This is a genomic window from Flavobacterium sp. B183 (assembly GCF_023539155.1).
GTDB lineage: Bacteria > Bacteroidota > Bacteroidia > Flavobacteriales > Flavobacteriaceae > Flavobacterium > Flavobacterium tructae.
The window spans coordinates 2,709,270-2,824,612 of the sequence record NZ_CP097434.1 but is presented as its reverse complement, the minus strand read 5'-3'; the positions used below and the strand labels follow the sequence as shown (position 1 = coordinate 2,824,612).

Below are 115,343 nucleotides of genomic sequence, written 5' to 3'. Positions count from 1 at the left end.
GGAATTCCCGACTTAGGAATCGGATTTGCAGGTGTTGCACTGGCTTTCGGTTTAACAGTACTTACAATGGCTTATGCCGTAGGACATATTTCAGGAGGCCACTTTAATCCGGCTGTTTCTTTTGGTCTATGGGCAGGCGGCAGATTTCCTGCAAAAGACTTAATTCCTTACATAATTGCACAATGCGTTGGTGCTCTTGCGGCCGCAGGAACTTTATTCACCATTGCATCAGGAAAAGCCGGTTTTGCCATTGATAATACCAAAGCAGGAGCTTTTGCCTCTAATGGTTTTGGAGCCTTCTCCCCTGACGGATATTCCCTGCAATCTGCTTTTATCGCTGAGTTTGTACTAACATTGTTTTTCTTATTAGTAATTTTAGGAGCTACAGATAAATTTGCCAACGGAAGATTTGCCGGTATTGCAATTGGTTTTGCTCTAACCTTAATACACCTAATCAGTATTCCAATTACCAATACTTCGGTAAATCCAGCAAGATCATTATCTCAGGCCATTTTTGTTGGTGGAGAGCCGCTTTCTCAAGTCTGGCTGTTTTGGGCTGCTCCAATTCTGGGTGCTATTGTAGCAGGTTTCATTTATAAAACCGTACTGCAAAATCACGCCGAAGCTTAATCAACTCCTCTTTAACCTCAAAAAATTATCATATGGAATTTTTATATTTTTTACTTATTGGTGCAATATCAGGATGGCTAGCAGGTCAGATCTGGAAAGGTGCAGGTTTTGGATTATTAGGTAATATCGTCGTAGGAATTGTTGGCGGTATTATTGGAGGCTGGATTGCCGGTAAATTAGGTATCGGTGGTGGCGGACTTCTTTGGCAAATTATAATTGCTGTTGGAGGAGCCTGGGTCTTACTGTTCATAATCAGCTTAATCAAAAAAGCATAAATCTTTGCTTATAACTATCACAAAAGAGAAAATCAAATATACTTCTATTCGGTTTTCTCTTTTCTTTTTTTCGGAAGAACTTACCTGTATTTGTTTTTCTTCAACAATCTGAATCACCCTTATTTTGTATCACTCCAATATAACCTTATGAATGATATTATTGCCTATTTCAGTACAATTCCGTCTTCGCACAGAAGCTTAATTCTGGTTGGCGGAATTACCTTTTTTTGGATGATTGAAAATACCTTTCCCCTGTTCCGGATGCACTATCGAAAATGGCAGCATGCAGGAATCAATTTATTCCTGACTTTCACTACCATAATTGTCAATTTTGTTTTAGCTTTTATTTTAATTAAAACAGCAAACTGGACGACTGAAAACCACTTTGGACTATTACAATGGTTACCCGCTTTACCTCTTTGGCTTTACACCATCATTGGTTTACTATTGCTGGATTTAATTGGTGCCTATACTCCTCATTATGTACAGCACAGGTTCAAAATTTTATGGCGTTTTCATCTTGTTCATCACACCGATACCTGGATTGACACTACATCCGCAAATCGGCATCACCCCGGAGAAAGCATTATCCGATTTATCTTTACAACTCTTGGGGTTTTGATCATCGGAAGTCCAATGTGGATGGTTTTTCTATACCAAACCTTGTCTGTTATTTCTACACAGTTTACGCATGCCAATATAGCATTGCCTCAAAAACTAGACACTTTACTAAGTTATTTTATGGTTTCTCCCAATATGCACAAAGTACACCATCATTACGTTCTGCCGTATACAGACAGTAATTATGGCAACATTTTTTCGGTTTGGGACCGTCTGTTTGGTACTTTCACCACTTTACCCAAAGACAAAATAATTTATGGCGTAGATACCCACATGGCCGTTGAAGAAAACAACAATTTGAAAAATCTATTAAAAATACCGTTTCAAAAATCGAGATCCGCAAAAAACAGTTAAAATCATTAAAAAAAACAGCATTCATCGAACCAACTAATTATTTTTTTTATTAATATTGATACTTAAATTGAAAATCAATCTATTAATCATTAACCTCTATTTTGAATTAATTTTCACGTGATGAAAAAGAGTAACCGCAAAGAATTGAATTGGGAACAAACTGAAAAAATTGTTTCGTTAGCCTTAGAAGAAAAAAATCCATTTGAAATCATAAAAAAGGAATTTGGATTGGCAGAAAAAGAAATTCTGGAAATCATGAAAAAGAAAATGCCCCTTGAGAAATTTGAGATGTGGAAAAAAAAGGCAATTGCAAATAAACCAAAACCAAAACCAGTTAAAATAGACGATTTTGACGAAGATTTGGATGGCAAATATTATATAAAAAACAAACTAGATTAAGATATAACTCCTGAAATCCAGGAGTTTTTTTTTATTTTTAATCGAAATGTAACTTTTTTACCTTTTGTGTGTCAAATAGCGATAACCAAATATGAAGAAATGAAGAAAATAATTTACACCTTAGCGCTTGCAGTCACACTTTGGAGCTGTAAAACAGGGAGTTCCTCCAGTACAGCAAAAAACAATGTTGTAGACGTAAACATTAATCTTGTTGATGTAAAAGACGACAAAGTTCTGGTAACGGTAAACCCTCCACAAATAAAAACTGACGAAGTAATTTACAGTATCCCAAAAACGGTTCCGGGAACTTATTCTACGGATAATTACGGTAAATTTTCAGGCGATTTTAAAGCCTTTGATGCCAAAGGAAATGAATTAACTGTAAAAAGGATTGATGACAACTCCTGGTCTATTTCAGATGCAAAAAAATTAAAAAAAGTTACCTATTGGGTAGGAGATACTTTTGATACTGAAAAAGGAACGGGATTTGGAAATGATGACGTATTTTCTCCTGCCGGAACAAATATCAATGCGGGCGTTAATTTCTTAGTTAACACACACGGTTTCGTAGGTTACTTTCAGGATAAATTAGAAATTCCTTATAAAGTTACAGTAACACATCCTGAAACACTTTGGGGAGCCACTTCAATGACAGATGAAGACGCCAGCAAAACAAGTGACGTTTTTACCACTTCCCGCTATGCTGTTTTAGTCGAAAATCCGATCATGTACTCTAAACCTGATTATACGACTTTCAACGTAAATGGAATGGATATTTTAATCGCCGTTTATTCTCCAACCGGAAAATTTACAGCCGAAAGCATTACTCCAGAAATGAAAACGATGATGACGGCACAAAAGAACTTTTTAGGCAAAGTAAATGCTAACAAAAAGTATACTGTTCTTTTGTATCTGTCAAGTATGGCTAAGGATGATGCTCACGGTTTTGGAGCATTGGAACACCCAACGGCTACAACAGTTGTTTTACCGGAATCTATGCCTAAAGAAAAGCTGGTAGAATCAATGAAAGATGTAGTTTCGCATGAATTTTTTCACATCGTAACTCCGTTAACCATTCACTCTAAAGAAATTCAGTTTTTTGATTACAATGCCCCAAAAATGTCGGAGCATTTATGGATGTACGAAGGAGTAACAGAATATTTTGCCAACCTGTTTCAAATCAATCAGGGGTTGATTAACGAAGCTGAATTTTACACCCGTATTGCCGATAAAATTGAGCAGTCTAAACGTTTAAACGATACCATGTCGTTTACCGTAATGAGTAAAAATGTACTGGATCAGCCTTATAAAGATCAATACTTAAATGTATATCAAAAAGGAGCTTTGATTGGAATGTGTATTGACATCATCATTAGAGAAAAAAGCAATGGAGAAAGAGGAATCCTGGATCTAATGCACAAATTATCGAATGAATATGGTATTGAAAAACCATTTAATGATAATGAACTTTTTGCCAAAGTAACTGAACTGACTTATCCTGAGGTTGGTGAATTCTTAAACAAATATGTGGCAGGAACCACTCCTATTCCATATGACTTTTATTTAGCAAAAGTTGGTGTGGCCAAAGCTTCAGAAAAAGCTCCGGCGCCAGTTTTCATTAAAGGTCAGGCGCCTTATATTGGAGTTGACAAAGCTACCAAAGCTATAAATGTTCGTTCTAATATCGATTTGAATGTATTTTTTACTAATTTAAATCTTAAAGGAGGCGATATCATTCTTGCTGTAAACGATAAAGCGTACAATTTCGACAACATTTATGATTTGATTGGCGAAAGTGATAACTGGAAGGAAAATGATCCAATTACGATTAAAATAAAACGTGCCGGTGTTGAACAAACTATCAAAGGAACTGTAAAAGTTCCGTTTGAAGAAAAAGAGACTTTTAAAGCAACAGACGCTTCGAAAGAAAAACTAAAAAATGCATGGTTGAAAGGATAGTTCTTTTCAACTCAAACACAAAAAAACCGACAAGAGATTGTCGGTTTTTTTTATAATTATTATTGTGAGCTATCAGAATAAAACGGTAACATCGTACGTCAGACTGAGCGAAGTCGAAGTCTTCAACAGTACGGATTTAGCGTGTGGGACTTCGACTTCGCTCAGTCTGACATTATGTGCCAATATACTTCGCTCAGTCTGACATTATCTGCCTATATACTTTGCTCAGTCTGACATTATGTGCCTATATACTTTGCTCAGTCTGACCTTACGTGCCTATATACCTCGCTCAGTCTAACCTTACATGTCTATATAGTTCGCTCAGTTGATATTACATACCTATATAGTTCACTTAGTCTGACACCTGTTTGTTCTTTACGCTACAAATCTTTTTAATTACTTCTTCTTTACTGGAAATTTCCAATCAAATTCGTCTTTATCGTTTATGATTGCACCGATTTCAAACTTCACCACTTCGTCAAATTCTGTTTGAAGGATGAACCAGTTGTCTTCATTAAAGTAATTCTCGAAGGTATCAAAAGTTTCCTGATTGTATTTTGTAATTCCTTTTGTTGCTAAATCTTTCTTTACATCAGCAATTTTTCTTCCGATTAATTTGAATCCAAAAACTTCTAAATCGCTGCTTGAAGCTACTAAATAACCTAATTTCAGGTCTTCTTCCTGATAAAACGTCAATCTGATCTTTTGTGCATTGTATACAAAAATCACATTATCATCTTCATCTTTATAATTTTTATCAGGCTTTCCTAAAGCAGCTGTAACATCGTTCTGCTTCATTCCGAAAAGCAATTTATCAATTCCTGATTTTAGATTTATTTTCATGTTTACTTTTATTTAAAGTGCAAATTTCGGGAAGTTTTTTGTTGTTTCGCCATTAATTGTAAAATTTTCTCGAATTTAAACCTTGCCCTTTTTTAAGTTACTTTTTTGAGTGTCAGGCTGAGCGAAGTCGAAGCCATTTTACGTCGTGAGAACCCTTCGATTCCGCTCAGCGAAACGGTGTTGGCTTCGACTTCGCTCAGCCTGACAATGTTAATCAATACAACTCATAACACAAAACTAATAACTCTTATTAGGTTTAGCGCTCATATAAAATGTGATCTTTCCTCCATTTATTATATCAGCATGTTTCAGAAAAGGCTTATCTAATTGTTTTCCATTCAAAATCACCTTGCTCACAAACACATTTTTATCGGATTGATTGATGGTTTCGACTTCGAATTTCTTTCCGTTTTCCAGATTAAAAGTCGCCTTTTTTACTAACGGGCTTCCTAATGCATATTCATCAGAACCCGGTGCTACAGGGTAAAAACCTAAACTGCTAAAAATATACCAGGCACTCATTTGTCCAAAATCATCGTTTCCTCCTAAACCGTCAGCTCCGTTTCGGTACATTTTTTTCAGGATCATCCTGATTTTGTCCTGAGCTTTCCATGGTGAATTCGTCCAATTGTATAAATAAACGACATGGTGTGAAGGTTCGTTTCCATGAACATAATTCCCAATGATTCCGTCTCTGGTGATATCTTCCGTGTTTTCAAAATATTTATCGGGTAAATGCATGTTAAACAAAGAGTCCAGACGAACTTTAAATTTCTCATTTCCTCCCATCATTTGGATCATATCAGCAGGATCCTGCGGAACATACAAACTGTAATTCCATGAATTTCCTTCAATAAACCCCTGGCCATGTGTATCCAAAGGATCAAATTCCTTTTTAAAAGTTCCGTCGTTTAACTTCGGACGCATGAACCCCGTTTGCGCATCGTAAACGTTTTTGTAATTTTTAGATCTTGTGATAAATTCATTATAGATTTCGGTTTTACCTAATTTCTTTGCAGCCTGTGCAATCGCCCAGTCATCATAAGCATATTCGAGTGTTTTTGAAACCGAAGCACCATTTTTATCTTCTGGAACATAACCTTTTGTCATATAATATTCCAATCCGTCATAATAAGGCACTTTTGCTGTTTTCACACAAGCTTCAAGTGCTTTTTCAGGATCGAAATTGATATTGCCTTTTACAATGGCATCGGCAATTACAGAAACGGAATGATACCCGATCATGCACCAGTTTTCATTGGCATAATGCGACCAAATTGGCAGCATCTTGTGTACACTCTGATCGGAGTGAGCCAACATGGAACTGATCATATCTGAATTTCGGGAAGGCTGTACTATATTGAATAATGGATGCAAGGCGCGATAAGTATCCCATAAGGAGTAACTGGTATAATTTTTAAAGTTTTCGGCTTTATGTACGTTCATATCCAAACCTTTGTAATTCCCGTCTAAATCTATGTATTCTGTAGGTCCTAAAAAGGCATGGTACATTGCGGTATAAAAATTCACTAAATCTTCTTTCTGAAGGGTTTCCACCTGAATTTTGTTCAACTCGTTATTCCAGACTTCCTGGCTTTGCTTTTTTACTTTTTCAAAATCCCAACCCGGAACTTCTTTTTTCATGTTTTCAACTGCACCGGCAGAACTTACAGGAGACAGAGCCATTTTGATTTTTATTTTTTCTCCTTCTTCCGTGTCAAAATCAAAGAACAATTTTAAGTTCTGACCCGCCATTTCGGGAAAGTTTTTGGTTTGATCAAATCTTCCCCAAAAACCTCTGTACACACTTTTCTCCAATGGAGCCTGTCCATAATTTTTAATGGGCTTGCTAAAACTCATCGCAAAATATACGGTTCTGGTTCTCGCCCAGCCATTGGTCTGACGATATCCGGTAATCAAAGTATCGTTCTCTACTCTAATAAATGTCCATACATTCTTTTTATCGTAATTGTAAATTCCCGAAGTCAAATCTAAAATGATATGTGCATCATCTGATTTTGGAAAGGTGTATTGATGCATTCCTACGCGGGTTGTCGCCGTAAGTTCGGCTTTGATTTTATGATCTTCCAAAAGTACACTGTAGTACGCAGGCTCTGCTTTTTCGGTAGTATGAGAAAATGCCGATCGGTAACCGGACAATGGTTTTGAAGCAACACCGGGATTTAGCTGCAGCTTTCCGGTTGTGGGCATAATTAAAAAATCGCCCAAATCAGAATGTCCAGTTCCGCTAAAATGCGTATGACTAAAACCTACAATCGTTTTATCTTCGTATTGATATCCGGCACAATACTTATAGACATCTCCGTTATATTTTCCATTTGTACTGTAGGCAATTGTATCGGTTTCAGGACTTAACTGTACACTTCCAAACGGAACTGTTGCTCCCGGATAGGTATGCCCCATTTTGGCGGTACCAATCATAGGATCAACATACTGAATCAGATCTCGTTTTTCAATTGTTTTTTTCTGAGCATTAGCGGTATAACCGAATATTAAAAAGGATAATCCAAAAACAAAATTTTTACAATTTATTCTATTCATTAGTTTTCTTTTAATCATTACTTTTTACTTAAAAACAGCAATTGGCATTTTACTAAATCGATTTACCAATACTTTCAGATTCGAAAAATACAACAAAATATGCTTTTTAAAAAATATAAAATGATCTGATCTCAAAAGCTTTTAAATATCTTTGGTACTGTAAAATGCATACTATTCATGAAAAACGCTATTTTATTCTGTATCCTTTTTTATACCATTTTCGGTTTTGCACAAAAAACAGAAAGTCATAAACTAACCCAAAAAGAAATCGCTCAAAGGGAACTTGACGGTGTTTCGGAATTTCCAATTTACAGAGCACTCGAATGCTCTGATAAAAGCGGTGTGTATGAATTACTCCTCTGCGAAAATCAAAAAAACATTTCAAAAAAAGATACCTTAAACACGAAGATTCAGGCCATTTATACACTGAATGATCATGGCGGTTTTCTTGAAAAATGGAGAATTAATGATTTACTGGAAGACAGTGATCCTAAAGAAACTACGATCTATTTTTGGACAAAATACTGCAGTACAACAGATCTGGACGGTGATGGGCTTATCGATCCGGTGATTGTTTACGGTACGAGAACAGAATACAATGAGATAAGGCGCGTTAAAATTATTACGATCTATCAAAACAAAAAATATGCAATTCGTGCCGTAGAATGCGATCTTGATTATTGCAGAAGTTTTAAAAAGGACTCAACCTGGAATTTACTTCCTCTAAAAACAAAAACCTACCTTAATTCATTAGTTGAAAGGTTAAGAAAGGAGCAAAATTTACTTTTGAAAGACGGGTAAGTAGATCGTTATGAGTTATGAGTTGCGAGTTGTGTTTAAGAGTTCCGTAGGAACGCCATATTTATAGCAACGGATTTCAAGCCGTTGAAAAAATAATACAACACGTTCAAGAGTTCCAGAGGGGTGGCACATATTATAATGCCATTTTTTTTAAACAAATTATACGTCTGCGATGGGTTTGTAAAATGGACCGAACCGATGGTTCTTCTTTTGCTCTTGTGACGTTTTGACCGGATTAAAATCCGGCCCTACAATATGGGTCGAGGCTAGCGCCTCTTTTTAAAGCTTACGCTTTAGATTTTCCTTTACCTCATCAAACCATTCTTTTTGCAGGATGCTCAACACAATAGAATCACGACGAACATCACTATTAGCGGTTGGCATATGACTTCTTAAAACGCCTTCAACTTTGCAGCCGATACTTTTCATGGCGGCAATACTACGTTCATTATTATTATCGGCACGAAACTCTACACGCTCCACACCAAGGGTTTCAAAGGCAAATTGCAGTAATAAAAATTTACAATGTTTGTTAAGCCCGGTTCCTCTAAAAGCCGATCCGTACCAGGTATATCCCAGCTGTAGTGATTTATACTCCAGATTCATGTCGTAGAAACGTGTTGAACCTGCATACTTTTGTGTTTTCTTATCGAAAACTATAAACGGAAATTCTTTTTGATTCTCTCTTCCTTTTATTGCCAGTTGGATATAATTGATCAAATTTTCTTTTCCATCTGCACCTACTAAGGAGTATTTCCAGGTTTCGGGTTCGTTAACAGAGATTTCCAGTAAATTATCGGCATCTGATTCTTGCAAAGGACGTAATAAAACAGAATCGTCTTCTAAAATTATAGTATCGGAGAAATTAAAATTTGATGTGGTCATGAATTCTTTTTTTGAGCTGCTCACTATAAAGTCTTCTATTTACTTTATCTAAAAACTATTTCACAGAGAGACACTACGTTTTGCACAGAGATTCGCAAAGTTTTACAAAATTGATCGTTTATTCATTCATTTCGTCATAGCGCTCGGGAACTTGCGGATCGTATAACGGACATTTGAATTCTTCCATCAGGGAAACCAGTGTATTCATGGTTTTTCCTTCGGTTCCGTAACAATCAATTTTGATGCTTTGCGGTGTGGTAATTACCTGGAAAGCTCCTTTTCCGGTGCTGTTTTTCCAGCTGTTTTCGTCCACTCGCTCCCATTGGGAAAAAACGGAATTGATTCTATTTATAATGACGTCAACAGGAAGTACTGCAAGACCGTCTACTTCTTCTTTTTCTACAAGGGCTTCATAAACTTCATGATGGTTCAGATAAACCTCTTCTAAATATCTCCAAAAAAGTAATTCATACATAGCTTGATGTTTTTTTTAGCCCCGATAGCAGTGAAAATCCTTTTGTGACAGGGTTTGGCACAAAAGATTATAACGAATAGCGGGATTAGCTCCTAAAAAAGCTAATGATTAATAAAAAAGGCTCTGTTGTAAACTCCGGTATAGAAACCTTTGCTACTCAGAACCTTTGAACTTTTGTAACTCAAAAAATATTAATATTCGAATGTTCCGTACTCGCTGGTAATCGTAAGCTTTTTAGTGTCTGCCGCTTCCACTCTACCTACAATTTGCGCATCGACATTGAATGATTTTGAAATTGCAATAATATCTTGTGCAATATTTTCGGGAACATAAAGTTCCATACGGTGACCGCAATTGAAAACCTGATACATTTCTTTCCAATCGGTTTTAGATTGCTCCTGAATTAATTGGAACAATGGCGGAACCGGAAATAAATTGTCTTTTATAATGTGTAAGTTCTGAACGAAATGTAAAATCTTTGTCTGAGCTCCTCCACTGCAATGTACCATTCCGTGAATATCAGCTGGTGTATAGGTATCTAAGATTTTCTTGATAATCGGTGCATACGTTCTGGTTGGCGAAAGTACCAACTGTCCTGCATTTATTGGACTGTTTTCGACAGCATCAGTTAAATTTACCTGACCTGAATAGATTAATTCTTCGGGTACTGCTGCATCATAACTCTCCGGGTATTTTGCTGCGAGGTATTTTCCAAAAACATCGTGACGGGCAGAGGTTAATCCGTTACTTCCCATTCCCCCGTTATAGCTTTTCTCGTAAGTTGCCTGTCCAAAAGAAGCCAAACCAACGATTACGTCACCGGCTTTTATGTTGGCATTATCTACCACATCGCTGCGTTTCATGCGGGCTGTTACCGTAGAATCTACAATAATAGTACGAACAACATCACCAACATCGGCAGTTTCTCCTCCTGTTGAATGGATGGTTACACCAAAAGATTTTAGTTCGTTGATTAATTCTTCTGTACCGTTGATGATTGCTGAAATAACCTCAGCAGGGATTAAGTTTTTGTTTCTTCCAATTGTTGAAGAAAGCAAAATATTATCGGTTGCTCCTACACACAATAAGTCATCGATATTCATGATTAAAGCATCCTGAGCAATTCCTTTCCAAACCGAAATATCACCGGTTTCTTTCCAGTACATATAGGCTAATGATGATTTTGTACCGGCACCGTCGGCATGCATAATCAAACAGTGCTCCTGGTCTTGCGTTAAATAATCAGGTACAATTTTACAAAATGCTTGTGGGAATAAACCTTTATCAATATTTTTTATGGCGTTGTGTACGTCTTCTTTTGATGCCGAAACACCTCTTTGTGCGTACCTTTTGCTAGAATCTGAACTCATGAAACTTAGTTTGTGTTGATGTGGTGCAAAGATAATCCCTTTTTTTAATTCTTTGATTGATTCGTATGTCTGATTCGCAAAAAAAATCGGCAGGCTTTTAGGCACTGCCGATTTTTTTCTATAAAATTGGTTATCAAAAATTGAGTTTTTAGTATTTTACCTCCAATCCGGCATTGAAGCGTTCTGGAATAGTGTGGTTCTCGAACCATTACTATTACTGCTGGAAATAGTAACTTTTTGTATCGTGTTGGCTGATAAACCATCATTCGATGTATTGACATAAATCAGCTCTGCTTCATTTGGAGAGAATTTTACATCGAAATCATTAAATCCATTTGGTTTTTGACTTGCCAGTTCAGTTGAAGTATTGTCCGCAGCTGTGTAAATAAATATTCTGGAGTCTAATCGTCTGTAAGTCGAATTTTCGAATCCTGAAACATCTCTGGTATAGGCAATTTTACTATTGTCTACAGAAATACTAAGACCGCTTGCTCCACCCGTTACTCCGGAAAGTACCTGATACAATACATCACCGGCGGTATTGATCACATATATCTCAACATTGTATCCCGACATATCATTTACTTTAAGTACAATTTGTGACCCGTCCTGACTCCATTCACATTCTGAAATGAATTTTCCGTTTGGCGTTTTAAACAATTGAATCAATCCCGATCCGTCAGAATCAATGCGATACAGTCTGTCAAAATTTGGATAAATAATTTGTCTTCCGTTGGTGCTCCAGCAATAATTAACATACTCCATATTAAATCCTGCTATAGGTATAAAGTTTGTAATTTTTTTGACATCAGTACCATCCGGATTCATTGTGAAAATTTGATTCAAAGATCCGTCAGAACTTATATAAGCAATTCTGTTGATGCTTAAATTTTTTCTCGGTCTGTAGCTGTTTACTTCGGCAGATGACAATTGAAGTTCATTTCCGGCTTCATCAGCTGTATAAATGACATTGTTGTTTTTTACTTTTTTAACATACAAATATCTCGGATTTGGAAATGCTAAAGTCGTAAAAGAGTTTGTGACACTATTTATTGGTTTATTAATTCCATCATCAGCTGTTACCTGCCAATAGTATTTCGTGCTAAAACTTAAACCTGAAATATTAAGTTTTGTGTCTTTTAGATTGGCATAGGTTTTAGTTTCGTCTGTTGTTCCGTTTTTCACCGTAACGGTATAGGTCATCGGATCTGATTCCGGATCTTTTGCCGTCCATGTTAAATCCAGTGTTAGCGGTTGCCCTGTAGCGTTGTCTGTAGGTGCGGTTAATATGGGAACATCTGGTGGTTTGTTGTTGGCAGTAGAGACTTGTAACTCAAAAATAATCTGAACTGTTATGTCTTTCTCCACAGTGGCAGGTTCAAATCTGGCGGTAAAACCATCTTTTTGGGCCTGAAAAGAATATTTTCCCATTGTTATATTATCTATCTCGAAATATCCGTCTTTATCCGAAAATACGGTACTCGTAGTTGGGCTTGAAGAAATACGTGCGTTTTCTATTCCTTCATATGTTCGGGCATCTACTACTCTTCCTTTTACTGCTCCCGTTCCTGTTTCATCGATTTGATCTTCACTACAAGAAACCAAAAGCATAAAGCATATCAATATTTTTAGTCCTATTTTCATTGCGGTCTTGATTTTGTTAAACTTATACTGATTTTTTTCTCAATTTGTTATTGAAAAAATATCACTCTTTGGTATTACACCAGCGAACTATTATTTCTTGTGCTTGGAACTTCTTGGGAAGTAATAAGTGAGTCCCAAACCAAGTCTCCAGTAATAATCATCTCTTTTACCTCTTACGATATAATCAACATTGTCGCTAAAGGTCATATTATATTCTGCGAATAATTTTACTCCTAAATTACTAGTCGCCATATATTCTAAACCACCTCCAAACTGAACTTTGCTATGAAAATTTTTGTATTCTTTATTAAATTCAAATCCGTACCCCCCAAAAACAAATGGAGTCAGGATATCGCGAGGCAATATGATACATTCGAGATTGAGATCTGTAGACACATATCCCAATTTGTCTCTTCCTTTATTGGCAATTTTGAATGCATTGGCCGAAGCACTTATGTTAAAAGCCGGAGTGAAAAAATACTTCACCGCTCCTCTGATCATTGGTGCCGGTTCGGGACTTTTATAATCGCCTTGTATAATGGCTGTTCCTCCGGAAACCTCTATACCAAAAAGGCCTCTTTTATCTTCTAAATTTCTATCGTATAATTGTGCCAGATCGGCTTCGCTTTTTTCTGTATCATAGGCAGATACAAAAGCATCGATTTGATTTTGAGGTGCATTCACTTCCCAAAGCTTGTCTTTGATTCCTTGTACAATAAGGCCTTCAACGGCTTTTTCTATGGCTTCGGTAACTGCCAGCTGAATGGGTTCATTTCTTGTAAAACCGGTTTCTACTTCCAAAAGTCGATTTAGATTTACGTATCGAAATAAACTGGCGTCTATACTTTGTGATAAGATGGTCTTAGAAACGTAAACAGTGTTTAGTATTTTTCCGTTTGAGGTGGAAACCAATCTTAAATATACCGTAACCCGATCTTGTCTGTATCGTGTAGAACCTCCGGCGCCAAAATATCGGGCTCCAAAACCTCCGGTAATAATATTGGTGTCATAGGAAATAATACCACCTTCTAATAAAACTCCTGCAAAGAGTAAAGGCGTCAATACTGTTTCACCGCCTTCTTTTTTTGCTTCATATTCCTGACGTGTAGACCGGATAATGTTTCGTTCGTTTAATAAATTCCCCAGATTCTCACGTTCTATAGGAACGAACCATTTTGAATCTTGAAGTGCTTTTATTAAAATAGAAGTAGCACCCTGAGTAACTGCTGTGCTAAATGTGCTTCCAACTTCAGTCGCTTTGTATTGACCTGTCTGGTCTTTAAATTTATACACCCCTACCACAATCTGTTCTTTTGGTTTTGGCATATCGACTAAGTGTTCAGTTGCAGAAGTGTTTTCTCCAAAAACAGCTTTCTGAACTCCTACGGGTTGATTAAAATAAGCGCCACATCCTGAGAGTAGGCAGGTTATTAACAGTAGAAAAAGGAGAGTTTTATTCATAATTAGTTATTTTTTAATAATAAAACATGAACTTACTTTTATAAAAATCGAATACCAGACTATTTACCCGGTATAATAACTTGCGTTTGCTCGCCAGTTTCAATATCCAGAATATTGACAACCATTCCTAAGTTAGAATTGTAAATATCCACAGACAGCGTTCCGAAGACATAATTACCAGGAGTAAGTCCTCCGCCTCCACCGGTACCGCCTCCGGTACCACCTCCAGAACCTGTACCTGAACCAAATTGACTATCAAATAATGAATTTGAAATTCTATTGAGCAATTGGTTATTTAAAGTACTTTTAAAACGCTCCAGATCTGTTGGCTGCTTGTATCCGCCATTTGCAGTAGTATCTTTATAATCATTTTGTGCCTGCGCAGAACTAAGCATCCATTGATAATTAAAAGTCTCACCACCGCTAAAAGCCGGATTAATAGGCTTATAAGCAAGATCCTGTGAAAAAGAAACGGTACAAAAACCCAACACAAATACGAATGAAATTAAATTTTTCATATTGCTGTTATTTAGTTTCCTACATTAAAAAAAAAGAAAAACTCCTCTACAAAAATTACTTCTCGATTATTAATATTGAGTTATTTATTAATACTGAGTTATTATTTTATTCTGTTTTTCGATGTCTTTAAAATACTTAAATGCTTTTGATGCTGCAGATTCTGCCATGTATTTTAAAAAATCTTCGTCCGGACGCGAAATAAATTCTTCCACTATTTCTCCATCTATCAGAATAGTAATTTTTGTTGTACGTCCAAAAGTCAATTCCTCTTGAACGGTCACGATTTTACTTGTATTAATTCTTAGCTTTGAATATTGTGTATAAAAAAAATCATAAAAATCATTTCCCAGTTTTGTTTTGGTATCATTAGCAACAATCCCGATCATTTCAATTCCATCTACGGGAATTGGTTTAGCGGCATCTGATACTTTATCTTCTCCAAAAACAACACGGTCTTTACCTATCAATTCATTTTTTTCATCATAAATCAATAGCAATATTATAATCTCGTCTTCTGGTGTAAAATTGACTTGCGTTTTAGAAAGTTCAACTTTTTGAATCGGTTCTAATGTGACTCTGCCATCCTGAGCATTATTTGATTTATTCGAGTTTTTTTTATTTTTTTTAAATACAGTCAATTTATAAGATATATTTTTAAACTGCGATTTTAAGTTTTCTGCAGTTCCCGTAATAGCAAGTAAATTTTCTATTTCTTTTACTTCTATTTTGGCTTTTACTTCTATGTGAACTTCCTGAGAAAATCCTGATTCAGAAAAAAAAATAGCAAAAAATGCAATTAGTAAGTTCAAATACTTTTTCATGACACTAGCGATTGAATATGTAAATTGTCCCCGAGTTTCCCGTTTGATTAATTATTAAATCTTTAGATATCGAATTTGAACCAGTACTAATTACCGACAAATTATTGCCATACTGATTGATTCCCATGGAAGTGATTCCGCGTGAGTACATCGAAAAATCACTTATATAATTATTATTGCCTGTTTGTGTGTAGGACTGATTGATTTCATCAGCATTTTTGTAGACATTCATGTAGTTGTTGTTGCCTGTCTGTTGTGCGGTAACATAAGCATTACTGCTTATGATGGTTAAATTGGCTTGATTGTAATTTCCAATTTGAGCAACTGTTACGATGTTGTTGCTTTTAATATATTGACTTATCGTTTGATTTTGATTGCGATTGTATGCTTCATTTAATAAATAGTCACTTCTATTCACATCAATTACCTGAGCGAATAAAATCCCGGTGATTAGTAAGGATACAAAAGTGGCTAAACGTTTCATAACATATTGTAATTTAAAAAAAGGAAGAACTTAATAGCTCAAGCTCTTCCTTTTTCTGGTTTATTCTTAGTTAGATTGAATTACTACACTTCCATTTAAGAAACCTGTTTGAGTAACTGTGCTCATATGATCATTTCCAAATTGTGCAGTAGCTGCAAAGTTACCGGCTCCGTATTGTTGAATACTAGAGGTGTTGTCCCAGCCTAATTGTAGAGTAGCTGCATTGTTAAACAGTCCTATTTGATCGGTAGATGCAGTGTTGCCATATCCGAATTGAAGAGTCAAAGCGTTATTAGCAAGACCAAATTGATTAGTAGTAGCTGTATTAAAGTTACCAATCTGTAACACATCAGAATTATTGTAAGCTCCAATTTGAGTAGTAACTGCAAGATTACCGAACCAGATTCCTTGAGTGATACTAGAATCGTTATTGTCTCCAATTTGTGTTACAATAGCAACATTTCCTCCTCCTAATTGTCCAACAGTAGACTCGTTATCATCTCCGTACTGTCCTACAATTGCAACGTTGGCAATACCTATCTGGTCAACATCTGAGCTATTAGTTGCTCCTACCTGAACTACCAGTGCACCATTTAATAAACCTGTTTGGTCCACATCACTCATGTTACCTTGCGCAAAAGCTGCGACTCCTACAAACAGCATCGCGGAGATGCTTAAAATTACTCTTTTCATAATAAATATATTTAATTGGTTATTAATACATTTTATTATGTAGGTCAGCGTGATTTAGGGAAATCATGCAATCAAAATCTCCATTCGAAAATAAAAATTAAAGCCTTATTTTCTTTCTTTCATGATCAAAATTAGAAAACTTATCGCCAACCAAAACAGGTATAAATACCTATTTTCCAATATCTTAATTACTTTTCGATGAAGTGTAAAACTATCTCGATGAACTACTTTAATGCTTTTTTTCGTTGGCAAGAAAAAAGCTACTTTTCATAATTTAGTCACAATTCAATTTAAACATTTGTTAAAATAAAGACATAATGATATTATTTTAACAAAACCATAAAAAAAATCCCATCTCAATAAAGACGGGACTTAATGGGGTATATTCTAAAATATTACTTCGTAAATAACAATTCTCTGTACTTCGTTAAGGTCCAGCTTTCATCATCTACTAATAATTCTAATTTATCACAATGATTACGAATGTCCTCAAAATAAGGTTTTACGTTATTGCAGTAAGCTTCGGCCATCTTTTGCGCATCAGTCAATTGGTTTGCCGTTCTTCGTTCACTCGTCATCGCCAATACTTTAGAATTGATTCCTTCAATGTGTCCTGAAATTTCTTTAATGAGAACTATTTGCTCTTTTGCAATAGTTTCAAACTCTTTACCAAAAATTTCTTTTAATCCTTTTACATTTTCGATTAAAGTATTTTGATAGCGAATAGCCGTTGGAATAACATGATTTCTGGCAATATCCCCTAATACTCGTCCTTCAATTTGGATTTTCTTAGTGTATTCTTCCAATTCAATTTCGTAACGTGCTTCTGCTTCTACGTGATTTAAAATTCCTAATTCATCAAATAACTCCAAAGCTTGTTTTGAAACCTTAGCTTTAATAGCTTCCGGAGTAGTTTTAAAATTACTTAATCCTCTTTTAGCGGCTTCTTTTTCCCAAGCTTCGCTATATCCGTCTCCTTCAAAAAGTATTTTTTTAGACTGCTTGATGTATTCTCTCAAAACATTAAAGATGGCATCGTCTTTTTTCATGTCTTTAGATTCAATCAAAGAGTCTACCTCTGTTTTAAAGTCTCTTAATTGTTTGGCCACAATAGCATTCAAAGTAGTCATCGCGTTGGAACAATTGGCATTTGAACCTACAGCTCTAAACTCAAATTTATTTCCGGTAAAAGCAAAAGGAGAAGTTCGGTTACGGTCTGTATTGTCTAAAAGAACGTCCGGAATTTTCCCAACTACATTTAACTTTAAGTCTGTTTTTTCTTCAGGGGACAATTTTCCAGTGGTTACACTTTCCAATTCTATTAATACTTTAGACAATTGTGCTCCAATAAAAACCGATATAATTGCCGGTGGCGCCTCATTAGCTCCCAAACGATGATCGTTGCTCGCTGTTGCGATAGACGCTCTCAATAAAGTTTCGTAATCATTAACCGCTTTAATTGTATTGATAAAGAAAGTTAAAAACTGTAGATTACTCATTGGCGTTTTACTCGGACTCAATAAATTAACTCCTGTATCTGTTGCCAATGACCAGTTATTGTGTTTTCCGGAACCGTTTACTCCTTTAAAAGGTTTTTCATGAAACAATACTTTAAAATCATGACGCTCCGCTACACGCTGCATCACATCCATTAATAAAGAGTTATGATCTACAGCCAGATTGGTTTCTTCAAAAATCGGAGCTAATTCGAATTGGTTTGGCGCTACCTCATTGTGACGAGTTTTTACCGGAATCCCCAACAGCATACATTCCTGCTCTAAATCTCTCATATACGTTAAAGCACGTGTTGGAATAGAACCGAAATAATGATCGTCTAATTGCTGCCCTTTTGCAGAAGTATGTCCCAGTAAGGTTCTTCCTGTCATCATTAAGTCAGGACGTGAATTGGCTAATGCTTTATCAATTAAAAAGTATTCCTGTTCCCATCCTAAAGTAGCAGTAACTTTCTTTACATTTTTATCGAAATATTTACATACTTCCGTCGCAGCCTCATCCATAACGGATAGTGCTCTTAATAATGGAATCTTATTATCGAGCGCTTCTCCTGTATAAGCGATAAATACGGTCGGAATACATAAGGTTGTACCATATATAAATGCCGGAGAAGTTGGGTCCCAAGCGGTATACCCTCTTGCCTCGAATGTATTTCTTATTCCTCCATTCGGAAAACTTGATGCATCAGGCTCCTGCTGTACCAATTGAGCTCCTCCGAATTTCTCTACAGGATCACTTCCGTCATAAGAAGTTTCAAAAAAAGCATCATGCTTTTCTGCTGTTGTGCCTGTAAGTGGCTGAAACCAGTGTGTATAATGAGTTACACCTTTTGACAATGCCCATTCTTTCATCCCCATGGCGATATAATCGGCCAGTTTTCTGTCTATCTTAGTTCCGTGTTGAACGGCATCTCTCACTCCTTTTAAAGCATCAGAAGTCAAAAACTGCTTCATCGCTTTCTCATTAAACACATTTGAACCAAAAATGTTTGACTTTCTGTCTATTTCTTCAAAATGTACAGGCTTTCTGTTGGAAGCTTCTTGTAAAGCTTGGAAACGTAATGTTGACATGTATAGTGGGTTTAAAAATTCGTAATTATTTTCATTAAAAAAGTGAAACAAATATAATCAATAAAAACCCCTGTTTGAAACATAAACCAGAGAATTTTATTCGATGATTTTTCAACGTTAAGCGGTTTTTTCAAAGAATAATGAATTTGATTCAAAGAAATATAACAAAACACCGCAGTATTATTCATTAAATAAACATTTTTTCATAATTCCTTAAACTAAAAATTTAAAAAACATCCTTGATTTTTACGAATTTGCCTTTTTAAGGCATTAAAAATTACTTTTTTCAAAATATACCCCCTCACAAATTAATCTTATCCAAAAAATAATACCACTTCAAACAAAATAGCCCCCTAATTTTTAGGAGTAGAAAAATAAATCTATATTTGTCCCAACAAAAAAGAAACAAGAAAATTAATTTATATTATTATGGCTAAAATTAAGTTAGAATACATTTGGTTAGACGGATATGAACCAACCCAAAATCTTAGAAGTAAAACTAAAGTTGAAGAGCATGAAAATTTCAAAGGAACATTAGAAGAACTAGGAAACTGGTCATTTGATGGTTCCTCTACTAAACAAGCCGAAGGTGGATCTTCTGACTGTCTTTTGGTTCCTGTTGCAATATATCCAGACCCAACCCGTATCAACGGATGGTTAGTAATGTCAGAAGTTATGTATGCTGACGGAAAACCACACCCTTCTAACGGTAGAGCTACAATTGATGATGATAATGATGATTTTTGGTTCGGATTTGAACAAGAGTATTTTATCATGGATACCAAAACTCAGCTTCCACTTGGATTCCCGGTTGGAGGTTACCCTGCTCCACAAGGAATGTACTACTGCTCAGTAGGTGGAAAAAATACTCACGGAAGAAAATTAGTCGAAGAGCATGCTGATCTTTGTATCGCAGCCGGAATTAATTTTGAAGGAATCAATCAGGAAGTTGCCTGCGGACAATGGGAATTTCAATTATTCGCTAAAGGTGCTAAAAAAGCCGGAGACGAAATCTGGGTTGCTCGTTACTTATTAGATCGTTTGACTGAAAAATACGGTTACTATATTGAATACCACCCAAAACCACTTGGAGATACAGACTGGAATGGTTCAGGTATGCATGCTAATTTCTCTAACGAAGTACTAAGAACATGTGGAGACCAGGCTACTTACGAAAGAATCTGTGAAGCTTTCAGACCTGTTACTGCAGAGCACATTGCAGTTTATGGAGCTTACAACGACCAACGTTTAACCGGTAAACACGAAACCGCTTCTATTCACGATTTTTCTTATGGCGTTTCAGACAGAGGATGCTCTATCAGAATTCCATTAATGACCGTACAAAAAGGATGGAAAGGCTGGTTAGAAGACAGAAGACCTGCTTCAAACGGTGATCCTTATAAAATTGCTGCAAGAATTATCAAAACTGTAAAATCAGCATTGTAATTCAGCTTTAGAACATATACAAAAGTGCTAACGTAATGTTGGCACTTTTTTTATGGAATTGTCTGTCCTATCAATCGAAAAGACAAACGTCGTGTAAATTTTGAAAATAACTTTTTAATACTTAACGCTCTGATTCTGCCCGAAAATGACAGACAGGATAAATAATTATAATTGATATAATTTAAAAACTATCTTTGTGAATCACTAAAAAAATACCCTAATGGTTTGGATTTTCTTTTTAATAGCAGTTGCACTTATTCTCGCTTTAGACTTAGGCGTTTTTAACAAAAACCCACACATCATTAGTACTAAAGAAGCAAGTAAATGGACACTGATCTGGGTAACCTTATCCTTTCTTTTTTCAGGAGTTATCTATTGGCTCTATACTACAGATTACATCGCAAATCCTGACAATCTGAAACCCGCCGTTGCTTCCATGAAGTTTATAACCGGTTACCTGATTGAGTTATCTTTAAGTGTGGACAATATTTTTGTGATCGCCATTATTTTTGCATCGTTCAAAATACCACAAAAATACCAGCATCGTGTTTTATTCTGGGGAATTCTGGGAGCCGTTGTTTTCCGTGGACTAATGATTTTCTTTGGTGTAATGCTTATTAATAAATTTGCATGGACTACTTATTTATTTGGAGCCTTTCTGCTTTTTACCGCAATCAAGATGCTGTTTACGGGCGAAGATGAAGATTTTCAGCCCAAAGATTCTTTCATTTATAAAACATTAGGAAAAATCATTCCGATTACTTCCCATATGGAGGGAGAAAAATTCTTCATTCCCACAAAAACAGCAAAAAAAGCAGCCACACCATTATTTGTAGCGCTGATTGTGATTGAATTCATGGATGTGCTTTTTGCCGTAGACAGTGTACCGGCAATTCTAGCCATTACTTCTGATCCTTTTTTAGTGTTCAGTTCTAATATTTTTGCCATACTGGGATTGCGTTCGATGTACTTTTTCTTAGCAAATATGCTGGCAAAATTCAGCTATTTGGAATACAGTCTTATTGCTATTTTAAGTTTTGTAGGATTAAAAATGCTGCTTCACGATTTCATTCACGTACCGGAATGGGCGTCATTAGCCTTCATTGCTCTTTCCCTTTTAGCGGGTATTCTGGTTTCTTTAAAATTTGGAGCAGAAAAAGAACTTACTGATACAAATAAGGAATAGCACTTCAAAATAGTGTCAATAAAAAAAGGAGATCGTCATGATCTCCTTTTTTTATTTTATACTCCAATGATTAGTTTAATTGCTTAACATTACTATCATCAATGTTGTACTTTTTAATAACTGCGTTATAATCTAAATTATCAGTTGTTACTTTTTTTCCGGTTTTTGCATTTATCCCATCATCTCCCGGAATAATAACTACTCTGAATACTTTTCCTAGCCTAAAACTACTCGGCAATTGAGAATAATCACTTAAACTACCCGTAATAAAGATTGTAACTCTATTTTTTGAAAAAGTATAGTTATATTGAGCAGTTTCCAAACCATTATTGAAATAGTATACCTGAGGTAATAATGCCCAGCTATCTGGTGCGCTTGTACTTACTAATTCATACACTAAAATATTATCTCCTGACAACATACCTGAAGGTGTACTGGTAACAGAATAATTTGGCCCAACAAAATTGGCTTTAACTTCATAAACATAAGGAATTGCAGAATCTGCTCCCGGAGGCCCCACTGGTCCTTCTGGTCCTTCACAACTAGAAAATGTAATCAGTCCAACGACTGCAACTGCGAATAGGGTAAGTATCTTTTTCATAATTTCTGTGGTATTATTTGTTTTTAGAATATACATATATAAAGGTATTCCAAAAATCAAACCAAAAAAAATATTTGATACCGTTCTTATTCGATTTTTCTATTATTTTTTTGTAACCTGCTGATTTTTAAGCAGTATTTTATTAAAAAATAAAACGTGATAGGGTAGTGAATTCTCCCAATACTCCCAGGTATGCGCTCCTGCACGTTCGGTATAATCGTGATCTACTTTGCTGTAAACCAATCTTCGATGTAGCTCTCTGTTAGGTTCTATCAAAAAATCATCTACACCACAATCTATAATCAGAGGGAGTTTATTTGCTTTAAGTTTGTCCAACATTCCCAATACAGCATATTTCGCATACATTTCAGAGTTGTCACTTTTATCCCCAAAAACAGGCTGCATTAATTTCACCACCTGTGCCGATGCATCTCTCTGTAGCATTACTCCCATATCTACCGCCCCACTCATACTTCCGGCAGCACAAAACAAATCAGGATGCTTGGCCGACAAATACAAAGCGCCGTGACCTCCCATAGAAAGTCCCGTGATTACCCTTCCGTTCCTGTTGGTTATGGTTCGGTATGTTTTATCTACTTTTTGAACGACCTCTTGTGTGATAAAGGTTTCGAACTGACTTCCTTTGTTTACCGGACTATCCAAATAGAAACTAAACGTTTCTCCTTCGGGCATGACTATGATTATATTATACTGATCGGATAAATTTTGTACTAATTTCTTACTGGGAGTATTTTTTAACCAATCGCTAAAATGTCCGTAAGCACCATGCAATAAATACATCACCGGAAATGCAGCTTTGCTTTTGGCATACGAATTAGGCAAAACAACCGCTGCTTTATAGGTTTTACTCATGGCTGTACTCGCAACTTGAAGGGTATCAACTTTTGCGGCATAACTCATTGAAGAGATCCCCATAAGAACAGCAAACACTAAAATCTTAAAGTTTTTCATAGTTAAATTTTCTGATTAAGGTTTGTAAATATAACTTTTTCAGCATAAACCATATGAAAAATCTGATTGTTTTTTCGATGCTGAATTGGTGAATTTGTTTGATTTTTTTTTATTTAAAACTATAATGTTTTTTTTCACAAATCACGTTAGTTTGCATCAATTAAATGAAACAGTAAAATTCCGCAAAGAGACACAAAGGATACGCAGAGATACACAAAAGATTAAAAAACTTCGTGTATCTCTGTGCTTTTTTTCGCGAGTCTCTGTGTGATTTTGAAACAACAGAATTCCACAAAGAGACACAAAGAACACGCAGAGATACACAAAAGATTAAAAAACTTCGTGTATCTCTGTGCTTTTTTTCGTGAATCTCTGTGTGATTTCTTCGTAAGTCTCTGTGCAACTACAAAAGTTTTACTGAATGACAATTTTATGTTCATTGCGGTATTGAGACGCACTTTTACCGGTGTACTGTTTAAAAGATTTACTAAAGTGACTAAAATTATTGAATCCACTTTCATAACAAACTTCATTAATACTTATTGGTTTCTCTGCTAAAAGCTTTGAAGCATGTACCAAACGGTATTCGTTTACAAATTCGGTAAACGTTTTATTGGAGATTTTTTTAAAGTAACGACAAAAAGAAGGTGTTGTCATACTTATCAGATTCGAAACTTCATCAATGGCAATCGATTCCTGAAAATGATCTTTCACATAATTAAAGATTACATTCATTCGGTCATTATCCTGAGTCTGCAATTCTAACGAAAAACCATCTGCATTTAGAACCGTATATTCTTCTGATGAATCTAACTCATCCAAAATACTTAAAAGTGTAAGCAAACGTTCAAACGGAAGCTGATTTTCCATCATCTCGATTCTTTTACCTACTTTTTTCTTCGTTTCTCCTCCAAAAGCAATTCCTCCTTTTGACTGATTCAAAACATTTCGAACTTTTTTCATTTCGGGTGCTACAAAAAAATCATTGCCCAAAAATTCAGGTTTAATATGAATGACCGTTTCGTCTGTATTTCCCGTCATTTCATTCGTAAAACCACAATGTGGCAGGTTGGCCCCTATTAAAAGTAAACTGCCATTGGTGTAATACGAAACATGGCTTCCTATTTGTCTTTTACCTGCTCCCCCATTGATGTAAACCAGCTCAATTTCGGGATGATAATGCCATAAATGTGCCTTACTGTTCGTTTTTTCCGCATGTTTGGTATACGTAAAGGAGCTTCCGTAAGAATTAGATATCACTTCAAGAGCAGGGGCAATCGTCTTCATGATAAAGTTTTTAGAAAATAATAGCGAATTTAACAAAATCACCTAACATAATTCATATTTTAACCTATAACGGTTTCGTAAATGAGAATATATCATAAAAAACCCAAAAAACACTAAATTCAAAATCACAATTATTCCCGTATTTTTTTTATACTCGTTTTTTTTCCAATCTTTTTTTAATATATCCTATTTAATCAGGTCTTTTTATAAGTATACAATATATATGTAAGAATTATAGATGTATTCATAGATTGTTCAAAATTTAAAATCATTGAAAAATAACAACGCAATTAACAAAAACACCTATAATAATTCAAATTTTAACCTATAACGGTTTCGTAAATGAGAATACAGCACATAAATTGGCAAATAGAGTTGCGAAAAAAAATCCGGTTCTCAAGTAATTTAGCTTCAGAGAATTGAACGAATCATTTAAAACGAAAAGCTATGAAAAACATTTTAAAATTAAGTTTAGTCTGTGCGGTACTCTTTTCAGGAATAAGCACTTATGCAATTGATGAAAATGGTAACAACAACTTTAACCTTCACGTATTAAAGGGTAATGGAAAGCTAATTACGTTTGCTCTAAACCAGGTGCAAAAAGCCAGTTTGAGTATTTATGACCAAAACGGTTCATTAATCTACACTGAAAATGCTTCAGGTAAAGAAGGAATTTTAAGAACCTTTAGTTTAGAAGAATTTCCGGAAGGAACCTATTTCTTAGAAGTAGAAGACAACGTTAAAAAAATAAGACATGAAATTACAATTACAGATGACAAATCAATATTATCTGCAAAAGCAATTTCATCTACCTATAAAGCAGATTTCACTGCTCAAAATTCAAACGTAGCAGTACGTTAAAAAAGTTTATGCTTTCATAAAGTATAAAAATGAGGTTAGATAGTTAGTAAAGTAAAAACGTGATTGTTTTAAAACAGCTCTTTGTGGTTATTGAGCTGTTTTTTTTTGCTTATAAACTAACGGGATTAACCGCAAGGTGCGCAAAGTTTTTTTATCCCAAATTACGTGTAGTAACCGCAAAGTTCGCAAGGCTTTATCAATAATTAGCTTTGCGAACTTTGCGGTTGTATAAAAAAGATAGAAGAAAACTTTGCGCACCTTGCGGTTAAATCCTAAAACACACGTTTTGTAAGAATGAGAAACTAAACCACATTGCCTTAACTTTATGAAAACATTAAAATATAATCGCAGAATTAACACTAACGCTAAAAATAATTCAAATTTTAACCTATAACGGTTTCGTAAATGAGAATATAGCATAGAAATAAGAAAACAGAGTTGTGAGAAAACCATTGTTTCATAAGTAATTTAGCATCAGATAATTAGAATTATTAATCTAAAAACTAAAAGTCATGAAAAAGATTTTAAAATTAAGTTTAGTATGTGCAGTACTTTTCACCGGAATGAGTACATATGCAATTGACGGGAATGAAGATTTTAATCTTCATGTATTAAAAGCCAACGGAAAGCTAATTGCATTTGCCCTGAACAAAGTGCAAAAAGCAAACCTGGCAATTTATGATAAAGACGGTAGCTTACTTTATACTGAAAATGCTTCAGGTAAAGATGGGATATTGAGAACTTTTAATCTGGAAGAACTCCCAGCAGGAACCTACTTTCTGGAAGTTGAGGACAACATCAAAAAAGTAAGACATGAAATTACTATTACTGAAGCTACTACGGTACTTTCCAGAAAAGCAATTTCATCGAGTTATAAAGCAGGTTTTTCTGCCAAAAAAACAAGTGTCGCTGCACGTTAAAATTTTACCCCTTACCCAAAAAAAGCGAATTTATTTAGTTAGTGAAAATAGTACGTTTTAAACAGCTCTTTGTCGTTATTGAGCTGTTTTTTTATGTCCTTCTCTCATCTCAAACAACTGATTTTTATATTTTTAGAAAAATATTCTTAATAATTATAAAAGAGTAGTTTACACACTATAAAAAAAAATCAAAATAAAAACATCCATCATCCCAGTAAATACGTACATAGTTCACGTAAAACACAGAAACATCTTTAATTCAGCAATTTAAGTATTGAAAAAAGTAAGTTTTTTGCATAAAATTAAATTTCTATTTGTAGTTTTACGCGTTGCAAAATGAGTAATAAACAATTAAAAAAGACATGACAAATTTAACGAAGGTGGGCTTAGTTGTTGCCGTATTTCTAACAACAATTTTTACGTATGCATTTGATGGAAAAGGGGATTATATTTTGAATATAAAAACCGGAAATGGAAAAGTAGTTAGTTTTACTTTAAACTCCATTGAGAAATCAGTTTTTACTATCTATGACGAAAACAATAACTTGGTTTACACAGGAGAAACTGCTTCAAACCAGTTAGAAACGTCAAAAACTTTAAGTTTAGAGGCATATCCTGCCGGAACTTACATCCTGGAAGTAAAAGAAAATGGTAAAGTTGCCAAACATGAAATCACGGTTTCTGCTAAGAAATCAAAAACTGTAAAGATGGACGAATCAGTGAACAAAAGCCCTGCTTTCCGTCGCTAATTGTTTTTACTTGAAATTGAAAAGCATCAGCGGGGCTGATGCTTTTTTTTGCTTATTCCTTTTCTTTCCCTCGTAATTCCTCTCCTATTTGAACTAATTTCCAAAATACAGCAACATCTTTCGGTATAGGAATTTTTAATTCGCCTACTTTTAAATCTTCGCTATAAAGTGACGAATGCAAAATAGCATAACTTAAATCTAAAACATCAATTGCCGTAAAGCTTTGTTTAAACTCAGGTCGTAATTCCGGACTGTGCGCAAAACAAACATTTCCAGTTTCTTTCTCATCCATAAACAGCAAGCCGCAACAATTGGCAATAAATTCAAAAGTTACGGGATTTAATGTCACACTAGTATTGTCTGCTTTTTGAAAAAGCATCTCCAGCCTGAAATAGCTTTGGCTGTTCTCTAACACTGTTTTTAAAATAAGCTCTTCCAACTCAGCATTAATACGAAGCCCAACTCTATTTTCTACAAGACGTAAATCATTTATTTTATTTAAATAGTCTTCAATTCTCATACTCCCACTCTCTAAATCTTTATAAAGTTAGATTATTTTTTAGCGCAACTAAAATAATTTCAAGCCTTAAACGTTTTTATATCCATAAGAAATTATTTACCAGACAAGATTTTACCATTGTTTTCGACTCTAATTTTATCGATAAAGTCAAAAAAACATCGCCAAAATGCATGTTATATTACTGATTTAGATATATTTGCAAAAAACACAATCAACTAACATTAAATAATTCTCTTGCTTTTAAATTGTTCAAAAAAAATAAAAATAATATCAAGTCCCCATTTAAATCCATTTTCATGAAAGAAAAACTAGCTATTGTAATGCTATTGACTCTGTTTTCTATTCGTGTCTCTGCTCAAAGCGAAAAATTGTATCAAACCGATAAAGTAAGCGATAAATATGCCTATGTTGATGTGATGAAAACCTACGAAAGGGTTGCAGCAAAAGGCTATAAATCTGTAGATTTATTTCAAAAATTAGGAAACTCCTCTTACGCCAAATGTAATTTGGACAAAGCCGCAAAATGGTATCGCGAGCTTTTCGCTCTTACCACCGATTTAGAACCTGAATATTATTACCGCTACGCAGAATCGCTGCGATCAATTTCCCTATATCAGGAAGCCGACGCTCTTATTGAAAAATTAAAAACAAAAGTTCCGGTAAAGAAGAAAGCTTAATTCGCTAAAAAACAACCACAACATTGTCATTTCGACGTAAGAAGAAATCTTCGCAAGTAGCTCCACATCAGTGCGTGTTCAGCATACGAAGGTTTCTCCTTTTAGTTTAGATAACAAACTTGGGAAAATAAACTTTGAGTTCAAGAACAGGACGCTAACACTAGCAGGGGGCACGAGCGGGGGATTACTATTTAAGTAGTTTCTCTATTTTATTCCAATGTCTTTTAGTTTGGCTTTTTATTTTATTTGAAAATTTTATAGCACGTGCTTTATAGGCATATGACAAAAAATTCCCCCAATCAAAGTGTGTTGATACTTCAAAGTATTTTTTTGCATGATTATAAATATACTTTCTTCTTCGAGTGGCTCCTTTATAGGTAAATCTATTTAGCAATCTTCGTTTAAATAGTTCTCCTGGGTATTTTGAACTGGAAGAGCTTGAAAAATGTTTTGCCCTTTTAATTGTTCGTTTCATTTTTCTATAAAATCCAGATAAACTAGCAGATTTTATTTTTACATCAGTGCCATCGAATTCTAGTCCTAAATAAATAAAGTTTTTATCAAAATTAATTAACTTTTCAAATTCTTGACCACATTTTAAATGATCACCATCTCTATGAAAGTGAAATATCTGAGTTTTTTTATTTTGAATTTTTAAATTGATTTCTTGAATCTTTTTATCAAAAAGTGAAATGACTTCTTGTTTTTTATCTAACGGACATACTACAACCATATCATCAGAGTATCTCTTGTAAATACCGTTAATATCTTTAATGTACTCATTAACTTCAAAATCAAAATCTAACATGTAAATATTTGCCAAAATTGAACTGATAGGTGATCCTTGCGGGATTCCAAAGTCTTTTATTCTAACTATACCATTTTCATCTCTAACATATTTAGACTTTTTGACAAGTTTTTTATTTTTTAAAATAAATTCTTCTTTTGTACAAAATGAAACAGCATCAGATTTCTTTAAATATTTAATTTTTGAGACCCTCTTTCTTGTTATAACTTTTTTCTGATTTTTAGTTGTTTTAACAAAAATATTATTTTGAAATTCTTTAAAAATATCAACTAAATCAATATAGCTAAATCTTGTTATACTCTTAAAAACATTGAAATGATCTTTTGGCATCGGATTTTCTAAATTACCAATAATTTCATTCCATTTTGTTCTTAGCTTTTGATGATTTAGATTATCGAAAAATCCAGTAATATCAAAGGCAATAACTATAAAATGATTTGGAGGATAATCTTTTATTGATTTAAAAACATCTACCGCAAAATCAATATTACATTTATTTTTCTTTGAATTTTCTTTAAATGGAATCTTCCTGTATGCAGTAATTACCTGAGATAATTTTTTGTCCAAAATTACTTTCTCATAATTTTTGGTTAATAGTTCTGCATAATAACTATAAATTAGAGAATCGAGATGTCCAGCATAAAACAGTTCGCGCTCTTTAGTACTTGCAACACGAGTTTTTTTCTTTCCATTTACATCAGTATATTTTAGTATTCCAGTTTTTTTTGAATAAACCTTTCTGAATTTTCTGACTTTACTTTTTTTATGAATAAAAGGAAGAAAAGCATGTTGAGAAATTCTTTCAGGATTGGTAACATAATCTTCAATCCAAACAACACGATCTTTAGCCTTTAAAGGAAAACCAATATGAGGATATCGTTTTAATTTGAACCAATCTTTGTTTTTTTCTACTGGTATATTTACAGCCATATTAATTTTTAAAGTGAAAAAAGAGAAGGTGACTACGAAGCATTGCTTTTACAAATTTTATTATGTGAAAAATACATGCGTTATTGATGCCAGAACATCGCTCCTTCAAGTCGGGTAATTATTGTTGTAACTTTACAAATTAAATCTAATTCTATGAAAGAACCAGTCATCTATAAGTACATTCCAGTCATATTATCCCTAAGCAATCTGTTATTAACAGCGCTGGGAATAACAGATTGCTTAGGAGAAATTTATTCAATATTCTCTTGCATATCTGAAATTAGACCTCCTCAACAGCGTTTAATGTTGAGTTAGATTTACTCTATACCATAAAACGTATTTTTCGGCTCCTTCTCTTATTCACTATTATTTATTCTTATTTTTCAAATTAATTAAATATTTTTCAAATTACATTACGGTTTCCCTCATTTTGAAATATTTTTACATACAAAAAAACCTCCCATTTCTGAGAGGTTTTCCACAAAATAAAATCAAAAAGATTCTACATATTCCTTCTATACTGCCCGCCTACTTCAAACAAGGCCGAAGTAATCTGCCCTAACGAACAAACCTTAGTCGCTTCCATTAAATGGGCGAATAAATTTTCGTTTTTAATGGCGGCTTCCTGTAGTTGACGCAGGTGCTCGTTTACTTTTGCTTCGTGTAACTGGTGTAAGTTATCGAGCATCGTAATTTGATATTGTTTTTCTTCTTCGGTGGCGCGAATTACTTCTGCCGGAATTACCGTTGGAGATCCTTTTGAGCTCAGGAAGGTGTTTACCCCCACAATTGGGAAGTCTCCGTTATGTTTTAAGGTTTCGTAATACAAGCTTTCTTCCTGAATTTTAGAACGTTGGTACATGGTTTCCATAGCTCCCAAAACTCCGCCACGCTCTGTGATGCGGTCGAATTCCTGTAAAACGGCAGCTTCTACTAAGTCGGTTAATTCTTCGATGATAAACGATCCCTGGATTGGGTTTTCATTTTTCGCCAGTCCTAATTCTTTATTGATAATCAACTGAATCGCCATGGCTCTACGCACTGATTCTTCGGTTGGTGTGGTAATCGCTTCATCATAAGCGTTCGTATGCAATGAATTACAGTTGTCGTAAATCGCATACAAAGCCTGTAAAGTGGTACGAATATCATTAAAATCAATTTCCTGTGCGTGTAAGGAACGTCCGGAAGTTTGAATATGATATTTTAGCATCTGCGCTCTTTCGTTGGCTCCGTATTTGTTTTTCATGGCTTTTGCCCAAATTTTACGTGCCACACGTCCGATTACTGAATATTCCGGATCTACTCCATTTGAGAAGAAGAACGATAAGTTTGGTCCAAAATCGTTAATGCTCATGCCACGGCTTAAGTAATATTCCACGTAAGTGAAACCATTTGAAAGCGTGAAAGCCAACTGTGTAATTGGGTTCGCTCCTGCCTCAGCAATATGATATCCTGAAATCGAAACGGAGTAAAAATTACGAACGTTTTGTGTAATAAAATATTCCTGAACGTCACCCATCAATCGCAATGCAAATTCAGTAGAGAAAATACAGGTGTTTTGTGCCTGATCTTCTTTTAAAATATCAGCCTGAACGGTTCCACGAACCTGTGATAAGGTTTTTACTTTAATATCGTTATACACATCCAAAGGCAAAACCTGATCTCCGGTAACCCCCAAAAGCATTAACCCCAAACCGTTGTTTCCTTCCGGTAGATCACCTTGGTATTTCGGACGTTCTGTTCCTTTTTCCTTGTATATTTTGTTGATTTTTGCTTCAACTTCTTTTTCTAATTCGTTGGCTTTAATGTAAATCTCACATTGCTGATCGATTGCCGCGTTCATAAAGAAACCTAACAGCATAGGTGCCGGTCCGTTAATAGTCATACTAACCGAAGTTAAAGCATGAACCAGATCAAAACCTGAATACAGTTTTTTAGCATCGTCCAGACAGCAAATCGAAACTCCGGCATTACCGATTTTTCCGTAAATATCAGGACGAACATCAGGATCGTTTCCGTATAAAGTCACACTATCAAAAGCAGTCGATAGTCGTTTTGCCGGTAATCCTGCACTCACATAATGAAAACGCTTGTTGGTTCTTTCCGGACCACCCTCGCCTGCAAACATTCTTGACGGATCTTCACCTTCACGTTTGAACGGGTACAGTCCTGACGCAAACGGAAATTCTCCCGGAACGTTTTCTTGTAAATTCCAACGTAATACATCTCCCCAAGCTTCATATTTAGGCAAAGCAATTTTTGGGATTTGTAAATGCGACAAGCTTTCTGAATGGGTCGCGATTTTAATTTCTTTATCACGTACTTTAAAGCTGTACACCGGATTTTTATATTTGGCTACTTTCTCATCCCAATTCAGAATAATTTCCCAATTGTACGGATCAAGATCCATTTTTACTTTATCAAACTGATTGAGTAACAGGTTTAAAAAGATTCTGTTTTCGTCTAATCCCTCGGCTTCGCTCAGGATGACGCTGTCCTCATCGATTCCGGCTTTATTAATTTGCGGAACTTTCCCTGAAACCGATTCTATGGTTTTAAAGATTCCGTATAATTTCTGTGCTACTTTTTGCTGTGAAGCTGCGATTTCATCATAAGATCGGTTGTTCTCTGCAATTTCAGATAAATAACGGGTTCTGTGTGGTGGAATCACGAAGATTTTCTCACTCATTTCCTTCGTAATCTGAAAAGTAGATTTCAGCTCCGATTGTGTTTTCTCTACAATCTTGTCCATGATCGCTTTATAAAGCGTGTTCATGCCCGGATCGTTAAACTGAGAAGCAATGGTTCCGAAAACCGGCATTTCATCCGGATTTTTATCCCATAAATTATGATTGCGCTGGTATTGTTTTTTAACGTCACGAATAGCGTCAAGAGCACCTCTTTTGTCAAACTTGTTCAAAGCGACCAAATCGGCAAAATCAAGCATGTCGATTTTCTCTAATTGTGTTGCTGCTCCAAACTCCGGTGTCATTACATATAAGGATACATCCGAATGGTCCATAATCTCGGTGTCAGATTGTCCGATTCCTGAAGTTTCAAGAATGATCAAATCGTATTTTGCTGCTTTTAAAACTTGAATGGCTTCGGCAACATATTTGGATAAGGCCAAATTCGACTGACGTGTTGCCAGCGAACGCATATACACACGAGGATTGTTGATGGCATTCATACGGATTCTGTCACCCAGTAATGCTCCTCCTGTTTTTCTTTTTGACGGATCGACAGAAATCAATCCGATTGTTTTCTCAGGGAAATCAATTAAAAAGCGACGAACCAGTTCATCCACTAAAGATGATTTTCCGGCTCCACCCGTTCCGGTGATTCCAAGAACCGGAATTTTAGAATCGGTATTGCTTTCGTGAATCTGATCAAAAACAGGTTTTGCGATTTCAGGGAAGTTTTCTGCTGCCGAAATCAGACGTGCAATTGCGGTTGGAATTTTATTTTCGATATGATCGATTTCTCCGTTTAACTGATCTCCAATAGGATAATCTGAACGTTGAACCAAATCATTAATCATTCCTTGTAAACCTAAAGAACGACCATCATCCGGAGAATAAATTCTTGTAATACCATATTCATGTAATTCTGAAATTTCGCTTGGAAGGATTACTCCGCCTCCGCCTCCAAAAATTTTAATGTGTCCTGCTCCTTTTTCTTTGAGCAAGTCATACATGTATTTAAAATATTCATTATGTCCTCCTTGATACGATGTCATCGCAATCGCATTCGCGTCTTCCTGAATAGCAGTATTTACCACTTCCTCAACACTACGGTCGTGCCCAAGGTGAATTACCTCAACTCCGGTTGACTGAATAATACGACGCATAATGTTTATCGCTGCATCATGTCCGTCAAAAAGAGAGGCTGCGGTTACAATTCTTACTTTATTTTTAGGAATATATGGTATTTGTTGTTCCATTTTATGAATATGATAATTTTAAGGGAGCAATTTACAAAATATTACAACATTTGATCATGCTAATATCTTTTTGTTAACAAAAAAAAAAATCTTTTTTCTTTTAGAGGGGTAACAAATTGAATACTAAGTTGATTTATCCTATATAAGTCTTATAAAAATGTTAACAACATGGAAATCTTGAAATATTTAAACAAAATACAAGAACCTGTAAATCAATATCATAAAGTAATTTAGTAGTATAGAAAAACCCCAAATTTTTACTTAAAACTACCTACAAAAGTAACACCGTAAAAATTTAAAAAATGAAAACATTATATCCACTCAGCCTAATTATAGTTCTAAGTTTTTTTGTGTCTTCTTTTGCCAAAACTGATCATAAGAACGTTTCGTATAAAAAAACTTCAACTGTCGCGCCCGTTTACAAGAATTCAGGTTCTGATAATGTAAACGAAATTTCAAATGACTTCTTTAAAAGATATTCTGATTTGAAAAAATATAAGTCTGACGTCATGTCTTTATATAAAAACAGAACTCCGGGAACTATTTGGTTTGATGAAGATGCCATCAATGAATTTGGTTCTGCATTATATCAAAAAGCTAAAAAAACGAATGATTTGGTTGTTCCTTATCAAAAAGAAATCGATGCTCTTTTTTCTTCTTCAGCAACAAAGCTGTCTAAAATAGATGCAGATATGCTTTTGAGCTCTCTATATATTGCTTACGCCAAAAAAAGTAATGCAGATGCCGGGAAAAAAATGTCGTATGATGCTATGCTGACAGATTTTTTAAATTACAGTACAATCGAAGAAGCCTCTACTTCGACCACTGAAAATGTTAAAGTAACCTATGATCAATATTATAAATTACAGGACGTACTGAAAAAATATAAAAAACTAGACCGTTCTAATAAATGGAAACCTATTGTTCCGGAAGAAACACCTTATAAAGATTTACGTCCGGATGCTGTTTCAAATACTATCGCCCAAGTCAGAACCCGTTTATACTTATTGGGAGATTTAAAAAATGATTCTAAAAGTAACGTTTACGACCGTGAATTAATGGATGCTGTAATGAAGTATAAAGTTCGTAACGGTTTCAAACCTAACTATATTTTAGCAGAAGAACATATTAAAGAAATGAATGTTCCTCTTGCCGATAAAATGGAGACCCTAAAACTTAACATGGAGAGATGTCGTACTATTTCGGATCAAATGGTCGGTTGCGATGAGTATGTTTTAGTCAACGTTCCTTCGTATGAATTGATTTATGTAAAAAATGGGAAGGTGCAACTGTCTTCGAGTGTCTTTGTTGGAGCACCATTAACTAAAACAACCATTTTTAATGGCGAAATTGAGAGAATCGTTTTTAGCCCTTACTGGACCGTTCCGCAAAGTATTGTAAACAATGAGTTGAAAAGTAAAATCGCTGAGGATAAAAATTATTTGGCCAAACATAATATGGAAATAGTAAATGGCCAGGTGAGACAAAAACCGGGTCCTGAAAACTCATTAGGATTAGTAAAATTTATGTTTCCGAACCCTGATGACATCTATATGCATGATACTCCGTCTAAAACTTTATTCGATTTTGAAAAAAGAACGTTCAGCCATGGTTGTATAAACGTAAAAATGGCAAAAGAATTAGCTACTGCCATGCTTAAAGATTATCCTGAATGGACTCCCGATAAAATAGATAAAGCTATGGCGGGTAAAACAGAAAACAGTTTTAAACTAACTAAAAAAGTACCTATTTATATTACTTATTTTACTTCGCTGGTCAATGAAAATGGGGAAATTGGTTTCTTTCAGGATGTTTATGAGCGAGATGCTGAATTAAACAAAACGGTTTCTCCTCAGACGGGAGTAGTATCTAACTAAAATTTAGCCAATTAGTTCGTTCGCTTCATCAAAAGAGCTGTAATTGAAGCTGTAATTTTTAATAGGGTAATTTTAGATTTGAATTTAGAGTTTGGAAGAATAATAGTATCTTTAATAACTCAAATGCAAATTTAAAAATTACCCTTTTTTTTTATGGAAGACGATTATACTGAAGTTAGAAAAAGCTGGTGGGACAGAAACTGGAAATGGTTTGTTCCAACCGGATGTTTAAGTCTTGTGGTACTGTTTGGTTTGTTTATAGCTGCACTTGTCTTTGGAGTTACCACCATGCTCAAAGAATCTGATTCTTATAAATCTGCCATGAACGAAGCGCAGCATAATGCAATAGTGCTGGAAAAATTGGGTAGTCCTATTGAAGACAATGGAGTTGCCTCAGGTAGTGTTAATTCAAGCAATAGTGTTGAGCATTGCAACTTACAAATTCCAATAAGGGGTTCTAAAAGCAGAGGAACTTTATACGTGGTGGGAACCAAAAAAGGAACATGGAAATACGATGAGATGAGTCTTTATGTGGAAGACACTAAAGAAAAAATTGATTTGCTAAAAAAATAAAAAACAAACAAAATACCTTCACCTAAATCCCGTTTACGATACTACATTATGAATCTACGTCCGTTTTTTTTCTTGTTCTTTCTGAGTTTCTATTCCTGTACTTTCTCTCAGACATCTCCATCAAACAGTGAAAAACAAAAACAAGAAATCAAAACAACTGCAAATCAGGTTGATTATGTTAAGATACTCTGGCTAGACAAAAAAGGCGTCCTAAAGCTCAATGAAGATTATATTAAAACATTAACCGATCCACAACGGGCAGCACTAGGATTTGTTACTACTGGTGTTGACCATGACTGCTACTGGGATAGTGATAAAAAAGCCGATGAAAGCAATTTAAAATGTAAATTTCTATGGGCTCTGAACTTGGGATATCAATGCTCTGAAACGCATTTAGGATTTTTAAAACAATGGTTTAAAGAAGATCCTGAAGTTTTAGGAAGACTGCAATATTGTTCCAAAAATGAGACTACACCCAAAAATAAAGAATTCTTTCTCTGGCTAAAAATGGCCACAACTGACAATAACATCAAAATTATCTACTCGGCAGTTGGCATAGATAATGATACTAATTCCAATTGGAAATGGACGGAAGCATCAAGTTATTCTTATACCAATACCGGAATTAAACAAATATCCCGAAAAAATCTTGATGGAGGTATTGACCAAAGAAAATACTGAGAAACTAAGGTTCTAAGGCTTTACTTTTAGAAGAAGTATTTCACTAAAACCTTTGCTCCTTTGCACCTTTGTGCCTCAGAACCTCAGCATCTTAGAACCTACAAAAAACCATTGTTAAGGTTGCAACAAATTGTTTGTTCTCCGGAAATAAAATTGTGGCTTTATTTTTGAATAAGTAGTATTTTTGAAAACTTATAAAATTACACTTTAATGAAAAAGATTCTACTTCTGTTACTTACACTTACATTTTCTTTCACTTCTAATGCCCAGATACAAAAAACTTTAGATCAGTTATCTCAATTATCGTCAAAGATTAATGGCACCGGAAATGTTGATATTGCCTCGGGATTAAAAGAAGCCCTGAACAAAGGAATTACAAAGCAAGTAAGCAAATTAACCGCTGAGGATGGTTTTTATAAAAATGAAGCGGTAAAAATTTTAATGCCGGAAGAACTGCAAAGAGTTGACGCTACCTTACGAAAAATTGGTTTATCGTCTCTTGCCGATGAAGGCATAAAAGCAATGAATCGTGCCGCTGAAGATGCCGTTAAAGAAGCTACACCAATCTTTGTTTCTGCGGTTAAAAACATGTCGTTTACCGATGCCAAAAACATTTTATTGGGGAACGAAAGTGCTGCAACCAGTTATTTACAAAATAGCACTACAACCGCTTTGTACAGCAAATTCAATCCCGTAATCAAAACTTCTTTTGAAAAAGTAGGTGCTGATGTAATCTGGACAAACATAATCAAGAAATACAACACCATTCCATTAGTTCGAAAAGTAAACCCGGATTTGACTGATTATACCACAAATCAGGCTTTAGCAGGTGTTTTTAAAATGATTGCTGTAGAAGAAAAAGACATTCGTACCAACATCAATGTAAGAACATCTCCTTTATTGAAGAAAGTATTTGCTATGCAGGACAAAAAATAGCTTTTGTTGTTAAATTGTTGATTTGTTAATCGTTTAATCGAATGAACAAATCAACGATTAACTGATTAACCAATAACCTAAACCAAAATGCAAAAAATAACCATTCTGATGCACTGCAAAGATCAAAAAGGAATCATTGCCGCAGTGACCACTTTTATTGCTAAAGTCGAAGGAAATATTACCTATATCGATCAGCATGTTGATGTAGAGCAAAATGTCTTCTTTATGCGACTGGAATGTGAATTCACCAATCAACATGTGAGTGCCGAATCGATAAAAGAAGATTTTTCAAAAACGATTGCAACCGACTTTAATATGTCGTGGGAATTGTACAATCAGGAACACAAACCTAAAATGGCTTTGTTTGTCTCCAAATACGATCATTGTCTGTTTGATATTCTTGGGCGTTACAGTGCTAACGAATTAAATATAGAAATTCCTGTCATCATCAGTAATCATAACGAGTTGCGATCAGTTGCCGAACGATTTAATATTCCGTTTCACTGTGTTCCATTTACAAAAGACAATAAAGAAGAAGGTGAAGCCAAACAAATTGAACTGTTAAAAAAATACCAGATTAATTTCATTGTCCTGGCGCGTTATATGCAGATCGTTACACCTAAATTGATTTCGCTTTACGAAAATAAAATCATTAATATCCATCATTCGTTTTTACCGGCCTTCCCGGGTGCCAAACCTTATCACTCGGCTTTTAAACGAGGTGTAAAAATTATTGGAGCAACCAGCCACTACGTGACGGAACAACTGGATGAAGGGCCGATTATTGAACAGGATATTGCGAGAGTTTCACACATACATTCCGTTGAGGATTTTATTATGAAAGGGCGTGATTTAGAACGCATCGTTTTAGCCAGAGCCATAAAATTACATGCCGAAAGAAAAACAATAGTTTACAGTAACAAAACAGTTGTTTTTTCTTAGGTGCAAAGAAGCAGAGGCTCAAAGGGACAAAGGTTTTGAGTTTTGAACGTATATTAAAAAAAAGTAAACCCGACAGGTTTTAAAAACCTGTCGGGTTTGTTTATTTAAGAGGAAAATCTTTGTTCCTTTGAGCCTCTGCTTCTCAGAACCTCAGAACCTCAGAACCTTTTTATTAACGTACATCAAATCGGTCCAGATTCATTACTTTAGTCCATGCTGAGACAAAATCTTTAACAAATTTCCCTTTGGCATCACTGCTTGCGTATACCTCAGCTAAGGCACGAAGTTCAGAATTAGAGCCAAATATAAGATCGGCACGGGTTGCTGTCCATTTAACCTCTCCCGTAGTACGATTACGTCCTTCAAAAACTTCACCGGTTTCGTCAGTGGCTTTCCAGGCCGTTCTTAAATCTAACAGGTTTATGAAGAAATCATTACTTAATGTTTCTCTATTTGCAGTAAACACACCGTGTTTAGAACCGTCATAGTTAGCATTCAACACTCTCAAACCTCCCACCAACACTGTCATTTCAGGTACAGATAAGGTTAATAATTGTGCTTTGTCTATTAAAAGTTCTTCGGTAATGGCTCCTGTTTTTGCACTTTTATAGTTTCGGAATCCATCTGCTTTTGGCTCTAATACTTCAAACGAATGTACATCTGTTTGCTCTAAGGTAGCATCACCTCTTCCTTGTGTAAAAGGAACATCAACAGATAAACCGGCATTTGATGCTGCTTTTTCAATAGCTGCAGATCCTCCTAAAACAATTAAATCGGCAATAGATACTGATTTTCCTGAATTAGCAAAATCATTTTGTATGGTTTCTAAAACAGCCAATACCTTTTTTACTTGTCCTCCTCCATTAACTTCCCAGCTAATTTGCGGTTCAAAGCGAATACGGGCGCCATTAGCCCCTCCACGTTTATCCGAACCTCGGAATGTAGAAGCTGATGCCCAAGCCGTATTTACCAATTCTGAAATAGAAAGTCCGCTGGAAAGAATTTTATCTTTTAAAGCAGCAATATCATTATAACTCAACTCGCCTTTAGCAGCAGGAATCGGGTCTTGCCAAATTAATATTTCACTTGGAACTTCAGGCCCTAAATAACGAGAAACCGGCCCCAAATCTCTGTGCGTCAGTTTGTACCATGCTCTCGCAAAAGCATCAGCAAATTTGTCGAAATTCTCGAAATAGTCTCTTGAAATTGGTGCGTAAATAGGATCTAATTTCAGTGCCATATCTGCTGTTGTCATCATCGGAGCATGTCGTTTGGCCGGATTGTGAGCATCTTCTACTGTTGTAGCAGCGCTTTCATCTGTTGGCGTCCACTGATGTGCTCCTGCAGGACTTTTGGTTAATTTCCAATCGTACTTAAACAACGTTTCAAAAAAACCATTATCCCAGGTAGTCGGATTTGGTTTCCAGGCTCCTTCAATCCCACTGGTAATAGCATCTCCGCCTACTCCGCTGCCAAAACTGCTTTTCCAGCCCATTCCCATTTGTTCTATGCTGGCACCTTCCGGCTCCGCTCCGACTAATGCTGCATCACCGGCACCATGCGCTTTTCCGAATGTATGACCTCCCGCTACTAATGCCACAGTTTCTGCATCATCCATTGCCATTCTTGCAAAAGTCTCTCTAATATCTCTACCAGAACCTAGTGGATCCGGGTTACCATCCGGGCCTTCAGGGTTTACATATATTAATCCCATTTGTACAGCCGCAAGCGGATTCTCCAGATTTCTATCACCGCTATACCTGCTAAATGGTTTATCACTGGTAGCCAACCATTCTATTTCTGAACCCCAGTTCACATCCTGTTCCGGTTCCCAAACATCTTCTCTTCCACCTGCAAATCCAAAAGTCTTAAATCCCATAGATTCTAAAGCGCAGTTACCTGTTAAGATCATCAAATCGGCCCAGGAAATTTTGTTTCCATACTTCTGTTTGATTGGCCAAAGTAAAAAACGTGCTTTATCTAAATTCCCGTTGTCCGGCCAGCTGTTAAGAGGAGCAAAACGCTGATTCCCCGAACTTGCACCTCCACGACCGTCTGATATACGATACGTTCCTGCACTGTGCCACGCCATACGAATAAATAAAGGACCATAATGACCATAATCTGCCGGCCACCAATCCTGCGAATCTTTCATCAGGTCAAAAAGATCTTTTTTAACCGCATTCAGGTCTAACGTTTTAAATGCTTCCGCATAGTTAAAATCTTTTTCCATCGGATCCGACAAACTAGAATGCTGACGCAGTATATTTAAATTTAAACGATTTGGCCACCAATCTTTATTAGAGGTTCCTGTACCAGCAGTTTCTTTCATTTGTCCATTATGGAAAGGACATTTACTTTCGTTTGAATCACTCATTGTTTTCTGTTTTTTTTGATTAGAATTAACTGTTTTATATCAAATGCTAATTTTTTTAAGAAATCACACATCCTTGATATATAACACTTTATCAAATATACAAACTTATCTTTGCGATATTAATAAACAAAATTGATTGTTTTTATATTTTAATAGCCAAAAATTATTTAACACTACAGAAAGCTCAAAACAGCACATTAAAGAATCTTAACTTATGTCCAACAAAGTAATAACAAAACCTTAACAGCAAAACATCCATATAAGTTGGATCTTTGTAGTGTAATAAACTGGTTATTTATTATTTTGGTTTTGGTTAGTTAAATGATGCCGGCGTCTTCGAGATGCCGGCATTTTTTTTTTTGCTAATTTGCTACCTTTTTTGTTTCAGGTTTCAGGTTTCAAGTTGCTACACTTTGAACATAGTTTAACCGCAAATTTGCTAAAGTTTTTGCGTCAAAATATACGCTCCAACAACTTGAAACAAAGAAAACCTGAAACTTGAAACTTGAAACCTGAAACTAATTTCTAAGTCTTTCGTGTAGTAATTTGAAGTATGGAAAAGCCTTTAACAATCGGCTTCCGTGCCAGGAGAACATTTCGCCATCGACGAAAATAGTTTTAGCATGATGAGTAAAACGTCCTATTTCAAAAGCATCTTCTTCTTTGAATGGATAAGGCTCTGAAGAAAGAAAAACCAAATCAGGATCGCCTTCCAGACGCATTTTTCTGAGTTCAATTTCCGGATAGCGGCCTTTATCACCGTAAATATTCTGAAAGTGATTCAGTTTTAATAACTCATTAATATAGGTATCATTTCCTGCTGCCATATAAGGATTCTTCCAAATAAAGTAAGCCGCCTTTTTCTCAGGAATGTCCTGAACGTATTTTTTAAAATCGTTTAAAGCAAAGAGCAATTTATTGTTCCATTTCTGAGCTTCGGTTCTGCAATTGAAAAGCTGTCCAAAATCAGAAATCATTTGAAAATTATCTTCAATTGAAACAATATTGGTCACCCAAACCGGGCAAATAGTACTTAACTGCGCTACAATCTCGGGCGTATTTTCTTCTTTGTTGCAAATGATAATATCGGGCTGGAGCAATTTTATCTTTTCAAAATGAATCTTCTTCGTTCCTCCAACCATTTTTTTAGTCGACTTAAAATGATACGGATGCACGCAGAACTTTGTTATCCCCACTATTTTTTCTTCTAAACCTAAATCGTATAGCAATTCAGTTTGAGAAGGAACTAACGAAATAATTCTTTTTGGAGCTGTTTCGAAAGTATGTAAGGTACCAAGCTGATCTTGTAACTGTTTCATGTCTATTTTGTTTCAGGTTTCAAGTTCTTAAACCGCAAAGTTCGCAAAGGATTGCGCTACGAACGCAAAGCTTTTTTTGCGAACCTTGCGAAAAACCTTTGCGAACTTTGCGGTTAATCTATTTATAAAGTTATTTAAACCTTAGAGTTAATAATCTCTTCCATTTCTTTTTGAACTTTCAGAGCTTCTTCTCTTGCTTTTTCAGCAAAGTCAGTTCCTTTTGAAGCATAGATAATGGCTCTCGCTGAATTGACTAACAAACCTACTTTATCATTCATTCCGTATTTGCAAACTTCAGATAAACTTCCGCCCTGAGCTCCAATTCCCGGTACCAGTAAGAAATTATCAGGGACAATTTTCCTGATTTCAGTAAAGTATTCTGCTTTTGTAGCGCCTACCACATACATAAGGTTGTGGCTATTTTTCCAGGTTTTAGACGTCTCCAAAACTTGTTTGTATAATTCCTTTCCGTTAACGTTTAACGTCTGAAAATCAAATGCTCCTTCGTTTGAAGTCAAAGCCAGCATAATCGTATGTTTGTTTTCAAAAGCCAGGAAAGGCTCGACCGAATCTTTCCCCATATAAGGAGCAACGGTTACACTGTCGAAATTCAAATCTTCAAAAAAAGCTTTGGCATACATGCTTGATGTATTACCGATGTCTCCACGTTTTGCATCGGCAATGGTAAACATTTCTGGAAAATTCTCGTTGATGTAGTTTATGGTTTTCTGAAGTGAAAGCCATCCTTTTAATCCGTAAGCCTCAAAAAAAGCAGTGTTCGGCTTGTAGCCTACCGCTAAATCGTGCGTCGCATCAATTATTGCTTTATTGAACTCAAAAATTGGATCTTCGGTTTCTAATAAATGTGGCGGAATTTTAGTCAGATCAGGATCTAATCCAACGCATAAAAATGATTTTTTTAAAAGAATTTGTTCGTGTAGTTGTTGTGTTGTCATTCTTGATTTTTTAGTTCTCCAAACAGAGTAGAAATAATTCTATTTTAGAAGTATGCAAAAATAAAAAAAGCCATTCAATTACGAATGGCTTTTTGGTTTTATATTCTGTTTAGGCTTACAAATTACCTAAATATACAATTTCTGTTCTTCTGTTTTCTGCTCTTCCTTTAGCCGTTTTATTAGACTGAACCGGTTTTGCAGATCCAAATCCTTGTGAACTTAAGTTAGCCGGATTTACTCCTTTTTCAATCAAAGCCTCCATTACTACTTTTGCTCTTGCCTCAGATAATTTCTTGTTGGCTTTTGGATTTCCTATGTTATCGGTATGTCCGTTGATTGCAAACTTAGCATTTGGATAGTTTTTCAGAATCTCTTTAATCGCGTCTAATCTACCTGAAGTTTCTCCTTTTCTGGCGTCACTTAAAGTTGCTTTTCCGGTTGTAAAGAAGATAGACTTCGCCTCTACTTTCAATTGTGCTAATGTTTCTTTTGTAACTTTAGGACAACCATTATTTTCTGCAGGACCATACACTAACGGGCAAGCGTCATCTTTATCTAAAACTCCGTCTTTATCAGCATCTAAAACAGGGCATCCTTTATTTTCTGCAGGACCAGCAACATCCGGACAAGCGTCGTCTTTGTCTAAAACACCATCTTTATCAGTATCCGGCCAAGGACAACCTTTGTTTTCTACCGGACCGGCAACTGCAGGACAAGCATCTACATTGTCTAATAAAGTATCACCATCACTATCTTTCCAAGGACATCCTTTATTTTCTACAGGACCTGCAACACTTGGGCAAACGTCATCTTTATCAAAAACTTTGTCTCCATCTGTATCCGGCCATGGACAACCGTTATTTTCTTCCGGACCTGCTACTTTTCTACAAGAGTCTTCTTTATCAATTACTCCGTCTTCATCCGTATCTTTGAATTTCTTCTGATAAACCGGAATTTTTACCCCAAGATGAAAATCAACCGCTTTGGATTCTTTTGAAACCAGATTCGTCAAAACAGAACCTGAACCAATAAAGAAAGCTCCTAAACGAATTCCTGATCCTACCTGCATTCCGCTGTATTCCATCCAGGTCATCGGTACATAAAAACTAAACCATCTGCTTTCGTAACGAGGCGTTAAACTCACACGATTGGCAATACTGCTTCCGTTTAATTTAGAATCACTCACCATACTGATATCTCCATTTAAGTTTAAATAGAATTTTCTGTACATGTTCCAATCTACATCAGCGTGAATTGCTGTTGGTAAACTGGTTCTAACTCCTTTTGAAGTCGAAACTTTTGTATAATGCTCGTTTAGGAAATCATATAAGTTATCAGCATCGTTGATCATTTTCTCTGTTACCACTCCGGTAACATTATAGGTATCTAATTTTGAGTTCTTGTAATTGATCGAACCAATATCGGTAACCGAAAGACCAAAACGTACTTTGTATTTGTTCAAATCACGAAAGTTATTGTCGGCTCTGGTTGCTTTGTTTAAATCGTATTTCTTGTACTCAGGTCTCCATTCGTAAACAAGTCCAAAATCAAAACCTAAACCATTTGAATTAGCATCAAACTTGTAATCTTCATTAGCATCAAAGTCCTGGCTTGCTCCTACGGTTACTTCTCCTTCAGAAAAAAGCGTGCTGGCTCTCGGATTGGCTTTGTTCTCCACAAATGCAACTTTCACACCTCTGCCCTGAGTATAACCGTTTACACCACCCTGAAGATATTTTGCTGTTAAACCTCCTTTTAAGAAATGTTGATCGTTTTGCCATAAAACCGCAGCATACGAAACACCAAGCTCTCCCCATGAATGCGAAACTGCATTTGGATTGCCTAAGTTGAAATTAAAGTTACTGGCATGGTCTAAACCATTTTTCACTTCATTTACAAGGCTACCATTAACATTATAAGCATTAGTAACAGATCTGGCTCTTGTAAAAACAGCGATTGTATGTTTTGGAGCAATATTAAACATGAAAGAAGGCCCCATGATATCAAAATTAACCAAACCATTATTGGAGTTAGCCGGTGTCATGATCGACTGCTTGTCAAAATCATATCCTTTTTTATACACATCAAAAAGGCGAACACCATAAAGATCATTTGCTACTGTCCCACTGACTGAAAACAGATTAATATCGGTTTTAAAACGAGAATCGGCAATAGAAGCCGGATTAAAAAGAACACTTTGAACACCTGCATAATTATCATGCGTATATCCCAAATAAGACTGAGATTTGGCTGAAAAAGTAATCGCAATAAGTAATAAACTGAGTAAAGTTTTTTTCATTAAAATTTGTTTTGTTTTAGGTAAATTCGGCGGCAAAACTACACTATTTGAATTACAAACAGGTTACGTAAACATTGAATTCCTGTAACTTTTTTAACATTTTTTTCACATGAATCTAAAGACTCTCTTTCTGCTTTTCATAAGTACTCTTTAATCAAATAATTATAACAGCATCTATTAATTTCCTTTATCACTTTTAAAAGTGTAAAATGTGAATTATGCAACACTTCTTTAAATAGATATAACAGGAAAAAGGCAAATAATTCGCAATTTTACATTACTATTACTGCTTAATGATTTTGCAGGAATAGCATAAAAGCGGAATGAGTTTAAGAAGGAATACTGAAGCAAAATACGCAACTCTGAAGCATGATGATTTGATGTTTGCCGGAGCTAAAATGGATAGTAAACTTTAGCAAAAGCAGGGAAAAGTAGAAGAAGAATTTCATCAAATCCTTTCAGATTTGCAACCCTTTCTGACTCAATCGGAATACCGTCTAGTATAAATATTAGACGGTATTTTTTTATACTAAAAACGATGTCTTGATGTATTGAATAGTATTTTTCCGGATTACTGCCAACGAGTTAGTTGAAATATTAGTAAATTTCTAACAATTGTTAAACGACAGAACCAAAATTAAATTAAGTATCTTTAACCAAATTTTCATTAAATGAAACTATTTATAAAGTTCGACATTAACACCATTTGCTCGCTTTTTTTAAAACACAATCTGGACCAGCACAATGTAAGCTTTACCACTTTGGGGTTTGGTGAAATTGAGCTCAATAACAACCTTGATGCCGAGGCACTCGAGGCCTTAAAAGAGAAACTGAGCCCTTGTGGTTTTGAAGTGGTAGAAAACCAAAAAAGTGTTTTGGTACAAAAAATAAAGGACGCTATTATTGAACTTGTCTTTATGGAAGACAGTAACAATTACAAAAGTTCTGTGTTTTTGGCCGAAAAACTCAATCATAGCTATGGGTACCTATCGAATGTATTTTCGGAAGTAACCTATTCGTCTATCGAAAATTTTATTATTTTACAAAAAATTGAAAGAGCAAAACAATTAATTATTATCAACGAAATGAGCCTGACCGAAATTGCTTTTTTACTCAACTACTCCAGTGTAGCGCACCTGAGTACACAGTTTAAAAACACCACCGGAATTACGCCATCGGCTTTTCAGCGAATTATTAAGAAACGAAGAGAGAATTTAAAATAAAATACAAATACCTATATTAAAATGCAAAAAAACGCATTACACATTTTATTGGCTGACGATGATGAGGACGATCGCCTTTTTTTTAAAGATGCTTTTGAAGAGATAAAGATTCAGACTAAAGTAGAATTTGCGCATGACGGAATGCAATTAATGGACCATTTAATGAATCCTGACAATGCTTTACCCGATATTTTATTCCTGGATTTGAACATGCCGAAAAAAACCGGAAAAGAATGCCTGATCGAGATTAAAAAAACAGAACGTTTAAAAGACATTATCATTGCAATCTACTCTACTTCCTCTTCGGAAGAAGACATTGAAGATACTTTTATTCAGGGCGCCAATATTTACATTAAAAAACCAAGTGATTTTAACAATCTGAAAAAAATAATTAATGAAGTCGTTACTGTAAACTGGCACTATCATACCTCAGGGTTAAATCGTGATAATTTTCTGTTGCGACTAAAATAGTAGGAAATCAATGAAGTGGATCCCAAATTTTAATTCCTCAAACTCACTGAGAGTTATTTTTGTAATCGCAGTTTTCATTCTGTTATTTCTTTCTTCTATTGCTCACAAGCACAATCAGGACCTGAATGAGTCCAGTAAGCTGGTGATGCATACGTATGAAATTAACATTCAGTTAGAAAGGTTAATGTCGGCTATTAAGGATGCCGAAACGGGACAGCGCGGCTATATCATCACCCGCAATGCCCGTTTCCTGACTCCTTACATTTATTCGCGCGACAAGGTAAACACTTCGTTCATTAATTTAAAAAAGTTAACAAAAGACAATCCGCGACAGCAGAAAAATCTTCAAAACTTATTCAAGCTCATCATTCAGCGTTTTGTTTCGTTTGAAAATTGCCTTAAATACAGCGATCCCAAAACCTATGACAAGCGAAAACTCGACAATCATTTGTTTGGCGGACGAATTTTGATGGAAAACATTCGTTTTAAAGTAGACGAAATGAATGATATCGAAAAAACTGATTTGGCCAAAAGACTAAAAATCTACGATGCCGAAATTTCCCTGAGTCCGCTTTTTTCTATTTCACTGTTTCTGGTTGCTTTAAGCTTTATTCTATTGGCTTACCGACAAATTAGTCGTGATTTCGAACGCCTGAAAGTCTTCAACAAGCAGCTTTTAATCTCCGGAAAACTGATGGCTGAATCTGAAGCTATTGGTAAATTCAGTACCTGGCAATGGGATTTAGACACCAACAAAATAGACTATTCCGACAATCAATATCGCCTGCTGGGCTACGAACCTAATGCTTTTGTTCCCGAAAAAGGCACCTTTTTAAACTTTGTGCACCCGGATGATAAAGAAACGGTAGCAAAGTCAATGAAAGGAATCCTAAACTATAAGCAACTGCCTTTTGTTTATTACAAAATTGTACTTCCTACCCAAGAAGTGAGGCATTTTAAAACGACAGGAAAATTATTGACTGACGAACAGGGAAGCAAAATTCTACTGGGAATCAACTTTGATATTACCGATGAGCACTTACTCAACATAGAACTTCAGGCACGTAACGTCGAACTCGAAAACAGCAATAAGGAACTGGCTTCTTTCAACCACGTTGCGAGTCACGATTTACAGGAACCTCTTCGAAAAATTCAGACTTTTATCTCCCGAATTTCAGATGCCGACAAAGCTGTTATGTCTCAAAATGCCAATGATTATATTGCTAAAATTGAGATTTCGGCCAAAAGAATGCGTGTTTTAATTGATGATTTATTGTTGTTTTCAAGAACAAATACCACCAAAAAAGAATTCATTAAATCAAATTTAAATGAATTGCTTAAAAATGCCGAAGCTGAATTAACCGAAATGATCGACGAGAAAAAAGCGATTATTACGTCTACAAAATTGCCTAAACTGGCCGTCATTCCGTATCAGATCGAACAGCTTTTTATTAACCTCATCGGGAATTCTTTAAAATACAACCGTCCGAATGTTGCTCCCGAAATTACCATTGAAAGTCAAAAAGTATTTTCGGTAGATTATCGTGAACTATTAGATCAGAATGTAAAAAAATACTACAAAATAACTTTTACAGATAACGGAATGGGCTTTGACCCTCAGTTTAAGGAAACTATTTTTGTATTGTTTCAGCGTCTTCATTCTAAAACAGATTATCCCGGAACAGGAATTGGCCTGGCCATTTGCAAAAAAATTGTCGACAATCACAAAGGATATATCATAGCCGACAGTCAACCTGACCAGGGTTCAATATTTACGATTTTTCTTCCGGATTAACCCCTCAAAAAAATCTTTAAAAACCACATAACAAACGTTATATAAATCTTTTATGGGAATTATATAACGTTTCTTTTTTTTGGTGTAAAGCAAAATCCTCCATTCGTTGCCATCTTTGTAAAGTAATACTTTATGAAGTAATAATGAAAGCAATTCCCCGAGTAAAAGCATTTTTTTTAAGAACAATATTCCTATTGTGTGTACTAGTTTTTGTTTCGTCCTGTAAAAAAAACTACCCAGTAGCAACTTCTTTAAAAAATGAGGCTTTTACCAAAAATGAAAAAGAAGAAATTGAAGCCTTTTTTTTTATCGCAGCGGCAAATGCAAGTCAAACTATTATTTCTAAAAGTCAAATTGCACAACAAAAAAGTTCTGACAATAACATACTGGAAGTAAGCAAACAAATCGAAATCAATCAAAATCAGCTCTTACAAGAGATCACAACTCTGGCCAATAAAAAGCTGATCATTATTACCGAAATCAATGCCACCCATAAGCGGGATTTATACGATTTAATTGATGCCAACGAAACCAATTTCAATGCGGCTTATCTGGATTCTATGAATGCCTCTTTAGAAGAAGAGATCAGATTGCTCGAATCGATTTCAAAGGAAACGAACGATCAGATTATTTTAGAAATGGTACTGCAATACCTGCCAAAACAATATGAGTTTGTCAGAGAAATTCAAAAATCAAGAATAGTAATCTAAACGCCTGTATACGCTATTATTAACTAAACTATCTAACTATGAAAATGTACCCAAATTTTTTATGCGCCTTAACCCTTTTCTTAACAGCATCGTTTGGAATGCTGCACGCTCAGAACAATAATGTAAATCCTGAGTATGGAATCAAAGGAGGGTTCAACATGTCGAATTTGTATTCTAGTGATGCCAATGACGAAAACATATTATACGGTTTCAATGCCGGTCTTTACGCCACTTTACCCATCTCTGATTTCATTGCTATTCAGCCTGAAATCCTATTCACTACAAAAGGAGCCAAATTGGAATACAATAACGCTCTTGCCAGCGGAGATTCAAAATTCAGACTCAACTACATCGAAGTTCCTTTATTGGTTAGAGTAAATATCACCAGAAACTTTAACGTTCATGCTGGTGGTTACGCCTCTTATTTGGTAAGCTCAAAAGTAACTGGCAGAGGTGACTTTAACTTCGAACAAGAAATTGACACCAATGACCTGAACAAGTTTGACGCCGGTTTATCTGCGGGAGTTGGAGTCGACTTTGACCCAATAAGCATCGGATTACGTTACAACTACGGGCTAACTACTATTGGAAAAGAAAGAACGGTAGCCGGAACAACATACACTTTTCCGGATGCCAAAAACAGCAACCTTACTTTATACCTTTCGTATAAGTTAAACTAAGAAAACGATTCAATTAAACCTAAATACAAAAATCATGTCAAATCTACTATACACAATCGCGTTGGTACTGGTCATTCTTTGGGCATTGGGCTTTTTTGTTTACAGCCTTGGAAGTATCATTCATATTTTATTGGTCATTGCAGTTATTGCCATATTATTGAGGCTCATTAAAGGCCGTGAAATTTAATAAACACTATTAAGCACTATATATTAATTACTAAATCGAATATTATGAAAACGAGCACCACAATTTTAGGAATATTAGGAGCCGCAGCAGCGGGAGCAGTTTTAGGAGTTTTATTTGCACCGGACAAAGGATCAAATACCAGAAAAAAAATATCAGACAAGTCTAAAGACTACGGAGATAATATAAAAACCAAATTTGACGGAATCGTTAGTACTATTAAGTCAAACGGGAAAGAAATTATTGAAGAGGGAAAAGCAAAATTCAGCCAGGCAAAAGAGGACTTCAACACCCTTAAGGACGAAGCCAAAGCGGTAAAATCGAACTATTAAAAGGTGAAATTTAAATCCTAAACACCCCCTTTATTATGGAATCAAATGCAACAACAAACGAGAACTTAAATCTTTACGAGAAAGCAGAGAACTATACCAAAACGAGTTTAGAATTAATCAAACTCAAAACGGTATCAGCATCGGCAGATGTTTTATCAACATTGACCTCCAGGATCGCAGTTGGCGCTGTTGTTGCATTTTTTACTTTGTTCCTTAATATTGGAATCAGTTTATGGATTGGAAAAAAACTTGGAGAAAGCTATTACGGTTTTTTTATACTGGCCTTGTTTTACTTAATAGTCGCCATTGTACTGCACAAATCGCATCACAAGCTTATTAAAACCCCTATCGGAAACATGATTGTTTCGAGCATTTTAAAAGAAACAAAACAAGAAGTTCCTTGTGATTCAGGTCAATCAAAAAACTAAAAAAGACTGTCATGGAAACTATTTACACCCTTGATTCACTAGACCGGAAAATTCAGCTTTTAGAACACCAACAAAATGCCGAATGGTGTGCCATTAAAGACGAAATCGATGACATTAAAGAGCATTTAAAACCTCTTAACCTGATTCGTAGCACTGTTGAAGAAATCAACGAAACGGTTGGATTTAAGAGCGATCTTGCACAGTCGGCTATTAGTATCGGAATTGGTTATCTGGCCAAAAGATTTGTCGTTGGCAAAAGCACCTCGACTTTCAAAAACATCTTCGGATCGTTATTACAGCTTTTTGTTACCAATGTGGTTTCGAAATCGGGGAATTCCTAAGATACTGAGGCTCTGAGATGCTAAGATTCTAAGATCTGTGACCTATATTTTAGGTTCAAAGGGACAAAGGTTTTTTGGATGTGTTTACATCCTCCACAAAAAATGCTGAGAGATTTAGAAAACCTAATTTTCGGCCTAAATCACACAAAATTATTTCATTCTACAGCAACCGTTTTCAAGCTGTAATCCATATAAACAATAAAAAAAGGAGTGTTTCAAAAACAATGAAACACTCCTTTTTTATATATCTATTTTCAGAAACCTTTATATCTCTGCACCTAAAACCTTAGAAACTTAGCGTCTCAGAATCTTAGTATCTTAGAACACCTCCGACGCTTCCTTCAGTTTCTCCATATTGTTTACCAATTGAAGCTCGGCAACAATTTTCTGAATATCACCATTCATGATGTTTCCTAAATCGTATAATGTTAGTCCCACACGATGATCGGTTACACGACCTTGTGCGTAGTTGTACGTACGAATCTTAGCCGAACGGTCACCCGAACTTACCTGAGAACTACGTTTTGTAGCGTCTTCCTCTTGTTTTTTAGCCAATTCCATTTCGTACAAACGAGAACGTAAAACCGTTAACGCTTTATCTTTATTTTTATGCTGTGATTTCTGATCCTGACATTGCGCCACCAATCCTGTAGGAATGTGCGTTAAACGTACGGCCGATTTCGTCGTATTTACCGACTGTCCTCCAGGTCCTGACGAACAGAAGAAATCTACACGAACGTCGTTCATATCGATTTGTACATCAAACTCTTCCGCTTCCGGTAAAACCATTACCGTTGCTGCCGAAGTATGCACACGACCTTGAGTTTCGGTTTGCGGAACACGTTGTACACGGTGCACACCAGCTTCAAATTTCAGGGTTCCGTACACATCTTCTCCGGTAACTTCAAAAATAACCTCTTTGAAACCTCCCGAAGTACCTTCGTTCATATCCACCACAGAAGTTCTCCAACCTTGTGACTCGCAGTATTTAGTATACATTCTGAATAAATCCCCTGCAAAAATACTTGCTTCGTCCCCACCCGTTCCGGCGCGAATCTCCACCATGACATTTTTAGCATCTTCAGGATCTTTAGGAATCAACATAAATTTGATTTCCTCCTCCAGTTGCGGCAAGCGTTCTTTTGCTTCGTCCAATTGCATTTTGGCCATTTCAACCATATCTGCATCGCTTCCGTCAGCAATAATTTCGTTTGCTTCGTCAATATTCGCTAAAACAAGAATGTATTCTTCTCTTTTTTCAACCAAAGCTTTGATGCTTTTATATTCCTGGTTGAGTTGCACATAACGCTTTTGATCAGCAATAACATCCGGCTGAATAATCAAATCCGAAATCTCATCAAAACGCTGCTTTACATATTGAAGTCTATCTAACATTTTCTAATTCCTTTTATTGGACCGCAAAATTACAAAATTTTTACCGAAAATTCTAGTATTGATTTTTTAGGTTTTTTGAGATTGAAATTTAGTCGAATCAGGATGGTTTTTAGGAGCTTGTTCCTGCTATCCGCTGTATCTTTTTAGGCAGAACTTTTATGGTTTAATTTTAGAAATTTCCGTTTGCCTAAAAAGGATGCCGCTGCTATCAGGGCTAGGGGTTTTAGATTTATTAAGGTGTTTATGGATTTCCGTAAAATTACTGAATGTAAAAGACTTAGTTTTAACAAAAATAAAATCAGGTGTTTTCACTTGGTGATTAATTTAAAATAAAAACGATGTTTGTCATTTGCGAAGACTTAATTCAAAAACATCAATTTTAAGAAAAAATATAAATTAACTAAAATTTAAAAAACTAGTTTATGAGTGGATCAGGAGGAGGTGGATATCAACCACCACAACGAACTAAATTTGATTGTTATACAAGTATTATCACAAATACTGTTTCTTCTTTAAATATCAAAGTACTTGAAAAGCGTAAAATAGGAGATCTTTTAGAAATTGTACTTGGGAAAAATGAATCTTTGTTATTGGAAGATGGAGATGGAGAAATACTGGGAGCTATTCTTCATTTAAATACCCCAGATATAATTGACTGCATTAAAAATGGATCATTATATAAAGCAGAAATATTAAGTATAAATTCACCTGCATGTCGTGTGCAAATAACAAGGAAATAAATATGATAACAGTTGTTGGTGGAACTTATCGAGAAATCGATTATGATGATATTTCAATCGAAATTTATGGCTCTGGTTTTCGCGCAACAAAATTTCTTCTAGAAAATGACTGCAATGCACATTTTGAAACTGTAGGAAACAGTAATATCATTGGATATCTTAATGAAAATAAAAAAGTTTACAATGGGTTTACTTTTGAATGTAAAGAATGTGATGAAATAATAACATTTAAATATAGCTTTTCTCTAGACCAGCCAACTATATTTCCGCATTTGCTTACTATACAAAAAGCTGAGCAAATAAACATAAAGTCTGAAAATCTTATTGCCTTTGGTATGTTAGAAACAGATTTTACATTATCTGGAAATAAAGTTGTTTATGACCCACAAACCCCTATAAAACCTAAAAAATTTAGTGAATTTGGTAAAGCTGAAGAACTTGTATATATAGTTAATAAAAATGAGGCATCATCCATCGCTTTTTCTAAAGATATTGAAGAAATCAAAAACTACTTTTTTAATTCGGAACAAGCAAAAGCATTTATTATAAAAAATGGACCATTTGGAGCAACTTTATATTTGAAAGGTAAGGAAGTAAAAATTCCTTCTTACATTACTAATAATGTAAATAAAATCGGTTCTGGTGATATATTCACAGCAAGCTTTGGCTATTATTGGATGATGAAAGGTTTATCATTAGAAGATTCAGCCATATATGCATCCCGATCGACGGCAATTTATTGTGATAAAAAAGTATATGTTGAAACATCAACCTTAGATGTTTTTAATTATCCAGAATTTAACAACCCAGCGTTTTCAGAAAAGCAAGTTTATTTAGCATCTCCATTTTTCTCAATTGCGGAACTTATTTTGATCGATAAGATACGTTTTGCTTTTTTATCTTTTGGAATTAAAGTTTTCTCACCATTTCATGATATTGGCTTAGGCGAAGATGCAATTATAGCCAAAAAAGATCTAGAAGGTATCGAGAATTCTGATATAATTTTTTGTGTTTTAGATAACCTTGATTCAGGTACATTAATTGAATCCGGCTATTCATTGGCTAAAGGAAAAAAAATGATTGGATATCATAGAACTTGTGATGATGATAAACTTTTAATGCTCAAACCAGCCAATATTCATTTTTATCAACATCTAACAACTGCAATCTATCAAACAATATGGAATCTATAAAAAAGGCGCTTTTATTATCCGGTGGAGTTGATTCAATATGCTTAGCATATAATCTCAAGCCTGATATTGCTTATACAATTGATTATGGTCAAACAGTTGCTGAGAGAGAAATTTATGTTTCTGATTTTGTTTGTCAAAAATTAGGAATTCAACATAAAGTAATTAGAGTTGATTGTAAAAACCTAGGAACCGGTACTTTAGCAAACTCAGAAAATTTAAGTATTTCGCCTTCTGAAGAATGGTGGCCATTTAGAAATCAGCTATTAATTACTTTAGCTTCTATGCAAGGGATAAAAGACGGTATTTCTGAACTCTATTTGGCATCAGTAAAATCAGATAATTTTCATAAGGATGGGACAGAGGTTTTTTATAAGTTATCCGATAAACTTGTCTCTTTTCAAGAAGGAAAAATTCGTGTATTATGTCCAACCTTGGATTTTTTTAGCCATGAGCTAGTAAATAAATTTAATGTCCCTTTGGAATTATTAAGTATTGCTCACTCTTGTCATATCTCAAATATTGCTTGTGGAAAGTGTTCCGGTTGCATAAAGCAACTTAAAGTTAGGTATGAAATTAATCTGGAATAAAAAAACATTGTACCATCAGTATTTACACGAGCGAGACGCTCGGGACAGCAAGGAAAAAAATAATAGTAATAGGCTGTTAGAATATGTAAATACTAGTAAAACTTGATAAAATACTTTTAATCAAAAGACAAAATATGGCATTTCCAATAGAAAAAAAATTAGTCGTCGGTGTTTCATCCAATGCTCTTTTCAATCTTCAGATTGAAGATGAAATTTTTGATAAAAAAGGAATAATCGAATACAGAAAATATCAAAAAGAGAATAAATTGGTTTTACTTGAAAAAGGTCCAGCTTTTCCATTTATCAAAAGGTTCTTAGAAATTAACAAGCATTATACTGAAGAGCAACCAGTTGAAGTTGTACTATTATCAAAAAATAGCCCCGAAACAGGAATAAGAATTTTCAATTCAATAAAACATTTTGAGTTGGATATTTCTAGAGCCGCATTTACTTCTGGTAAATCACCATTTGAATATATACCCGCTTATAATATTTCATTGTTTTTATCTACAAATGATTTAGATGTTCATAATTCAATAAATGCTGGATTTCCAGCAGGTAAGTACATAAACAGTAATGTCGAAGATTCTGACGAAGATATTGAATTAAGAGTTGCTTTTGATTTCGATGGGGTAATAGCAGATGATAACTCGGAGGCAGTGTACAAACAAAGTAAAAAATTAAAAGATTTTCATGATTATGAATTAGCCCATATAACAGAGCCTCATGAACCTGGTCCTTTAGCTGATTTTTTTAAAAAATTAGCATTCTTTCAAAAATTAGAAACTAAAAAAGAAAACAATTCTACAGGTTATAAAAAAATATTGAGAACAAGTATAATAACCGCAAGAAATGCACCTTCCCATGAAAGAGCAATCAACACGTTAACAAGCTGGGGAGTAACTGTTGACGAGTTATTTTTAATGGGAGGAGTTGATAAAAGTAGAATATTAAATGTCGTAAAGCCGCATATTTACTTTGATGACCAACTAGTTCATCTAAATAAAGAAGCTACTAAAATACCATTAGTACATATTCCATTTGGAATTGCTAATAAATAAAAAACTCTAATTCCTTCGCTAACGCGAGCAGAGAAACCCTAAAATAAACTTCAATTAAAAAACAAACCACTATGAAACATTTTCTTATACTTTCTTTTTTATTCGTTTTCAATATCAATTTTGCACAAGAAGCCAAAATAAAAAAGGAAAAATGGCATTGGAACAATGGGCCCAAACAAGATACCGTTATTGGTTATGCTCAGGTTTTAAAAGTGGACAATGTGCTTTACATTTCGGGGGCTGTAACGACAGAATTAACTCCGGCAGGTATCACAACAGTCTATAACGATTTAAAAGCTTCACTAGCGAGTTATGGTGCTACATTTGCCAATGTTGTAAAAGAAAATCTATATACAACAGATATTGAAACCATGAAAAAGTACAACAACGTTAGAAAAAAATTCTACAATGGTGACTTTCCTGCAGCTACATGGGTACAAATAGCGCAATTATACATGCCAACCGCAAAATTAGAGGTTGAATTGGTTGCACATTTACCAAAATAATTGGATTCAATTGGCTATAACCACAAAGCTTGTCATTTCGACGTGAGGAGAAATCTCCACGAGGAGCTCGACAAAGATTAAGTTTTCGTTGCGGAGTTACTTACGAAGATTTCTCCTCACGTCGAAATGACATAAAATGAGAAAAAAATCTTTGGACACTTTGCGTACTTCCTTTTCTAGTCTTCTCTTGAAAAGAGTTTGCTTCTTTACACTTCATCCTAAAAAGATTTACAGGAATTTTTTGCTGTGACAAAATGAAAACAAAAAATTATTTTGTCACGCTTTCTGTAACAAAATAAAAATAAATCAAAATTTGTTACAACTTCTGTAACAAAATGAAAATAAATTAAAAATTGTTACAACTTTTGTGGCAAAACAAAAATGCGCAAAAGTCTCCAAAAGACATTTGCGCATTCTTACTATAAAAATTCTCTTTCGAGACTATTACTTTCCTTTCAGTACTTTCTCTAAATATTCGACTTTTTCCTTTTCGGCTTTCACCAATTCTTTTTCAGCCTGAACCAAACGTTCGTAAAGTTCAACTACTTTATCTAAAGGGTTGAAAGTACATTCATTATTAAATGTTCCATTTCCAAAACTACTATTCGAAACTGTTTCATTAAAAGTATTGAAATAATTAAAAACTGCTTCTTCCGAAAAATTTTTAATCGCTTCTACAGTTACCCCCAGTGCCTTTGCCACTGCTATTAGTTTTTCGTCGTCAATAGTTTCGCTGTTTTCCATAATCGAAACAGCTTGCTGGTTGGTTCCTAAAGCCTGTGCCAAAGCTTCCTGCTTCATGTCTTTCAGTTCACGAATACGGCTGATTTTTCGCCCTATGTGATTTGGTTTTGTTGCTGTACTCATAATTCAAAGATATTTAAAATTCTTTTAAAAAATAATGATCTGTAAAAAACAGAATTGTTTCGGTAAGATACTGTTTTAACCACTTATTAAACGGTGATTAAAAATACGCTTTTTCTTACATGATTCGCCAATGTGTTTTGTTTTTATTGTACTAAAAATGCATCAACAAAATAAAGAACCAGCGGTACGGAACCTATAAAGACGGTAAATAGGTGTCGTTCCTATGGAACTTTGCAAAACGAAAATCCTTTTTTCAACGGATTAAAATCCGTTGCTACAAAATATTTCATTCCTAGCGGAATTAAAATTATGCAAAAAGACAGGCCTAAAACTCCTGCATGCAAAGAAATTTAAAGACACATTATCAAGGTAAAGAGCCATAGGATCGACCAATATTGTAGGGTTGGATTTTTAATCCAATTTGAATATATGAGGTTACAATAAAGAACCAGCGGTTCGAAACATATAAAAAACGGCAAATAGGTGTCGTTCCTATGGAACTTTATAAAACGAAAATCTTTTTTTCAACGGATTAAAATCCGTTGCTACAAAATATTTCATTCCTAGCGGAATTAAAATTATGCATAAAAGACTGGCCTAAAACTCCTGCCTGCAAAGAAATTTAAAGACACATTATCAAGGTAAAGAGCCATAGGCTCGTCCAATATTGTAGGGTTGGATTTTAATCCAATTTGAATATTATGAGGTTACAATAGAGAACCAGCGGTTCGAAACATATAAAAAACGGCAAATAGGTGTCGTTCCTATGGAACTTTATAAAACGGAAATCCTTTTTTAAACGGATTAAAATCCGTTGCTACAAAATATTTCATTCCTAGCGGAATTAAAATTATGTAAAAGGACAGGTCTAAAACTCCTGCCTGCAAAGAAATTTAAAGACACATTATCAAGGTAAAGAGCCATAGGCTCGACTAATATTGTAGGGTTGGATTTTAATCCAATTTGAATATATGCGGTTACAAAAGAACCAGCGGTTCGAAACATATAAAAAACGATAAATATGTACCGTTCCTATGGAACTTTACAAAACGGAAATCCTTTTTTCAACGGATTAAAATCCGTTGCTACAAAATGAACCATTCCTAGCAGAATTAAAATTATGCAAAAAGACAGGCGTAAAACTCCTTGTCTGCAAAGGAATTAAAAACACACCCAAATAAACTTAGAAATTTTCTTTCTTTTAAAACAAAATGTAAGTTTATTTTTATATATTTGAGTTCTTCGCAAAAACAAACTTTCCGCACTATATACCCCGATTTACTAACTATTAAAAGCCAATAATCATGGGAAAGCTATTTAAATACGCCTTAGCGTTTGTTTTTCTTGCCTTGACAGGTTGCGAAAAAGATTCAAATGAACAACTTGAAACCAAAACAGAATCAGCAGTTCCTTTTGAAAAGAAACTTATAAATGCCAATGAACTTCCGGCTGACATTCAAAATTACATCAATACAGATGATGCAGAAAATAGCGCTAAGTCCGGTAATGTTGAAACTTTAAACGAGCCAATATTTATGATGCATGACATTGTAAGTATGACCGATAACAAAAACATCACCAATTACAGTATTAGTTTCTTTTATCCCGACACTCCAGAAAATGTGTATTACAATCTTGTTATAAATGTACTTCCAACAGGAGAAAGTAAAAAATACATTTTTAAATACATTTGTAACCCAAAGGATTTTGAAAATTTTAAAGCACACCGTTTTGATTTCAAATATTTCGATGGCACCACCGAGATAAGTCAGGTTAGCAATCCTACTACAGGAAAATTTACCTCGAAGTCCAGTGCCGGAGATGATCCATGTGCTAAAATCTTTGTTCCTTCACCTTCAGATCCAAAAAGCAATCCGGCCGCAGGAGGTGGAAGCGGTAATGGAGGAAATCTTCCATCAGGAGGATTCAATACAAGCGTTCCGGGATACAACTCCCCTCCAAGCAGTGGCGGTTATAAAGGCGGCGGTGATGGCAGTTCCGGTCATGATCATTCTAACTGTTATGGCAGCAACGGACAATATTGGTATTATGCCGGTGATGTTCGTCCACCACATCCCCATACTTCAAAAAGTGCCGGACCTTGTCCCGAAGTAACTCCTCCTACCGAATATGTACCTGTAAATACAATGCCACTGATTAAAATCTTAGGTGCTCAGCTAAGCTTATCTATAGCTCAAATCGCTTTTTTAAGAAATCGTCCTGACACTATGAATATCATAGGTAGTTATTTGAATTCAAATAATTTCTCCGATGAAGCTAAAAGTTTTTCGAAAGAAATGATTGACATCGTTAAACAAGATGCCACAGTAGATAATAATGCGCTCGTTTTTACTTTAAGCGCCAAAGCTCAAAACAAGATTAATAATGATTTAGATGATTCTTTTTTGTTGTCTGTAGATCAATACATAGATATAGATGTTGCAAACTATCTTTCCAGTGACCCGGGAGGAATATTAGCAATGCATTTCTCTATTGAATGTGCAGTTTTAAGAGCCAATCATCCTGATTGGAGTACTGCAAAAATATATTGGGAAGCCTCGAAAGGATTTATCCATCTGTCGCTTGATGCATTAGGTTTAGTACCTGTTTTTGGAGAAGCCGCTGATTTAGTTAATGGAACTTTGTATCTTATTGAAGGGGACGGTGTTAATGCTACTCTAAGCATTGCGAGTGCAGTTCCTATTGCAGGCTGGGCAGCTGTATCTACTAAGTACGCTATTAAGTTTAGACAAGCAACTAATCTTACCTCCAAAGTAAAATTAATCTGGAGAAAATTACCGGATGGAACCGTATACTTTGGCAGTGATAAATATTGTCGAAGTCAATTAAGACAAATTTTAGGGTTAGCAGTTGGAAATTTAAAGCAAGCACACCATATAATCCCAATAAATTTGCAGAATAATTCAATCATTCAAAAGGCGGCTAAATCTGGAGAGGCTTTTCATTTGAATGATGCATTAAATGGAATACCTTTGGATAAAGCAATTCATAATGGAAGTCATGGTAACTATGATGATTTAATTAAAAATAGATTACTTAAATTCGAAAAAACAAATCCAACCGCAACTCCTAATCAATGTTATGATGAAATCAATAAAATAATTGACCTAATTAGAACCACTATTAAAAACAATCCTAATGTACCTATTAATCAATTAAATTTTTAACCATGAAATATTATGCTATACGAGGAACATCAGATCGAAAAATATTAGGACACTATCCACAGGTAAAGAATATTATTTATAATTGTGATGTCTGGGATAATCCTTTGTTTATTGGTCAATTCCATTATGAAAAAATTAATATTATACCAATAGTAGCTAATCCCGTACTGTTCTCTAAATCAAAATTAACAGATTTAATCAATACAATGTCAGCTATTGGTTTTTCTTCTAAAGAATTAATTAGTGGAAAGTTAAAATCAATTTTAGAAAATTATATAACGCAGGTACAATTTTTTCAATGCTCAATTTTCAAGGATGAAGCAGAACATTCTGATTATTGGTTATTAAATATATACAAATTTAATCATGAGTATATTGATTTTGAAAACAGTATTATTTATTATGAAAAAAATTACCGAAATCCTTATACACAAGAATTCAGCCATTCGGAGAAGGGCGAATTACAAGTGAAAAATTTGCAAGAATTTATGATGTATATTGAACAGGCAAAAACTACAATTGATTCTCCCATAGACTTAATTGAAATTAAAAAATTAGCTTTAAAACAAAATATACAAGATGATTTTTTTGCTTTAAAATATGGATCTGGAGATACTTATTTTATATCTGAAAAACTTAAAAAGGAAATCGAAGACGCAGGTTGCACAGGCCTTGAATTCAAACCTGCAGAATTATCCTTAACTGAATGGCTTCATGGAGGAGAACGAGAAAAAATATATGGCAAAGCATAAATAAACATACAAACCAACAATCATTCAAATTGTGAAAACAGAAAACTTGATGATCTGGTCATGCAGATTTATTAAATAATAATGCAACATGTAGAAATACATACCACCCAATGCTATGAAGCCGTAAATGACATAATCGATAAAGTGAGGATAGCAATAACAAACAATCCTAGCACACCTATTAATCAACTAAATTTTTAAAAATGAAATATTATTTTATAAACAATTCATTAAATAATAAAATTGTAGGCGATTATAATCAAGTTCAAGGAGCTCAGCATCATTGTGACATCTGGGAAGACCCAAACTTTATTGATAAAATTGATTTCATTAAGATTGACTTTCAGCCAATTATATCTAATGCGATTCTTAGTAGAAAAGCAAAACTAACGGATTTAATAAATGCGCAAACCACGGGGTTTAGCTTAAGGTTACTTATTAGTAGTAAATTAAAAGATATACTTGAAAAATATTCTAAAGAAAAAGGTCAATTTTTTAGATCCCCTGTTATATATCAAAATAAAAGCATAGATGGCTATTGGATTTTTCACCCTCACTTCTTTGAATCAAATTCTATAGATTATCTAGGCTCAAAAATTTTAATTAGAAAAAGAAAGTCAGATGGCGGTACATTTCTAGAAAAGATTAAAGTAGAAAATGATGACGATTTTAAAATTCAAAATCTCTTAAAAAACGAAGATGATTATATTTATATATCTAATTTAAAAATAAAAAAAGATTTTCATCCTGATTTTTTCCTTTTATCAAACACAGAAGGGGGTATTGGATACATTGTTTCTGAAAACCTCAAAAAAGAGATAGAAGATGCCAGTTGTACAGGTATAGAATTTCAACCAGTAGAATTATCCATAACTGAATGGCTGCATGGAGGAGAACGAGAAAAAATATACGGTAAAGCCTGATAACACAAATAATATCAAATAAGAGCGCAATTAAATAGAACTTTTTGGTGTTTTAAAACTGCTTTTTCAGATAGTTATTACACTGGACGAAGTCTCCCGACTTCGTCCAGTGTAGCCTTTAATAATATTTTTAAGTCCTTGAAGACTCAAAAAGAACAGAAAAAAGTTCTAAATATAACCGACTCAAATATCCAGATCCAGCCTCGACAGCAACACAGCTTAGAACATTCTTTTATACAAAATTACAAAGAGGAATGGCTGAATATGGAAGAACTATTAGCACATCTCCCCTCTGCTGGCGCGAGCGTCTTGCTCTTGAACACTTGGAAAATAACCTAAAAAGAATATTGCTCAATCAGGATTGTGAAAATTGATCCAAAAGTTCAATTACGGATTTCCGTAAAATAACTGAATCATAAGAAGTTAGTTTTGGATAAATATTTAATTCTAAAACCAACTACCATGAGTAAAAAATCAATTAATGTTACAGACCTTTTCCTGGCAATACTTGCCTTTTTATTAATCAGTGTCAGTTTTTATCAAACCTGGCTTGGATTAGATCAAATTTTTGGTCCGGCATCTTTTATAATCGCTTTGGTCCTATCGCTTTTACTATTGTTTTTAGTTTGGATGATCCGATCTGCAAAAGCAAATGGTAAATCAACTTCCAGCTATGTGGGTATTTACATCTTCATAGCCTCGTTTTGTTTCATTGCCAATTTTAATGCTTTGTATACCAGATTTATGAAAACGGACATTTATACTACCGAATTGAGAGATATCAACGAACGTTTCAATAATCTGGAAGCCGACATTCAGTCCAAATTAAGTTATAAATACAATCGGGAGACTTCGCAAAACATTGAAATCAAGAAAAAACAAATGATGGAGCAAATTAAAGATCCCGGAAATAAAGGAATTGGAACAAGAGCACAAACCTTAATAAGAGATATAGAAGGATTAACAGGACAAAATGTTGATCTTCTGACTCCTGTTGCCAATGATTATGATGATTTGGCAGAACGAATGGGACGCCAGATCGACAATATGATTTCTGATCTTTCTCCGGAAGAAAAAGCTTTAAAAACGGATGTAAACAATGCCGCCCTAAAATGGAATAAAAGGATTCAGGATTTATTACTCCTTTCTAAAAAAGAAAAGGATGATATCTCTCAAGGTTTAATTGATGAATCATTGGCCGAGTACAATAAACTGGGAAATCGCGCTCATACCGTGCTAGGCGATACTAAATTTAAGTTTACACCTGAAATTTCAAAAACACAAGATGTTGGAAAAATAGGTTTTGCTTTTGACCATGCCATTAAAAACTTTGGAATGTATCAATTTGTAGTATTAATGGGCTGTATTTTATTAGATTTTGTTATTGTTATCATAGTCTTATTAGCGACTACAAGCAATGAAAACAGCAACAATAGTTCGAGTGTCTTTAGTGGAAACAAAAGAAGTGGTAAAGTATTAATTGCAAAAAACTAAACTGAAATGAGCAGCGAGATCAAAAATCTGAAACCATTGTCTTTTGATGACGAAAAATTGAAACCTATTTCATTTGAAACAAAAAATGAAGTAAAACCTGACTTTGTTCCATTGGCAAATGCTAATACAAATGATATTAAAAATAAAGACAGCAATTTTGTTTTCTTTTTTGGTGTTGGAGAATCTGGTAAATCAGTTATTCTGTCTTCAATGCTTTATTATTTAAGTTCGCATGCCGGGGTTTTGCGTCCAAAACTAGGAACTCCCAATTCAAAAGAAGCGCAGGTTTTATTGTCTGATTTTTTTGAAAACATCAGACAAGGAATCTTACCAAACAGAACAACCCGCGATCAGGTAACCCGATTAGATTTAATATTTGAACCTAATAATAAATCTAAAAAAGTGCCATCTATCAATTTAACTTTTTTAGAAACTTCCGGAGAGAATCACAAAGATATCAGCAAAGGCGGCACATATCACAGTAGCATCGAAGCTTATTTGAATGCAAACATACCGCTTACTTTTATCATTGTAACCAGTTTTGACAATGCACATCTGGAAGATACTTTAATAAACGAATTTCTTGATGAACTGGAAAGAAAAGGGAAAAATTTAAAATCAATAAATGTGATTTTAGTGATTTCTAAATGGGACAAATCAGGCCGAACAGATGTATCTAATGAAAATGAATTAGAAAATTTCATTAACGAAAGACTTCCCAGAACCAATAACCGAATGAATTCATATGAATTAAATAAAACCTATTTCACCATTGGCAGCATAGAAAACAACGGAAACGGAGAAAGGATAACGCTATTAAATTTAGCGCAGGCTGAAGTCTTATCTAATTGGCTTTACGAAAGTATTATAGGATATTCGTTAGATTATGAAGGCACTTTCTGGGAACGTTTAAAATTTAGCTTCTAAAACAAATGACACAAAACATATACTTGTTGGCCTTTGGTACATTTGGAAATCCGTACGGCTTCAGACAGACATTTTTTAAAATGGGAAATGAAAATGTTGCAAAATCAATCAAAACGTTTGATTTAAATACAAATGCCATAAAACTATTTGAGAACAGCTCCCTATACGCTATACGCAAAGAGTCGGCAAATGGATTAAACTCAATTTCATATTCAAAATATTCGTTTGCAAAAGAGAAGAATTCCGATAGAGGAGGAACTTTTATAGGGGCAAGTATTCTTTTTACAAATGAAATTGCAGAAGAAAATGTTACTATCAATAAATTAAATGAATTTCATAAAATACTAGTTAGTAAAAACATTGAAGACAAAACCCTGATGGTTAATCATTCGGATAATTTTACTGTAGATCTGCCTCAAGACTTTGATAAACTTAGTTATAATCTTAAAAGTTTTAACGAACCATCCAGCTTTTATGCGTCAAATTCTAATCTGGTTGTGTACTCTAAAATAAATATTGATAAACTACAGCATAACTTTAAAAAGTCTTTAGAGCTATTAAACCGTTTTGATATCATATTTTTTACGGATAATGAAGAAATTGCAAGCTTCAGTCACGGTAAAGGTCTCTATAGAACGACTAACGAAGAAGGATTTGATAATGAAATACAAATTGCAAAAGAAGAAAAAAAGAAACAATTACAGTTAATTCTAAATGATTACGAAAAAGAAATTTCTGAACTCGAAGAAAACAAGATAATCTCTATCAAGAAACTTAAAGAAAGTATCGAACAAAATGTGCGATTACACCAGGAAAACGGCAGAAAAATTGAAGAATCTAAAAAACAGATTACTGCTACTGAAAATAAATACGCTGAGTTTTCAAAAAAAATAAGAGAGGCTATAAATTTCATCAAATCGAATAGAAAAATTGACGAAGTAAAATCATTTCATCAGGAAAACAAACGTGAGTTTCTCAACTTTATTAATGAAAATACTAAACCGCAATATTTGAATCAATTGAATAATGTACAGCCAAAAACCAACATAACAACCCAATACCAATCAGGCTATGATTTTCTGCAACCGAATGATACATTTCAAACGAGAGGATCAGAAAAGACAAGGAAAACGTATAAAATTTTCAAACCGCTGTCTATTTTGTTTTTCGCTTTATGGATTTTAACCTTGCTTTATTTTTTATTTTCTGTCGAAATTTTAGAAATGCTAAGAATGAATTAATCTATAAACCTTATTTTACTTTTTTCTTGAGCCAAAAATTACATTATCACAGTAAAGAGCCAAAAAAGACAACGATTCAGAACCTATAAAAACGGCAAATAGGTGTCGTTTCTACGGAACTTTTAAAAACAAACTTTTTCTTTTCAACGGATTAAAATCCGTTGCTACACCATATTTCATTTCTACGGAATTAAAGCATGCGACTTCTCATGATTTTTTTAATAAGAAATTATAGAGATAATGATTAAACTGTTTTGCTTATTGACATTAATTTATATTCTTTGCATACACAATCGGGATGCTGAAACCAAAGCTCTCAGTAGGATTTCCGCATTTTAAATCCTATAGTAAACAGTTAATACCATCAATAAAATAAACATGAAAAAACATTTTTTAACCAGCCTAGCATTATTTAGTTTCATTTTGACAGCTAATGCACAATGGAGCGGAACAACCTTTATTTATACAGATCTTTCTGTGGGTATTGGAACAAGTTCTGTCACTTCTCCTTTAACGATTAGCAAACCGACATGGAATTTAATCCCTACCGTTGAAATAAAACACATTTCCGGGAATTTTGGTTGCGACGGCTGTTTAAATGTAGCGCAAAAAATTTCAGTTTTAGACGATCAGGGAATTAATAAAAGTAATATTGGCCTTTGGGTAACTGCTAAAAATGCAGCAAATAATTATGCCGCAATATTTGAAAATGGATACGTTGGCATCGGAACAACTACCCCTACCGCAAAACTGCACATAAACAACGGTGTCAATTCCGATGCTGCCGTATTAGCAACCAGTTCAGAAGATAATAAATTGGTAGTTAGTAGTGGTGTAACTCAACCTATAAATGTACCAACCTTTACAATAACTCAAGAATTCGCAAACAATCGAAATAATGGTTATATAAGTTTTCATAGAGGACATTCTGTATATGGTGGCTTTTTAACATTTGGAGCTTCCGGAAAGGAGAGGCTTCGAATAGACAGTGACGGGAATATAGGAATTGGAATAGCATCTCCTTTATATAAATTGGATGTTTGCGGAACAATAAGAGCAAGAGAAGTAAAAGTTGATTTACAAGGAACCTGCATCCCTGACTTTGTATTCAAAAAAGAGTACAAATTAATGACTTTAAACGAACTTGAAAAATTTGTAACAACCAACCATCATCTTCCTGAAATTGCACCTGAAAAGGAAATGCTTGAAAATGGGCTCAATATGAAAGATTTTCAAATGAAATTGTTACAGAAAATGGAAGAAATGACACTCTATATTATCGATCAAAATAAAAAGAATGAGAAGCAGGAACAAGAAATAAAATTACTCAAAGCCGAAATTAAGAAAATAAAATCAGCTAAAAAGTAAGCCTCCTTATTTAGCAACTCTATTTCCGGCTCTGCGAAGTCTTAAATTTTCAAAGCCATGTGACTTCGTAAAGTAAATATAAACTCGTAACCTTCGAACAACATAATTTTAATCCAATTTAAATAGGTACGTTTATAAAAAGAATCAGCGGTTCGGCACCTGTAAAGATGATAAATAGGTGTCGTTCCTATGGAACTTTGGAAACCCAAAATCTTTTCTTCAACGGATTAAAATTCGTTGCTACAAATGAATCATTCCTAGCGGAATTAAATTGATACGACAGCGAGAGCGCGATGCACACATTGTAAGAGAAAAAACCTAAAGAGGCGGAGAAACATTTTCATTATGGAATAATTTTTGTCTAACCAATTGAAATATCAATTTAAAACAACCATGGAAAATAAAATAACTGTACCAAAACCCTGTAATGAAAACTGGAACTCAATGTCACCCCATAAAAATGGTAGATTTTGTGGTTCGTGTAGTAAAACTGTAGTTGATTTTACAAAAATGAATACCTCCGAAATTCAGAACTATTTGGTTGAAAATTCAAGTAGAGAAAATATCTGTGGCTATTTTAAATCTACTCAAATAGAAACTGAAAAAAATACGAAATACGATCATTTAAAAAATCGATTTAACCGAATTAGAATCAAACCCATTAAAAAAATGGCTTTATTTTCTTTGAGTTTAGTTTTCTCCCTAACCAGTTGTATGGGAAAAGCTATGGTAAATGGTGAAACTGCCGTAATCGATAATGACACAATAAATGAAACCAAAGTAACTAAGCCGGAAGATACCATAAAACCAAAAGATTCTATAAAAACCGAAAACATTCGGTTAAAAGAAAAAAACACATCATCAAGGTAAAGAGCCATAGGCTCGGCCAATATTGTAGGGTTGGATTTTAATCCAATTTGAACATGTACGTTTATAAAAAAGAACCAGCGGTTCGACATCTATAAAGACGATAAATAGGTGTCGTTCCTATGGAACTTTGCAAAACGAAAATCCTTTTTTTCAACGGATTGAAATCCGTTGCTACACAATATTTCATTCCTAACGGAATTAATATTATGCAACGGCACATTCCATATTTTTTTGCTCAACGATCTGCATGTCAATTATTTTTTGAGCGACTGTACCTCTTTCAAACAAACGAATGAATTTGAAAACAGCACTCACAAAATATCCCGGGTTTGAAACTAAACGGGCTATTTCTGTTATTCTCACATCTCTTTCATGCGTACAGGCCACTCTTTTATCCTCGGGAACCGCTACAAATTCATTGGCAAATTTCCAGGCACCGTCTCTGGCAGTTTCCATACTAAAATCAATAAAAAAGGTATCTGCTTTGCCTGTTAATTTTAATATCCAGGTAAGCGTTGGCCAAATTTTAATCAAACACTTTTCTACGCTTCCTACGAGACTGCTTAAAATGGTATTTATTTTATCGAAATCAGCTTTTAAACTTCCTATATCTTCAACCGTACTGATCTCTGCGGCGGCTATACCTAAGTCCAGGTTGATATGAGCATTCATTCCGAGTAATAGGTGTTGCAGTACTATTGGCCAAAATTTTTCGGCTTGTTCAAAGGCAAAACCCCAACATTCCGATGGTTTTTCTTTGGCTTTATATTCGTAATAGGCCTTTAGATACCGATTGGCAAAAATGACATCCAATTTTTCCATTCGCTCTCCATTTTGAAAGGCTCCATTTTGAATACCTTCTTTTACCTTCACCGTCACTTCACGGTATAGTGTTGCAAATAAACCTATATTACTCTGTTCTATTTTTGATAACTCGATTATTTCATCTAATAGCTGAATGACTTCACCTATAGTTGCAGCTTGTTTCACACTCATGGTAGTTGACTTTGGTTGAATTAGTTACAAGCGAATATAATTATTTTAATCGTTAAAAAAAGGAATATTTTGAAGAATTATCTTGTTATTTATTCTGTTTTACTTTAAAAACCAATCCACTAACTAAATGAATACTTCTTCGCTCGAAATGACTCATCCAAATCAGCCGTCGACAAAAGTATCTCACTCCGCAAAGTCTTTCTCATAAAATATAATTCTCCTTCTTGAATCCACAAATCTTTAGTACAAATTCATTTTCAAAAATTCTGCTTCTGTTCACCATCAAAAGCAATTGTTAAAACAAATTAGTCCTTCAGACTCTAATCGCAAACTTTTTCTTATTTTTGATTTTATAAGAATCACATTTTCAACAGTATACCACACTTAAAAATGTAGATTTCAAAAACAATTTCATCATCATCAAAAAAAGTAAATTATGATTAAAAAAAACGTATTATCCGTTTTAGTTGTTTTGGCTGTTCTTTTAAGTTCGTGCAAACAGGAGCCAAAAGAAACACCTGCTCCATTGATTGACGTAAAAACATTCTTTAAAAATGGAGAAAAAAGCACCTTCCGAATTTCGCCCGATGGAAATTATTTTAGTTATCGTGCCGATTATAAAGGAAAATCAAACATTTTTGTTCAGAAAGTAGGCGAACAAAAGGCCGTTCGCGTTACCAACGATACTTTGCGAAGTATTTCCGGTTATTTCTGGAAAGGCGACAGAATTGTATATGCACAAGACATAGGCGGAGACGAAAATTTCCAGCTATTTTCGGTAAAAGCAGATGGAAAGGATTTAAAAGCACTAACCCCTTTCCCGGGTGTAAGAAGCGATATTACAGACGCGCTCATTGATATTAAAGGGAAAGAAAAAGAACTCATCGTACAGATCAACAAAAGAGTAAAAGAATATTTTGATCCTTATCTTCTTAATGTCGAAACAGGAACACTAACACTACTTTACGACAACAAAGAAAACTTCGATGGCTGGTTTACAGACAACAATGGTATAATTCGTCTGGCTTCAAAAACCGATGGCGTAAACATTACCTGGAACTACCGAAATTCAGAAAAAGAGCCTTTTACTCCTTTAGTTACAACCACTTTCAAAGATATTTTTACGCCTGCTTCTTTCGATAAAAACAATAAAAATATCTACGCGCTTAGCAATATTGGAAAAGACAAAGTAATCTTGGTTGAATACGATCCTGTTAGCAAGAAAAATGTAAAAGAATTATTTTCTGACCCAAATTACGATCTAAGTACTCTTGATTACGACAGAAAAAAGCAGGTCTTAACTTCTGTTGGCTGGGAAGCAGAAAAACAGGAAAAACACTTTTTTGATAAAGACTGGGAAACCATTCAAAACAATCTTGAAAAGAAACTGGAAGGCTACGAAACCGAGATTGTAAGTTATGATGATGCCCGAACCAAAGCTATTGCCTGGGCGGGGAACGACCGAACTCCCGGGAAATTTTATCTGTATGATTTTAAAACTGCAGAAATTAAAGAAGTCGCAAATCCATATCCCTGGATTGAGGAAAAACAAATGAGCCACATCAAACCTGTTACTTATAAATCGAGAGACGGTCTGGAAATTCATGGTTATCTAACACTTCCCCTTGGAATTGAGCCTAAAAACCTGCCTGTTGTTATCAATCCGCATGGTGGGCCTTGGGCAAGAGACGGCTGGTATTACAATCCGGAGGTTCAGTTTTTAGCGAATCGCGGTTATGCTGTTTTACAAATGAATTTCAGAGGAAGTACAGGCTACGGAAAGAAATTTTGGGAAGCAAGTTTTAAACAATGGGGAAAAACAATGCAGGACGATATTACAGATGGTGTGGAATGGCTGAAAAAAGAAGGCATTGCCGATGAAAAACGAATTGCTATTTATGGTGGTAGTTACGGCGGTTATGCAACTCTTGCAGGGGTTGCCTTTACACCCGATTTGTATGCCGCAGCGGTAGATTATGTTGGTGTAAGTAACCTGTTTACGTTTATGAATACGATTCCGCCTTATTGGAAGCCTTACTTAGATCAATTTCACGAAATGGTAGGCGATCCTAAAAAAGACAGTTTACTGCTTGCATCGACATCACCGGCTTTACACGCCGACAAAATAAAAACACCTTTATTTGTAGCACAGGGAGCTAACGATCCGAGGGTAAACAAAGCCGAAAGCGATCAGATGGTTGAAGCCTTAAAAAAACGCGGTGTCACTGTAGAATATATGGTGAAAAATGATGAAGGACATGGTTTCCATAATCAGAACAATCGTTATGATTTTTATGGTGCAATGGAAAAATTCCTTGACAAACATTTGAAAAAGGCGAAATAATCGATAACTGAAAATCTAAAAAGCGGCAAGAATTTTTTTGCCGCTTTTTTAATTTAACGCTGTTTCATTTTTGTAATGAAGCAGTGACAGTCAATAAAAATTAAGATCTCAACACTCTTAAATTCAAAGGTAAAAGTCCTGATTTAGATGATAAGCGGAACAATGAAAAACAAAACAAACCTCCTCATACTAATTTTTACCTTTAAATTTAGAACAAACTCTTAAAAACTTTGTCGCTTTGTTCCCAAGAACCTTTGCCCCTTTCTTATAAAAAATCGCTAATTTCGCTTTTCGAATAAGAAAGAGAAAAATGAAGGTCTGTATTGCTGAAAAACCAAGTGTAGCACGTGAAATCGCATCCGTTTTGGGAGCCAATACCAAACACGATGGTTATTTTGAAGGCAATGGTTATGCTGTGACCTACACTTTCGGGCATTTATGTACCTTAAAAGAACCCAACGATTACAAACCGCACTGGAAAAGCTGGGATTTGAACAACTTGCCCATGCTTCCTGAGAAATTTGAAACCAAAGTAGTTCAAAATTCAGGAATCGAAAAGCAATTTAAAATCGTAAAAAGTCTGTTCGACAAAGCCGAAGTAGTCATCAACTGCGGGGATGCCGGGCAAGAAGGGGAACTTATTCAGCGATGGGTAATGAACGAGGCGAATTACAAAGGCGAAGTGCAGCGTTTATGGATTTCGTCCCTAACCACCGAAGCTATCAAAGAAGGTTTTGAAAACCTGAAACCCTCTGAAAACTACGATAATTTATTCTATGCCGGATTCTCAAGAGCCATTGGCGACTGGTTACTCGGAATGAATGCTACACGTTTGTATACCGTAAAACATGGCGGTTACAAACAAGTCTTGTCTATTGGACGCGTACAAACACCAACATTGGCCATGGTAGTGGACCGATTTAAAGAAATCGAAAATTTTAAACCTCAGCCGTATTGGGAACTGCAGACTTTGTATAGAGAAACTCTTTTCAGTTATGAAGAAGGACGTTTTCTGAAAAAAGAAGATGGGGAACTTCTGGCCAATAAAGTCAAAGAAAGTGAATTCGAAATTGTTTCGGTTGAAAAAAAGAACGGAAACGAATACGCTCCAAAACTATTTGACTTAACTGGTCTGCAAGTATACTGCAATACCAAATTTGGATTTTCGGCAGATGAAACGCTTAAAATCGTACAAACTCTATACGAACAAAAAGTGGTCACGTATCCCAGAGTAGATACCACCTTTTTACCGAATGACATTTATCCAAAAGTACCCGGGATTCTGCAAAAATTAACTAAATATGCCGAGTTAACTCAACCGCTTTTAGAGAAAAAAATAAAAAAATCGCCAAAGGTTTTCAACGATAAAAAAGTTACAGATCACCATGCGATTATCCCAACTGGAATAGAAGCTCATTTGCAATTCAACCAGCAGCAGGTCTATGACATTATTACCAAACGTTTTATTGCCGTATTTTATGACGACTGTCTCGTAGCCAATACCACAGTAATTGGTAAAGCAGCTGATGTAACTTTCAGAGCCACCGGAAAAGAGATTTTAAAAAAAGGATTTCGTATCGTATTCGAAGACCCGAACGCTAAAGAAAGAGAAGCGGATTTGTTACCCAGTTTTGTGGTGGGAGAAAAAGGCCCGCATGAACCTTCTTTTCTGCAAAAAGAAACCAAACCACCCAACCAGTTTACTGAAGCGACTTTACTGCGTGCCATGGAAACTGCCGGAAAACAAGTCGATGATGAAGATCTACGGGAATTGATGAAGGAAAACGGTATTGGTCGTCCGTCAACAAGGGCGAATATTATCGAGACACTTTTCAAACGTCAGTATATCGTTCGAAACAAAAAACAGGTTTTGCCAACGCCTACGGGAATTCAGCTTATTGATACGATTCAGAACGAACTTATCAAATCAGCTGAGCTAACTGGTTCCTGGGAAAAACAACTGAAAGATATCGAAAAAGGAACTTTTACTGCTGGGGCTTTTATTAAAAACATGAAACGCATGGTAGAAGCTTTGGTTACCGAAGTACGAAGCGAAACCAGACATGCTAATATTTCGCATGCAGCAACGGTTGAAAAACCAGTTGTAAAAGCAGAGAAAAAGAAAGCCGCGGGAATTTTAGCCGAAACCTGTCCAAAATGCCAAAAAGCTACTTTAATAAAAGGAAAATCTGCTTTTGGGTGCGGTAATTATAAATCGGGCTGTGATTTTCTGCTGCCTTATACTTTTGCAGAGAAAAAAATATCAGAAAATCAATATTTAAGATTGGTTCAGAAAGGATCTACTGTAAATATAAAGGGGTTTAAAACCGAAGAAGGAACTGTTGAAGGTTTGATTCGTTTTGAAGAAAATTACAAACTTAAATTAGAAACGAAGAAAACCACTGCGAAAGCAAAATCAGTTACAACGGCGTCAGATGCCTTAACGTGTCCAAAATGTCAAAAAGGAACAATTCTCAAGGGTAAAACGGCCTACGGATGTAGTGAATACAAATCTGGCTGTGATTTCAAAGTTACTTTTGACGATGTACGAGCCAAATTAAACGATCAGAAACCAACAAAGGAATTGGTGTACTCAATACTTTGTGAATTGTGAGATGTTACATGTTAGATATTAGACGTTAAATGTGAAATGCGTTACTATTTTACTTTTCACATATTACTTTTCACTTTTCCCATTTTACTTTATACTTTTTCATACTTTAGCCTTTCGATTTAACACCAAAACTTATAGATATGTTTCAAAAAATTACTCTTTCAGTGCTTTTAATTGCTGCTGTTTCCTGCCAGAAGAAAGATTCTGCCGAGAAAGATAAAATCAAAGTCGCAGACTGGTTAATAGGAAACTGGGAAAACAAATCTCCGGAAGGCATTCTGACTGAAAATTGGCAAAAACTAAATGACAGTACTTTTAGTGCTGCCTCTTATTTCATTAAAGAAAAAGATACTATTCATTTCGAAAACATCGTGTTATCTCAAAAAGAAGAAACCTTAACTTATTTTGCTACGGTGAAAGGCCAGAATGATGATAAACCGGTGGCTTTTCAATCTATTGCTGAATCAGACAAACAATTGGTTTTTGAAAATCCTAAACACGATTATCCACAAAAAATAACCTATACAAAAGGAGCGAATAATACTTTAACAGCTGAGATTTCAGGGAGTTTGAATGGGAAACCGAGTTCAGAGAAATTTGTGATGACGAAGAAATAGCTTTTATAAAATGGGTCGTTCCTACGGAACTTGTCATTTATTGTTGCATTAATCTCAACGGATTAAAATCCGTTGCTATACATATTACATTCCTTTGGAATTTGTAACGTTGTGTTTTATTTTTTTCGAACTAAAACTTACTGCCTTATAAACTTCGAATCTTGATCATATAACAAAATTCAAACCTCCTGTTTAAACATTTTATCAACAAAAAACTCAGAACCTTAGCAACTTAGAACCTCAGCACCTTCAAAAAACCTACTCGTTTTCCCCGATTTTATTGACCATAAAAATCATCAGTATCCCCAGAAGTGCCATTATTAAAAATGCCCATTTCATACTTAAATATTCAGAGATAAAACCGACCATAGGCGGAACCAGTAAAAATCCAAGATAACCAATAGTAGAGATAGACGTTAAGGCAGAACCGCTGCTTAATTTGGATGATCTTCCTGCAATACTAAATACAAGCGGAACGACACAGGAAACTCCAAATCCAATCAAGACATAACCAAAAATTGTTGGATAAGCATACGGCAGCGCAAAACAAATCGTAAAACCAGCTGTGATTAAAACTCCGCTGTAAAACAAAATTCGTTTTGTACCAAATTTCATTACACCATAATCCCCAAACAAACGTCCTAAAGTTACTGCTGTTGCAAAAAACACAAAGGCGGCACTGGTTAGTTTGGGAGAAGCTTTTAGTATATTTTTAAAATAAATACCACTCCAATCGTACATGGTATTTTCACAGGCCATAGACACAAAACAAATGAGGGCAAACTTTATCAGATTTTTTTCCGGCATCGAAAAGAACTTCTTTTTTACCGGTACTGGCTCATTGTGGATACTCATCGGATAAAAGCAAGCGGTAAGTCCCATCATAAAAACACTAACGCCAAGTAAATGATGAACCGGTGCAATATGCTGTGTCACCATTACATACCCCAAACCTGCTCCCGAAAAAACAGCGATACTCCATACGGCATGAAAACGGGTTATAATTGATTTTGGATACAATTTCTGAACCTCCAATGATTGTGCATTAATAGATAAGTTGAAAATGTTCCTCGAAGCTCCGAAAATTAAAAGTATGACGACCAACTGCCATACAAAAGCTGCTAAACCGGGCAACGCCAGAGCAATATTAAACATGATGGCTCCCAAAAGCATAACATAACGACTGCTGTATTTATTTAACAGCATTCCTGTAAAAGGCATGGTCAGCATCAGGCCAATCGGAAAGGCAAATAAAACAGCTCCAAACTCAGCTTCAGACAGATGCAATTGTGCCTGTATATGTGGAATACGAGACACCCAGGAAGAATATCCAAATCCCGAAAGAAAGAAAAATACAGTATTAGCCAAACGGAATCCCTTAGGAGAATTCTGCAGTTTTTTCAAGAAGGGTAAAATCATGAGGAGGGTTTCAATTTGGATACAAAATTAAGGCTTTCAACATGTAACTTCTACTCTTTTTAACTTTTTTAATAAACGTCAGAAATTTAATTCATTCCGATCATTACTCAAAGAAATTTTAAAAAAGTACCCCAGATTTAACTCAAAGTTCATGAAATCAAACTAAACATTATTTGTTAAAGAAATAGTATTTTCTACATTTGCACTGTTTTTATTAATTCTAAATAAAAATAATTACCTTAACCAAACTCAATGTAAAATGAAATATTCTATTATGAAAACCTATCGTTTTCTACTTACAATCAGTTTTCTTTTTTCTTTTTTCGGTTCGTTTGCCCAGCAAAATTTCGGAAAAATAAAAGGAACGATTACTACATCTGATGGCGATCCTGCTGCCGGTGTAAATATTATTCTTAAAAACTCAAAATACGGTACCGTTACCAACGACGATGGTACTTTTGATCTCAACAGAGTACGAACTAATACCTATACCTTACAAGTATCTTTAACCGGTTATGAAACTACTGAACAAGAGGTAGTGGTAACTGAAAGTGAAACAACAGTTCTCAATTTGCAATTAAAAGTTTCCAACAAAGAGCTGCATGAAGTTGTAGTAAACGGTAAGAAAAGCATCCTCTCTAAAAAAACAGATTATGTTGCGAGAATGCCGCTGAAAAATCTTGAAAACCCGCAAGTCTATAATGTGATCCCCAAAGAACTTTTGCAGGAACAAATTGCAATAGATATTAGAAGTGCAGCTGTAAATGCGCCTGGTGTCACCACAAAAATTTATCCATCAGGAGGGCTTGAAATTTCATTTAGAGGATTCAGTACCGGAGTTAATGCCCGAAACGGAATGGAAAATATGACAGGTCGAAGCTCTATTTCTATTGATAATGCCGAACGTATCGAAGTTCTTAAAGGGCCCTCGGGAACTTTATTCGGGTCGTCTGTCTCTTCTTTTGGTGGTGTTGTGAATTTAGTTACCAAAAAACCTTTTGAAACTAAAAAAACAGAAGTATCCTATACCGGAGGAAGTTTTGGATTAAACCGACTAGCGCTTGATGTTAATACTCCACTAACACCTGATAACAACGTATTGTTTCGATTAAACGCTGCGGTAAATACCGAAAAGAGTTTCTTAGACTATGGTTTTAGCAAAACATTCCTGATCGCGCCAAGCCTTACTTACAAAGCAACGGATAAATTAACCTTAAGTATTGATACCGAAATTTACAATGTGAACAACACACGTCCTACTTACGGACGTTCGTATGCTCCGGGAATTACAAACCCAACAGATTTAAAGGTAGACTATAGAAAAAGTTTGTTTCACGATGATCTTGATGCCAAAACTTCATCAACAAAAGTTTTTGTTCAGGCCGAATATCAATTGGCAGAAAACTGGAAATCTACTACTGTTTTCTCTTTTATTGATGAAAATGTAGATCGCAGTTATCAATATTACACACAATGGATTTCACCAACAGAAGTAAAAAGAAGCGTATCGCGTTTTGGCCCAATATTTAATCAGTTTACCAACATACAAGAAAATATTAACGGTCAGTTTTCTACCGGAAGTATCAAACATAAACTTTTATTAGGTACCAATTACAGATTTTCAAAAGGCACTTTTAATTATGGCGCAACGCCAGTTCTGGACACTATCGATGTCACAAAACCTTTTGATCCTATCCGAAAAAAACAAGTTGATGCCGTGGTATCTCAACTTACATGGGCAGTTCCGGACGAACAAATATTTAGTGTTTATGCCTCAGATGTGATAAGCTTTACAGACCGTTTATCAGCTATGCTAAGTCTTCGTTTGGACAACTTCGTTCAGAAAAAACTGGAAGACACAAAGGGCTATAATCAAACTGCTCTCTCTCCTAAATTAGGTTTGGTTTATGAAGTGGTTAAAAATCAGGTTTCTTTATTTGGAAATTATATGAATGGTTTTCAAAATTCGGGTCCCGTAAATCAACCCGATGGAAGCTTGTTAGTATTAAAACCGGTTTATGCCAACCAATACGAAGGTGGGGTAAAAGTAGAAGCGTTCAATAAAAAATTAAGTACTACATTAAGTTACTACAACATTACGATTGATAATGCTACAAGAACAACTTCTGACGGATTTAATGTTCAGGATGGTAAACAAGTGAGTAAGGGAATTGACTTTGAATTTATTGCCAATCCGGTTGCAGGTTTAAATGCTATGCTTGGGTATGCTTATAATGACAATCGTATCGTAAAATCATCAGATGCTGCTATTGAAGGAAATAAAGCCAGCGGAGCTCCGGAAAATGTAGTTAATTTTTGGATATCGTATAAGTTTCAAAACAAATTAAAAGATTTAGGACTTGGTTTTGGAGGCAACTACGTAGACAAACAATACAAGTTTGAAGATGAAAGTTTTTACAGCCCATCTTATTCTGTTTACAATGCGACCCTATTTTATGATAAGCCAACATGGAGAATTGGCGTTAAATTCAACAACATAAACAATAAAAAATACTGGGATTCTTACGGAATGGCTCAAGCTCCTGCCAACTTATTAGTAAACTTAACTCTTAAGTTTTAACAGCATCTGCAATAAAAAAACACCTCTGCTTTAGAGGTGTTTGCATTTAAAAGAAAATTAGTCGCTTATTAATTTCCTACAATTATTCACTGATAACATTAACCAATCAAAAAAATCATGAACTACTTTAAAAAACGAATTAAAAATTCGCAATTCGTAATCTATCTCTTTTTACTCTTTTCTTTCAGTGCTTTTGCTCAGCAAAACACCGGAAAGATTAAAGGAACGATAACAACATCAGATGGTGAACTGGCTGTTGGTGTTAACATTATCCTGAAAAGTTCAAAATACGGTACCACCAGTAATGAAGACGGCGCTTTTGAATTTAACAGGGTAAGACCAAACACCTATACTTTGCAAGTTTCTTTAGCCGGTTATGAAACTCTGGAACAGGAAGTAATTGTTTCGATCAATGAGACTACAACACTTAACTTACAGTTGAAGGTTTCAAACAAACAGTTAAAAGAGGTAATCATTACCCATAATCGAGGAAAAGCTTTTCCGAAGCAAAGTACTTATGTTTCAAAAATGCCTTTAAAAAATGTCGAAAATCCACAGGTTTACAACATTGTTTCATCTGAATTAATTAAGGAACAAGCCATTACAAATTATGAGGATGCCTTAAAAAATGTTCCCGGAATTCAAAAATTATGGGAATCTACAGGTCGTGGCGGTGATGGTGGTTCGTATTATAGTCTTCGTGGATTTGAAGTCCAGGCCAATATTGTAAACGGATTACCGGGTTTAACAAACGGAAGTTTAGATCCGGCAAACGTTGAACGCATCGAAGTCATAAAAGGTCCATCCGGAACTTTATTTGGCAGTAGTTTAGTGAGCTATGGCGGACTTATTAATACCGTTACCAAAAAACCATATAGTGGCTTTGGCGGTGAAGTATCTTATCTGGCCGGAAGTTTTGGATTAAACAGGGTCACTGCCGATATCAATACACCGCTAGACGATGCCGATAATGTTCTTTTTAGAATTAATACTGCTTATCAAACCGAAAACAGTTTTCAGGATGCCGGATTTCGTACTTCCTTTTTTGTAGCTCCTTCCCTTTCTTATAAAGTAAACGATAAGCTTTCCTTTTTGATCAATACGGAATTAATGCTGGAAGAAAAAACAACGCCGTCAATGCTATTTTTAGGCAGAGATTCCGCTTTGCAATATGCTAACTTGGCTGAATTAAACTATAATACCGATTTATCATTTTACAGCAACGATCTATCGATAAAAAATCCAAGATACAGTCTTCAGGGACAGATGACTTATAAAATTTCTGAGCAATGGACTTCGCAAACGGTTTTATCCAGAAGTTCATCAAAATCAAGAGGTTATTACACTTATATCTATGACAATGAAGATGGAAATAAAGATTTTGGATTTAATATCACCAAAGAACAATCACAAACCGTAACAACTGATATTCAACAGAATTTCATTGGCGATTTTAAAATTGGATCAATGCGCAATCGTCTTGTTGCCGGTTTCGATTATTTTGAAAGAAATGTAATGTCTGGCGGATCCGGTTATGGTAAACTTTACAACATCACAGCACAGGGTGAAGTGAGACAATTGAATGCTGCCAATCCTTATTATCTGACCCAAACGTCTGTTGATAAACTTCTGGCAAATGAACCGGCCGGAAACTTCAATCCGAAGGATGCAACTTATAGCGTCTATGCGTCTGATGTGCTTAACATCACTTCTAAATTGTTGGCCATGGCTAGTTTAAGAGTTGATTATTTTGATACGAAGGGTGACATCAAAAATAAAAATGACGATTATACACAAACGGCTTTATCGCCAAAATTCGGATTATTATACCAGCCAGTCGAAGATAAGTTAGCCGTATTTGCTAATTACATGAATGGCTTCAGAAACATTGCTCCAGCTGTAAGTTATGATACTGATGGCAATTTAATCGGTTCTAAAACTTTCGAAGCGGAACATGCCAATCAATTGGAATTTGGAGTTAAAGCAACTATTTTTGAAGATAAATTAAATGCTACTGTGAGTTACTATAATATTAATGTAGCCAATTTAGTGACCAGTAATCCATTGTACAGCTCGCAGGGCGGTGAAGCGCAAAGCAAAGGTTTTGAATTTGATCTGAATGCTGCACCAATAAAAGGATTAAGCATAATTGCCGGATACAGCTACAACGACAGTAAAATTACGAAAGGTGATGTTGGAAATGTTTGGCTGGAGCAAGGCAAAAGACCATTTTGGTCAGGTCCTAAAAACTTAGTAAACCTATGGGCTACTTATAAATTTGAAGAAGGCACATTAGAGAATTTCGGTATTGGTTTTGGAGGAAATTATGCCAGTGAAAATGCCATTCTGGACAGTTCTAAAACCGGAAAATTTGTATTGCCGGATTATACTGTAATCAATGGCTCGGTTTTCTATAATTCAAATAAATTCCGAGTAGCTTTTAACATTAACAATATTGCTAATAAAGATTATTTCAATGGTGGGTGGTCTACTCTAAATCCACAAAAACCCAGAAATGTTGTAGCCAGTTTTGCGTACAAATTCTAATATAAACTATCCAATAAAGATAAAAAAGGGGCTAATTTAAAAGATTAGTCCCTTTTATTTTTTTAGTTTACTGGGCAGATATCCAAACGTTTTTTTGAAAGCCACTGTAAAATGGTGCGGGTTTTTATAACCTAATTCTTCAGAAACAACAGATATCGGGAGATCCTTTTCTAATATCATTTGTTTCGCATATTCCATTCTCACCTGCGTCAAATAATTAAAAACAGTAGCATTAAAAACCATCTTAAAATATTTTTTAATTTTAAAATTATTCAGTCCTACCTGCGATGCAATACTCGCTAAAGTATGTTTTTCTTTAAATTGTGTTTTTAAAATATTTTCGACTTCAAGGATTTTAACATAATCGCATGCACTAAGTTCTACGCTTACATTGGTATTTTCTTCTTCATTTATAATGGTAAATAAATACGAAAGAATCTCTACTACTTTTGATTCCAGAAAAGCTTTTTTAATGGCTCCGGAGTACGAACATTGCAAGATATCTTCTATCAAAACATTCAGTTTAGGCGAAATACTTTTGCTCGTATCCCACATTGCGTATGAGGTATGAGTAGCTATTGCTTCTGCCAAAAGCGGAATGGTGGTTTTTAAATTTGGATAAAACAGCTGCTCTAAATAAGATGACGTAAATGTGATTTCGAGCGTTTTTCTTCTTTTAGTCCGATAATTTAAAATGCCTTTTATTTTGGGCAAATAAAACAAATTATAGTGTCCCTGCGGAATATAAATTCCTCTGTCTGATGTATTCTCGGGGCAGTATTCATTATCACCCTCCATTTCAATATGAAGCTTTATGAACGAAAAATCGTGCTCTACTTCAATCGAGTAAAATTCATTTTCTATTATTAGATCTCTTGCCACCAAATGAACCCCATCTAACATTATATCGGTAATGACACCTCTAATTCCTTTGTAATTATAATTGATTTTCTTCTCGACAAGATCTTCCTTATTAAACCGAATAGGATCATTTACAACAACCTGTTCTCGCTTAAAAATATCACTTCTCATCACTGTTTTCATCGCTAACATTCTATTTGCTGCTACGGGTTTAAACGCATAATTATAGTCTATAACTTACTAATTACAAGACGATTTCATTTAAATCCTTATTGCGTTTATATTAATCCTTATTGCGTTTATTATGTTTTTATTAACATATTACTTTTGCGTAAAATTATCAATTTATAACCAATCTAAATAAATATAGTATGCTTTTTATTATACCAAGGGTAAAAAAGATGTTAACCACCCCCATTTACATGCTTCTTCTGGTTTGTTTTTTCATTACGAATGCATTTTCCCAACAAAGTACCGGTTCTATAAAAGGAACTGTAATTACTTCAGATGACCACCTTGCCTCCTCCGTAAATATTACAATACCAAAATTAAAGAAGTCAGCCCTCACAGATGAAAATGGTGTTTTTATTTTAAGCCAGGTGCCTACAGGAACATATGAAATCGAAATCAATATGATGGGACATATTCCATCAAAACAGCAAATTACAGTCAGTGCAAATGAAACCTCAGCGGTTTCTTTTCAATTAGAATCTTCTTTAAAAGAATTACAGGAAGTTGTGGTTGTTTCTGCCGCCAAAAAATTTGCTAAAAAACAAAGTGAATATGTCGCGAGATTACCGATTGCAAATCTTGAAAACCCGCAAGTGTATACCGTCGTTCCCAAAGAACTCTTTGTAGAACAAATAGCAGTTGATTTCAGAAGTGCTTTAAACTCGGCTCCGGGACTAAACAACGTGACACAAAGCGTGGGCTCAGGAGGAGTTGGATTAAGTCTAAGAATGCGTGGTTTTAGCGGTTCATCGGCAGCAGGATCAATCCGTAACGGAATGAACACAAACTGGGTAACGATGAGTGATCCTGTAAACCTGGAAAGTATCGAAGTAATCAAAGGGCCATCGGCAACCTTGTTTGGTTCGTCCTTAACCACTTATGGCGGTCTTATCAACAGAGTGACTAAAAAGCCTTTTGACGTTATGAAAGGTGAAGTAAGTTATACGACCGGAAGCTGGGCTCTGAGTCGTACAACTATCGATTTTAATACACCTCTTAATGAAGAAAAAACAATGCTTTTTAGGGTTAACGCCGCTTTAGACAACCAAAAAACATGGCAGGATTATGGCAAAAGCCACACTTTTGTAGTGGCTCCTTCCTTTACTTATAAAGCCAGTGACCGTTTGACCTTTGACTTTGATTTAGAATTGTATCAAGGAAACCGTAATTCAACTTCTATTGGTTTAGGAAGCGGTACACCACCAGTAAAAAGTCTGAATGATTTACATTTTGATTTCAAAAAATCGTATGCGACAGATGATTTACAATCGGAAGCAAAAAACACCAATATTTTTGCAAAAGCCACCTATCAATTATCAGATCAATGGGTTTCGCAAACTAATTTTTCTAATGCTTTTACCGACAATAAAGCCAATTATTTGTTCTTGCTGATCAATACGGCTGCGAACTCTGGTATTACTTTACAACGAAGATTGTACAACATCAACAGTACTTTTAAAACTTCGCAAATTCAACAAAACTTCATCGGGAACTTCAATATTGGAAGCCTTAAAAACCGATTACTTTTAGGGATCGATTACACCTATATCAGTACAAATGATAACAGATGGCTCATTAATAATTATGATGCCGCTGTTGCAAATCCTGCTCTTACCATCAACGGAAATGCTGCTTTTATCAATATGGAAAAATACAAACAGCTTATTGCCAATATGACGGCGCCAACTGTAGTTAACACCAGAGATTTTAGAACATTAAGTTTTTATGCTTCGGATGTGATCAATATTACCGATCGTTTTATTGCTATGGCCAGCGCGCGTTTTGATCATTACGAAAACAAAATTGCACAGTACAATCAGAATGCTGTTTCTCCAAAATTTGGTTTAGTGTATCAGGTTATTAAAGACAAAGTTTCGGTTTTTGGAAATTACATGAACGGATTCAGCAATGTGTCGCCAGCACCAACTGCAGACAATCCAAATGGTTTGACAGAGTTTAAACCTGAAGAAGCAAACCAGTTAGAAGGTGGTGTAAAAATTGAATTACTGGGAGGAAAACTAAACGGTACTTTGAGCTACTATGATATTAAAGTAAAAAACAAATTGCGTACAGATCCTAACAATCCTTTATTTTCTGTTCAGGATGCAACACAAAGCAGTAAAGGTTTTGAGGCCGATTTGATTGCAAATCCGTTTAGAGGTTTACACATTATTGTAGGTTACGGTTATAACCAAAGTGAATACACCAAAGCAAACCCAAGTCTTGAAGGAAAAAAACCTTACTCTACTCCTGCTAATGTTGCTAATTTTTGGATTAGTTATAAAATCTTAGACGGACAAGCCAAAGGAGTTGGTTTTGGTTTTGGCGGAAACACTCAAAGTGATAGCTATTTAAATGATGCCAATACTTTTACAGCAAACGGATACACTACATTAGATGCCAGTGTCTTCTATGAAAAACAAAAATTTAGATTAGGTCTAAAAGTCAATAATCTTGCGAACAAAGAATATTGGTCAGCAGATTATTGGGCTAATATGATGCCAACAAGACAATTAGTAGCTAATCTTACTTTTAAATTTTAATTCTTTTTAATTAGTTATAACCAAGCTATCATATCTTATCAATTGTAGCTTGGTTTTTATCGTTTTACAGTATGTCTGGAAATACAATCAAAAAAAACAAACAAAAAAGCAAATGGAGTAAGCTGAATCATTGGCTGCACTTGTGGTTAGGACTTACTTCCGGAATTATTGTATTTATTGTAGCGCTTACAGGAGTATTATTTATCTTTTGCGATAATATTATTGATGGACTGGCTTATGATTCCTTATATGTTTCTGAAGTAAAAGAACAAAAACTCACTCCGGAAGAAATTATAAGGGCTTTCAAAACACAACTGCCGGATCGGAAACCCAGTTATTTTATTACCTACAGAGATCCCGAAAGAACTATTAAACTGGCTTCGTCGACCAAAGACCGAGATTTGCAATTTTCATGGATCGATCCCTACACAGGTAAAGTTCTGACTTCGGGAAAAGCTTATGATTTCTTTTATGTCATTGCCCACATTCACAGCGGTCACATTCCGTTTGGAGATATCGGAAATTTAATTATAGAAATTTCAGTTTGGATTTTTCTAATCGAATTAATTACGGGACTTATCTTATGGTGGCCAAAAAAATGGAACCGATCTACTAAACTGCAAAGCTTTACTATTAAGAAAAATGCCAGTTTCAAGCGACTTAACTACGATTTACACAATGTTCCAGGATTTTACAACCTATTGCCCGCCTTGTTGATTACTATTACCGGTTTAATTATTGTCAACAAACCTTTAAACTCAGCGACGCAAAAAGTATTTGGAGGTATGCCGCGCGCTTACTCCAAATTTCGCGATATCAAACCTGAATATGACAGTACTAAAACATTTGCAGCACTAGACCCCATAATACAACGATTATTTGCAAAAGACAAAACGATCGAACAAGTCAAATTATCGATTGCCGCAAAAGACAGCATTACCAGTTTATTTGCAGTTACCGCCGAAGATATTGGTTTGAAAGGCGTTCAAAACGGGAAAACTTTTGTGCTTAATCGCTATACAGGCCAGGAATTTGAAATACCCGTAAAAGTAATGAACGGTTTAGATATTGATGACACCACTATGAATCTCCACATTGGTTTTTGGGCCGGATGGATTGGAAAAACACTGACTTTACTTACGGGACTTGTATGCATGTTTCTTCCCGTGACAGGTTTTTTAATTTGGTACGGACGTCAGAATAAAAAGAAAAAAACACAATCAGTTTAAAAATGAAAAAAACAATTTTATTGCTATGCCTTTTTGGGTTTACGCCTTCATTTTCGCAAGACAGCATCTCTATTGGCAGTAAACATCATCTATTCTCTAAAGCATTAAATGAAGAACGAAACTTCTGGGTTTATCTTCCCCCCGATTACAACAGTACTAAATATGCTCCTGCAAAATATCCTGTTGTTTATTTACTAGATGCCGAGAGTAATTTTCATTCCTTTACCGGACTTCAGCAATCGCTTGCACGAGGGCCTTATGCTAGTATTCCTCAAATGATAGTTGTTGGAATAACCAATACCAACCGAACCAGAGATCTTACCCCTACCGAAGCAAATCGTCAGGCCTTTTTTGATAAAAACAAAAAGATGTTTCAACAAAGCGGAGGCAATAAAAACTTCATCGCTTTTTTAGAGAAAGAGCTACGTCCTTACATCGACTCCAATTACAGAACTTCGGGATATAATGTTTTAAACGGACATTCTTTTGGAGGATTAACAGCCATAAATATTCTGTTGAATCATACCTCATTATTTAATTCTTATATCATTATTGACCCAAGTCTTTGGTGGGATAATGAACTTATGAATAAAAAAGCGGATTCACTTTTTAATACAAAAAATTTTGAACAGCGCAGTATTTATTTAGCCATGGCCGATAAAAAAAGTATTCCTCAGGACACCACAACAGATATGGCAAGAGGCATCAGAAAATTTGAAAAATTGCTGAAAGATAAAAAACCTAAAAAACTTCGCTGGGGCTTTAAATTTTATGACAATGAAGATCACGGAACCATTCCCATTCCGGCCGAATATGATGGTTTACGATTCCTTTTTGAAGAACATCTGGTTCAGGTAAAACAAGCTGTTATTGATCCAACACTGGTCGAAAAACAATATGCTAAATTATCTCAGCAAACCGGTTTTACCTTCCTACCAACCGAAAGTTATCTGGATTGGATTGGCAATTATTGTTTAGACATTGATAAACCGCAACAGGCCCTTACTTTCTTTAAATATGCCGAAAAGTATTATCCGAAAAGTAAAAATGTACCTCTCGCACTAGAAAAAGCATATATAAAAAATGGAGACACAAAACGAGCTGACGATATTCGGAAGAAAATCCAAAATTAGATTCACAATTTATTATTCATAATTATTCTAAATAAATATTGTCAGACTAATATTAAATTTTACATTTGTGATACTAAATTATTAACTCACTAATTAAATATTATGAAATCTAAAACTTTAAAATCAATAACATTTTTACTTTTAATGTTAGTTGCCAGCCCTGCCCTATTTGCTCATGCCTTGTGGATCGAAACTAAAGCAGTGGGAGCTAAAGGAAAAGCTCAGGAAATATCCGTTTTCTTTGGAGAATTTTCAGATAATGATATTACAGCTTCGGCAAAATGGTTTTCGGATTTAAAAGATTTTTCACTGGTCGTAATTAGTCCGTCAAAAAAAGAAACAAAACTTACCGCTACAGCCTTAGAAAATAAATATCAGGCCTTTTTTACACCAGATGAAGATGGGGTTTATACGGTGGTGATGCATCATACAGTAAAAGATGTATACGGAACCATGAAATTAGATTACAATTCAAGCGCAACGGTTACCGTTGGCAATGCCGCAAAAGGAAATGATGCTGCCGCAAATACCAATATCATTAGTGTCTTTGCTAAAGAAGTGACAGCTGCTAAGCAAAAAGCAGTACTAAACATCAATGCTTTGTATGAAGGCGCAGCGGCTAAAAAACAAAAAATAAAAGTAATTGCTCCAAATGGTTGGGAAAAAGAATTATGGAGCAATGACAAAGGAGAAATCTCTTTTACACCGCTTTGGTCAGGAAATTATATGGTAGAGTTTGCTTATACCGAAAAAGCTGCCGGAGAACATAATGGTAAAAATTACAACGAAATCTGGAAGATGGCAACTTATTTAATTGCCGTTAAATAATATAGTCCACTCCTTATTTGATCATTTTATAGTTAGTTAGGCCTTGTTCGTAATGAGCAAGGCTTTTTTTAACCTAAAATATCTTTTACACTCTTTCTTCTTCCTTACTTAATAAAATCCAATAAAGCAAAATCTTAAGCTAATCTTAAGACTATTCTAATGAAATTTTAATCTAGAAAAACTCTGAAAATTTTGTTAAGACCGTATCTCGATATTACATTTGCAAAAATTTATTTTTATTAAATCTAAATAAGCAACATGAAATATAATTTACTACTTGCATTATCCTTTATAAGTTTTGCTTCTTACAGTCAAAACTATTCAAGCGACGAGGCAGCCTCAACTGCCAATGACACAGTAAAAAACAAAAAAGGAGAAATACTAAATGAAGTATTAATTAAAACCAATAGAGAGCCTAAACCGGTTACTGCAGTTCGTTCAGGATTAAAACCAATGGACAACCCACAAAGCATACAGGTTATTAGTTCTGATGTAATCGAACAACAACAGGCCATTCGTTTAAGTGAAGTTATTAAAAACGCTAATGGTGTTTATGTAAGTTCTGCTCGTGGTGGTGCACAGGAATCTTTTTTCTCAAGAGGATATGACATGTCTGCCAACAATATGTTTAAAAACGGATTCCGTTACAATTCAGGTTCCATTCCTGATGTTTCCGGTCTGGAGAAAGTTGAATTCTTAAAAGGAGGTTCGGCTTTATTGTTTGGAAACGTTGCACCGGGAGGTATCTTAAACCTGGTAACCAAAACACCTTCATTTAAATCAGGTGGTGAGGTATCGATGCAAATTGGAAGTTATGCGTTCTACAAACCTTCTTTCGATTTTTATGGTCCTCTTAGCAAGTCAATTGCTTTTAGAATAAACGGTTCTTACGAAAACTCTGAAAGCTTTAGAGATGTAGTAAAAAACGAACGTGTATATGTAAACCCGTCTTTACTTTTTATCATCAATCCAAAAACACAAATTACGGTACAAGGGGATTATTTAACAGCAGACTGGACTCCGGATTTTGGAACAGGACTTATCGGAAAGCAAATTCTTGACTTACCTCGTAATGCATTCTACGGATCACTTTGGTCTAATGGTACTACAAAATCAGCAAGTGCTTCGGTTTTATTAAACCATGATTTCAATAAAAACTGGAAACTAAACTTTAATAGCTCTTATCAAAGTTATGACAGAGGTCAAAAATCGACTGCTCAAATGTCAGGTTTAGATGACACTAAATTATACCCAACTCCTGGCTTCTGGAACAGAGGACTTACTCAAACTAAAAACCTGGAGCAAATATTGGGAGACCAATTAAGCTTACAGGGAAATTTCAATACAGGATCAATAAAACATCAAATATATACGGGTGTTGATTGGGAAAATTCATTTGCCACAGGATACATTTTTGCTTTTAACGAAAAGAAATTTGTAACAAGTAAAAACCCTGACGGAAGTCCAAAAACATACGATCCAAATATTTACGATACTATCAATCTTTTCAACTTTGATCCTTCAACGCAAAGAAATGATATTCCTAATGCCAGAGCGACTCAAATTGCAAAAACAGAAACCAATCGTTTTGGTGCATACTTTCAGGATTTAATTTCAGTTACAGAAAAAATCAAAGTATTAGCCGGTATCCGTTGGTCTTGGCAAGAAGGTCAAGCTACAAATTATAAAGAAACTTACGACACCGCAAAAGAAACTCAGACTGTCGCTCCGGAAAAAGCAAAGGCTGAAGTTGGAGCTAAAAAACTAGACAATGCTTTCTCGCCAAAAGTGGGTCTTATCTACCAGCCAACAAAAAGCATGTCATTATTTGCCAGCTATTCGAACTCGTTTACACCAAATACAGGATTTACTGTTGACGGTCAAACAATTGAAGCATCGATCATTGACCAATACGAAGCAGGTATTAAAAAAGAATTCTTTGAGGGCTTGTTAAGTACAAACTTAACGGTTTATCAAATCTCAAACAGCAATTTGGCTCAGACCGCACCATTTCTAGCTGATGGTGTTACTGAGAATGTGAATTCAAACATTAAAGTATTGGGTGGAGCTACTAAAAGTAAAGGGGTTGAAATTGATGTTACTGCAACACCTATTGAAGGACTTAATATTATTGCCGGTTATAGCTATAATGATATGCGTTATACTAAAACTTCCGGAACAAGTGGAAGTTTTGTAGCGGGAGATCAGGTTGTAAGAACACCTAAAAACACAGCCAACCTAAGTTTCTTCTATAAAGTACCGGAAGGAATGTTTAAAGGAGTTTCATTTGGAGCAATTGCAAACTATATTGGTAACCGTTTAGGAGGTTGGAACGATGATTATTTATGGACAGCTGTTAAGCCTACACCTACCAATCCAAAACCAAATCCTGCTTACATTGTTACCATTAGAGACAGAGACATTCCTATCGAAGGTTACACAACTATTGATGCTTCTGTAGGTTACGAGTGGAGAAAATTCTCCGTTTTATGTAAATTATCTAATATTACAAATGAATTGAATTATACTGTTCACGAAAATTACAGTATCAACCCAATTGCACCTCGTCAAATTTTGACAAGCTTAAAATATAAATTCTAAAATTTTGAATTAGATTTTACCCTCCGGACTTTTACTGCATTTCAGTAATGAAAACAAAAAGTTTGGTTTTAAACAGAAAACCTCATCCTACAATAGATGAGGTTTTTTGTTTTCACTAAAGAAAGTAATCCGATTGTATTACTTTTGTTCCACAAAAATTCTCACCAAAACAAAACTCCGATATATGTCAGATACTAAAAAAAATCAATTGCAAAAAAGCCTGGGTTTAAGTTTTAATATTGCTGTATTAATTGGAGGAACGATTGGCGTTGGAATTCTTCGCACACCCGGCAGCATTGCTTCCCTACTAGACAATTATTGGCTCATTATTGCTTCATGGCTCTTTGGAGGTTTATATGTTTTGCTAGGAGCCAATTCTTATGCAGAACTTTCCACAATGTTACCCAAAGCAGGAGGTTCCTATAACTATATTAAAAGAGCATTTGGTGAATATGCAGGCTTTCTTTCCGGCTGGTTTGATTTTATCGTCAATGTAACACCACCTGCTTTTTATTGTATTGTAATTAGTGAGTATATCATTATTTTGTTTCCTGTACTCTCAAACTATTCTACCGTGATGGCAATTTCTTTATTACTTGCTTTTGTACTTATTCATTTAAGTGGTGTAAAAAACGGCAGCGTAATTCAGCAAATTACCAGTTTCTTAAAAGTAATATGTTTTGTAGCCTTGGTCATAGCCTGTTTTATGTACACAGGTACTGAAGTTCCTAAAATCAAAACAGACAATTCTTTCTTTCAAATTGGACTAATCTTCGGCTTTTTCAAATCATTGCAGTTGATTATCGGGACTTACAACGGCTGGAACAGTGTTTGCTTTTTCGCCGAAGAAAATGATAACCCCAACAAAAATATTCCCAAATCATTATACAGTGGTGTCTTTTTAGTTGTTGCCATTTATGTTTTAGTAAACGCCGCTTTCTTTCATGTTTTACCAATTGAAACCCTGGCAAAATCAAATTTAGCAGCAGCTGATGTTGCTAAGATCCTTTTTGGAGAAAACGGAGCTATTATTGTTACGGTAATTTCCATATTTTCATTAATCAGTATACTAAATGCTTTTATGATGATTCCACCAAGAATCCTTTACGGGTTAAGTCGTGACGGGTTCTTTTTCAAACAAGGAACAACAGTAAATAAAGGAGGAACACCAATCGTAGCGCTTTTAGTTTCATCGTTTTTCAGTTTATTTTTAATTTGTATAGGTTCTTTTGAAGTATTATTTTCTTTTGCAGCCTTTATCTCAATTATCGTTTGGGGACTAGCTTATCTTTCTCTCTTAAAACTAAGAGCCACCGAACCCAACTTACCTCGTCCATATCATTCTTTTTGGTATCCGTGGACGACAATATTTGCCTTTGTAGCCTCGATCGCTTTGTTAATAGGATTTATTTTCAGCGATCCAAAAGGTTTTGCTATAATCGTTGTTCTCACTTTAATTTCTTATCCTGTATTTTTGGTTTTGAGGAATAAAAAATAACGGCTTATTTTTAATCGCCACGAATTCTCGAATTTTATTTTTACCATCTATAAAAACAAACAATTCGTGAATTCGTGGCTATTTTTTTAAAGAAAAAAATGTAGAATATTTCTGCTGACATACTGTTGTCACCTTCTGTGATTTAATTTGTAATAAAACTAAAAAGATGAGCAAACTAGATTTAACAAAAACCGACAAAGTATACTACACTGCTAAAACTAATCCCGAGATAGTTTATATTGAAAAAACAAATTACCTATCGATTACAGGAAAAGGCGATCCTTCGGGACAAGAATTCTCAGAGAATATTCAGGCATTGTATGCCACTGCTTACGCTATTAAATTTATGCAGAAAGCCGTAAATAATGATTTTGTTGTTCCAAAACTAGAAGCCTTATGGAGTTTTGATGCTGAAAAATACAAAGGCATTTCTATGGATGAAGCTCCGCTAAAAATACCCCGAAGTGAGTGGGATTACAGAATTATGATTAGAATGCCGGATTTCGTAACTAAAGAGCAAACAGAAGAAGCCATTCAAAATACTGCCAATAAAAAACAAATCGAACGGGTGAAATCAATAGAGTTTTATGAGATGGCTGAAGGCAAAGTGATACAGGTTCTTCATATTGGACCTTTTGAAAATGAGCCCCAAACGCTAAAAAAAATACAGGAGTTTTCTACAGCACACCAGCTGGAGCAAAATGGCTTACACCATGAAATTTATTTATCTGACTTTAGAAAAACAGCTTCTGAAAAATTAAGAACCATACTTCGAGAACCTGTAAAATAAACCTATTTTTAACAGCCACGAATTCTCAAATTTTATTTTTTACTACCTGTGAGTAAATGAATAATTCGGGAATTCGTGACGATTAAAAACAACAAACCCGACAGATTTTCAAAAATCTGTCGGGTTAAATATTAATTACAAAGCAGCTTATTTCAATCCGGCAATACTTTGCTCGATTGTAGCAATTTTTGCTAAAGCATCAGCTTCTTTTTGTTTTTCATTAGCCAAAACTTTTTCAGGTGCTCCGGCAACAAATTTTTCGTTAGATAATTTTGCCTGAACAGATTTTAAGAAGCCTTGCGTGTATACCAGCTCTGCAGTCAGTTTGGCAATTTCTTCTTCTACATTGATATTTCCTGAAATCGGAATGAAATATTCATTTGATTTTACACGGAAAGACAATGCTCCGTCTACTTTAGCTGTAACATATTCGAAAGCTGAAATGTTCCCTAACTTCGTAACGATAGAGTCAAAATAGGTCGTGATGTTCTCACTGTTGATTGCTTTCAATTCGATCGCATCTTTAAACGGAATATTTTTATCCTTACGAATTGTTCGGATTCCTGAAATTACTTCAATTGTACTTTCAAAATCTGAAATTAAATTGGCGTTGAAAGGTTTTAATTCCGGCCAGGTAGAAACGATTAAAGCTTCTTCCGGAGTTCTGTCAGCAAGTAAATGCCAAATTTCTTCAGTTAAGAATGGCATAAACGGATGCAGCAATTTCAGATTGCTTTCTAACATTTCAATCGCTTTATCAAACGTTGCTTTATCAATTGGCTGTTGATAGGCCGGTTTGATCATTTCTAAAAACCACGAACAGAAATCATCCCAAACCAATTTATAAATAGCCATCAACGAATCTGAAATTCTGTATTTTTCGAAATTATCTTCAATATCAACTAAGGTTTGCTGCAATTTTGCTTCGTACCACTCGATGGCTACTTTTGAAGATTCAGGTTGTGGAATCGCTTCAGAAACTTCCCATCCTTTGATTAATTTAAAAGCGTTCCAGATTTTGTTTGAAAATGCTTTCCCCTGATTGCATAATTCTTCATCAAACATAATATCGTTTCCAGCAGAAGCACTTAAAAGCAATCCTACACGAACTCCATCTGCACTAAATTTATCGATTAAATCTAAAGGATCAGGTGAATTCCCTAATGATTTAGACATTTTACGACGTTGTTTATCACGAACTAAACCGGTTAAATACACATTTGTAAATGGTTTTTCGCCTGCATACTCGTAACCTGCAATGATCATTCTGGCTACCCAGAAGAATAAAATATCCGGACCTGTTACCAAGTCATTTGTTGGGTAGTAATATTTATAATCTGCACTTTCCGGATCCATAATTCCACCAAAAACTGACATTGGCCAAAGCCATGATGAAAACCAGGTATCTAAGGCGTCAACATCTTGTTTTAAGTCAGCTGCTGTCAGTGAGTTGTTAGATGTTCTCTCTTTAGCTAAAATTAAAGCTTCTTCAATAGTTTCTGCTACTACGAAGTCTTCTTTTCCATCTCCATAATAATAAGCCGGAATTTGTTGTCCCCACCATAACTGACGTGAGATATTCCAATCACGGATATTGTTTAACCAATGCGCATAAGTGTTCTCGAAACGTTTTGGATGCAATTTGATGTCTCCTGTTTCTAAAACGGACTTAATTGCCGGTTTTACCAACTCTTCCATTTTCAAAAACCATTGGTCAGATAATCTTGGTTCGATTACCGCTTTGGTTCTTTCGGAGGTTCCTACTTTATTCAAATGGATTTCGGTTTTAGCCAAAGCTCCGATTTCCTCTAATTCTTTTGCAATTTCAGTACGAACCACAAAACGGTCTTTGCCCTGATAATGCAATCCGAAACTATTTAATGTAGCATCTTCATTAAAGATATCAACGATTTCAAGATTGTGCTTCTCTCCTAACGTTTTATCATTCATATCGTGTGCCGGAGTCACTTTTAAACATCCGGTTCCGAATTCAACATCTACATATTCGTCTTCAATAATCGGAATAATTCTTCCACAAATTGGAACGATAGCTTTTTTCCCTTTTAGATGTGCAAAACGCTCATCATTTGGGTTAATACAGATCGCGGTGTCTCCAAAAATAGTTTCAGGACGTGTCGTGGCGATCGTCAGAAAATCTTCTGAACCTTCGATTTTATATTTTAAGAAAAATAATTTTCCTTGTTGTTCTTCATAGATTACTTCTTCGTCAGAAAGCGTTGTTTTTGCTTCCGGATCCCAGTTTACCATTCGGTATCCTCTGTAAATTAATCCTTTATTGTACAAATCTACAAACGAGCGAATTACAGATGCTGACATATCAGGATCCATTGTAAATTTAGTTCTTTCCCAATCGCAGGAAGCTCCTAATTTTTTAAGCTGATCTAAGATTACACCGCCGTATTTATCCGTCCATTCCCAGGCGTGTGCTAAAAATTCTTCACGGGTTAAATCATTCTTATTGATTCCTTCCGCTTTTAATTTCTGTACTACTTTTGCTTCTGTCGCGATAGAAGCATGATCCGTTCCCGGAACCCAACAGGCGTTAAAACCTTTAAGACGCGCTCTACGAATTAAAACATCCTGAATAGTATTGTTCAGCATATGCCCCATGTGAAGGACTCCTGTGACGTTTGGTGGCGGAATTACAATTGTATATGGTGTTCTGTGATCAGGTTCTGAATGAAAATAGTTGTTCTTCATCCAGTAATCATACCATTTGTTCTCGATCGTCTTAGCGTCAAATTGTGCTGGAATTGTCATTTACTAGGGTTGTTTAATCGTTAATTTGCTTATTTGTTTAATCGTTTTGTTACTGTAATTACATCTTTTGCTAATCATCAATCGATGAAGCAGATACACGTCTAAACAATTAAACAGAAAAACTGGTTCAATTTTTGTACTAATTATTGACAGCAAAAGTAAATAATTAAGTACACTATAAAAAGCGAATTAATAATTTGTGTGTTAATTAAAAGAATGTATATTTACTTACAACTTAAAAAAAATTTGAAATGAAAAATGTAGCCTCTTTTATTGCAGTCGTATTGTTTAGTACAATAAGTTATGCACAAAACGGCCCAAAAATTGAATTTGAAGCCCAAGACAATACAATTGATTATGGAAAAATTTCGAAAAGTGACAACGGAGTTCGCTCTTTTGAATTTACCAATACAGGTGATGCCCCACTTTTGATTACCGGTGCTGAATCTACTGTAAGTTCTATAGTTGTTACCAAACCCGCAGCAGCAGTTATGCCAGGAAAAAAAGGTAAAATTGATGTAAAATACAACATGGTTTCCGGTCCGATTCGTAAAACAATAACCGTTGAAACGAATGCCGTAAACTACCCTGACGGTAGAGTTGCCTTAAAAATAAAAGGTGAAGTTTTATAAAAAACTAAAATTTAAAAATAGCAAAACCGCTTCTACAATTAAGAAGCGGTTTTTTTTTTATCCGCATTTTTAAACTAAATCCGACAGGTTTTAAAAGTCTGTTGGATTTATTTTTTAGAGGTTACTATTTTGCTTTCTCAGTACACTCAACAGCATCAAATTTATATTTTACACGATCAAAATCGATTGGTTTATCTTTTACCAGGTAAGTAACTCCCATAGTCGTCTGCATCGTCCCGTTACCTAAAATAAGTCTTTTGTCTTTCTTTAAGAATGCCATTGGATTTTTAAAAGTTTTATTCTTGTTGGTCACCTCTTGAAAAGTATAATCGGCAAATAAGGTGTCTCCGCGAAATTCCCCTGTAAGTTCACCCACTCTTTCTGTTGCCGCGGAAACTTTCATAGTCATGTTACCACTTATCTTTCCATTTTTTAACGTGTTAACTTTTAAATCGATCGTATCTTTTTCATATATAGCTTTATAACATTCTGTACTTACGATGGTCTCAGCATCTGCTTTAGCTGCTTCAGCCGCCTTCTGATTTTCATTGTTTTTACAGCTTTGAAGTCCGATACAAGCCACAAGCAAGCAGGATACAACTAGGTTTTTCATAATTATTTTTATTTTAATCGTTGTTATTTTATAAAATTAAATAAAAAAGAAGCCAAAAGAAAGGGTTCTCAACTAATTTTTTAAACATCAAACCCGACAAGGTTTTAAAAATCTGTCGGGTTGGTTTAACTATTGCAATTATAAGTCCTTAATTACAAATTCACTTCTTCTGTTCAATTCGTGTTCTTCTTCTGAGCACGCCTCATCGGGGTTGCATTTCACAATAGGTACTGATTCCCCATATCCCTTAGCCGTCACCCTTTTGGCGTTAATACCTGACTCTAATATAAAATCTCTGGTCGAACTGGCCCTTTTTTGAGATAAATTGGCATTAAACTTTTCATTTCCTCTTGAATCGGTATGTGATCCAATTTCGATTACCATGTCTGGATATTTCTTCATTAATTCGACCACACGCCCTAATACAACTTTAGATTCTTTTCGGATGTACCACAAATTATAATCAAAATAAATCGGATCAGTTTTAATAATTAATCTGCCTTTATTGTCTTTTACCACATCTTTTTCCTGTGCAAGAATCTGAGCAGTTTTCTCTTTCTTTCTAATGTCTTTTGCAATAATTTCGTCTGCCTTCGCCTTTTTATCGGCTTCTTTTAAAGCAATAGCAGCCAGTGCTTCCCTTTCTTTTCTTCGTTTTGTATCAATTTCTTCCTCTTGTCTTTTCTTTTCTGCAAGCTGCTGTTCTTCCTGTCTTTTCTTTTCAGCAGTTTGTAACTCCTCTTGTTTAATAACCTCCAAAGATCTTAATGCCATCGAAGCATCATGGCTTGCGTTTCTGGTTTTTCCGGAAGATATGATTCTCGATTCGCTTGTATACTTTTCTTTGGAACTTAAAACTGTAAATGAACTTTCGCAATCAACAGTAAAACTAAACTTCCCATCTGTGGTGGTGATCGTTGTATTCAAAACCTTCTGATCTGAATTCTGTAAAGTCACTATTGCATTTTCTAAAGGCAGCTTGGTATCAACATCTGTAATAACTCCTGCGATGAATTGTTTACAATCTTCTACAATCAGATCTTTTATTTCTTTAATCTGATAAATATCATCGCTCCCTTTTCCTCCCTCTCTATTCGAAGAAAAATAACCTTCTTTGGTATCGGCATCGATATTAAAAGAAAAATCATCCCCATTTGAATTCAAAGGTTGTCCCACATTCACCGGCTTACTGCATTCGTTTCCTTTAATATCGGAAACAAAAACATCAAGTGACCCATAACCCAAATGTCCGTCAGAAGAAAAATAGAGTTTTTGATCTGTTGAAACAAAGGGGAACTGCTCTCTTTTGTCGGTATTAATTGTCGGACCTAAATTTCGAGGTGTATCAAATGCTCCTTTATTAATGTTTACCGAATAGATATCAAACGAACCCAAAGTCCCCGGCATGTCTGATGCAAAGTACAACACTTTTTCATCCGGACTCAAAGCGGGATGTTCGACTGAATATTCTGAACTGTTAAACGGAAGAGACGTTACATTTTTCCATTTTCCTTCCACCAATTCAGCTTTAAAGATCTGAAGATTCGAAATTTTCTGCTCGTTTGTTTTCTTGCTTTTATTCTTGGAATTGTTGCGCGTAAAATAAATCGTTTTACCGTCTTTTGTAAAAACCGCGTTTGCTTCGTGCATCCCGCTTTTTAACTCTTTGGCAAAATAATGCACTATAGAATCCGCGGAATTACTGTTTTTAAGAGGAATCGTCACCAGATTCAAATACGTTTCATTGTCCCATTTGAATTTCTTATCCAATAATCCGGGCTTTAATTTTACTCCTGCAAAAACCAGGTTTTCATTATATTTTACTGCTCCAAACTCAGAATTAGGGGTATTGATCGCCAGATTTTTAAGTTCATATCGTTTCCCTATTGCCGAAACATTCTCCAGAGTTTTTAACTCTTTCTCAAAATTAGAAACTGCATCACTATCATTTGATTTTGAATAATACTCCTTCAAAGCTGCATTGGCATCGTCATAACTGTTGCTTGCTTTTAAAGTCTGAGCATATCTGAAATAATAATTCCGATCTAAACCATTACCATAATTTTGGATCAAAAGTCGGTAATAACGCTGTGCTTTTATCAAATCGTTAGTGTAAAAATAAGAGTCTGCCAGATTCCTGATCACTTCCTGTGAAGGCTTATTTTCTGCTAATTTTTCATATAAAGTAATCGCTTCAGCATAATGCGTTTTATCAAAAAAACGTTTGGCTCTGGCCAATTCAAAATCCTGAGCCTGTATAAACTGTATTAAAAATACGAAGATAATAACGAGTAATTTTTTCCTGTTTTTCATTTTAAAAGAATCTTGGCGATTTATCATATCCTTTGCCTAATAAGTCTAAATCAAAAAGCAGCATAATTTCGTGTGTCCCTGAATTAAACCTACCCATATTCGATAAAGTATGATCGTAAGCATAGCCCACTCTTAAAGTTGGCGTTACATTTACATTCATTAAAGCACTTACAGCATCGTTTACTCTATAGGCTGCACCCAATTCAAATTTATTATTGTACAAAACATTGGCTGTCAAGTCTAAAGTAATCGGCGCTCCCGGAACAAATTTTGACATAAAAGCGGGCTTTAATTTAACCTTATCATTGAGTTGGAAAACATATCCTGCCGTTAAAAAAGTGTGAATGACTTCTGATCCGTAAGCGTTGATTCCGGATTTCTCTTCAAGGTGTTTCGTGTTCAACAAATTGGGTACAGACAATCCAACATAAAAATTATCTCTGAAGTAATAGGCTCCCACTCCAATATTAGGCTTGGTGACATTTACATTCTCGGCGAAAGCCAAATCACTGGCCGCATTCCCGCTTTCTAATTTAAACCCGTTGAAATTACTTTGGAGCGATGTATAACCTGCTTTTAGTCCAAGCGAAAGTTTATTTTTTCCACCCAGATTTAAGACATAGGCAAAATCAGCATAAAAATTATTCTCTTTTTTTGCTCCGTCTCCAATATCATCTGAAACCAATGATAATCCCACTTCAATTTTATCGCTTAAAGCTGTATGTCCGAAAAAGGTAAAAGTTTTAGGCGCTCCAACGGCTCCAACCCATTGCGTTCTGTACAATCCTCCAAAATTCATCATAGCAGGAACTCCTGTCGCATAAGCAGGATTGACTACACTCATGTTGTACATATAATGGGTGTACTCAGGATCCTGTTGGGCTGAGGCTGATGTGATACAAAAGAGGAAACTTATAAAAAGTAGTACTTTTTTCATTTGAAACTTATCTTAAATACTATAAAAAGAAACTATCTGTTCAGGTAAAGTCGGCCCTGCTGCGGACGTCTGTTGTCTTTATTAAAATTGACCACATAAAAATAGACTCCATTTGGCACAATTCCGTCACCAAAACCGGCCGATTCGGAATTTCTCCCATCCCAATTGGGTTTATTTCTATTTCCTTTAAACATTACATTTCCATATCTGTTGAAGATTTCAAGAGTATAATCCGGGTATAAAAATTCTATATCCGGAATCCTGAAAGTATCATTTACGTTATCTCCGTTTGGTGAAAATCCATCCGGAATAAAAAAAGCATATTCATCCGGATTACAATCGAATAAAGAAACTGTGACCCCTAAATAATTATCAGAAATACAACTGGTTACAATCGAAAGATCGAAACCGTAATAAGTTGCCTTATCGCGAAGCAAAGTTGTTGAAGTCAATAAATTACCGTTATTTTCGGCATCATACCACGCAACTGTCGAAGATACATTGGTTGCTTTTGATAAATCTGCAATCGTAGGATTTTTTAACCCGCAAAAATTTTCTCCTCCTGAATTCAGTGTTGGAGCCGGCGTATCGTTTACCACAACTGAAACGGGAGTGGGCGCAGAAAGACAATTTGCAGCAGAAATCTCTCTTACATAAAGCTGTTCTGTTTTTAAAACATAAGTATCTGCAAGTGGCGTAGTTACCGTTGCAGAACTATACCATTTGTACTGAGTTCCTCGTGGTGTTAAATTTGTGATTACCGCTCCCTCCACTTTACAAAAAATCTGCGGACTAGCTGCAAGCGGAGCGTCAGGAATTCCATTTAACATAAAAGTGTCCGACACATTAACCAAATCAATATCACAGGATGTCACATTGTTCTTCACATTAAGAGCTTTAATTCTTGTTGAACCTGTATTTAAAAGTAATTCCTGAGGAATAACAAAAGTAGTTTTCCCGCTTGTAACTGCTAAAACAACGGTCTGTAATGCAGAAGAATTACTATCAGAAAGCGTGTAAGAGAGCGTAATGTCTGTTAAATTTCCTAATCCGGAAACAGCTACAGGAACTGGCTCTCCAAAACAAAAGTTTTCGACCTGTACGACAATAGTTGTCCCATCTGGCAAAGGATTAATAATCTGATTCCCTTTTGCATTGGCTACATTCGCACATTGGGGAGATGGATTCGTAATGTTTGTAATACCTGTTATCGTAATTGCAGACGATCCGCTTTTTACATTTAAACTCGCCGGAATTACAAAGTTTGCATTCCCACCGGAAACTGTAATATTTACTGTTCTTCCGGTAACAACATTATCTCCTGTCAGATTATAAGTAATTCTGTAAGTTCCATTAGCCAATAACGAAGCATTTGAAAGCTGAATTATTGCTGCCTCATTTTGACAAATTGGACTAGTGGTTAAAATGGCTCCATCTAAACGCGGCAACGGACTAATAATTAAATCATCTGATAAATTATTAATTATATTAGTACATAATTTTTTACTGGATGTAGCTATAATGCTAGTCACAGTAAGCGTAAATGTGCCTATTTGCTTAAAATAAGTAGAGCTAAGCGGAAATATCAATACCCCATTAGTAAAATTAGCCTTTACAGTTGCTGATGCAACGGTAGGTCCTGTTATAGTATACTGAACTTCATATTCTCCGTTCGGAATTACTTGCGGCCCTTGCATAATTCTTGCGGTATAGGATGCCGTTGCAATTTTATCTTCACAAATATCTGAATCAACCAATACCCTTGCGCCGGTAAAATCTAATCTTTTTTCCAGTGTAATTTTTACCGTTTCACTATCATTTTCACAGATATTCTGATCCGGAACCGCAAAAACAGTGTAGGTATAGGAGTACTCTCCCGCTCCGGATGTAGCAAACAATGTCTGAAGATTAACGGTATGACCTGTTGACGCGGTAATACCGGGACCACTCCACTTACCTCCCATATCTTCCCCTGAAAGCAGGTCGTGCAGGTCAAAATTAGCATAAGGCCCTAAGTCAGTCGTGCCGCATAATTCTTTATCTGTTGGATCTCCGGCTTCCGGTTTCCTTACAACCGTTATCTTCACTGCAGAAGTAAGTGGCGCTGATTCGCATGCCAGTACGGGCGGCACTGTGTACGTAAAATTATAAGTGGTCTTCACTTGTACCTTTGGTACCGTGAACGTAGATCTTACAATCCTACCGCTACTATCCCTCCATGTTCCGTTGGAATGCGGCCCCATAATAACACTATTAAATGCCGTAAAAAGATTGTACTCTCCTCTGTCATTACAGATTGTAGCTTCAGTTCCAATTCCTGAATATGCGCCAATAGTTAAGGTTACGGTCGCTTTATCTACCACACATCCCGGTGTTGTTACGGTATAGGTGTATTGGTAAGTTCCCCCACTTGAAATAAGCTGGGCATTTAACATTCCTGTAGCAGAATCCAGACCTCTCAGATTATTATTATCCGTCCAGGTTCCTCCCGGAGTTGGTGTACCTCCCAATAACGAAAACAAAGAAATTGATTGATTGACCGGATCTTCAATATCACAAATTATTATTTGCGCATCGGTTCCCGCACATTGCGCATGAATTTTTGACGTACAAATCAGTAAGACAATAAAGGATAATAAAAATCGAAAGAAATTAGCGTTTTTTTTAACCATAAACCTCCAATTATTTTTTTACAAACATAACAAAATAATAATGTTTATTAAACAGTTAAAGCTTACTTTAATAATTAAATCTTTACAAAAGATCCCTGTAATAAAAAGCAACATTTAATTTTTTCTACAATTCATCTTCCAGTTTAAATCTAAATTTTAAAAGAAGACTGTTTCTTTCTATTTCTAAATCTATCCAAACGTCTTCTTCCGACTTTAAAAGTGAATTGATCTGCTGTAAGGTATATTTGTATGGAAGTGCGTGATTAATTCGAACAATAACATCTCCAGCTTTCAACCCACAACGTTCTGCGGCTGAATTTTTACGGATGTTTACAATTTCATAAATTGGTTTTAATGAAAACTTATATCTGAAATTGTTATCTTTTTTAGCGGTATAACCCGCTTCCTGAATTGAATTAACAACCTGTACAGTCTCCAAATGAACCGTCTCCTGAACCCATTGAAGCCCGTTGTGCTGCACAGTAATTCCGCTCTTGTTATACGTAAATGGTTCTAAAAATTTACTATTTTTCTTGAGATACAATGTTTTATCCGCATAATCTAATACAACTGTAAATCGTTTTAAAACTTCCCCGCCAACAGAACCAATCCGTCCCGGTACCATCTTTACATTTCGAATCGAAGTTGAATCCGGAAAAGCCACGATGGGATTTTTAAAATCAAACTCACCGATAGAAAACTTTTCAATTTTGGCACGATGTCCTTCGATATCACCACTGAAACCTTTCCCCAGAAAATCAGGAAAATTTTTATTCGGCAGTTTTATAATATCATTCTTAAAAATCCAAAAAGCATCACTATTACCAATATCGATTAACATTTTTGCGGGTACAGCAACATTGTCCACAAATGCGGTTGTGTACAGATACGGTTTAGCTCTTTCGATCGTAATCGGGACTGCTTTAAATTTTTTATTCAGTCTTTTAAGAGTTTCTTCATTATTCTGATAAACAACAATTTTCTTCTTTTGATAGTTTAACTCAACGAGGTTGTTTTTGAAAAATTTATATCCGATAATGCCATTCACCGGAATTCCAATGTGTGATGATAAATTAAAAGTTTGGTCCAAAATAACATAAAGTAAATGATTATTTGATTTTAAACCATGAGTTTCTAAGATATTATTGGTTGATTTCAAACCTTCAATTTCGTTTTCACTTCCTAAACCTCTCAGCTTAATTTTCTGAACATTTTTAAAACTAACTTCCTGCTTTTCTTCCATACTGAACAAAATGGTTTCTTCAACACCGGAATCCAGTAAGAAATTCAGTTCTGCTCCATTTACTTTTATAGGAATAAAAACCAGATTATTAATTAATGTAAAAGGTATGGTAACCTTAGAGGCACGATTTCCTATTTGAAAATCTTCTTGCGCCTGAAGTGTAAAAGCTATGAAAAGCCCAAAAAACAACATGAAATGTTTTCTCATTGATAAAATTTTAAGATAAAATTACTAAAAATATCGATAATTACTACAAATTAATAAGTACCTGTAATGTTTACGTTAAATTCGAAAAAAAAATGCAAATTTGCACTTCAATAAATAAAACCCATGCCAACAATCTCACACAAAGGCAGAAACATGCCCGAATCACCGATACGTAAACTTGCTCCTTTTGCTGATTTAGCAAAGAAAAAAGGACACAAAGTGTATCATTTAAACATTGGTCAACCGGATATCAAGACACCCGAAGTGGCCATCGAGGCGGTAAAAAATATTGACTTAACCCTTATAGAATATAGTCCGTCAGCCGGATACGAAAGCTATAGAAAAAAATTAGCTCAATTTTACCAGCGTCAAAATGTAAACGTTAACACAGAAGACATCATTGTTACAACTGGTGGTTCTGAAGCCTTACTATTTGCGCTGGCCACAATTACAGATCCGGGAGATGAAATTATCATTCCGGAACCTTTTTATGCTAATTACCATGCATTTGCCTCTTCAACAAGTGCAACTGTCGTTCCTTTGGTTTCGACTATCGAAACAGCATTTGCTTTACCAAGTATTGAAGAAGTTGAAAAACTCATTACAAAAAAAACAAAAGCCATATTAATTTGCAATCCCGGCAATCCAACCGGATATTTATATTCTGAAGAAGAAATCAGACAATTGGCAGCCTTAATCAAAAAACACGATCTATACCTGATTGCTGACGAAGTCTATCGTGAGTTTTTATACGACGGAGACGACGAACATTTTTCGGTAATGAATCTGGAAGATGTTCAGCAAAACGTGATCATGGTCGATTCTGTTTCTAAACGCTATAGTATGTGTGGCGCCAGAATTGGATGTCTGGTAACCAAAAATAAAGAGGTATTGGCAACTGTAATGAAGTTTGCACAGGCACGTCTGAGTCCTCCTACGATCGAGCAAATTGCATGTGAAGCAGCAATAGATACTCCGCAAAGTTATTTTGACGAGGTAATTTCCGAATATAAAGAACGTCGTGACACTTTAATCGCAGAACTGAATAAAATTGAAGGCGTTATTGTGACGAAACCAAAAGGAGCATTTTACTGCATCGCACAATTGCCTATCGACAATTCTGAAGATTTTGCGCAATGGCTTTTAGAAAGTTACGATCTGAATGGAGAAACGGTTATGGTAGCTCCTGCTGCCGGATTTTACTCAACACCGGGAATGGGACTGAATCAGGTTCGAATTGCGTACGTTTTAAACAAAAAAGATTTAGTTACTGCTGTAAACATTTTAAGAGAGGCTCTTTTGGTTTACAACAAGAAGTAAGATTCGAATATAAAATTTCAAAAAGACAATAACATGCTGTGTTATTGTCTTTTGTATTTAAAAGAAACCTCATTTTCTCTACAATTTGAATTTTATAGCAAAAGCCGCAATTAAATAGTAAAAACCATAGAAAAGGTTTACCATTTATTAATTATCTTTACCGCCTTAAAAAGAAATACCCATACTAATAGTAAGTTTTTAATGATAAATAACGAAGATTTTTTAGACGAAATAGGAGACAATCACTTTAGCAGTAACGCAAAAAATCCTTTAAGACCGGATGCTTTTGACTTAAGTGATGACGAAAAAATAGAAAAAATAAAAAAAGATGTTGAAAACATCCTTCAAACCTTAGGAATGGATTTGACGGACGACAGTATCAAAGGTACTCCAAACCGAGTAGCCAAAATGTTTGTAAAAGAAATTTTTGGAGGTCTTAATCCTTCAAAACAGCCAAAAGCTTCTACTTTTGACAACAACTACAAATACGGTGAAATGCTGGTAGAAAAAAATATTACAGTTTATTCTACTTGTGAGCACCATTTACTGCCAATTATCGGAAGAGCTCACGTGGCTTATATCTCTAACGGAAGAGTTATTGGTTTATCCAAAATGAACCGTATTGTAGAATATTATGCCAAAAGACCTCAGGTTCAGGAGCGTCTAACCATGCAAATTGTTCAGGAATTACAAAAAGCACTTGGAACCGAAGATGTAGCCTGCGTGATTGACGCGAAACACCTTTGCGTAAATTCCAGAGGAATCAAAGATATCGAAAGCAGCACAGTAACCTCTGAATTTGGTGGTAGATTTAAAGATCCGCAAATTAAAAGAGAACTTTTGGATTATATTAAATTGGATACGCAATTCTAGTTGAATCGGTGAATTGTTGATTTGTTTAATCGTATTTTTCAATGAGTAAAACTTTCGATTAACTAATTAAACAAATCAACAATTAAATAAAAAAGAATGTACACGTTTTCTTTTGAAAAATTAGAAGTTTGGCAAAATGCAAGAATGTTTATATTAGACATTTACAAATTGACCAGTACATTCCCACCAAATGAACTATTCGGAATCACTTCTCAAATAAAAAGAAGTTCGTCCTCAATCGCAACGAATATTGCAGAAGGAACGTCTCGAAATACGAATAAAGACAAAGCGCATTTTTTAACTATTTCTTATTCATCAGCGATGGAAACTTTAAATCATTTGATAATTTCCAGAGATTTAAACTATCTTTCCGAGACAGAATATTTCGAAACCCGAGAAAAAATAGAAAAAATCTGCAACCAAATAAACAGTTTAAAAAAGTATTATCTTTCAAAAGAATAAAACTTAAGTAATTACAAAACGTTTACACGATTCAACAGTAAACAAATAAACGGTTAAACAAATAAACGATTAAACGACAAAAAAATGCCTTTATACACAGCTCAACCTCTAAAAATATACAATTCACTTTCGGGTGAAAAAGAAAGTTTCAACCCTATACATGAAGGAAACGTTGGAATGTATGTTTGCGGACCTACGGTTTATAGCAATGTACACTTAGGAAATGTTAGAACTTTCATGTCTTTTGACGTGATATTCAGGTATTTTTTACACCTAGATTACAAAGTGCGATATGTGCGTAACATTACTGATGTGGGGCATATTGTAGACGATGTAGATGAAGGTGAAGATAAGATTGCCAAAAAAGCACGATTGGAGCAATTAGAGCCTATGGAAATTGTTCAGCGCTATACCGTTGATTTTCATAACATCTTGAAATCCTTCAATTTCTTACCTCCAAGCATTGAACCAACTGCTACCGGACACATTATTGAGCAAATCGAAATCATCAAAAAAATTATCGATACCGGAATTGGTTATGAAGCAAACGGATCGGTTTATTTTGACGTTGTGAAATACAACGAAACCAATAATTACGGAATTTTAAGCGGTAGAAATATCGAAGATATGCTGGCAAACACTCGTGATCTTGACGGACAATCTGACAAAAGAAACCCACAGGATTTTGCGCTTTGGAAAAAAGCAGAACCGGAACATATTATGAGATGGCCTTCGCCATGGAGTGATGGTTTTCCGGGCTGGCACTTAGAATGTACCGCTATGAGCACCAAATATCTTGGGAATCATTTCGATATTCACGGAGGTGGAATGGACTTGAAGTTCCCACATCACGAATGTGAAATCGCACAAAACGAAGCCTGTACAGGTCAGTCTCCGGTAAACTACTGGATGCATGCCAATATGCTGACTTTAAACGGAAAGAAAATGGCAAAATCGACCGGAAACAACATTTTACCGGGAGAAATTCTAAGTGGAGACAATAACATTCTTAGCAAAGCTTTTTCGGCGTCTGTAACCCGCTTTTTCATGTTGCAGGCACACTATAGAAGCATCCTGGATTTTTCTGATGATGCTATTGTGGCTGCCGAAAAAGGATATAAAAGATTAATGGAAGCTGTAGATGCTTTACCTACAATTTCAGCAGGTACAACAAGTTCTATAGACATTGCAGCATGGAAACAATTGTGCTACGATGCTATGAATGATGATTTCAATACGCCAATTCTGATTGCGCAATTGTTTGAAGCGGTTCGTTATATCAATTTACTGAAAGACGGAAAAGAAACAATCTCAGCAGAAGATTTAAACACCTTCACAACTGCAATTAATGCTTTTGTTTTTGATGTTTTAGGCTTAGCCAATGACAAAGCTGCTGACGGAAATACCGACAAACTAGAAGGAACTGTAAACATGCTTATTGCTATGAGAAATCAGGCCAGAGCTGATAAAAACTTCGCTCTTTCAGATCAGATTCGCGATCAATTGATTGGTCTGGGAATTCAGTTGAAAGACGGAAAAGAAGGAACCAGCTTCTCTATATAAATAACTCATTTTCTAATAAATCATGAAAGTAATCACTCCATTTGTTTTATTAGTCCGCTTTTATCAATCTGCAATATCGCCTTTTACGCCGGCGAGTTGCAGATTTGAACCTACATGCTCCACTTACATGATCCAGGCCTTGCAGACTCATGGTTTGTTTTATGGAGGTTATCTGGGCATGAAAAGAATCTTAAGCTGTCACCCTTGGGGAAGAACCGGTTACGACCCCGTTCCGGAGAAGAAATGTTCACACAAACATTAACTTTTTATAAAGAGCAACACTACTTTAAATATCTATTTTTACAAAATACAAAAAACAACAGCACATGACACAGCCCTTAAATATCGTTTGGAATCCTTCAGAAGGAATCGATCTAGGATTTTTTATGATTCGTTATTACAGTTTAATGTTCGTAATTGCTTTCGGACTAGGGTGGTTTTTAATGAAAAAGATCTTCGAACGCGAAAACGAATCTATCGACAAATTAGATTCTTTATTTGTCTGGACTGTTTTAGCTACGTTAATAGGTGCCCGTTTAGGACATGTTTTATTTTACGATTGGGAATATTTTAGAAATCATTTACTTGAGATATTCTTACCTGTTAGATTCGAGCCTAAATTTGAATTTACCGGATTTCAGGGATTAGCGAGCCATGGTGCAGCTATTGCCATCATTGCTGCTATGTATTATTACAGCAAAATGATTTTGAAACGTCCATTATTATGGATTTTAGACCGTGTTGTAATTCCGGTTGCCAGTGGTGCTATTTTTGTTCGTTTAGGGAATTTCTTCAATTCCGAGATTATCGGACATGAAACAAAATCTGCCTTCGGAATTCGTTTTTTACACGATCAATTCAGTAAAAACGAAGCTGTAAATGCTACTCAAATCGCAGATCCTAAAGCTGCGTACACCGCTATCGCAACAGATCCTAAATTTGCCGATTTACTGGCTCAGGTTCCGGCAAAACATCCAACACAATTATATGAAGCTATCAGCTATGTATTTGTTTTTGCGATTTTGTTTTTCTTATACTGGAAAACGAACGCAAGATTAAAATCAGGATTATTGTTCGGACTGTTCCTGGTACTTTTATTTGCAGTACGTTTTGTGGTAGAATTTGTAAAAGAAAGTCAAGGTGGATTTGAAAACGAATTAGGTCTTTTTTCTACCGGACAATGGCTAAGTATTCCGTTTATCATTATTGGGCTCTTCTTTATCATTAGAGCGCAAAGAAATCCTTTAGCAGAATCTTAATCCATTTCATAAAAAACTCAAATAAAAACGCCTGAAATATCGATATTTCAGGCGTTTTTATTTAAAGGAAATACGAAATACCTAATTCAATGTTTCTGGTATTATATCCCGCATTTTCACTATTTAGGCCTCCATTTGAAACGTGCCGAATGTTACCACGAGCATCCAACTGTAAGCGATTCACTTTAATCGAAAAGCCCATCGCAAAAACATCTGCAAAAGCAAAACCTTTAGACATTCTTTCTGTTTCCGTATCTGTAATCATTGGTCCAATACTTCCTAAAGCATAAACAGAGAAAACTTTTCCAATTGGTTTCCTAACCAGAAAACCAAGATTCAGCACGTACTCATGAACGTCCTTCAACTTCGTATATTCCTCCCTCTTTTCAAGATAATCAGGTCTGTCCGGCTTCACAAAGTAAAAGTTCATCAATTGATGTCTTCCAAAATTAACTTCCGGCTGAACCAAAACCTCATATTTAAAATACTTTGATTCGTTAACCCGATAGCGCAATTCGACTTTATAAAAATGGTTGGTAAATGTGTAATTTCTATTATTAAATTCGCTCCCAAAACCATAATTGATTCCTATAGTCAGCTTTTCGTTTTTAGTCTGCCCCAAGGCTTTAAATACGCCAAAAACAATAATTAGAATCCATAGTAATTTTCTACCCATAATTTTTTTTTTACCACCCTAAATATAGCACAAAAAAAGATCCGGCTTACACCGGATCTCTTTTCAAATACTTAATTTACATTTTACAATATTTTGCTCCTATCCCAAAATTCAATCCTAAAGGATTGAATTACCTGACCTATTGAACTTAATTTGCAAGTCATACTTAGCACATCTCCCTCCTAAATAGAAAGCTAATGAAATACAAAAAAGTACCAGAATAAATAATCGTATAATTTTTTTTTCTTCCATTTTAGCAATTTATAGATTATGCCTTGCATCATATGCAGCACAAGCAGCTCCAAGTTCATAACAACACCATACAGCGGCTAAACCAAGTGATAGAATCCCACTGATTCCTCCATTAATATCTTTTACTTCTTCTTCTGATAATTCTATTACATTTTCCATAATCTAATTTCGATTTTATGAATTTAAATGATAACCTAACATAAATGCGCCCAGGCCAACCGGACCACATACTAAATAACACCCAAGTCCAACCAAATAAGTTGTTTTAGATACACCTCCCTCAACTTCCTTCATTTCCTGAACATTGAGCACTACTACCGCTAAATTTTCTAATTGTTTTTCCATGATTTCATTTTTTTTTTAAATTAATAAATTTTCAATAAAATTATCCTATCGAAATCTTTTTCTTACAACAAATTTAACCGACTTCCGTCTAATAACCTTGGACGGAAGTCTTGCTTATTTATTTTTAACAAATATTCTATTAAAAAAACTACAGCCTTCCTACAGGTAAACCTAATTATTCTTAAAACTTCAATATATCGTACCCATTTTTAATGCAAAAAAAAAGATCCGGCTTACACCGGATCTTTTTATTATATCTTAAGTATATGATTATACTTTATTATTATGCTTGTCTTCGATTGTGTGTTTATCATCACTTGAAATTGTGTCAACCAATACCGGTGTAGCAATAAATAATGATGAATAAGTTCCTACTACAATACCAATTAACATAGCAAAGATAAATCCTCTGATAGATTCTCCACCAAAGATAAACATCGTTAATAATACAATGATCATCATTAATGACGTATTCAACGTTCTTGATAATGTAGTATTAATAGAAGCGTTTACGATATCTTCAAAACTTCCTTTACGGTTTCCGATGATGAACTCTCTAATTCTGTCAAATACAATTACAGTATCATTCATAGAGTAACCAATTACGGTAAGGATAGCCGCAATAAAGTGCTGATCCATTTCCATGTGGAAAGGCATGAATTTGTAGCATAAAGAGTAGATTCCTAATACAAAGATAACATCGTGTGCTACCGCTGCAATCGCACCTAATGAATATTGCCATTTACGGAAAGAGATCATTAAGTATAAGAAAATAACCGCCATTGCACCTAATACAGCCCAGTAAGAGTTTGTTTTGATATCCTCAGAAATAGAAGCTCCAACTTTAGATTGTTGTACAACACCAATTCTTTTACCATCAAATGAATTGATGAATTTTTCGTAAGAAGTGTTAGGGAAATATTTCGTCAACGACTTGTATAAAATTTGGTTCACTTCTTCATCGATAGCTACACCGTCTTCTTTAATTTTATATTTAGTTGTGATTTTCAACTGATCATCATCACCTAAAATTTTCGCCTCAACCGGAGTACCGAAAGCAGCAGACAATTCATCTGATACTACAGTAGCATCAACAGGTTTTTCAAATTTTACCTGGAATGTTCTTCCTCCAACAAAATCAACACCTTCATCCAATCCGTTTACGAAAAAGATAGAAACTAAACTCACAACTACTACAATTGAAGAGAAGATGTATGTGAATTTTTTGATTTTAATAAAGTCAAAGTGGAAGTTTGTAAACCAGTTTTTAGTAACACTTGTAGAGAAAGTTAAATCTCCTTTTCCAGCGATGTTTCTGTCAATAAAAATTCTTGCGATAAAGATTGATGTAAACAATGAAGTTACGATACCAATCAATAATGTTAATGCAAAACCTTTAATTGGTCCTGTACCAAAAATAAACAAGATTGCTCCAGTTAAAACGTGCGTTACGTTTGCATCAATAATAGAACGCATTGCTCCGTGCCATCCGTAAGAAGCTACAACCGCATCAGACAACGATTTACCTTCACGCAATTCTTCTTTTGCTCTCTCAAATATAATAATGTTTGCATCTACCGCAGTACCTAATGTTAATACGATACCTGCAATACCTGGTAATGTTAATACAAAACCAAAACTTGCCATAATTCCGAAAAGGAAAAGTAAGTTTAATAATAATGCAAGGTTAGCATACCAACCAGCTTTACCATAATAGAATACCATCCATAAACAAACTAATAAAAATCCTAATACAGAAGAAATTGTACCTGCATCAATTGCTGCCTGACCTAAAGATGGTCCTACAACTGTTGACTGAATAATATCTGCAGAAGCCGGTAATTTACCTGCATTTAATACGTTAGCTAAATCTTTAGTTTCAGCAACATCAAAAGATCCAGTGATCTCAGATCTACCTCCGGCAATTGGTCCGCTTGTAACACCTGGTGCAGAGTAAACAATATTATCTAAAACGATAGCAATGTATCCTTTTTGAGAGAAAGCTCTTCCTGTTAATTCTTCCCAAACTTTAGCTCCCTGACTGTTCATTTGCATAGAAACAGCTGGTTTTCCTAATTGGTCAAAAGTATCTTTTGCATCTGTAACAACTCCACCGCTCATCGCAGGAACGTTGTCTCTGTTTCCTTTTAAAGCATATAATTCAACTGCTTCAATATCTTTTCCTTTTGCGTCTTTAATTGTAGTTGGTTTACTCCAAACAAATTTCGCATTGTGTTGGTCAGCACCCAATAAAACTCTGATATCTGCTCTTTTAAAGTAAGCATTTACAGCAGCAGTATCTTTAGGAGCAAAATATCCTAAAACTGGTCCACCACCCTGACCTAACATTTTGTCAAATAATGGGTTGTTTCCTTTTTTAGTATCAACTGAATCTTTAGCATTATCCGTTAACAATGCATTCAATGAATCTTTAGCAACAGCTTTAGTTTCTTTTACTTTAACTTCAGTCTTTTTTAAAGCCTCGTTAGAAGCTACTAAGAAGTTACCAATTTCTTCGATTTTAAAAGTTTCCCAAAACTCTAACTGAGCTTTTCCACCTAATAATTTCTTAATTCTATCTACATCCTTAGCACCTGGAAGCTCTACTAAGATTCTTCCTGTTTCTCCTAATTTTTGGATGTTTGGTTGCGTTACACCAAATTTGTCGATACGCTCTCTAAGTACTTTGTAAGCACTTTCGATAGATTCGTCAACTTTTTTCTTAATTACTTTTTGAACTTGTGCATCAGACATTTGAAAATCTACACCACCTTCTCCTTGTAAACTTCTGTTTGCAAAAATATCAGGTGAAGCTAATTTTACTGATCCTTTTGAGTTAGCCTCAA

At 35.1% G+C, this 115,343-nt stretch carries 95 protein-coding genes (2 of these 95 cut by a window edge); 58 read left to right on the top strand and 37 right to left on the bottom strand.

Features of this window, described 5'->3' with window-relative positions; all coding sequences use genetic code 11:
• From aqpZ to M4I44_RS11970, 5 genes are all read left to right on the top strand, one after another.
• On the top strand, positions 1 to 630 hold the 3' portion of the coding sequence (gene aqpZ / locus M4I44_RS11990) for an aquaporin Z (protein WP_249964838.1). 78 nt of this gene lie to the left of the window's left edge; only the last 630 of its 708 coding nucleotides appear in the window; the start codon falls outside the window, past its left edge; it ends in the stop codon at positions 628 to 630.
• Positions 631 to 662: 32 nt separating this feature from the next.
• Entirely contained in the window at positions 663 to 905 is a 243-nt protein-coding gene (locus M4I44_RS11985) for a GlsB/YeaQ/YmgE family stress response membrane protein (RefSeq protein ID WP_017497303.1), read from the top strand.
• A 147-nt stretch (positions 906 to 1,052) separates the two neighbouring features.
• On the top strand, positions 1,053 to 1,880 hold the full coding sequence (locus tag M4I44_RS11980) for a sterol desaturase family protein (protein ID WP_249964837.1): 828 nt from the start codon (positions 1,053 to 1,055) through the stop codon (positions 1,878 to 1,880).
• A 120-nt stretch (positions 1,881 to 2,000) separates the two neighbouring features.
• Positions 2,001 to 2,279, top strand: coding sequence for a DUF2805 domain-containing protein (locus tag M4I44_RS11975; RefSeq protein WP_017497301.1), 279 nt, complete (start codon positions 2,001 to 2,003; stop codon positions 2,277 to 2,279).
• A gap of 99 nt (positions 2,280 to 2,378) precedes the next feature.
• Positions 2,379 to 4,238, top strand: a complete 1,860-nt coding sequence (locus tag M4I44_RS11970) for a peptidase M61 (RefSeq protein WP_017497300.1) — start codon at positions 2,379 to 2,381, stop codon at positions 4,236 to 4,238.
• 396 nt (positions 4,239 to 4,634) lie between these two features.
• On the opposite strand, the gene M4I44_RS11965 is transcribed toward M4I44_RS11970, so the two are convergent.
• Together M4I44_RS11965 and M4I44_RS11960 are read right to left on the bottom strand one after the other, a co-directional pair.
• A complete protein-coding gene (locus M4I44_RS11965; protein WP_017498720.1) occupies positions 4,635 to 5,081 on the bottom strand; it encodes a hypothetical protein in 447 nt (148 codons plus the stop codon).
• A 237-nt stretch (positions 5,082 to 5,318) separates the two neighbouring features.
• Positions 5,319 to 7,643, bottom strand: a complete 2,325-nt coding sequence (locus M4I44_RS11960) for a GH92 family glycosyl hydrolase (RefSeq protein WP_249964836.1) — start codon at positions 7,641 to 7,643, stop codon at positions 5,319 to 5,321.
• 177 nt (positions 7,644 to 7,820) lie between these two features.
• On the opposite strand from M4I44_RS11960, the gene M4I44_RS11955 reads away from it, so the two are divergent.
• Positions 7,821 to 8,444 (top strand): M949_RS01915 family surface polysaccharide biosynthesis protein, encoded by a 624-nt coding sequence (locus M4I44_RS11955; RefSeq protein WP_017498722.1) that lies wholly within the window; start codon positions 7,821 to 7,823, stop codon positions 8,442 to 8,444.
• Positions 8,445 to 8,723: 279 nt separating this feature from the next.
• Here the strand turns inward: M4I44_RS11955 and M4I44_RS11950 are convergent, their stop codons facing one another.
• The 10 genes from M4I44_RS11950 to M4I44_RS11905 form a co-directional block, all read right to left on the bottom strand.
• On the bottom strand, positions 8,724 to 9,329 hold the full coding sequence (locus tag M4I44_RS11950) for a GNAT family N-acetyltransferase (RefSeq protein ID WP_017498723.1): 606 nt from the start codon (positions 9,327 to 9,329) through the stop codon (positions 8,724 to 8,726).
• A gap of 118 nt (positions 9,330 to 9,447) precedes the next feature.
• A complete protein-coding gene (locus M4I44_RS11945; RefSeq protein ID WP_249964835.1) occupies positions 9,448 to 9,804 on the bottom strand; it encodes a hypothetical protein in 357 nt (118 codons plus the stop codon).
• A gap of 191 nt (positions 9,805 to 9,995) precedes the next feature.
• Positions 9,996 to 11,174, bottom strand: coding sequence for an AIR synthase related protein (locus M4I44_RS11940; protein WP_026110216.1), 1,179 nt, complete (start codon positions 11,172 to 11,174; stop codon positions 9,996 to 9,998).
• Positions 11,175 to 11,330: 156 nt separating this feature from the next.
• Entirely contained in the window at positions 11,331 to 12,818 is a 1,488-nt protein-coding gene (locus tag M4I44_RS11935; RefSeq protein WP_051041455.1) for a carboxypeptidase regulatory-like domain-containing protein, read from the bottom strand.
• Positions 12,819 to 12,908: 90 nt separating this feature from the next.
• Positions 12,909 to 14,279: a CsgG/HfaB family protein gene (locus tag M4I44_RS11930; protein WP_249964834.1), complete on the bottom strand. Its 1,371-nt coding sequence runs from the start codon at positions 14,277 to 14,279 to the stop codon at positions 12,909 to 12,911.
• Positions 14,280 to 14,338: 59 nt separating this feature from the next.
• Positions 14,339 to 14,797 (bottom strand): curli assembly protein CsgF, encoded by a 459-nt coding sequence (locus tag M4I44_RS11925; protein ID WP_017498728.1) that lies wholly within the window; start codon positions 14,795 to 14,797, stop codon positions 14,339 to 14,341.
• Between the two features lie 87 nt (positions 14,798 to 14,884).
• Positions 14,885 to 15,619 carry a curli production assembly/transport protein CsgE gene (locus M4I44_RS11920; RefSeq protein WP_249964833.1) on the bottom strand — a complete coding sequence of 245 codons (735 nt, stop codon included), beginning with the start codon at positions 15,617 to 15,619 and terminating at the stop codon, positions 14,885 to 14,887.
• Between the two features lie 4 nt (positions 15,620 to 15,623).
• Positions 15,624 to 16,103, bottom strand: a complete 480-nt coding sequence (locus tag M4I44_RS11915; protein WP_017498731.1) for a hypothetical protein — start codon at positions 16,101 to 16,103, stop codon at positions 15,624 to 15,626.
• Between the two features lie 66 nt (positions 16,104 to 16,169).
• Entirely contained in the window at positions 16,170 to 16,796 is a 627-nt protein-coding gene (locus M4I44_RS11910) for a hypothetical protein (protein WP_081603555.1), read from the bottom strand.
• Between the two features lie 395 nt (positions 16,797 to 17,191).
• Positions 17,192 to 19,381 carry a glutamine synthetase III gene (locus M4I44_RS11905; RefSeq protein ID WP_026110219.1) on the bottom strand — a complete coding sequence of 730 codons (2,190 nt, stop codon included), beginning with the start codon at positions 19,379 to 19,381 and terminating at the stop codon, positions 17,192 to 17,194.
• A 429-nt stretch (positions 19,382 to 19,810) separates the two neighbouring features.
• On the opposite strand from M4I44_RS11905, the gene M4I44_RS11900 reads away from it, so the two are divergent.
• Both M4I44_RS11900 and M4I44_RS11895 read left to right on the top strand, forming a co-directional pair.
• Positions 19,811 to 20,827: a glutamine synthetase beta-grasp domain-containing protein gene (locus M4I44_RS11900; RefSeq protein WP_017498734.1), complete on the top strand. Its 1,017-nt coding sequence runs from the start codon at positions 19,811 to 19,813 to the stop codon at positions 20,825 to 20,827.
• Positions 20,828 to 21,047: 220 nt separating this feature from the next.
• Positions 21,048 to 22,013, top strand: a complete 966-nt coding sequence (locus M4I44_RS11895; protein WP_230000383.1) for a TerC family protein — start codon at positions 21,048 to 21,050, stop codon at positions 22,011 to 22,013.
• A 70-nt stretch (positions 22,014 to 22,083) separates the two neighbouring features.
• On the opposite strand, the gene M4I44_RS11890 is transcribed toward M4I44_RS11895, so the two are convergent.
• From M4I44_RS11890 to M4I44_RS11880, 3 genes are all read right to left on the bottom strand, one after another.
• Positions 22,084 to 22,614, bottom strand: coding sequence for a hypothetical protein (locus M4I44_RS11890; RefSeq protein ID WP_233430765.1), 531 nt, complete (start codon positions 22,612 to 22,614; stop codon positions 22,084 to 22,086).
• Positions 22,615 to 22,716: 102 nt separating this feature from the next.
• The gene (locus M4I44_RS11885) at positions 22,717 to 23,586 is read right to left on the bottom strand and encodes an alpha/beta hydrolase family protein (protein ID WP_249964832.1); all 870 of its coding nucleotides are present in this window, start codon (positions 23,584 to 23,586) and stop codon (positions 22,717 to 22,719) included.
• Between the two features lie 414 nt (positions 23,587 to 24,000).
• Positions 24,001 to 24,873, bottom strand: a complete 873-nt coding sequence (locus M4I44_RS11880; RefSeq protein ID WP_017498570.1) for an AraC family transcriptional regulator — start codon at positions 24,871 to 24,873, stop codon at positions 24,001 to 24,003.
• Positions 24,874 to 25,320: 447 nt separating this feature from the next.
• On the opposite strand from M4I44_RS11880, the gene M4I44_RS11875 reads away from it, so the two are divergent.
• The 3 genes from M4I44_RS11875 (at position 25,321) to M4I44_RS11865 (ending at position 27,403) form a co-directional block, all read left to right on the top strand.
• The gene (locus M4I44_RS11875; protein WP_249964831.1) at positions 25,321 to 25,734 is read left to right on the top strand and encodes a T9SS type A sorting domain-containing protein; all 414 of its coding nucleotides are present in this window, start codon (positions 25,321 to 25,323) and stop codon (positions 25,732 to 25,734) included.
• A gap of 512 nt (positions 25,735 to 26,246) precedes the next feature.
• Positions 26,247 to 26,654 (top strand): T9SS type A sorting domain-containing protein, encoded by a 408-nt coding sequence (locus M4I44_RS11870; RefSeq protein WP_249964830.1) that lies wholly within the window; start codon positions 26,247 to 26,249, stop codon positions 26,652 to 26,654.
• 362 nt (positions 26,655 to 27,016) lie between these two features.
• Positions 27,017 to 27,403, top strand: a complete 387-nt coding sequence (locus M4I44_RS11865; RefSeq protein ID WP_017498567.1) for a hypothetical protein — start codon at positions 27,017 to 27,019, stop codon at positions 27,401 to 27,403.
• A gap of 52 nt (positions 27,404 to 27,455) precedes the next feature.
• Here the strand turns inward: M4I44_RS11865 and M4I44_RS11860 are convergent, their stop codons facing one another.
• Entirely contained in the window at positions 27,456 to 27,923 is a 468-nt protein-coding gene (locus tag M4I44_RS11860; RefSeq protein ID WP_249964829.1) for a type ISP restriction/modification enzyme, read from the bottom strand.
• Between the two features lie 296 nt (positions 27,924 to 28,219).
• On the opposite strand from M4I44_RS11860, the gene M4I44_RS11855 reads away from it, so the two are divergent.
• Positions 28,220 to 28,600: a flagellar motor protein MotB gene (locus M4I44_RS11855; protein ID WP_070906901.1), complete on the top strand. Its 381-nt coding sequence runs from the start codon at positions 28,220 to 28,222 to the stop codon at positions 28,598 to 28,600.
• A 187-nt stretch (positions 28,601 to 28,787) separates the two neighbouring features.
• Here M4I44_RS11855 and M4I44_RS11850 read toward each other — a convergent pair whose 3' ends face one another.
• Positions 28,788 to 30,338 (bottom strand): reverse transcriptase domain-containing protein, encoded by a 1,551-nt coding sequence (locus M4I44_RS11850; protein ID WP_249964828.1) that lies wholly within the window; start codon positions 30,336 to 30,338, stop codon positions 28,788 to 28,790.
• Positions 30,339 to 30,840: 502 nt separating this feature from the next.
• Complete coding sequence (locus M4I44_RS11845) at positions 30,841 to 34,281, bottom strand: methylmalonyl-CoA mutase family protein (protein ID WP_249964827.1); 3,441 nt, start codon at positions 34,279 to 34,281, stop codon at positions 30,841 to 30,843.
• A 302-nt stretch (positions 34,282 to 34,583) separates the two neighbouring features.
• Here M4I44_RS11845 and M4I44_RS11840 point away from each other — a divergent pair, with 302 nt between their 5' ends.
• The 5 genes from M4I44_RS11840 to purU all read left to right on the top strand — a co-directional run bounded on the left by M4I44_RS11840 (position 34,584) and on the right by purU (position 39,290).
• Positions 34,584 to 36,158, top strand: coding sequence for a L,D-transpeptidase family protein (locus tag M4I44_RS11840; protein ID WP_249964826.1), 1,575 nt, complete (start codon positions 34,584 to 34,586; stop codon positions 36,156 to 36,158).
• 153 nt (positions 36,159 to 36,311) lie between these two features.
• Positions 36,312 to 36,731, top strand: coding sequence for a cytochrome c oxidase assembly factor Coa1 family protein (locus M4I44_RS11835; protein WP_089077889.1), 420 nt, complete (start codon positions 36,312 to 36,314; stop codon positions 36,729 to 36,731).
• Positions 36,732 to 36,779: 48 nt separating this feature from the next.
• Positions 36,780 to 37,412, top strand: a complete 633-nt coding sequence (locus M4I44_RS11830; RefSeq protein ID WP_017498559.1) for a hypothetical protein — start codon at positions 36,780 to 36,782, stop codon at positions 37,410 to 37,412.
• Between the two features lie 210 nt (positions 37,413 to 37,622).
• Positions 37,623 to 38,348 carry a DUF4197 domain-containing protein gene (locus M4I44_RS11825; protein WP_249964825.1) on the top strand — a complete coding sequence of 242 codons (726 nt, stop codon included), beginning with the start codon at positions 37,623 to 37,625 and terminating at the stop codon, positions 38,346 to 38,348.
• 87 nt (positions 38,349 to 38,435) lie between these two features.
• Positions 38,436 to 39,290, top strand: coding sequence for a formyltetrahydrofolate deformylase (gene purU / locus M4I44_RS11820; RefSeq protein WP_017498557.1), 855 nt, complete (start codon positions 38,436 to 38,438; stop codon positions 39,288 to 39,290).
• Between the two features lie 172 nt (positions 39,291 to 39,462).
• On the opposite strand, the gene katG is transcribed toward purU, so the two are convergent.
• From katG to M4I44_RS11800, 4 genes are all read right to left on the bottom strand, one after another.
• Positions 39,463 to 41,667, bottom strand: a complete 2,205-nt coding sequence (gene katG / locus M4I44_RS11815; RefSeq protein ID WP_256472107.1) for a catalase/peroxidase HPI — start codon at positions 41,665 to 41,667, stop codon at positions 39,463 to 39,465.
• A 518-nt stretch (positions 41,668 to 42,185) separates the two neighbouring features.
• Positions 42,186 to 42,986 carry an ABC transporter substrate-binding protein gene (locus M4I44_RS11810; protein ID WP_249964824.1) on the bottom strand — a complete coding sequence of 267 codons (801 nt, stop codon included), beginning with the start codon at positions 42,984 to 42,986 and terminating at the stop codon, positions 42,186 to 42,188.
• Between the two features lie 134 nt (positions 42,987 to 43,120).
• Positions 43,121 to 43,942, bottom strand: coding sequence for an orotidine-5'-phosphate decarboxylase (pyrF, locus tag M4I44_RS11805; RefSeq protein WP_017498554.1), 822 nt, complete (start codon positions 43,940 to 43,942; stop codon positions 43,121 to 43,123).
• Between the two features lie 115 nt (positions 43,943 to 44,057).
• Positions 44,058 to 46,241, bottom strand: a complete 2,184-nt coding sequence (locus M4I44_RS11800) for a DUF5723 family protein (protein WP_249964823.1) — start codon at positions 46,239 to 46,241, stop codon at positions 44,058 to 44,060.
• A 671-nt stretch (positions 46,242 to 46,912) separates the two neighbouring features.
• On the opposite strand from M4I44_RS11800, the gene M4I44_RS11795 reads away from it, so the two are divergent.
• The 9 genes from M4I44_RS11795 (at position 46,913) to M4I44_RS11755 (ending at position 52,405) form a co-directional block, all read left to right on the top strand.
• Positions 46,913 to 47,464: an AraC family transcriptional regulator gene (locus tag M4I44_RS11795; RefSeq protein WP_017498551.1), complete on the top strand. Its 552-nt coding sequence runs from the start codon at positions 46,913 to 46,915 to the stop codon at positions 47,462 to 47,464.
• A gap of 21 nt (positions 47,465 to 47,485) precedes the next feature.
• Entirely contained in the window at positions 47,486 to 47,935 is a 450-nt protein-coding gene (locus tag M4I44_RS11790; protein WP_017498550.1) for a response regulator, read from the top strand.
• A 10-nt stretch (positions 47,936 to 47,945) separates the two neighbouring features.
• A complete protein-coding gene (locus tag M4I44_RS11785) occupies positions 47,946 to 49,730 on the top strand; it encodes a CHASE3 domain-containing protein (protein ID WP_249964822.1) in 1,785 nt (594 codons plus the stop codon).
• Between the two features lie 143 nt (positions 49,731 to 49,873).
• Entirely contained in the window at positions 49,874 to 50,440 is a 567-nt protein-coding gene (locus tag M4I44_RS11780) for a DUF4142 domain-containing protein (RefSeq protein WP_249964821.1), read from the top strand.
• Positions 50,441 to 50,478: 38 nt separating this feature from the next.
• Entirely contained in the window at positions 50,479 to 51,120 is a 642-nt protein-coding gene (locus tag M4I44_RS11775; RefSeq protein WP_070906926.1) for a porin family protein, read from the top strand.
• A 34-nt stretch (positions 51,121 to 51,154) separates the two neighbouring features.
• Entirely contained in the window at positions 51,155 to 51,307 is a 153-nt protein-coding gene (locus tag M4I44_RS11770) for a lmo0937 family membrane protein (RefSeq protein ID WP_123923494.1), read from the top strand.
• Between the two features lie 44 nt (positions 51,308 to 51,351).
• Positions 51,352 to 51,636 carry a YtxH domain-containing protein gene (locus M4I44_RS11765; RefSeq protein WP_017498545.1) on the top strand — a complete coding sequence of 95 codons (285 nt, stop codon included), beginning with the start codon at positions 51,352 to 51,354 and terminating at the stop codon, positions 51,634 to 51,636.
• Between the two features lie 35 nt (positions 51,637 to 51,671).
• Positions 51,672 to 52,064, top strand: coding sequence for a hypothetical protein (locus M4I44_RS11760; RefSeq protein WP_089077881.1), 393 nt, complete (start codon positions 51,672 to 51,674; stop codon positions 52,062 to 52,064).
• An 11-nt stretch (positions 52,065 to 52,075) separates the two neighbouring features.
• Positions 52,076 to 52,405: a hypothetical protein gene (locus tag M4I44_RS11755; RefSeq protein WP_249964820.1), complete on the top strand. Its 330-nt coding sequence runs from the start codon at positions 52,076 to 52,078 to the stop codon at positions 52,403 to 52,405.
• A gap of 318 nt (positions 52,406 to 52,723) precedes the next feature.
• Here the strand turns inward: M4I44_RS11755 and prfA are convergent, their stop codons facing one another.
• Complete coding sequence (gene prfA, locus M4I44_RS11750; protein WP_017498542.1) at positions 52,724 to 53,800, bottom strand: peptide chain release factor 1; 1,077 nt, start codon at positions 53,798 to 53,800, stop codon at positions 52,724 to 52,726.
• 422 nt (positions 53,801 to 54,222) lie between these two features.
• Between prfA and M4I44_RS11745 the strand changes: the two genes are divergently transcribed.
• The 5 genes from M4I44_RS11745 to M4I44_RS11725 all read left to right on the top strand — a co-directional run bounded on the left by M4I44_RS11745 (position 54,223) and on the right by M4I44_RS11725 (position 57,887).
• Entirely contained in the window at positions 54,223 to 54,540 is a 318-nt protein-coding gene (locus M4I44_RS11745; protein ID WP_249964819.1) for a hypothetical protein, read from the top strand.
• A 2-nt stretch (positions 54,541 to 54,542) separates the two neighbouring features.
• A complete protein-coding gene (locus M4I44_RS11740; RefSeq protein WP_249964818.1) occupies positions 54,543 to 55,733 on the top strand; it encodes a PfkB family carbohydrate kinase in 1,191 nt (396 codons plus the stop codon).
• Positions 55,721 to 56,320, top strand: coding sequence for a 7-cyano-7-deazaguanine synthase (locus M4I44_RS11735; RefSeq protein ID WP_249964817.1), 600 nt, complete (start codon positions 55,721 to 55,723; stop codon positions 56,318 to 56,320). The genes M4I44_RS11740 and M4I44_RS11735 overlap by 13 nt, the downstream gene beginning before the upstream one ends.
• 134 nt (positions 56,321 to 56,454) lie before the next feature.
• Entirely contained in the window at positions 56,455 to 57,381 is a 927-nt protein-coding gene (locus M4I44_RS11730; RefSeq protein WP_249964816.1) for a 5'-nucleotidase, read from the top strand.
• A 71-nt stretch (positions 57,382 to 57,452) separates the two neighbouring features.
• The gene (locus tag M4I44_RS11725; RefSeq protein WP_249964815.1) at positions 57,453 to 57,887 is read left to right on the top strand and encodes a RidA family protein; all 435 of its coding nucleotides are present in this window, start codon (positions 57,453 to 57,455) and stop codon (positions 57,885 to 57,887) included.
• 444 nt (positions 57,888 to 58,331) lie between these two features.
• Here the strand turns inward: M4I44_RS11725 and M4I44_RS11720 are convergent, their stop codons facing one another.
• Positions 58,332 to 58,754: a helix-turn-helix domain-containing protein gene (locus M4I44_RS11720; protein WP_249964814.1), complete on the bottom strand. Its 423-nt coding sequence runs from the start codon at positions 58,752 to 58,754 to the stop codon at positions 58,332 to 58,334.
• Between the two features lie 1,304 nt (positions 58,755 to 60,058).
• On the opposite strand from M4I44_RS11720, the gene M4I44_RS11715 reads away from it, so the two are divergent.
• The 8 genes from M4I44_RS11715 to M4I44_RS11680 all read left to right on the top strand — a co-directional run bounded on the left by M4I44_RS11715 (position 60,059) and on the right by M4I44_RS11680 (position 69,517).
• Complete coding sequence (locus M4I44_RS11715; RefSeq protein ID WP_249964813.1) at positions 60,059 to 61,942, top strand: AHH domain-containing protein; 1,884 nt, start codon at positions 60,059 to 60,061, stop codon at positions 61,940 to 61,942.
• Between the two features lie 2 nt (positions 61,943 to 61,944).
• On the top strand, positions 61,945 to 62,694 hold the full coding sequence (locus tag M4I44_RS11710; RefSeq protein ID WP_249964812.1) for an imm11 family protein: 750 nt from the start codon (positions 61,945 to 61,947) through the stop codon (positions 62,692 to 62,694).
• 203 nt (positions 62,695 to 62,897) lie between these two features.
• The gene (locus M4I44_RS11705; RefSeq protein WP_017498180.1) at positions 62,898 to 63,617 is read left to right on the top strand and encodes a hypothetical protein; all 720 of its coding nucleotides are present in this window, start codon (positions 62,898 to 62,900) and stop codon (positions 63,615 to 63,617) included.
• Between the two features lie 462 nt (positions 63,618 to 64,079).
• Entirely contained in the window at positions 64,080 to 65,111 is a 1,032-nt protein-coding gene (locus M4I44_RS11700) for a hypothetical protein (protein WP_017498181.1), read from the top strand.
• A 6-nt stretch (positions 65,112 to 65,117) separates the two neighbouring features.
• The gene (locus M4I44_RS11695; RefSeq protein WP_249964811.1) at positions 65,118 to 66,038 is read left to right on the top strand and encodes a hypothetical protein; all 921 of its coding nucleotides are present in this window, start codon (positions 65,118 to 65,120) and stop codon (positions 66,036 to 66,038) included.
• Between the two features lie 5 nt (positions 66,039 to 66,043).
• Positions 66,044 to 67,279 carry a hypothetical protein gene (locus M4I44_RS11690; protein WP_249964810.1) on the top strand — a complete coding sequence of 412 codons (1,236 nt, stop codon included), beginning with the start codon at positions 66,044 to 66,046 and terminating at the stop codon, positions 67,277 to 67,279.
• Between the two features lie 378 nt (positions 67,280 to 67,657).
• Positions 67,658 to 68,647, top strand: a complete 990-nt coding sequence (locus M4I44_RS11685; RefSeq protein ID WP_249964809.1) for a hypothetical protein — start codon at positions 67,658 to 67,660, stop codon at positions 68,645 to 68,647.
• A 393-nt stretch (positions 68,648 to 69,040) separates the two neighbouring features.
• Positions 69,041 to 69,517 carry a hypothetical protein gene (locus M4I44_RS11680; protein ID WP_249964808.1) on the top strand — a complete coding sequence of 159 codons (477 nt, stop codon included), beginning with the start codon at positions 69,041 to 69,043 and terminating at the stop codon, positions 69,515 to 69,517.
• 204 nt (positions 69,518 to 69,721) lie between these two features.
• Here M4I44_RS11680 and M4I44_RS11675 read toward each other — a convergent pair whose 3' ends face one another.
• On the bottom strand, positions 69,722 to 70,513 hold the full coding sequence (locus M4I44_RS11675; protein WP_249964807.1) for a DUF5995 family protein: 792 nt from the start codon (positions 70,511 to 70,513) through the stop codon (positions 69,722 to 69,724).
• Positions 70,514 to 70,949: 436 nt separating this feature from the next.
• Here M4I44_RS11675 and M4I44_RS11670 point away from each other — a divergent pair, with 436 nt between their 5' ends.
• The 3 genes from M4I44_RS11670 to M4I44_RS11660 all read left to right on the top strand — a co-directional run bounded on the left by M4I44_RS11670 (position 70,950) and on the right by M4I44_RS11660 (position 76,088).
• A complete protein-coding gene (locus M4I44_RS11670) occupies positions 70,950 to 72,857 on the top strand; it encodes a S9 family peptidase (RefSeq protein ID WP_249964806.1) in 1,908 nt (635 codons plus the stop codon).
• A gap of 310 nt (positions 72,858 to 73,167) precedes the next feature.
• A complete protein-coding gene (locus M4I44_RS11665; RefSeq protein ID WP_249964805.1) occupies positions 73,168 to 75,471 on the top strand; it encodes a type IA DNA topoisomerase in 2,304 nt (767 codons plus the stop codon).
• A 140-nt stretch (positions 75,472 to 75,611) separates the two neighbouring features.
• Complete coding sequence (locus tag M4I44_RS11660) at positions 75,612 to 76,088, top strand: DUF6265 family protein (RefSeq protein ID WP_017498189.1); 477 nt, start codon at positions 75,612 to 75,614, stop codon at positions 76,086 to 76,088.
• A gap of 258 nt (positions 76,089 to 76,346) precedes the next feature.
• On the opposite strand, the gene M4I44_RS11655 is transcribed toward M4I44_RS11660, so the two are convergent.
• A complete protein-coding gene (locus tag M4I44_RS11655; RefSeq protein ID WP_017498190.1) occupies positions 76,347 to 77,507 on the bottom strand; it encodes an MFS transporter in 1,161 nt (386 codons plus the stop codon).
• A gap of 259 nt (positions 77,508 to 77,766) precedes the next feature.
• On the opposite strand from M4I44_RS11655, the gene M4I44_RS11650 reads away from it, so the two are divergent.
• Positions 77,767 to 80,088, top strand: coding sequence for a TonB-dependent receptor (locus M4I44_RS11650; RefSeq protein WP_249964804.1), 2,322 nt, complete (start codon positions 77,767 to 77,769; stop codon positions 80,086 to 80,088).
• Between the two features lie 117 nt (positions 80,089 to 80,205).
• Positions 80,206 to 82,635 carry a TonB-dependent receptor gene (locus M4I44_RS11645; RefSeq protein ID WP_249964803.1) on the top strand — a complete coding sequence of 810 codons (2,430 nt, stop codon included), beginning with the start codon at positions 80,206 to 80,208 and terminating at the stop codon, positions 82,633 to 82,635.
• Positions 82,636 to 82,689: 54 nt separating this feature from the next.
• Here the strand turns inward: M4I44_RS11645 and M4I44_RS11640 are convergent, their stop codons facing one another.
• Positions 82,690 to 83,679 (bottom strand): AraC family transcriptional regulator, encoded by a 990-nt coding sequence (locus tag M4I44_RS11640; protein WP_249964802.1) that lies wholly within the window; start codon positions 83,677 to 83,679, stop codon positions 82,690 to 82,692.
• Positions 83,680 to 83,897: 218 nt separating this feature from the next.
• Here M4I44_RS11640 and M4I44_RS11635 point away from each other — a divergent pair, with 218 nt between their 5' ends.
• The 7 genes from M4I44_RS11635 (at position 83,898) to M4I44_RS11605 (ending at position 94,349) form a co-directional block, all read left to right on the top strand.
• Entirely contained in the window at positions 83,898 to 86,270 is a 2,373-nt protein-coding gene (locus M4I44_RS11635; RefSeq protein WP_249964801.1) for a TonB-dependent receptor, read from the top strand.
• Positions 86,271 to 86,341: 71 nt separating this feature from the next.
• Entirely contained in the window at positions 86,342 to 87,499 is a 1,158-nt protein-coding gene (locus M4I44_RS11630; RefSeq protein WP_249964800.1) for a PepSY domain-containing protein, read from the top strand.
• A 2-nt stretch (positions 87,500 to 87,501) separates the two neighbouring features.
• Entirely contained in the window at positions 87,502 to 88,632 is a 1,131-nt protein-coding gene (locus M4I44_RS11625; protein WP_249964799.1) for an alpha/beta hydrolase, read from the top strand.
• A 102-nt stretch (positions 88,633 to 88,734) separates the two neighbouring features.
• Complete coding sequence (locus M4I44_RS11620) at positions 88,735 to 89,460, top strand: hypothetical protein (protein ID WP_017498197.1); 726 nt, start codon at positions 88,735 to 88,737, stop codon at positions 89,458 to 89,460.
• 258 nt (positions 89,461 to 89,718) lie between these two features.
• Positions 89,719 to 92,061 carry a TonB-dependent siderophore receptor gene (locus M4I44_RS11615; protein WP_249967396.1) on the top strand — a complete coding sequence of 781 codons (2,343 nt, stop codon included), beginning with the start codon at positions 89,719 to 89,721 and terminating at the stop codon, positions 92,059 to 92,061.
• A gap of 184 nt (positions 92,062 to 92,245) precedes the next feature.
• Positions 92,246 to 93,559, top strand: a complete 1,314-nt coding sequence (locus tag M4I44_RS11610; protein WP_249967395.1) for an APC family permease — start codon at positions 92,246 to 92,248, stop codon at positions 93,557 to 93,559.
• Between the two features lie 166 nt (positions 93,560 to 93,725).
• Positions 93,726 to 94,349 carry a GyrI-like domain-containing protein gene (locus M4I44_RS11605; RefSeq protein WP_249967394.1) on the top strand — a complete coding sequence of 208 codons (624 nt, stop codon included), beginning with the start codon at positions 93,726 to 93,728 and terminating at the stop codon, positions 94,347 to 94,349.
• A 147-nt stretch (positions 94,350 to 94,496) separates the two neighbouring features.
• Here the strand turns inward: M4I44_RS11605 and M4I44_RS11600 are convergent, their stop codons facing one another.
• Complete coding sequence (locus M4I44_RS11600) at positions 94,497 to 97,130, bottom strand: valine--tRNA ligase (protein ID WP_249967393.1); 2,634 nt, start codon at positions 97,128 to 97,130, stop codon at positions 94,497 to 94,499.
• Between the two features lie 251 nt (positions 97,131 to 97,381).
• Between M4I44_RS11600 and M4I44_RS11595 the strand changes: the two genes are divergently transcribed.
• Positions 97,382 to 97,762 (top strand): DUF1573 domain-containing protein, encoded by a 381-nt coding sequence (locus tag M4I44_RS11595; protein ID WP_017498202.1) that lies wholly within the window; start codon positions 97,382 to 97,384, stop codon positions 97,760 to 97,762.
• Between the two features lie 124 nt (positions 97,763 to 97,886).
• Here M4I44_RS11595 and M4I44_RS11590 read toward each other — a convergent pair whose 3' ends face one another.
• The 5 genes from M4I44_RS11590 to M4I44_RS11570 all read right to left on the bottom strand — a co-directional run bounded on the left by M4I44_RS11590 (position 97,887) and on the right by M4I44_RS11570 (position 105,747).
• Positions 97,887 to 98,375, bottom strand: coding sequence for a hypothetical protein (locus tag M4I44_RS11590; protein ID WP_249967392.1), 489 nt, complete (start codon positions 98,373 to 98,375; stop codon positions 97,887 to 97,889).
• Between the two features lie 138 nt (positions 98,376 to 98,513).
• A complete protein-coding gene (locus M4I44_RS11585; protein ID WP_249967391.1) occupies positions 98,514 to 100,688 on the bottom strand; it encodes an OmpA family protein in 2,175 nt (724 codons plus the stop codon).
• 1 nt (position 100,689) lies between these two features.
• A complete protein-coding gene (locus M4I44_RS11580) occupies positions 100,690 to 101,625 on the bottom strand; it encodes a type IX secretion system membrane protein PorP/SprF (protein ID WP_249967390.1) in 936 nt (311 codons plus the stop codon).
• A gap of 32 nt (positions 101,626 to 101,657) precedes the next feature.
• Positions 101,658 to 104,297, bottom strand: a complete 2,640-nt coding sequence (locus M4I44_RS11575; RefSeq protein ID WP_249967389.1) for a gliding motility-associated C-terminal domain-containing protein — start codon at positions 104,295 to 104,297, stop codon at positions 101,658 to 101,660.
• Positions 104,298 to 104,421: 124 nt separating this feature from the next.
• A complete protein-coding gene (locus M4I44_RS11570; protein WP_249967388.1) occupies positions 104,422 to 105,747 on the bottom strand; it encodes a PDZ domain-containing protein in 1,326 nt (441 codons plus the stop codon).
• 123 nt (positions 105,748 to 105,870) lie between these two features.
• On the opposite strand from M4I44_RS11570, the gene M4I44_RS11565 reads away from it, so the two are divergent.
• From M4I44_RS11565 to lgt, 6 genes are all read left to right on the top strand, one after another.
• Positions 105,871 to 107,067, top strand: a complete 1,197-nt coding sequence (locus M4I44_RS11565; RefSeq protein ID WP_249967387.1) for a pyridoxal phosphate-dependent aminotransferase — start codon at positions 105,871 to 105,873, stop codon at positions 107,065 to 107,067.
• 201 nt (positions 107,068 to 107,268) lie between these two features.
• Positions 107,269 to 107,940: a GTP cyclohydrolase I FolE gene (gene folE / locus M4I44_RS11560; RefSeq protein WP_017498209.1), complete on the top strand. Its 672-nt coding sequence runs from the start codon at positions 107,269 to 107,271 to the stop codon at positions 107,938 to 107,940.
• A 96-nt stretch (positions 107,941 to 108,036) separates the two neighbouring features.
• Complete coding sequence (locus M4I44_RS11555; RefSeq protein WP_026110161.1) at positions 108,037 to 108,402, top strand: four helix bundle protein; 366 nt, start codon at positions 108,037 to 108,039, stop codon at positions 108,400 to 108,402.
• Positions 108,403 to 108,486: 84 nt separating this feature from the next.
• Entirely contained in the window at positions 108,487 to 109,965 is a 1,479-nt protein-coding gene (cysS, locus tag M4I44_RS11550; RefSeq protein ID WP_017498212.1) for a cysteine--tRNA ligase, read from the top strand.
• A 22-nt stretch (positions 109,966 to 109,987) separates the two neighbouring features.
• Complete coding sequence (yidD, locus tag M4I44_RS11545; RefSeq protein ID WP_070906973.1) at positions 109,988 to 110,227, top strand: membrane protein insertion efficiency factor YidD; 240 nt, start codon at positions 109,988 to 109,990, stop codon at positions 110,225 to 110,227.
• 64 nt (positions 110,228 to 110,291) lie between these two features.
• Positions 110,292 to 111,224 (top strand): prolipoprotein diacylglyceryl transferase, encoded by a 933-nt coding sequence (gene lgt, locus M4I44_RS11540; protein ID WP_070906974.1) that lies wholly within the window; start codon positions 110,292 to 110,294, stop codon positions 111,222 to 111,224.
• A 61-nt stretch (positions 111,225 to 111,285) separates the two neighbouring features.
• Here lgt and M4I44_RS11535 read toward each other — a convergent pair whose 3' ends face one another.
• The 4 genes from M4I44_RS11535 to secDF form a co-directional block, all read right to left on the bottom strand.
• Positions 111,286 to 111,900 (bottom strand): acyloxyacyl hydrolase, encoded by a 615-nt coding sequence (locus tag M4I44_RS11535; protein ID WP_249967386.1) that lies wholly within the window; start codon positions 111,898 to 111,900, stop codon positions 111,286 to 111,288.
• A 261-nt stretch (positions 111,901 to 112,161) separates the two neighbouring features.
• Complete coding sequence (locus M4I44_RS11530; protein WP_165607920.1) at positions 112,162 to 112,311, bottom strand: hypothetical protein; 150 nt, start codon at positions 112,309 to 112,311, stop codon at positions 112,162 to 112,164.
• Positions 112,312 to 112,326: 15 nt separating this feature from the next.
• On the bottom strand, positions 112,327 to 112,497 hold the full coding sequence (locus M4I44_RS11525) for a hypothetical protein (protein WP_165607921.1): 171 nt from the start codon (positions 112,495 to 112,497) through the stop codon (positions 112,327 to 112,329).
• A 270-nt stretch (positions 112,498 to 112,767) separates the two neighbouring features.
• Positions 112,768 to 115,343 carry the 3' portion of a protein translocase subunit SecDF gene (gene secDF, locus M4I44_RS11520; RefSeq protein WP_017495354.1) on the bottom strand. The gene runs 403 nt beyond the window's last position, so the window shows 2,576 of its 2,979 coding nt (coding positions 404-2,979); its start codon lies beyond the right edge, outside the window; its stop codon occupies positions 112,768 to 112,770.

What these genes read in the sequence shown, in the direction of transcription:
- lgt (WP_070906974.1), top strand. Translation starts at nt 110,292, where the DNA reads ATGACACAGCCCTTAAATATCGTTTGGAATCCTTCAGAAGGAATCGAT.
- M4I44_RS11770 (WP_123923494.1), top strand. Translation starts at nt 51,155, where the DNA reads ATGTCAAATCTACTATACACAATCGCGTTGGTACTGGTCATTCTTTGG.
- M4I44_RS11890 (WP_233430765.1), bottom strand. Translation starts at nt 22,614, where the DNA reads ATGAAAAAGATACTTACCCTATTCGCAGTTGCAGTCGTTGGACTGATT.
- M4I44_RS11955 (WP_017498722.1), top strand. Translation starts at nt 7,821, where the DNA reads ATGAAAAACGCTATTTTATTCTGTATCCTTTTTTATACCATTTTCGGT.
- M4I44_RS11845 (WP_249964827.1), bottom strand. Translation starts at nt 34,281, where the DNA reads ATGGAACAACAAATACCATATATTCCTAAAAATAAAGTAAGAATTGTA.
- M4I44_RS11980 (WP_249964837.1), top strand. Translation starts at nt 1,053, where the DNA reads ATGAATGATATTATTGCCTATTTCAGTACAATTCCGTCTTCGCACAGA.
- M4I44_RS11900 (WP_017498734.1), top strand. Translation starts at nt 19,811, where the DNA reads ATGGCTAAAATTAAGTTAGAATACATTTGGTTAGACGGATATGAACCA.
- M4I44_RS11610 (WP_249967395.1), top strand. Translation starts at nt 92,246, where the DNA reads ATGTCAGATACTAAAAAAAATCAATTGCAAAAAAGCCTGGGTTTAAGT.
- M4I44_RS11575 (WP_249967389.1), bottom strand. Translation starts at nt 104,297, where the DNA reads ATGGTTAAAAAAAACGCTAATTTCTTTCGATTTTTATTATCCTTTATT.
- M4I44_RS11915 (WP_017498731.1), bottom strand. Translation starts at nt 16,103, where the DNA reads ATGAAACGTTTAGCCACTTTTGTATCCTTACTAATCACCGGGATTTTA.
- prfA (WP_017498542.1), bottom strand. Translation starts at nt 53,800, where the DNA reads ATGTTAGATAGACTTCAATATGTAAAGCAGCGTTTTGATGAGATTTCG.
- M4I44_RS11735 (WP_249964817.1), top strand. Translation starts at nt 55,721, where the DNA reads ATGGAATCTATAAAAAAGGCGCTTTTATTATCCGGTGGAGTTGATTCA.
- M4I44_RS11740 (WP_249964818.1), top strand. Translation starts at nt 54,543, where the DNA reads ATGATAACAGTTGTTGGTGGAACTTATCGAGAAATCGATTATGATGAT.
- M4I44_RS11530 (WP_165607920.1), bottom strand. Translation starts at nt 112,311, where the DNA reads ATGGAAAATGTAATAGAATTATCAGAAGAAGAAGTAAAAGATATTAAT.
- M4I44_RS11590 (WP_249967392.1), bottom strand. Translation starts at nt 98,375, where the DNA reads ATGAAAAACCTAGTTGTATCCTGCTTGCTTGTGGCTTGTATCGGACTT.
- M4I44_RS11620 (WP_017498197.1), top strand. Translation starts at nt 88,735, where the DNA reads ATGAAATCTAAAACTTTAAAATCAATAACATTTTTACTTTTAATGTTA.
- M4I44_RS11850 (WP_249964828.1), bottom strand. Translation starts at nt 30,338, where the DNA reads ATGGCTGTAAATATACCAGTAGAAAAAAACAAAGATTGGTTCAAATTA.
- M4I44_RS11920 (WP_249964833.1), bottom strand. Translation starts at nt 15,619, where the DNA reads ATGAAAAAGTATTTGAACTTACTAATTGCATTTTTTGCTATTTTTTTT.
- M4I44_RS11760 (WP_089077881.1), top strand. Translation starts at nt 51,672, where the DNA reads ATGGAATCAAATGCAACAACAAACGAGAACTTAAATCTTTACGAGAAA.
- M4I44_RS11780 (WP_249964821.1), top strand. Translation starts at nt 49,874, where the DNA reads ATGAAAGCAATTCCCCGAGTAAAAGCATTTTTTTTAAGAACAATATTC.
- M4I44_RS11970 (WP_017497300.1), top strand. Translation starts at nt 2,379, where the DNA reads ATGAAGAAAATAATTTACACCTTAGCGCTTGCAGTCACACTTTGGAGC.
- M4I44_RS11880 (WP_017498570.1), bottom strand. Translation starts at nt 24,873, where the DNA reads ATGAAGACGATTGCCCCTGCTCTTGAAGTGATATCTAATTCTTACGGA.
- M4I44_RS11585 (WP_249967391.1), bottom strand. Translation starts at nt 100,688, where the DNA reads ATGAAAAACAGGAAAAAATTACTCGTTATTATCTTCGTATTTTTAATA.
- M4I44_RS11570 (WP_249967388.1), bottom strand. Translation starts at nt 105,747, where the DNA reads ATGAGAAAACATTTCATGTTGTTTTTTGGGCTTTTCATAGCTTTTACA.
- M4I44_RS11655 (WP_017498190.1), bottom strand. Translation starts at nt 77,507, where the DNA reads ATGATTTTACCCTTCTTGAAAAAACTGCAGAATTCTCCTAAGGGATTC.
- M4I44_RS11745 (WP_249964819.1), top strand. Translation starts at nt 54,223, where the DNA reads ATGAGTGGATCAGGAGGAGGTGGATATCAACCACCACAACGAACTAAA.
- M4I44_RS11535 (WP_249967386.1), bottom strand. Translation starts at nt 111,900, where the DNA reads ATGGGTAGAAAATTACTATGGATTCTAATTATTGTTTTTGGCGTATTT.
- M4I44_RS11580 (WP_249967390.1), bottom strand. Translation starts at nt 101,625, where the DNA reads ATGAAAAAAGTACTACTTTTTATAAGTTTCCTCTTTTGTATCACATCA.
- M4I44_RS11675 (WP_249964807.1), bottom strand. Translation starts at nt 70,513, where the DNA reads ATGAGTGTGAAACAAGCTGCAACTATAGGTGAAGTCATTCAGCTATTA.
- M4I44_RS11795 (WP_017498551.1), top strand. Translation starts at nt 46,913, where the DNA reads ATGAAACTATTTATAAAGTTCGACATTAACACCATTTGCTCGCTTTTT.
- M4I44_RS11710 (WP_249964812.1), top strand. Translation starts at nt 61,945, where the DNA reads ATGAAATATTATGCTATACGAGGAACATCAGATCGAAAAATATTAGGA.
- M4I44_RS11885 (WP_249964832.1), bottom strand. Translation starts at nt 23,586, where the DNA reads ATGAAAAACTTTAAGATTTTAGTGTTTGCTGTTCTTATGGGGATCTCT.
- M4I44_RS11855 (WP_070906901.1), top strand. Translation starts at nt 28,220, where the DNA reads ATGAAAGAAAAACTAGCTATTGTAATGCTATTGACTCTGTTTTCTATT.
- cysS (WP_017498212.1), top strand. Translation starts at nt 108,487, where the DNA reads ATGCCTTTATACACAGCTCAACCTCTAAAAATATACAATTCACTTTCG.
- M4I44_RS11835 (WP_089077889.1), top strand. Translation starts at nt 36,312, where the DNA reads ATGGAAGACGATTATACTGAAGTTAGAAAAAGCTGGTGGGACAGAAAC.
- M4I44_RS11785 (WP_249964822.1), top strand. Translation starts at nt 47,946, where the DNA reads ATGAAGTGGATCCCAAATTTTAATTCCTCAAACTCACTGAGAGTTATT.
- M4I44_RS11630 (WP_249964800.1), top strand. Translation starts at nt 86,342, where the DNA reads ATGTCTGGAAATACAATCAAAAAAAACAAACAAAAAAGCAAATGGAGT.
- M4I44_RS11605 (WP_249967394.1), top strand. Translation starts at nt 93,726, where the DNA reads ATGAGCAAACTAGATTTAACAAAAACCGACAAAGTATACTACACTGCT.
- M4I44_RS11565 (WP_249967387.1), top strand. Translation starts at nt 105,871, where the DNA reads ATGCCAACAATCTCACACAAAGGCAGAAACATGCCCGAATCACCGATA.
- M4I44_RS11625 (WP_249964799.1), top strand. Translation starts at nt 87,502, where the DNA reads ATGAAAAAAACAATTTTATTGCTATGCCTTTTTGGGTTTACGCCTTCA.
- M4I44_RS11825 (WP_249964825.1), top strand. Translation starts at nt 37,623, where the DNA reads ATGAAAAAGATTCTACTTCTGTTACTTACACTTACATTTTCTTTCACT.
- pyrF (WP_017498554.1), bottom strand. Translation starts at nt 43,942, where the DNA reads ATGACAACACAACAACTACACGAACAAATTCTTTTAAAAAAATCATTT.
- M4I44_RS11680 (WP_249964808.1), top strand. Translation starts at nt 69,041, where the DNA reads ATGGAAAATAAAATAACTGTACCAAAACCCTGTAATGAAAACTGGAAC.
- M4I44_RS11595 (WP_017498202.1), top strand. Translation starts at nt 97,382, where the DNA reads ATGAAAAATGTAGCCTCTTTTATTGCAGTCGTATTGTTTAGTACAATA.
- M4I44_RS11660 (WP_017498189.1), top strand. Translation starts at nt 75,612, where the DNA reads ATGTTTCAAAAAATTACTCTTTCAGTGCTTTTAATTGCTGCTGTTTCC.
- M4I44_RS11935 (WP_051041455.1), bottom strand. Translation starts at nt 12,818, where the DNA reads ATGAAAATAGGACTAAAAATATTGATATGCTTTATGCTTTTGGTTTCT.
- M4I44_RS11670 (WP_249964806.1), top strand. Translation starts at nt 70,950, where the DNA reads ATGATTAAAAAAAACGTATTATCCGTTTTAGTTGTTTTGGCTGTTCTT.
- M4I44_RS11600 (WP_249967393.1), bottom strand. Translation starts at nt 97,130, where the DNA reads ATGACAATTCCAGCACAATTTGACGCTAAGACGATCGAGAACAAATGG.
- M4I44_RS11965 (WP_017498720.1), bottom strand. Translation starts at nt 5,081, where the DNA reads ATGAAAATAAATCTAAAATCAGGAATTGATAAATTGCTTTTCGGAATG.
- M4I44_RS11800 (WP_249964823.1), bottom strand. Translation starts at nt 46,241, where the DNA reads ATGAAAAAAACTTTACTCAGTTTATTACTTATTGCGATTACTTTTTCA.
- M4I44_RS11665 (WP_249964805.1), top strand. Translation starts at nt 73,168, where the DNA reads ATGAAGGTCTGTATTGCTGAAAAACCAAGTGTAGCACGTGAAATCGCA.
- M4I44_RS11985 (WP_017497303.1), top strand. Translation starts at nt 663, where the DNA reads ATGGAATTTTTATATTTTTTACTTATTGGTGCAATATCAGGATGGCTA.
- M4I44_RS11715 (WP_249964813.1), top strand. Translation starts at nt 60,059, where the DNA reads ATGGGAAAGCTATTTAAATACGCCTTAGCGTTTGTTTTTCTTGCCTTG.
- M4I44_RS11925 (WP_017498728.1), bottom strand. Translation starts at nt 14,797, where the DNA reads ATGAAAAATTTAATTTCATTCGTATTTGTGTTGGGTTTTTGTACCGTT.
- M4I44_RS11765 (WP_017498545.1), top strand. Translation starts at nt 51,352, where the DNA reads ATGAAAACGAGCACCACAATTTTAGGAATATTAGGAGCCGCAGCAGCG.
- M4I44_RS11960 (WP_249964836.1), bottom strand. Translation starts at nt 7,643, where the DNA reads ATGAATAGAATAAATTGTAAAAATTTTGTTTTTGGATTATCCTTTTTA.
- M4I44_RS11790 (WP_017498550.1), top strand. Translation starts at nt 47,486, where the DNA reads ATGCAAAAAAACGCATTACACATTTTATTGGCTGACGATGATGAGGAC.
- M4I44_RS11775 (WP_070906926.1), top strand. Translation starts at nt 50,479, where the DNA reads ATGAAAATGTACCCAAATTTTTTATGCGCCTTAACCCTTTTCTTAACA.
- M4I44_RS11930 (WP_249964834.1), bottom strand. Translation starts at nt 14,279, where the DNA reads ATGAATAAAACTCTCCTTTTTCTACTGTTAATAACCTGCCTACTCTCA.
- M4I44_RS11645 (WP_249964803.1), top strand. Translation starts at nt 80,206, where the DNA reads ATGAACTACTTTAAAAAACGAATTAAAAATTCGCAATTCGTAATCTAT.
- M4I44_RS11615 (WP_249967396.1), top strand. Translation starts at nt 89,719, where the DNA reads ATGAAATATAATTTACTACTTGCATTATCCTTTATAAGTTTTGCTTCT.
- M4I44_RS11910 (WP_081603555.1), bottom strand. Translation starts at nt 16,796, where the DNA reads ATGAAAAGAGTAATTTTAAGCATCTCCGCGATGCTGTTTGTAGGAGTC.
- M4I44_RS11905 (WP_026110219.1), bottom strand. Translation starts at nt 19,381, where the DNA reads ATGTCAACATTACGTTTCCAAGCTTTACAAGAAGCTTCCAACAGAAAG.
- M4I44_RS11875 (WP_249964831.1), top strand. Translation starts at nt 25,321, where the DNA reads ATGAAAAACATTTTAAAATTAAGTTTAGTCTGTGCGGTACTCTTTTCA.
- M4I44_RS11870 (WP_249964830.1), top strand. Translation starts at nt 26,247, where the DNA reads ATGAAAAAGATTTTAAAATTAAGTTTAGTATGTGCAGTACTTTTCACC.
- M4I44_RS11840 (WP_249964826.1), top strand. Translation starts at nt 34,584, where the DNA reads ATGAAAACATTATATCCACTCAGCCTAATTATAGTTCTAAGTTTTTTT.
- M4I44_RS11810 (WP_249964824.1), bottom strand. Translation starts at nt 42,986, where the DNA reads ATGAAACAGTTACAAGATCAGCTTGGTACCTTACATACTTTCGAAACA.
- M4I44_RS11705 (WP_017498180.1), top strand. Translation starts at nt 62,898, where the DNA reads ATGAAATATTATTTTATAAACAATTCATTAAATAATAAAATTGTAGGC.
- M4I44_RS11695 (WP_249964811.1), top strand. Translation starts at nt 65,118, where the DNA reads ATGAGCAGCGAGATCAAAAATCTGAAACCATTGTCTTTTGATGACGAA.
- M4I44_RS11525 (WP_165607921.1), bottom strand. Translation starts at nt 112,497, where the DNA reads ATGGAAAAACAATTAGAAAATTTAGCGGTAGTAGTGCTCAATGTTCAG.
- yidD (WP_070906973.1), top strand. Translation starts at nt 109,988, where the DNA reads ATGAAAGTAATCACTCCATTTGTTTTATTAGTCCGCTTTTATCAATCT.
- M4I44_RS11730 (WP_249964816.1), top strand. Translation starts at nt 56,455, where the DNA reads ATGGCATTTCCAATAGAAAAAAAATTAGTCGTCGGTGTTTCATCCAAT.
- M4I44_RS11650 (WP_249964804.1), top strand. Translation starts at nt 77,767, where the DNA reads ATGAAATATTCTATTATGAAAACCTATCGTTTTCTACTTACAATCAGT.
- M4I44_RS11720 (WP_249964814.1), bottom strand. Translation starts at nt 58,754, where the DNA reads ATGAGTACAGCAACAAAACCAAATCACATAGGGCGAAAAATCAGCCGT.
- katG (WP_256472107.1), bottom strand. Translation starts at nt 41,667, where the DNA reads ATGAGTGATTCAAACGAAAGTAAATGTCCTTTCCATAATGGACAAATG.
- M4I44_RS11945 (WP_249964835.1), bottom strand. Translation starts at nt 9,804, where the DNA reads ATGTATGAATTACTTTTTTGGAGATATTTAGAAGAGGTTTATCTGAAC.
- M4I44_RS11755 (WP_249964820.1), top strand. Translation starts at nt 52,076, where the DNA reads ATGGAAACTATTTACACCCTTGATTCACTAGACCGGAAAATTCAGCTT.
- M4I44_RS11635 (WP_249964801.1), top strand. Translation starts at nt 83,898, where the DNA reads ATGTTAACCACCCCCATTTACATGCTTCTTCTGGTTTGTTTTTTCATT.
- M4I44_RS11700 (WP_017498181.1), top strand. Translation starts at nt 64,080, where the DNA reads ATGAGTAAAAAATCAATTAATGTTACAGACCTTTTCCTGGCAATACTT.
- M4I44_RS11640 (WP_249964802.1), bottom strand. Translation starts at nt 83,679, where the DNA reads ATGAAAACAGTGATGAGAAGTGATATTTTTAAGCGAGAACAGGTTGTT.
- folE (WP_017498209.1), top strand. Translation starts at nt 107,269, where the DNA reads ATGATAAATAACGAAGATTTTTTAGACGAAATAGGAGACAATCACTTT.
- M4I44_RS11975 (WP_017497301.1), top strand. Translation starts at nt 2,001, where the DNA reads ATGAAAAAGAGTAACCGCAAAGAATTGAATTGGGAACAAACTGAAAAA.
- M4I44_RS11895 (WP_230000383.1), top strand. Translation starts at nt 21,048, where the DNA reads ATGGTTTGGATTTTCTTTTTAATAGCAGTTGCACTTATTCTCGCTTTA.
- M4I44_RS11830 (WP_017498559.1), top strand. Translation starts at nt 36,780, where the DNA reads ATGAATCTACGTCCGTTTTTTTTCTTGTTCTTTCTGAGTTTCTATTCC.
- M4I44_RS11860 (WP_249964829.1), bottom strand. Translation starts at nt 27,923, where the DNA reads ATGAGAATTGAAGACTATTTAAATAAAATAAATGATTTACGTCTTGTA.
- M4I44_RS11690 (WP_249964810.1), top strand. Translation starts at nt 66,044, where the DNA reads ATGACACAAAACATATACTTGTTGGCCTTTGGTACATTTGGAAATCCG.
- M4I44_RS11865 (WP_017498567.1), top strand. Translation starts at nt 27,017, where the DNA reads ATGACAAATTTAACGAAGGTGGGCTTAGTTGTTGCCGTATTTCTAACA.
- purU (WP_017498557.1), top strand. Translation starts at nt 38,436, where the DNA reads ATGCAAAAAATAACCATTCTGATGCACTGCAAAGATCAAAAAGGAATC.
- M4I44_RS11950 (WP_017498723.1), bottom strand. Translation starts at nt 9,329, where the DNA reads ATGACCACATCAAATTTTAATTTCTCCGATACTATAATTTTAGAAGAC.
- M4I44_RS11555 (WP_026110161.1), top strand. Translation starts at nt 108,037, where the DNA reads ATGTACACGTTTTCTTTTGAAAAATTAGAAGTTTGGCAAAATGCAAGA.
- M4I44_RS11940 (WP_026110216.1), bottom strand. Translation starts at nt 11,174, where the DNA reads ATGAGTTCAGATTCTAGCAAAAGGTACGCACAAAGAGGTGTTTCGGCA.
- M4I44_RS11685 (WP_249964809.1), top strand. Translation starts at nt 67,658, where the DNA reads ATGAAAAAACATTTTTTAACCAGCCTAGCATTATTTAGTTTCATTTTG.
- M4I44_RS11725 (WP_249964815.1), top strand. Translation starts at nt 57,453, where the DNA reads ATGAAACATTTTCTTATACTTTCTTTTTTATTCGTTTTCAATATCAAT.